A 112,226-nucleotide genomic window follows, 5' to 3' on the forward strand; every position below is an offset into this window, starting at 1 on the left:
TCGGCGCTCGGGCCAGGATGCTGTGGAATCACCATGCCACAGACGTCACAGGCGTCGTCGGTCCCCAGGGTGACGGGATCGGGGGCCTCCGACGAGAGACACCCGGCCACGCTCGTGAGCGCGCCGATCCCTATCGCTGCGAGCAGTCGCCGACGCGTGAGACGCCCCGTCTCGCTACCGGAATGAGGGCCACTGGCAGTCATTATCCAATCTTGGTAGTCTGCCACAATGAATCCGCTGGTCCGTTCCCGCAATCCTTTCTCGTTCGGGAACGGTTTAGTGCACTGGGTACAAGAACGCAGTCGTGAACAGACGCGAGTATCTCGGGGCACTCGGTGGCGGTGTCGCCGCGCTGACGGCCGGGTGTTCGGCCGACGAGTCCGACACGTATCTCGACGAACCGGATCTGCGTGCCGAACCGTCCCAACTCCCGTATCCGGTCTACGGGCAGTCGCTACCGGACGTCACGCTGTCGGACCCGATCGCCGACGAGGAAATCACGGTCGGTAACGACGATCGCGACACGCTGCTGACGTTCTTCTACAGTCACTGTCAGTCAGTCTGTCCGCGGTTGGTCTCCGCGTTGCGCAACGTCCAGGCGAACGCCATCGAGGATGGCTTGATCGACACGACGGCGTTCCAGGCCGTGACGTTCGATCCGGAACGCGACGACGGTGACAGACTCCGGGGCTACGCCGACCGGATGAACGTCTCACTGTCCGATAACTGGCGATTCCTGCGGCCGGAATCGCCCGAACACGCACAGGAGGTCGTCACGGACGAGTTCGGCGTCCGCTTCGAGCGAACCCACCCGGAAGAGATGGACATGTACATGTTCTCCCATCGCGCGCTCATCTTGCTGGTCAACGCCGACGGGTACGTCGAGCGCTCGTATCCGAACTCGACGCCGTCCTGGCAGACGATCGACGACGACCTCCGGACATTAAACGACCGGGAGCACTAACATGCGACGGCGTGAACTCCTCGCCGGAATTGGCGGCGCGGCGGTCGTCGGCGGCAGTGCCTACCTCGCGTTCTCCCCGAGCAACAGCGGCGCGATCGAGAGCGACGGCCGACAGATCGACCCGGTCGACGTCGAGACGTTCGAGACGGCCAACAGTCCAGACGGGGAACTGACGGTACCTGTCGAGGGCTCCGTTACCGTGATCGATCTCTTCGCGACCTGGTGTCAGCCGTGTAAACCCGCACTCGAGGCGCTCCGGACGGTCCACCGGGACAACACTGACGTCCAGTTCGTCTCGGTCACCAACGAGGCCCTGGGCGGCGATCTCTCCCGGGCGGACGTCCTCGCGTGGTGGGACGAGTTCGGCGGGCCCTGGGCCGTCGGTCACGACCCCGAGGGCACGCTGCTCGCCCGGCTGGGGACGTCGGCACTTCCCTTCAGTGCCGTCGCCAATCCCGACGGCCGGATCGTCTGGGCGGAGAAGGGCGTCCCTGAGCCGGAGCGAGTCGACGAGGCGATCTCCGCCGCGCGATCATGAGCGGGCTCGCCCTGGACGCGACCGTCGTCTTCGCGGTCACGACCGGCGCGACGACGTTTTTCGCCCCCTGTGCCTACCCGCTGCTTCCGGGCTACGTCGGCTATTATCTCCAGGACGAACCAGAGGTGGGGACGTCCGTGCTCGCAGGGGCGCTCGCGCGAGGGCTGGCAGCGAGTCTCGGCGTGCTGAGTACCTTCGGCGCGCTCGCTGTCGCGGCCGTGATGGTCGGCCAGCCGATCCAGGCCCACCTCTCGCAACTGGAACTCCTCGTCGGCGTCCTGTTAGTTGTCCTCGGCCTGGCGACGCTGTCCGGCCGGACGACCGGCTGGCACGCGCGTCTGCCCGAGCGCCGCACGTCGATCGCCGGGTTCGTCGGGTTCGGGGGACTCTACGCCGTCGCGGCGACCGGGTGTGTCGCGCCCGTCTTCCTCGCCGTGGTCTCCCAGGCGCTGACGTTCGGACCGATGGGGACGGCCGCCGTGTTGGGCGGGTACGCCGCCGGGATGGCCGTGTTGATGATCGCCGCCACCGTCGCGGTCGCGGTCGGCGTCGAGATTACGACGGACCGCTTCGCCGGACTCACCGACCGACTCACACCGATCGCCGGCGGTATCCTCGTCGTCGCTGGCCTCGTCCAAATTTGGCTCGCCCTGTTCGTCTACAGCGTCTGAGATCGCCGCGAGAACCACCGGGCGGCGTGCCGGAAGCCGAACACAAAAGCCGCCGCCGACCAATGTCGGGGTATGCAGACAGACCCAGGCTCTCGACTCCGGCGCGTCGCTCGCGAGCATACGCTCGGCGTGACGGCCGTCGTCTCCGCGGTCGGGTACGCGCTCGTCGCCGGCGCGTTCGCGGGCGCAATCCCGCTGTTTCCGTCGCTTTCACGCTCGACGGTCAACCTCTTTGGCCATCTCATCGCGATCGTCAACGCGAGCGCGCTGACGGCGATCCTCGTCGGGATCTACTTCATCAAGCGCGACGAGGTCGAAAAGCATCGCGCGGCCATGTTGACCGCGTTCGCACTCATCGCCGTCTTTCTCGTCCTCTACCTCTGGAAAGTCGGCGGCGGCTTCGAGAAGTCGATCACCGCCACCGGTCTCCCGGAGATCGCGTATCTCCTGATGCTCGCCGTTCACATCGTCCTCTCCGTGGTCGCCGTCCCGGTCGTCCTCTATGCGGTGATCCTCGGATTCACCCACTCCCCGGCAGAATTACGATCGACGGCTCACGCCCGCGTCGGCCGGATCGCCGTCGCCGCCTGGTCGATCAGTCTCTTCCTTGGGATCGTGACGTACGTCATGCTGAACCACGTCTATGGGTGGGTGCCCCGGGAGTCTGCGCTCCTGCTGATCGCCGTTCCGCGATCGGCGTGGTCGCTGGGCTGGCGATCTGACTGATGGGCTCCGCTGAGAGGATTTTCCGCCGTCGGCCTCACTGGTTTCGCTCGATCAGGTCGATGACGTCTTCGACCGGCTGGAAGCCGTCGGCGACGCGTTCGACTGCTTCGCCCTCACGGAAGACGACGAGCAGTGGGACGCTGCGTACGTCGAAGCGGTCGACCAGCGGCGGGTCGTCGCGCGGGTTGACCGTCGCGACGACGGCGTCACTCTCCTGGGCGGCGATCCCCAGGATCGGCTCCATCGATGCACACACGCTACAGCCCTCGGTGTAGAATTCCACGAGAACCGTGTCGTACGTCTCGACGAGCGCGTCGAGGTCTGCCTCGTCCGCGAGAGCGACCGGTCGTTCGGGTGGGTCAGCGGCGTCGTACTGCGTGGCTGCTGTCATTGCCCGTACTCCGCGCCGGAGGTTCAAAGACCACTCGGTATTGTCCAATCATCACAATCTCCCTGGAGTCGTTTGCCGGCGCGCGCCGGCGACCAACGGGTATTTGTCTCCCGACCGGCACCCACACAGGCATGGACGCGGCCCTGGGACCGCCGGCAAAGATGGTCGACCGGCGCGAGGAACTCACGCCGATGTTGTGCCAGTACGTCGAGCTGACCGAACGCTACGACGACGCGCTCGTGCTCTTTCAGTCCGGTGATTTCTACAAGGCATTCTGTGAGGGTGCCGAGGTACTCGCCCGGATCTGTGAGGTGACGCTGACCGAACGCGAGGACTCCACTGGCACCTACGCGATGACTGGTGTACCGGTCGCCAACGCCGAATCTTACGTCGAGAAGCTGCTGGACGCGGGCTATCGCGTCGCGATCGCCGATCAGGTCGAAGACCCCGACGAGGTCAGCGGCGTCGTCGAGCGTGCGGTCACCCGGATCATCACGCCCGGCACACTCACCGAGGACGAACTGCTCGGCGGGGCCGAGAACAACTACGTCGCCGCGATTGCCGCCGAAGACAGTCGCTTCGGCCTCGCCGTCCTCGACGTCTCGACGGGCGACTTCTACGCGACCAGCACCGACGATCGAGACACTGTTCGGGACGAACTCGGCCGCTTCGCCCCCGCAGAGGGGATCGTCGGGCCAGACGCCCCGGACCTCTTCGATGGCAATTCGACCGTCAGCCCCGTCGAAGCAGGGTATTTCGAGCACGAGGCAGCAAGCCAGCGGGTCCGCGAGTACTTCGGTGCCCCCGATCGACTGCTCGCGAGCGACGCCGAGGTCAGGGCCTGCGGCGCGTTGCTATCGTATGCCGAATACGCCCGCGGTGGTCAGGACGGCCGCCTCGACTATCTCAATTACCTCTCTCGTTACGATCCGCGGGCGTACATGGTACTCGACGCGGTCGCCCTCGAGAGTCTAGAAATCTTCGAGCGCCGAAGCGTGACGGGCGGTGCGGACCTGACGCTCGTCGACATCGTCGACGAGACGGCGTCCGCGCTCGGTCGTCGTCGACTGACCGACTGGCTCCGTCGCCCGTTGATCGACCGTGATCGGATCGAAGCCCGCCACGGAGCCGTCGAGGAACTCGTTTCGGACGTCCGGACGCGTGAACGCCTTCAAGAGCTGCTTGCGGCCGTCTACGACCTCGAGCGACTCATCTCCCGGGTCTCCCGATCACGTGCCGACGCCCGCGATCTGCGCTCGCTGAAAGACACACTCGACGTACTCCCGGAGATCAGGTCGAAACTGGCGGAGGCGGACGCCCCCCTGCTCGCCGACCTGCATGAACAGCTCGACGAGATGGCCGACGTCCGTGACCTGATCGAGGACGCCATCGCGGCCGATCCGCCCACCGAAATCACCGAGGGCGGGATCATCAGCGAGGGATACCACGACCGCCTCGACGAGTTGCGCGCGACCGAACGTGAGGGCAAAGCCTGGATCGCTGACCTCGAGGAAAGCGAACGCGAACGCACTGGGATCGACTCCCTGAAGGTCGGTCACAACGCCGTCCACGGCTACTACATCGAGGTGACTGACGCGAACCTCGATCGCGTACCCGAGGACTACCAGCGCAGACAGACGCTGAAGAACGCCGAGCGCTACTACACGCCCGAACTCAAGGAGCGCGAAGACGAGATCTTCCGCGCGGCGGGACGAGCCGACGACCTGGAGTACGAGTTGTTCGCCGACGTTCGCGATCAGGTCGCTGCCGAGTCCGAGCGCGTCCAGGCCGTCGCCGACGCCGTGGCGACCCTGGACGTCCTGGTCGGATTTGCCACCGTCGCGGCCGAGTATGACTACTGTCGTCCGTCCGTCGACGGCGACGGCATCCACATCGAGGGCGGTCGCCATCCGGTCGTCGAGCGCACTGAGGACCGGTTCGTCCCGAACGACACCCGTCTCGACGATGACGCCTTCCTCGCGGTGATCACGGGGCCGAACATGAGTGGCAAGTCGACCCACATGCGCCAGGTCGCCCTGATCGCGATCCTCGCCCAGGCCGGGAGCTTCGTGCCCGCCGAATCGGCGGTCCTGCGGATCGTCGACCGCGTGTTCACCCGCGTCGGGGCGAGCGACGACATCGCGGGCGGGCGCTCGACGTTCATGGTCGAGATGAGCGAACTCGCGACGATCCTGGACCAGGCGACCGCGGACTCGCTCGTCCTGCTCGACGAGGTCGGCCGCGGAACGAGTACGACCGACGGGCTCGCAATCGCCCAGGCAGTCACGGAGTTCGTCCACGACGAGGTCGGTGCGACGACGTTGTTTGCCACCCATCACCACGAACTGACCGAGGTGGTAGCCGATCTCGACGGCGCGCTGAACCTGCACTTCCGGACGGAACGAGAGGACGGAGACGTCTCCTTCCCCTACGATATCGCACCTGGTGCGGCCGCAGCCTCCTACGGCGTCGAGGTGGCCGGCGTGGCTGGCGTGCCGGATCCGGTCGTCGACCGTTCGCGGGAACTGCTTGCCGACAGTGACCACGACGATGAGCTAGGACAGCTGGGAGATGAGCGTCATCGAGCTGTCGACGACCATCCGGACGAATCAGGGCACGACGAACCGGACGCCGACGTCCTCACTGAATTACGGTCGCTTTCAGTCGCCGAGATGACGCCCATCGAGGCGCTAAACGCCCTGGCAGACCTCAAACAACGGGCCGAATGAGGCGATTTCGTCAGACTCAGTCGTCGCCGAGTTCGGCGGCGATGGTTTCGAGTTCCGTTTTCCGGAACGGTCGTTCGTGGTCGCGGTCGTCGTCGAGACCGTCGATCCGGCGGGCGATCTCTTCTCGCATGTCGGCTTTGGCGGGGAGCTGTCCCGGGCCGATGTCCGCACCGACGCCCTCGCTGATCGCGGCGAGACTCTCCTTGGTGAATCCGGTGGATCCTCGGCGTTCGAACCGATCGACCGCCAGCCTGATCTCGTTGCGGAGTTCGTCGACAGTTTTGGCCATGCTGTGGGAGATGTCCGGCCCTGTCCTGTAGATTGCGGTCGTGGAGCCCGATGATTCGCGTTTACCGACAGCGTTTTTCCCACCCCAGCCCAGTCACCGGTGTGCATCTCCGTGGGCCAGTCCTCGACGTGAGCGAGACGAAAACCGTCAGCACGCAGTACGGCGAACGCGACCTCTCGGAGGTCACGATCCGCCCCGAGGACGGCCGCGCGGACCCAGTCACGGTCACGCTGTGGGGCAAGTGGACCGAGACGGCCGACATCCTCGAAGCCGGGATGGACGTCGCCGTCTACGACGCCGAAGAGCGCGAGTATCGCGGCGAAACACAGTACACGACCGGCGAGGACGCGATGGTCGTCGTCGAACCCGACTTCATCGTCGACGTGACGGACGTCCGGTCGTGGGTGCAGTGCCCCCGGATGTACTACCTGAACAAACTCTCGGGGACGCCGCTCGCGTACCCGGTGGTCAAAGGGACGATCGTCCACGAGGTCTTCGGCGACCTTCTGCGCGGTCGTGACGTCGAGGATGCCGTCGCCGAACGCGTCGCGGAGGTCGGCCTCGAACTCGGCCTGCTGGGACGGGACGCCGAAACGGTTCGCGAGGACGCGCTCGACCACGCGAGCGCGATCGAGGGGTGGCTCCAGCAGGGACATCTGACCGATGGCGGCCAGACCACGTTCGGCCCGACAGACGGCGAGTGGCGCTCCGAACAGACGCTCATCAGCCAGCGTTACGGCCTGAAGGGGCGAGCCGACGCCGTTCGGCGGGGGATGCCCGTCGAACTCAAGACGGGCAAGAACACGAACCGCGAGCCCCGCTTTCAGGACAAGATCCAGGCTGCCGCCTACGCGCTCGTCCTCGGCGAACACGGCGAAGAACCGCCGAATACTGGCACACTCCTCTATACCAAGAACGCGGCCGTCGAGCGCACCGAGGCGGGCGGCGATCTCTCGCCGGCCAAGGAGTTCTCGATCGGGTCGGGCTTGCTGGAGTTCGTCCTCCGGACGAGAAACGAGATCGCCGCGATGGAGCACGGGATGGACGTCCCGACGGGCTACGAAGCCGACGCCAAATGCGAGTACTGCTTCGAGCAGGACACCTGCATGGCTGTTTCCGGCCGGCTCGATCAGGAGTCGAAGGCCGGCCAGATCGGGACCCCGATCCCCGACGAGGAACGCGAGTACTTCGAGCGGAACTATCGTGCGATCGAGGCCGAACGCCGGGCCGCCCACCGGGAGTACGCCAAACTCTGGCGGCAGGACAAAGCGGAGCGGGCCGACGACGATCGGGCGCTGATCGGTCTCGAACCGGTCGGGCAGCGGGAACTGGATGACGGCAGCTGGGAGTTGCGAGCCACAGCCACGGGCGCGACCTCGAAGATCCGGGAGGGCGACGTCGTGCTGGCGAGCGACGGCGATCCGATCGAAGGTGAGGCGGAGTTGGCCCGCGTCCAACGGCTGACAGATGAAATCGTCGTCACCGCCGACGAACCGGTCGAACTCCGCCGGCTAGACGTCTATCCCTCTGAACTCTCGACTGACCGGATGCTGACGGCGATTCACGACGCGCTCCTCTGGCAATCGAGCGACGAAAAGGCCGTCCTCTTCGGCCGCCGCGAGCCCGAATTCCGCGAGATCGAGGAGACATTCGTCGAGAACAATCCCGCCCAGGACCGGGCTGTCAGGCGTGCCGTCGGGGCCGAGGACTTCGCGCTGATTCACGGGCCGCCCGGGACGGGCAAGACCTACACGCTCGCGACGCTGGTCGACGCGCTGGTCGAACGCGGCGAGCGCGTCCTCCTTTCGGCGTTCACGAACCGCGCGGTCGACAACGCTGTCGAGGCGCTGCTGGAGCAGGGCGTCGAGGGCGTGGTTCGCATGGGGACCGAGACCGGCGTCCGCGAGGACCTCCAGCACGTCCGACTCGATCCGGCGGGCGATCCCGACGAGCGAGCGGCCGAGCTGACGGACGCGCCCGTCGTCGCGGCGACGACCGCGACCTGCGGCTCGCGGATCATGCGCGAGCAGGACTTCGACGTGGCGGTCATCGACGAGGCGGGACAGTTGACCGAACCCGGCGCGCTCGCGGCGGTCGCCCGCGCCGAGCGGTTCGTGCTCGTCGGCGACCACCGGCAACTCCCGCCGGTCGTCCGTGCGGCGGACGAGGTCCGTGATCGGGAGGGGGCTGCTGATCTCTCCCAATCGCTGTTCGAGCGGCTGATCGACGCCCATCCCGACGCCGGTGTGTTGCTCGACCGCCAGTACCGGATGGCCCAGCGGATTCAGGCGTACTCTTCGACGGAGTTCTACGACGGGCAACTCCGGCCCGCGACTGGCGAAATCGCCGGGCAGACGCTTGCCGATCTCGACGGCGTCGATCCGGCCGCACTGCCCACCCATCTCCAGGGTCGGGTGACGTTCCTCGATCCCGACGGGCAGGCGGTGGGAAACACCAATCCCGACGAAGCCGCGGCCGTGGCGGAGACGGTCGAATCGTACCTGACGGCGGGCGTCGATCCGGGAGACGTGGGCGTGATTGCGCCGTATCGCGCCCAGGTCGCCGAGATCGGCCAGCGCGTGCCCGACGGCGTGACCGTCGACACCGTCGATCGCTTCCAGGGGTCGAGCAAGGAGGTCGTCCTCGTCTCATTCGTCGCCACGGGAAGCCTCGACGGGCCGATCTTCGAGGACTATCGGCGGATCAACGTCGCGCTGACGCGAGCGAAGCGCGCGCTCGTGCTGATCGGGGACGCCGAGGCGCTCTCGACGGACGAGCGGTACCGCCGAATGGTCGAGTGGGCGCGGTGAGCAGGATCGACAGTCCGAAGGTCCACCCGACGCAATCGCTCGGCGTGTCACCTGCCACGGACGGGCCGACGGTCGCCGGGAAGTGCGAACCCGAACCAGCGGCGCTCGCGGCCGCCGCCGATCGGGGATTCGACGCCGTCGAACTCTACCTCGAACGCGACCATCTCGACGCGCTCGAGGAGACGGTCCGAACTGTCGAGGACGCGGCCGTCTCGGCCGTCTCGGTCCACACGCCACACGTCACACCCGAGGAGCGCGAGTACTACGAACTGACCGATCGCCTCGCGGTCGAACTCGACGCCTACCTGGTGCTCCATTCGAAGTACGTCATGCACGTCTTCGCCCCCGACGTGGCGGCGATCGGCTTTTCGGCCCCCAACGGCCACGAGAACAACACCGGCGCGAGCGTCATGCACCTCGAAGAGATGATTCTCGCCCGCGACAACGATCTGGTGCTCGATACGGCCCACCTCTATACGGCCGAACGCGAGTATCTGGACGCGCTGGAGTACCTGCTCTCGACGTATCCCGACCAGATCGGGCTGATCCATCTCACCGACAGCACGCGCCGCAACGACGGGTTGGCCTTCGGCGACGGCGAGATCGACCTGGCGGCGACAGTCGAGACGATCCGTGACTCGGCGTTCGATGGCCCGATCGTGCTGGAGGTCATGCCTGAGTCCCAGGCAGCGGCCCGAGACGCGTTCGAGCGGTACTGGACGGAATGAGTCGTAATCGATCCGCCGTGGGCAATCCATTTGTGGCCCGCGTCCGTCTCGACACCCGAACAGATGACATTCGAAGTCCCACGCGGAGACGGCTACGTCGAGGTCGATCTCCCCGACTGCGACGTGACGATCGCGGAACTCCCCGGCGGCGAACCAGTCGACGTCCGCGAAGCGGCCGAGGCGGCGGTGGCCGATCCTCACGGCCCACCACTCGTCGAACGCGCGAACGCCGACGACGAGGTCGCCATCGTCGTCACGGACGTGACGCGGGACGCACCCGACGGGATTCTGGTCGATGTCCTCTTCGAGGAACTCGAGGCCGCGGGCGTCGACCGCGAGCAGGTCACCATCGTCCTCGGCCTCGGCCTCCACCGGCCGATGGACGAGGCGGAGATCGAGGCCGAACTCGACGAGTACGCCGACCTCGCGGAGAACCACGACCCCGACGACACCGTCACGCTCGGCGAGGTCGACGACGTCCCGATCGAGATCTATCGCCCCGTCGCCGAGGCCGATCTCGTACTCACCACGGGCCAGAGCGAACCCCACCAGTACGCGGGCTTCTCCGGCGGCGCGAAGACGGTCATCATCGGCGCGGGCGGCGAGTCCTTCATCAAGTACACCCACGGCCCGGACATGCTGGGCCAGGAGTCGGTCAAGCTGGGCAAGATCGACGGCAACCCCTTCCGGGAGGCCGTCGAGGAAGCCGGCGAACTCGTCGGGCTTGACTTCTGTCTGAACGTCACGCCCGGCCCCGACGGCTTTCTGGACGCCGCCGCGGGCGATTCGGGTGCCGTCGTCCGCGATCTGGCCGAGACCGCCCGCGAGGCGCTGGCCTTCGAGGTCGACGGCGAGTACGACGCTGTCGTCTCGGGCGTCGGCGCGCCCAAGGATGCCCAGCTCTACCAGACCACGCGCGGAATAACCTACGTCGTGCTCTCCGATGGCGCGCCGGTCAAGGAAGGTGGACGCGTGGTCGTCCCCGCCGTGCTCGACGAGGGCTACGGCGCGGGGCGTGGCGAAGAGCGCTTCTACGAGTGGCTTTCTGGAGCGGAGGACGCCGAATCCTGCTATCAGGCGATGCTCGAGGGCTACGAGCCGGGTGCCCAGCGCGGCTTTGTCACGGTGCGGTCGCTACGCCATGCCGACGCCTACGTTACGAACAGCGAAGACCCCGACCTCGTCGAGGAGTGTCTCATGCACGCCGAGGAAACTGTCGAGGACGCGATCGAACCCGGCAGTGACGTGCTCGTGGTGCCGAAAGCGCCGAAGACGCTTCTGGTCTGACGGGCCGGGGTTGACGTTACCGCCACGCGAAGGTTTAACCGCGAAATTTGGCTAGCTGGAGGCGTGCCCTCCCCGTCTGACGTCCTCGGGATCGACCGGACTGCGAGCGAAGACGCGATCCACCGCGCCTATCGACGGCGAGTCAAGACTGCCCACCCAGATCAGGGTGGCTCGGCAGCCGAGTTTCAAGCCGTCCAGTCCGCCTACGAGGAACTCCTCGAACGACGACGCGAAGGCACGGAGTCGGGTGCGGGCTCGGAACCGACGATCCGACAGGTCGACGTCACGTATCTCGATTACGCCGTCTTAGAGGACCGTGGGTGGTGCCTCGAGGACGCTGCTCTCTTTGAGAAGGCCGCCGCGGCGGATCTCGACGCTGGGGCGTACGGAACCCTCTCTGTACGACCCGATCGAACGCTCCTCGAATCCGCCGAGCAGGCGGGCCAGGCGTGGCCCTACTCCTGTCGCGGCGGGGCGTGTGCCAACTGTGCGGTCGCCGTCCTCGAGGGTGAACTCTCCCAGCCGGTCAATCACGTCCTTCCAGCCGAAGCGATCGACCGTGGCATCCGTCTGTCCTGCGTCGGGTACCCGATCACCGACGAACTCAGGGTCGTCTACTACGTCAAGCACCTGCCGTCGATCGCCGATCTCCGACTCCCGCCGCGTCCGGCCGACAGTCGCGGAATCGACTGACGGAAGCGGGGATTTGACCAATAAAATCCCCGTTTGACCCATCGGCACACCCTTTACAGTGGCTGTTTTACCGGGCTTACATGGGGAAGTTACTGCCACGCCGCGGTGAGCGCGGAGAGACCGCCGAGGAACCACGGGTGCTCGGGCTCACCGAGGGGGCCGCAGACGAAGCCTTCGCCGCCCTCTCCTCGGAGACGGCCCGGCGAGTGCTGGCACTCGTCTACGACGACCCCCGGACGCCCGTCGAGATCCGCGAGGAGATCGGAACCTCCCTCCAGAACGTCCACTATCACGTCGAGAAACTCGAATCGGCGGATTTGATCGAGTCGGTCGGCACGGACTACTCGGCGAAGGGCAACGAGATGAACGTCTACGCGCCGACCAGCGAGGCGCTGGTGCTCGTCGCGGGCGAAGAAGAGCACGAATCGCTGTTGAAGCGAGCAGTCGGTCGATTGCTGGCCGGCGTCGGCGTGCTCGCTGCCGGTGCACTGACGTTCGGGTTCGCCATCCAGCAGTTCCTCGCGGACTCGACGCCGGACGGGACGAGCGGCGATAGCGGTGGCGTGGGCGCGATGGATCTCGAATCGACAGAAACAGCCGCGGAAGCGACCGATCCGCTTTCGTTTCTCGGCGAGCCCGCGGTCGCCTTCTTCGTCGGCGGCGCGTTCGTTCTGGCCGTCGTCGGCGTCTGGTGGTACGCACGTCGTCGGTGATCGTTGCTGGAATCCGTCACTGTCGATGATCGTATTTTCGACGGATAGCAAGTAGTTAGTAACTTCGCTGGCAAGCCCGACGCGTATGGACGTACAGTCCATTTCCGACCTTTCGGACCGACGGCGACGAGCGCTTTTCGAGCGAGACTCCGGGATCGGCGAGATCCGCGAGGACGTCGCCGAGATCGTCGAGACGGTCCATCACGACGGCGACGACGCCCTTCGGGAGTTCAGTCGCCGCTTCGACGACGTCGAGATCGAGGACTTCGACGTCACCGAACAGGCTGTCGCGGCCTACGAGTCGATCGACGACGAGGTTCGCGAGGCCATCGAGACGGCCGCCGCAAACATCCGCGCGTTCCACGAACGCCAGGTGCCCGAGGACTGGTCGGTCGAACCGAGCGAGGGCCGCGAACTCGGCCGGAAGTACTACCCACTCGATTCAGCAGGGGTCTACGCACCCGGCGGCACGGCAGCCTATCCCTCCAGCGTGTTGATGGGCGTCGTGCCCGCGAAGGTCGCCGGCGTCGAGCACGTCGCGGTGGCGACGCCGCCGGCCGAGGAGATCAACCCGGTCACGATGGCGGCGATGCACGCGGCTGGCGCGGACGCCGTCTACCAGATCGGCGGCGCACAGGCCATCGCCGCGCTCGCCTACGGCACCGAGTCGGTCGACCCCGTCGACGTGATCGTCGGCCCCGGCAACCGGTGGGTCACGGCCGCGAAGGCCGAAGTGCGGGGCGACGTCCGCATCGACATGCTCGCCGGCCCCAGCGAGGTCCTGACGCTGACTGACGCGAGCGCCGACCCCGAGATCGTCGCCGCCGAGGTCATCGCCCAGGCCGAACACGACCCGAACGCCGGCGTCGTCGCGGTGACGCCCGACGCCGACCACGCCCAAGCGGTCGCCGACGAGATCGACCGCCAGACCCCCGCGCGCGAGCGGGAAGACATCGTCCGCGAGGCACTCGACAACGACGCCAGCGGCGTCTTCCTCGCGGATTCGATGGACGAGGCTGTCGCCTTCAGCGAGGACTACGCGCCCGAGCACATCTTCGTCCACGCCGAGAGCGAGCGCGACTTGCTCGATCGGATCACGAACTACGGGAGTGCGTTCGTCGGCGAGTTCACGCCGGTTGCAGCGGGCGATTACGCCAGCGGCACGAACCACGTGCTCCCGACCGGCGGTTCGGCGAAGATCGCAAGCGGACTCTCGGTGGACGACTTTATCCGTCCCGCGACGTATCAACAACTCTCCGAGGAAGGGCTTGGGACGCTTCGGGAGACGATCACCACGCTCGCGAACGCAGAAGGACTCGAAGCACACGCCCAGAGCGTCGAAACGCGATTCGACGATTGAGGATCACGTCTCATACGGACAGTTGTAATTCGTTACCGCCCTGGGGATACCAGATGACGGGGTTCGAGGGGCGATCGGACGAGTATTCCATACATGCCGAAAATAGTTACAACTGTCCGTATCAGTCTTCGACGGCGTCGTAACCGGTCGCGTCGGTGACGTCGAACGTCTCGAGGGTCTGCAGGCCGTTGAGTGCGATCAGGCCGAAGCCGACCTTGGCGACGACGTCGATGTACGTAATGACCAGCGACGCGGTCTCGTTGTCCATGAATCCGTAGCCAGTCGGGGCGAGCAGCCAGATCACCGGGTAGACGAGCCAGAGGACGATCACGAAGTTCCGGAGTTTCCGGTAGAGCCCCGCAGTCACGTCGTCGCGCGCCCGGGCGCTCTCGTTGGCCTCGATCACGAGCAGATAGACGACGCCGGCAAACGCCAGGCTCCCCGCGAGGAAGAACAGTTCTTTCAGCGGGGTCGCCAGCAGGGCACCGACGAATCCCAGAACGATCGTCGCCGCCTGGAGGCCGGCGGCCTTCGCGATGAGGCGTCGCCCGGCACCGGCGATCAGAGCGATGAAGACGACGTGCAGGGGCGTCGTCAACAGCCAGTCGACGTATCGCGGGACGAAGATGGCTGCGCCGGTCGCGGTCGTGATCTCGCCGATCCCCAGCGCCATGAGTCCGTACGCGACCGTCGCGATCAGCGTCACCACGACGACGTCGGCGTACTCGCGGTGTCGATCACTCGACAGCGTGAGGAACCCGTAGGACAGGCCGACGCTGCCGAGCGCCATGCCGATCGTCCCGAGCGTGAACCACAACGTGATGTCGATCGCGATCATCCGGAATCACCCCGTGAAACCGCGCCAGTGGCCCCGTCCGTCGTCGATCGGCCGACCTCGAAACGGTCGAGCAGCGCCTGGAGCTCTTCGGCCCGATCGAGGAGGTCCCCGGCCGAAGTCGTCACTTCAGTGATCGAGTCGGTCTGTTCGTCGGCCGCGGTGGCGACCGTATCAGCCTCGGTGACGGTCTGCTGGCTGATCGCCGTCAAGTCGTCGACCATCGCCATGACTTGCTGGGCTGTCTCGGCTTGATCGCCCGTCGCGGCGTCGATCTCCTGGATCCCCCGGTCGGCCGCTTCGGCGCGCTCGACGATCGTCTCGAGGGAGTCGACTGCCTCGGTCACCGTCTCGACGCCCTCGTCCATCCGCTCGCTCGTGGTCTCCATGGTTTCGACGGTCTCGCCGGCCTGCTCCTGGACGCGTTCGATCCGGGCCTCGATGTCGCCCGCGGCCTCCTTGGTCTCCTCGGCGAGGTTCTTGACCTCGTCGGCGACCACGGCAAAGCCCTCCCCGCCGTCGGAGTGGGCGGCCTCGATCGAGGCGTTGATCGCGAGCATGTTGGTCTGTTCGACGATCTCGGTGATGACGTCGACGATCTCGCCGATCTCGTCTAAGTCCGAATCGAGTTCGTTGATCGCCTGCCGGGTTCGTTCGGTCTCTGCTTCGATTTCGTGCATCTCTTCGATGGCGTCCTCGGCGGCTCGACGGCCGGTCTCGCCGACTTCGGCGGCCTGCTGGGAGGTCTCGGCGACCTCCTGGGCCGAACTGGCGACCTCCTCGGCAGAGGCCGACAGCGTCTCCATCTCGGCGGCGATGTCCTGGAGCCGTTCGCTCTGCTCGCTCGCGCCGTCGAAGATCTCGTCGATGGACTGACTGACTTGCCGGCTGGCCTCACCGACGCGGTCGGCGTTCCGTCGGACAGTGTCGCTCGACTCTGAGACCGCCGTGGCGAAGGCCTCGACGTCGGCGACAGTCGCCTCCAGGGCCTCGAGGGCGGCGTTGAGTTCCTCGCCGACGGTCCGCATCGCGTCGTTGTCGCTCTCGGGATCGACCCGCTGGGTCAGGTCGCCGTCGGCGACTCGGTCGAGAACCTCGCCGTAGGCCGTCGCTTTCGCTTCTAGGTCGGCGGAGAGTGCTTCCATCTCGGCGCGTTCCCGCTCGGCTTCCTCACGGGCCGCCTCTGCTTCTTCCTGGGCCGTTTCGGCCTCGTCGATCGACTCTCGCAGTGAGTCGCGCATCTCCGCGAAGGAGCGATACAGCGTCCCGATCTCGTCGTCACGCTGGGTCGTGAGGTCGACCTCGAGGTCGCCCGCGCCCATCTCACTCGCTCGGTTCGTGAGCCGACGCAGCGAGAGTGCAGTGTTCGACCCGATGGTGACGCCGATCAACCCGAGGTTGATGATCGCCAGCAACACCAGTCCGAGGAGGTCGGAGTTGATCTGGGCCGAGAAGCCGTAGGCCGACGCGGCCGACTGCTGGGTCAACACCGTCCAGTCGTGAGAATCCATCCCCGAGACGCCCATGACGGTGTCTCCCTGCCGGAGGAACGTTCCGTTCGCGACGGTCGAATTGATTACATTCCCCTCGTAAGACTCGAGGATCTTGCTCGCGTTCGGGTGGGCGACGTACTGCCCGTTACCGTCGACGACCACGGTCGACATCTCCCCGCTCGTCGAGAGTGTTGCTGCCCGGGACTCCAGATCGACCATGTAGACCAGCGCCCGGTCCTCGGCCCCCTCGACCGGCGACAGCACAGCCACGATCGGATGCTCGACGATCGGCACCGAGAACGGTTGGGAGATGTAGACGTCGTCCGGGCCGTCGAAGGCGGGTGGATCAGTCGCAAACGCTGCGCCCTGTTCGGCCGGGTTGACCCCGACCATGGCGTCGTTCGAACTGCGCAGAAACTGCATGTCGGCCGTGTCGAGGTAGTGGACGGCAACGACTGCCTCGGGTACCTCGTCGTCCGTGACCATCGCGGTGAGCTGTCGATCTATCTGATCGACGTCACCCGACGCGAACACCGAGAGCTTCGAGGTCGTTCGGACGTCACCCTCGACTGCTGAGAGCCACGTTTCCAAGTGATCGGCTTGGGCGTTCGCCTGCCCGGTCAGGTCGTCCGCGACGTCAGCTCTGAGTTCACTAGTCGTTTGCGCGCTGATGACGCCGCCGAAGACCAACATCACTACCACCGCGAACGCAAGGGCGATCCCGAGCCGTGCAGTGTAGCGCTCGCGCACGAACGACGGGACGATTGCGCTACGTCTCTCTGACATTGTGTAACGCGACGGATCGGATCGCCGTAAATGGTCACTCCCCATTTTCAACCCTGTCTCTTACCCACAAGTCCTAATCGAGGAGCTGACGAACCAAGACTGGTAGATGGGACGCCGCTCACGGAGTTGGAAGCCAGAACTCGATGAGGATGGACAGCTGTGTGACATGGATGTTTCCGGGTGGATTCGAGCGGAGTTTCGGTCAGCTGAGTTTGGAGACAAGCGCCTGACTGACCGATTGGTTCAACTTGGGGATGAACTCGGCAGCTCACCTGCCGAGTCCATCCCCGCTGCCTGCGGAGACTGGGCCTCCACAAAAGCTACATACCGATTTTGCGATAATGACAGTGTGGACCCCAACGAGGTTCTCTCTGCTCACAAGCAGCAACAGCAATCAAGAGTGAGTCGGTCAGACGAACTCTTGATTGTCTCCGATACCACCGAACTCGTGTTTCCGAGACATCCCTCCAAAGAGGGCCTCGGCGACATTGGCAATTCTGAAATGGATCTCGAAGGCGTCAAGCTACACTCCACGATCGGAATCAATCCACGCACCCATCGGATGACTGGAGTCATCGATCAGCAGGCGCTGATCGAGGACCAGCAGGCTGGTGAGAAGTACGATGCCAACGGCAAAGCAGAGCCGATTCAACTTGACAATGAGCATGAGAAGTGGAGCCGTGGCGACAGGCAAGCCAGAGACTGGCTTGCCGACGATATCCGCCCGCTGTTCATTCATGACCGAGGCGCAGATTCATTCGCGTTCTACGAAGAAGTCACCGGAGAGATGGAAAGTGCTGGCTTTATCGTCCGAGCGAATCAAAACCGGCGGATTTGGACTGATGATGGTGAACCTGAAAAACTCTTTGACTGGAGCAGCGACCTTGCCGAGCAAGGTCGCAAAACAATCGAGATTCAACAGGGAGGTGGGCGCGAAGCGAGAACGGTGGAGTTGTCGATAGCCACTGGAACGTGTGAGTTGCGCGCACCAAGGAATAATCCTGAGCAAGAGGGTTCAATCGAGGCGAATGTCGTGAGAGTCGACGAGGTCGGTGAAAATGACGACCCGATTCAGTGGGTGTTGCTCACCACTGAATCGGTCGAAGAGTTTGAAGAGACACTGACACTCATCGACTATTACGGCCTCCGCTGGCGAATTGAAGACTGGCATAAAGTGCTCAAGAGTGGCTGTAACATCGAAGAACGGCAACTGCAGACTTGGGAGCGGATGGAAGTTCTGTTGAGCATGTATTCAGTAATCGCGTGGAAAGTTCTGGAGTTACGAGAACTTGCCCGTGGTGATAGTTCAGTATCTCCGGCGGTCCTGCTGAGTGAGGCAGAGTGCACAATTCTGGAAACGAAATTTCCAGAATTGAGCGACCAAGATGGAAAATCATACGCAGTGAGCGTCGCTAAACTCGGCGGTTATCTTGATCGTGGTTCAGATCCGCCACCAGGGTGGGAGACGATGTGGAAAGGACTCCAGAAGCTACGCATGTGGGCTGAAGGATACGAACTCGGTGCTGAATGAGCGCGCTTCGCGGCTCATTCAGCGGAACCCGTCGAAATAACGAGTTCAACTGAGCTTTTCACGCGGCTTCATCGAGACCTCTCTAATCTTGGGCAGATACTGATAGAGATTTGATTGATTTCTTCTTCTCATGCCTGATCTGGTTGAACTTACGCTATAGTATCGAGTTATGGGTAAGAGACAGATTTTCAACCCTGATAACCCGACGGGAAGGGATCGGCCGAACGTGTGATTGAAGCAACCGTTATCCTGTGCTTTGACGTGTCAGTGACGCGTAGTCGTCCAACAATGGCAGACGTCGACGACGGGCGGGACCCGTTTGAGACGGTCCAGGCAGTGATGGCCGATCCGGCAGCCAGCACTGACCGTCTCCCGTCCTTGCTCGGACTGCTGGACGACGACGATCCGACCGTCCGACTCGCTGGCGCGTTCGCCCTCTGTCTGGTCGCAGTGGCCGACCCCGGGTCGATCACCTACGTCCGCGACCGGCTCTCGGACCGTCTCGAAACGGGCAATGCGGAGGCACGGCTGACCCTCGAGTATATCGCGAGACGGTTTCCCGATCGTGTCGAGGCCGAATTTGCCTCCGACAGCAAGGTATCACGGGAAGGGACAGGGGCCCCAGGGGGAGAGCGGGGGCGGGACTCGCGAGTGGAAGACGTCGGTCGTGTTCGGCCCCCGCGAGCCGGTTTCGACCCGCGGAGCGTCGATCCCAACCGGAGTGTGATCGACCCGGCCGATCCACAGCGCCACGACGATCCGGCCCAGGGCCCGTCTGGCGGGTCCAGTCCGCCAGAGGGAACCGTTCCGGAAGAGTTGAAGCGATCCGAGACGAACATCGCCGAGCGCCGCCAGTGGAACCGCTTGTTCGAACGGCTGTCCGAGATCGTCGCCTACAGTCGCTTCGAGGAACTCAGGATGCTCTCGGGGCAGCAACGCGGTCGGTACGCCGACGTGGCCCGCGTTCTGACCGTCGACGAGGGCGTCGAGCGGGCGCTCGCGATGCGACTCTTCTATCGGCCGTCGGCGGCTGATTCTGACTCACTTCTGGAGAGTCTGGCGACGGCCCTCGATCGGTGGCAGGGGATCAGCGATCACCCAGGTATCGCGACGGTCTACGACTGGAATCAGGCTCCACAGCCATGGGCGGCGACCGATCTGCTCGAGACGACAGTCGCCGATCGGGTCGAGGCGCTCGCCCCCTCACGCGCGGTTTCGATCGCGATCGACGTCGCCGACGCGCTGGCGTACGCCCACACCCACGGTGTCGTTCACGGCGGTCTCGACCCGCGAAACGTCGGATTGCCGGCTCTCGGAGAGCGTGGGGACGCCGACACGGCGACGCTTGTCAACGTCGGCCTCCTCGAGGTGTACCGGTATCACGTCTCGCCCGCGTCGTGTCTCGACCCGCGCTACGCCGCTCCGGAGTACTACGATCGCCAGTTCGGGAAAATCGATCACGCGACCGACATCTATCACCTCGGGGCCGTCCTCTATCGGCTGCTCACCGGCCGACCACCGTTTCTCGGCGAGTTCGAGGCCGTCCGGGAAGACGTCCTCAACGCGGCCCCGCCCCAGCCCTCGCTGCAGGTCGACGTGCCGGACGCACTCGACAACGTCGTCTCGAAGGCGCTGGCCAAACGCTCGCTGGGGAGATACGAAACGATAAATGATCTCCGCCAGGATCTGACGCGTGTGCACGCCGAACTGACCGACCACAACGAGTCCCGCGGGAGTGACCGGCCGTGATCCCCGGCTGGGAGATTCGCTTACAGGAAATCGCCGGCAACCCGAACCTGACGTTCATCTACTTCATCGGATTCGTCCTCATCGGTGCGCTCGGTGTCCGGTTTGGCGTCTATGCCCTCTGGAACCGCCGTGCGAGCCAGTTGCCCGCCCAGACGTCGATCTGGACGTACCTCACAGGCGTCGGCGTCGCCGCCGCCCTCTACGGGCTGGTCGGCGTCCTCGAAATCGTCACCCCCGGAGTGCCCGCCGTCCGCCGAAGCGTGTTGCTCGCGTTCGTCCTCCTGCTCGCGTTGACGATGCGACTCATCGCACGCCAGGGCATGCCGACCGACGACGAGAGTTCGGACCGGACACCATCCAGGCTGACCGCCCTCGCACTCGCGCTCGTCGTCGGCAGTATCGCCCTCGCGGAACTCCTCAGCGTCGACGACGGACTGCTCGTCGGCGTGACTGGGGTCGCTGCGGTCGCCTTCGCTGTGTACGGCTATTGGTACGGCCGTACGCAACTCTCGCGGTCGATGGTACAGGGCACGATGCTCGACACCCTGTTGCGCCACTTGCTCCCGGTCCTGACGTTCGGTGCGTTCGTCCCGGCCATCGAACTGGTCGTGCTCGCGGGAATCGACCGTGCGATCGTCCTGCACGTCCAGATCGTCTTCGTGATCATGACGGCAACGGCGTTGATGACCGCGAACATCAAGCTCCGGCAAAACCTCGCGCGGCTCTAGTCACCGGGACAGGCGGTCGGTTCCTCGGCGACGATCCCGTCGACCTCCATCTTCCGCAGCGACTGTGCGCGTTCGATGTCGTTGATCGGCCAGGCGTAGACGGAGAGATTCGAGCGATGGGCACGCTCTATCAACGCGAAGTCGATGAGTCGCCAGTGGGGGGCGATTCCGGCACACCCGATCCCGGCCGCGCGCTCGATAGCGGCTTCCGAAGCGTCGTCGACGATCAACACGACTGGCCAGTCGGTCGTCTCCGCGGCGGTCGCGACGACATCCGTGTCGAACGACGAGAGCCACACGTCGATATCGGTCCCCTCGACGGCTGTCTGGACGTCTTCGATCAGCCCTGATTCCTTGAGTTCGAGATCCAATCCGACGTCCGACGGGACGACATCGAGTACGTCAGCCAGTGTCGGAATCCCCTCTCCGGACCCGTCGACGTCCATCGCCGCGAGTTCGTCGGCCGAATGGTCCGCGACTGCGCCCGTCTCGTCGGTGAGCCGATCGACCGTCTCGTCGTGAAAGACGACCAGTTCGCCAGAGCCACACCGCCGGATGTCGACCTCGATCATGTCCGCCTGCGCGGCCGCCTGTCGCACGGCTGTCAGGGTGTTTTCGGGATACAGCCCGGCGAAGCCGCGGTGTGCGATACAGCGCATACCGTCCGTTCCGCGCCCGCCCTCAAAGGCCTTTTCGAGGAGAGGATCCACGAGTGCGCTCGGCCGGATCGGCCAAGTGGGCCACGATAAATACCTATAATCCTGGCGCTTGAACCATCGCACGAACACATGAGTGGGGACGGGCCATCGACGAGCACTGAGGAACCAGAACCCGGCGACGAGAACGGGTTGGTCGCAACGTACCGGCGATACGTCCAATCCGACGTGAGTCGCAGGGAGATCTACAGCGGCTTCGGGCTGTTCTTTGCCGGCGTGACCTTCGGCATTGTCGCGTTCGTCGTGTTTCTGTACAGTGGGACGTACCCCACCGGATCCGAGCCCTACTGGTACATTCGCGAGGTCGCGATCGTCGCCGGGTCGCTGATGGTTCCCGCCGTCACCGTGAGTGTCGTGATCCTGCTTCCGGTCGGTCGTCGCACGCGCGCAGTCAGCGCGGTCGGGACACTTATCAGCCTGGTTTCGATCGTGTGGTTCACGCAGGTCTATCCCTGGCAGTGGAGTTCGGCCAACGACATGAGCGTGATCAGCCTCTATGCCGTGGGCGTCGCGTTGCTCGTCGGGGCGACCGGCGCTGCGCTGGTCGCACAGTACGTCGATCGGGTCACCGAACGGCCAGGCGAAGGGGCCGAAGCCGACGCAGACGTGTCCTCTGAAGATGACGTCACCGACGAAGACGTCCGTGCGGACATCGACGACGCGATGGCCGATTCCTCGTTAACGTGGGGCGGCGTCGAGGCCGAACCGACCACGAAACGGCTCAAGTTCGACATGCCGGACGCCGCGGAGGTGGGCAACGTCGACGAAACTGTCGATGCTGCCACGGAGACCAGATCCGCCAGTGGATCCGTCGACGACGCGGTCGACGGGTTGCGGAAATTCCAGGGTGGAGAGGACGCGACGGCACGCACAGAAAGTCCGGACGAGCAGGTCTCCGCACTCGCGGCGATGCGCGAGCGACAGCAGGCTGACGACGACGTCGAGACCGGGGTCGAGCGTCCGGGTCTGATCGCACGCCTGCGACGACGATTGTTCCACTGATACGCTGGTTCTTCGTAGTAATTCCGGTCGAACCCGGTGCAATCCGACGGTTCGTCGCCGGCGAGGCTCCAGGACGGTCCACTCCGGGAGGGGATCGAGTGACTGTCGTGCCGCGCGCGACAAAAAGACAACAAATTATATCTAACCCCTGGTGCTATGTCCCCTCATGGCAAAGGGACTTGACGTGGGGACGATGAATCTCCTGTCTGCCAGACAGGAAGGGAACGAAACCGTCTTCGTGCAACAGCGCAACTCGTTCGTCGAGATCGACTACAGCGACATGGCCGATCAGATGCTGTCACGCAGCGACGTGTTGCACATCCGCAAGGACGATCAGGTGTACATCGTCGGCGACGACGCGCTCAACTTCGCGAACATCTTCAACGAGGAGACGCGCCGGCCGATGCAGGCGGGAATTCTCTCGAGTGACGAGAAGTCGGCGATTCCGATGATCAAGCTCATCACCGAACAGGTAGTCGGCGACCCCCAGCATTCGAGCGAGCGACTGTTCTTCTCGGTCCCGGCGGATCCGATCGACGACGACACGTCGACGCTGTACCACCAGAAGACCATCGAGTCGCTGCTCAGCGACATGGGCTACGATCCCGAACCGATCAACGAAGGGATGGCAGTCATCTACTCGGAACTGGCCGACAAGGAGTTCACGGGGCTGGGCATCAGCTTCGGGGCCGGCATGACCAACGTCTGTCTGTCGTACTACGCGGTGCCAGTCATGAAGTTCTCGATCGCTCGAGGTGGCGACTGGATCGACGAGAAGGCGGCCCAGGCCACCGGGACGCCCGTCGACAAGGTCACGTCCGTCAAGGAAGAGGACTTCTCGCTCGACTTCGAGACCGACGTGGGCGGGGTCGAGGGTGCGCTGAGCATCTACTACGACAACTTACTCGATTACGTCATCGAGAACATCATCAGCGAGGTCGACGAGGAGGACATCGAAGAGGGCTTGGATGTCCCGGTCGTCGTGACCGGCGGGACCGCGACGCCGGACGGCTTCGAGGAGCTGTTCGCCGAACGGCTCTCGGAAGCAGACCTCCCGTTCTCGATCCAGGGCGTCGAACGGGCCGATAACCCGCTGTACAGCGTCGCCCAGGGCGCGCTGGTGGCTGCCCGATCGGAAGAAGAACGCGACGGCACGGCGGCTGCAGTCGAGTCTGCGGACGACCAAGACGAGACTGAAGAGGCGGAAACCGACGACTGAAGTCTCCTTACGGCTCGTCTTCTGGCCGCGCTTCGAGCGACGCGGCCACGCTCACCGTCTCTTCGAAGTCGTCGATGTCGACTCGGGACTCGGTCTCGGGGTCCGGCTCGACGACTGGGACACGAATTCCCTCTTGGCGGCCGATCCGGCAAGTGCGCTCGGCCGACGGACGGTCGCTGTCGAAGCGTTCTATCGCCCGGTCCCAGCTCTCGGGCTCGCCACCCTCGTAACGGTGTGACGCCGGAACCCCACTGAACCCACAGGACTCACACACCACCGCCGTGGTTTTGGCACCCCCGAGCGCGAAGGTCGTCAGGCTACCCCCACAACGCGGACACTCCATAGTGACTATTGAAACTGTATGCTAATGAATGTGATGCGGTCGACAGGGACGGTATTATGCACCAGGGCGTCGTGAGCCCCGACAATGCCCGAGATATCCATTACCGACCGTCAGGAGGACCGACTCGACGACGTGCGTCGGGAGGTCGAAGCCGCGTACGTCGAGACGTACGGTGAGACCCGACCGCAGGACGCCATCGAGTATCTGCTCGATACCTACACGCCACCCGAGCAACGGGCTGTCGTCGCCGCCTACGAGGAAGTCGCCACCGCGACGTACCCGACACTCCAGCAGATTGCGAGCGATGTCGATGAGGTTCCAGGTAGTGGCATCGAGGCCGCGGAAATGCGCGGGCGCTTGCTGGCGGCGCTTGGTCCGGAGACGCTTGCCGAACGACTTCGGGCGGTGGGAACAGAGACCGACGACGACGTGTCGACGGCCGACGACGCAACGTCGGATCTGGAGTTCGATTCCGACAGTCCTCCCGAGGCCCCCGCAGGATCGCCAGCAGACGAGGACTCGCCAACCACGACCGGAGAGTCCTCGCAGGGGGAGTCCGAGACAGACACGGACGGGGCCGACGAGTCGTCCGTCGACGGGGGCGAATCGCCATCGGGGAGCCAAACTGAATCGACGTCGGACGGCCAGGCCGAGTCGGCCCCGGCGTCACCACTCGCGTCGGCCAACAAACTTCTAGACGACCACAGCGAGAAGTGGCGGCAGGGAGACGGTGACGCTCCATACGAGGTCGATCTGCCCGACGGGACGACGAAAGCTGCCCGGACGAAGGACGACGTACGCCAGTTACTGTTTCGGCACTACTGATCGAGGCCCTCGACCAGATCGGCGACGTCGCTCGGCGTCTCGCCGACCGCGACGCCCGCAGCCTCCAGTGCGTCGATCTTGCTTTGTGCCGTCCCGGTGCCGCCACCGGAGACGATCGCGCCGGCGTGGCCCATTCGCTTGCCCGGCGGGGCGGTCCGGCCCGCGATGAATCCCACGACGGGGGTTTCCATCTCCTCGGCGATGTATTCGGCGGCCTCCTCCTCGTCCTCGCCACCGATCTCGCCACACATCACAACGGCCTCAGTCTCCGGATCGGCTTCGAACAGTTCCAGTGCGTCGATGAAGTCCGTGCCGACGATCGGGTCGCCGCCGATGCCGACGGCGGTCGTCTGGCCGATCCCGCGCTCGGTCAGGCTATCGACGATCTGGTAGGTCAGCGTTCCGGATCGCGAGACGAGTCCGACCGACCCTTCGCTGAAGATGTTGCCCGGCAGGATGCCGAGTTTGGTCTCGCCCGGGGTGATCACGCCGGGGCAGTTGGGCCCGATCAGGTGCGTGTCGGTTTCTTGCATCTCGGCGTAGACCTCGCTGACGTCCTGGGTCGGGATCCCCTCGGTGATCGCGACCACGACGTCGAGTGGCGCATCGAGCGCCTCGAAGAGTGCGTCCGCAGCGAACGCGGGCGGCACGAACACGACGGATGCGTCGGCGTCTTCCTCGCGGGCCGCGCGCTCGACCGTGTCGTAGACGGGGACGCCGTGGACTTCCTGGCCGCCCTTGCCCGGGACCGCGCCGGCGACGACGTTCGTGCCGTATTCGATCATCTGCTCGGCGTGGAACTCGCCCTCGCCGCCGGTGATTCCCTGAACGATGACGCGCGTGTCTTCGTCGACCAATACACTCATTGTGCCACCTCCTCGGCGTCGGCGACAGCACGCTGGACGGCTGCTTCGAGCGTTTCCTCGACGGTCACGAGATCGGTGTTGAGTATCTCCATGCCTTGCACGCTGTTGGTGCCTGCCAGTCGAACGGTGACTGGGTTGGGAATCGTCTCGAACTCTTCGAGGGCCTCGTTGATGCCGCGAGCGACCTCGTCGCCGCGGGTGATCCCGCCGAAAATGTTGAACACGACGCTGTCGACGTTGTCGTCGGCGAAGACGACTTCGAGGGCGTTGCGGACGCGACCGGCTTTCGCCCCGCCGCCGATGTCGAGGAAGTTCGCCGGCGATCCGCCGTAGTGATCGACGAGGTCGAGCGTCGTCATCACCAGGCCCGCGCCGTTGCCGATGATGCCGACGTTGCCATCGAGGCGGACGTAATCGAAGCCGTACTCGCCCGCCATCGCTTCGAGGTCGTCGTCGGTCGTCTCACCCTCGAGTTGGGCGATCTCGGACTGTCGGAAGAGGGCGTCGTCGTCGACGTTGAAGACGGCGTCGGCCGCGATCACCTCGTCGTCGTCGGTGATCATCACGGGATTGATCTCGGCGTCGCTGCCGTCCTTCTCGTCCCAGAGATCGTACAGCGTCGCGAGGATCGAGGCGACATCGCCGGCCACCTCGCGGTCGACGCCCGCGTCGTAGACGGCTTTCCGGGCCTGATAGGGGTGCAGTCCGTAGGCCGGATCGACGTGTTCGCGCGCGATGGCGTCGGGGTCCTCGGCGGCGACCTCCTCGATGTTGACGCCGCCCTTCGTCGAGACCATCGCGACCGGCTGGCCCGCCCCGCGGTCCATCGTCACGCCGACGTAGAGTTCGTTCACGAAGTCGACGGCCGCCTCGACGAGCACCCGGTCGACGGTGTAGCCTTTCAGGTCCATCCCGAGGATGTCCCCGGCGGCCGCGCGGGCCTCCTCGGCGTCGTCGGCGAGTTTGATCCCGCCGGCCTTGCCCCGCCCGCCGACGTGTACCTGTGCTTTGATCGCGACCGGATAGCCGATCGACTCGGCCGCCTCGACCGCGTCCTCGACGGTCGTCGCGAGCGTCGAATCGGGAACCGGGATCCCGGCGTCGGCGAAGACGCGCTTGGCCTGATATTCGTGGAGTCGCATGTACCTACCGGGGAGCGGCGGACGCTTAAATCCCGCTTTTTGCTACCGTTTCACACAGTACCGGTGGCATTTGCCGGGACAGCCGATACTCGATGGGGACGGTAGCTACCGGGAGCCGGCAGCTTTTGAGTCGGAGGGTCCAATCCGCAGTATGGGCCATCACACGTTCGACGCCGGGCGGGCGGACGCCCTGGAAGACGACTCACGGTACGCCTACCTCTCGGTCGACGAGTTGCTGGGGCTGTTCGACTTCGAGGCGACGGACTGCGTCGCCGATCTCGGGAGCGGAACCGGATTTTATACGCGCTCGGTCGCCGAGTACGTCGAGGAGGTACTCGCGATCGACGTCCAGCCGGCGATGCACGCCGCCTTCGAGGAGTTCGGTCAGCCCGACAACGTCTTTCCGGTCACTGCGAGCGTCGACTGGCTGCCGGTCTGTGCCGACGCCTTCGCCGCCGCGTACTCGACGATGACCTACCACGAGTTCGTGAGCGAACAGGCTCTCGAGGAACTCGCCCGCGCGATCGAACCGGGCGGGCGGGTCGCGATCGCCGACTGGTCGGCCGAGGGCGTCGACGAGCGCGGCCCGCCGCTCGCAGAGCGCTACGACGCGGCGACCGTCGCCGAGCATCTCGAAGACCACGGCTTCGTCGTCGACACCGCGGAGGAACGCCGCGAGACGTTCGTCGTCTCGGCGCGCTACGAACCGACCTCGGCCTGACGGGCCCAAGGCGACGCGCGACCTCGGGAGTCGCGTCCCGACAGTCGTAAGGATGCCGGGGGTAGTATGCCTGACAATGAGTGATACGGTCGACCCACCGGACCCGTCTGCGCCCGGTGGCGAGGGGTCGATACAACTCGTCGGGACGGCGCACGTCTCGGCGGAGAGTGCCGACCGCGTCGAGCGGACCATCGAAGACGAACAACCCGACGTCGTCGCCGTCGAACTCGACGAGGGACGCTTTCGCCAGTTCAAGGGCGAGTCGCCCGACGACATCGAGGCGAGCGACCTCCTGCAGGGCAACACAGTCTTTCAGTTTCTGGCCTACTGGATGCTCTCGTACGTCCAGGCGCGACTCGGCGATCGCTTCGACGTCACGCCCGGCGCGGACATGATGGCCGGCGTCGAGACCGCCGAGGCCGAGGGAATCGACGTCGCGCTGGTCGATCGGGACATCCAGACGACGATCCAGCGCTTCTGGAAGCGCCTGACTGGCCTCGAGAAGCTCAAGCTCTTCGGCGGGATGCTCGTCGGCGTCGGCGGCCCGTGGATGGCGGCCTGGACGGTCGGGTTGACGATCGGGCTGTTCGTCGGCGTCCTCGGGACGGCCTTCGGGCTCTCGCTTACGAGCATCCTCGGACTCGGCTTGCCGTCCGCGGCCGTGCTCGACGTCGTCCTGCTTGCTGGTGTCGTGGGGACGGCTATCGCACTCCTCCTTCTGGCTGCGTTCTCGGGCTCCGAAGACGAAGACGCCGAGGAGTTCGACATCGAACAACTCACCGATACAGACGTCGTCTCGGCGATGATGGAAGAGTTCCGGCGGTTCTCGCCGGGCGGAGCCGAGGCCCTGATCGACGAACGCGACGCCTTCATCGCCCATCAGCTCGTTGGCCTGCGCGAGGAGGGCTATCACGTCGTCGCCGTGGTTGGGGCCGGCCACCGCGCGGGAATCCAGCGGTATCTCGACGATCCCTCGACCCTCCCGCCGATGGACTCTCTCACCGGAACGATCTCCGGGCGACGATTTTCGCCCTACAAACTCTTTGGGTACCTCTTTACGCTCGGGTTCGGCGCGTTCTTCGTCCTGCTGTTGCTCGGCGGGGCCGAACAGGGCTGGTTGCTCAGACTCTTCGGGGCGTGGTTCCTGGTCAACGGTATCATCGCCGCTGGCCTGGCAAAGCTGGCGGGCGCTCACTGGTCGTCCGCCGGCGTCGGCGGGGCGGTCGCCTGGCTGACGAGCGTCAACCCGCTGCTCGCGCCCGGGTGGTTCGCCGGCTACGTCGAGTTGCGCTACCTCGAGGTCAACGTCTCCGACATCAACCACCTCAACGAACTGCTCGACGACGAGGAGCTACCGATCCCCGAACTCCTCGCCCGGATGCGGGAGGTTCCGCTGTTCCGACTCATTCTGATCGTCGCACTCACGAACATCGGCAGCATGGTCGCCAGCGCCCTCTTTGCGAGCGCGGTCTTGCCGTACATGTCCGCAGAGATCGGCGGCGTCGGTGAGGTCGCTGATCTCCTGATCATGGGCGCGCGTAACGGGGCGGAACTGCTCTGGAGTTTCCTCCCGTGAGCGCGATCGGCTCGATCCGGTTTTCCCGGCGTGAACTGTTCGATCTCGTCGCCGCCTGGCTCATCCTGAGCGTTGCTTTCACCCTGTTCTTGAACCCCGGAGTGCTCTCGCGGTGGTCCTACGCCCCCGACCCGGCGGCCGTGATCGCGGCGTTCGGTGAGTCCCTCGTGACCAGCCTCCTCACCGTCGGTGTCGGGTTCATGCTTCACGAACTCGCCCACAAGGTGGTCGCGATCCGGTTCGGCCAGGTCGCCGCGTTCCAGGCCGATTACGGGATGTTGTTTCTCGCGCTCGTCTCGGCGATGGCGGGCTTTCTCTTCGCCGCGCCGGGCGCGGTCGTGCATCGCGGCCGACTCACGCCCAAGGAGTCCGGCCTCATCGCGCTGGCCGGCCCGATGACGAACCTCGCACTCGTGCTCGTCTTCGCGCCGGTCGCGCTCCTGGCCGGTCCGGACATAGCGTCGATCGCGTCCTTTGGCGTCACGATCAACCTCCTGCTGGCGGGGTTCAACATGATCCCGTACGGCCCCCTTGACGGTCGCACTGTGCTGCGGTGGAGCCGTGGCGTGTATCTCGCGGTTGCCGTCCCCTCTATCGTCCTCGCAATCGCCGGACTGTTCGGGCCTGGTCTCTGAACGATACGCTCTTTTTCCCCCGGCGAGAGCCTCGATCATGCACGAGTTTCGGCCGGTCACTGCGGTCGAGCGCGAGGAATTCGACCGCATCCGGCGGTACGCGTTCCACCTGGAAGACGGACCGCTCGCCCATGAGAACGGCGCGGACAGCGACGGCGAGTCACCCCTCGGAACCCGATATGGGTATCTCGACGACGGAGACCTGGCGAGCATCTGCATCCACTACACCTTCGAGACACGGTTGCGGGGCGAGTGGATCGAGATGGGGGGACTCGGTGCCGTGGCGACGCCGCCGGAGCGTCGCCGCGAGGGCAACGTCCGGGGGATGCTCAAGGAATCCATCCGGACCTTCGGAGACGTTCCGCTCGTCGCACTGTGGCCGTTCTCGACCGCGTTCTACCGGCAGTTCGGCTGGGCGAGCACGAACGAGATCACCCGGTATACCGTCCCACCGGAAGAGCTCCCGACAGGCTCGGAGCCCACTGGCGAATTCCGCCCCGTGGATCCCGACGAGTGGCGAAGGCTCAGGAAGGTCCATCTGGCCGCAGGCCGTGCCGAGACACTCTCTGTGCGCCGTAGCGAGCAGTGGTGGCGACGCCGGATCTTCCACGCCTGGGGCGACGACCGTCGCCACGTCTACGCCTACGTCCGGGAGGGGACGAAAGCGGGCTACGTCGTCTACGACGTCGAGCAGGACGACGAGCGCGAACTCACCGTCGAATATCTCGGCGCGCGAGATCACGCGGCCTTCCGTGTGCTGCTCGGATTTCTCGGTGATCACGACTCCCAGGTCGACCGGATCATCCTCGACCGACCCGGCGATGCAAGGCTGTTCGACGTTCTCGAAGCCCCCCAGGAGGCAGACGCCGAACTCCGGCCGGGTCCGATGGTTCGGCTCACCGACGTCACGCGGGCGCTCGAAGCCGTCCCGTATCCCGATGACGTCGACGAGCAGGTAACGGTCGAAGTGGTCGATCCGCTGATCGAGGAGAACAGCGACACCTACCGGCTCCTCGTCGAGGACGGCGAGGGAATCTGCCGGTCGAAACCCGAGGCTTCGGCCGACGTCACTCTCGACGTCGGAGCGCTGTCGCGGCTGCTGATCGGCGCGCGGTCGGCCGACGCTCTCGCGACGGTGGGCGATCTCTCGGCCAGTGCGGACGCGCGTGAGAGGCTCGCTCGACTGTTCCCGCCGGAGCGGGTGTTTCTTCGGGAGTTCTTCTAGTAGCGAGACCCGACCGAAGGGAGGGTCTCGAAGAACGCGAACGGTGAGCAGAGCGAACCGTGAGCAGCGAGGTCGACCGAAGGGAGGGTCTCGAAGAACGCGAACGGTGAGCAGAGCGAACCGTGAGCAGCGAGGTCGACCGAAGGGAGGGTCTCGAAGAACGCGAACGGTGAGCAGAGCGAACCGTGAGCAGCGAGACCCGACCGAAGAGAGACCTCGGAACGACCGAAGAGAGACCTCGGAACGACCAATGGGAGGCCTCGAAAGGGCGAGCGGGGAACAGGAGTGACCCGCGAGAAGCGAGATCGACCGAAGGGAGACCTCGGAACGAGCGAAGGGAGGCCTCGACGCGCGGAGCGGTGGGCTTTTGCCCTCACCGGTCGGCGACACGCGTATGACAGAACACGACGCGGACGACGATACCCAGTCCTCGGACACGGCAGCGGAATCCGAGGAGGGACTAACCTACGCAGCGGCGGGCGTCGACATCGCGGACAGCGAGGCGGCGACCGAGTCACTGCTCGACGCGGCGGGGGAGTTCGCGGGTGACTTCGCCGGGCTGGTCGACATCGGCGACCGATACCTCGCGCTGGCGACCGACGGCGTCGGGACCAAACTCCTCGTCGCGGAGGCGCTCGAGGATTACTCGACGGTCGGCATCGACTGCATCGCGATGAACGTCAACGACCTGATCGCGGCGGGGATCGAACCCGTGGCCTTCGTCGACTATCTCGCCATCGAAGCACCTGACAGCGAGACGACCGGCCAGATCGGGGAGGGCTTGCAAGTCGGTGCGGAACTCGCAGATATCGCCCTCATCGGCGGCGAAACGGCGGTCATGCCCGACGTCATCGACGGCCTCGACATCGCGGGGACGGCGGCCGGGCTCGCGCCGAAAGACGCGCTCTTCGCGGGCGAAGCCGAAGTCGGCGACGCCATCGTCGGCTGGCCCTCCAGCGGCATCCACTCGAACGGGTTGACTCTCGCTCGGGAGGCGGTCACGCGCGAGCACGCCTACGACGACCCGTTCCCGCCGGACCCCGGACGGACGATCGGTGAGGAACTCCTCACACCGACGCGGATCTACGCGGAGGTGCTCGCCCCGCTTCGCGAACATGGCGCACACGCGGCAGCCCACATCACGGGTGGTGGCTGGAATAACCTCACGCGGATGGGGCCCCATCGCTACGAAATCGAGGAACCGTTCGATGCCCAGCCGGTCTTCGAGTTCGTCCAGACGGAGGGGGCCATCGACGACGCAGAGATGCATCGCACGTTCAACATGGGGACAGGGTTCGTTGCGACGCTGGACCCGGGCGACGCGATGAGCGTCGTCGAAGCGACGACGGATGGCCGGATCGTCGGTCGGGTCGTCGACAGCGAAGAAGCCGTCTCGATTCGCGGCCTAGAACTGGCCTGAGGAGAAGCGGGGCGTCCCCGAATACCTGGCTCAGCTCTCGATGTCGATGACGAGGACGGGAATGTCGGCATTTTCGATGACGCGCTGGGTCACGCTTCCCAGGTTAGCGAGACGATCCCGTCCCGTTCGACCGTGGGTCCCCATCACGATCAGATCGGCCCCGATGTCGTCTGCGTGGGAGAGAATGCTCCGGTGTGGAATCCCCTCGATCAGATCCGTTTTGACGGGAACGTCCGCTGCTTCGACCTGATTACGCAGGCGAGTCAGGGCTTTCTCGCCGTCTGACTCCAGGGACTCCATGACCTCGTCCTGGGCGTCGTCGTCGGCAGCGAGGTACATCCGGCGATCGAGGACGTACAGCCCGTGGATCGTCGCGTCGTTGTCCTCGGCGATCGAGATTGCGTGTTCTAAGGTTTTCCGCGTCCCGCTGCTGCCGTCCGTCGGCGCGAGAATTGTCTCGTACATGCTCCGTATAAAGGTAGGTCCGCCAGACAAATAGTTGTATGTGCCAGCCTACCACACCGACAGCATCAGCTGCCGATCACCGACCGGTGAAGTTCGGATGGTTGCTGACGTGCCGTGGGAGATACCGGTTCTTCTGGGGGAGCCCCTCGACATCGTCGAGGACCGATTCTCGGAGCTCTTCCGGTGTCATGTCGCGCTCTTCGTCGTCGGCGCGGACGTTGACCCCGATCGTCTCGCCGTCGATCTCGCGATCACCGACGACGACGTAGTAGGGCACCCAGTCGGTCTCGGCTTTGGCGATGCGTTTGCCGACCGACTCGTCGCGGTCGTCGACGTCCGCCCGGACGTCTGCGTCTTCGAGATCGTCGACCAGGCCCTCGCAGTATTCGAGGTGAGCGTCGGGGTTGACCGGGATGAACCGGACCTGCGTCGGCGAGAGCCACGTCGGCAACTGGGGGGTGTCCATCGAGGCAGTGTCCTCCAGGAGAGCGGCCAGCACGCGCTCGATGCCGCCGGAGGGCGAGTAGTGCAGGATCGGCGGGTGGTGGCTGTCGGTGCCGTCGGTGTACTCGATGTCGAAGCGTTCGGCGCTCTCGACGTCGATCTGGACCGTCGGATTCTCGATGGGGCGGCCCAAGCCGTCGATGGCGGCGAAGTCGATCTTCGCCGACCAGTAGTGGTGGCGCTCGGGGATGATCTCGATGAGGGAGGGCTTGCCGAGTTCGGCGACCACGTCTTCGACCCACTCCTCGTTGTCCTCGTAGAACTCGCGAGTCATCCGGATCGCCGGTTCGTAGTTGAGGTCGAGGTCTTCGGAGGTCTGGAGTGCGAGTTCGGCCTGTTTGCGGAGCTCCTCACGTGCTCCCTCCATACTCTCGGTGGCGGTGTGCATGTCCGGCATCGTGAACGCGCGCAGGCGCTTGAGGCCGGTCACCTCACCACGCTGTTCACGCCGGAAGGAGTACGTCGACATCTCGTAGATCCGCAACGGGAGGTCGTTGACCGAGATGTGCATGTCCCGCATGATCGAGAACTGGCCGAAGCAGGCGGCAAACCGCAGCATCATCCGGCGATCGCCCGACTCGAAGCGGTACTGGCGCTCGCCGAACTTCCCGGCGTGTTCGTCGATCGCCCGCGCGCCGAGGTCGTACATGATCGGCGTCTCGACGGGCATTCCGCCGTACTCGACGACGAGATTGTTGACGTACTCCATGAGGGCGTCCCGGACGAGTTTGCCCCGGGGATACCACCGGAGGTTTCCGACGTCGCTCAGTTCGTCGTAGCCGACCAGCCCTTTCTCCTGCATGAGGTCGACGTGGGGTGGCTCCTCGCCCTCGTTGCTGGTGATCCCCTCGACTTCGTCCTCGATGAACGCGACGAGATCCTCGCCAACCGACTCCTTGGCGGCGACGGCGTCAGTCAGATCGCCGTCGGGCGTCATGACCTTCCACTCGCTGGGTTCGCGGTCGGGCTCGCCGTCGGTGTCAGCGTCGTTGTCGTCCTCGTCGCGGTGGGCGGCGACGTGGCGGGAAAGCTCAGAGAGCGGGTGACCCTTACACGAAACCTCGAAGGACTTGTACCAGCCGAAGGGTGCCCGGAGGATCTCGTAGCCAGCCGATTCCATCTCGGCTTCGAGCCGGCGCATGACTTCCTTTGCGGCGTCCGGCCCGGCGAGATCCTCGCTGAGGTGGGCGTAGGGATAGAGGACGACGTCGTTGGTATTGAGCTGGCCGGCGACGTCCTCGAGCTCCGTCAGGGCGTTCTCGACGACGCCGTCGAGGTCCGCCTCGTCGTCGCTCTCGACGGTGATGAACACCGTCACGCAGTCCTCCATGCGCCCTTCCATCGGAACGCCTTCGGTCTCGGCGAGACCGTCGGGACCCGCCTTGTCAGTCGTCTCGAACTCCAGATGGTCCGAGTGGACGAACAGCAGTCTCATAGCAAAACTCTCCCGGTCGCCGGTAAAAAGGGTGCCGAATGCAGTTACGGAACGGTTCCTCTCGAGGGACACTCTCGAACGACCTCTCGCCTGCCAGCGAGTCACATCCCATTGAGACACGTCAACAAGCACCAATTTATAAGTAGACAGCCAGAGAACCCAATATCTGGAGGGATACAGATGCAAACAAACGTCGGTGAAACGGATAGAATCGTCCGACTCGTGGTTGGAATCGTCGTGCTTGCGGTGGCAGTGGCGGGCTTCGCCGAGGTGTTCACGTACGAGCCGATCACTTCGACAGTCGGCCTGGCGATCCTCGCCGTAATCGGCCTGATACTGGTCGCGACGGGCGCACTCAGACAGTGTGCTCTCTATGAACTGTTGGGGATCGACACACGGACCTGATTCGACTGTCCGGACGCCAGCTTAGAAGTGATCTCGTCCGGTGACGCCTGTCACTGTTCGTCGTCTTTGAGCGCCTCGAGTTCGTCTTCGACGGCCGAGTCCTCGAGTTCGTCGAGGTCGGCGTCGGTGCTCTCACCGGCTCGTTCGGGCGTCTCTTCGGCCGTCTCGCTCGTCGATTCCGCGCCCATTTCGGCTTTGAGCGTATCGAGTTCGGCGTCGACCTCGCCCGAGGTGCGGACTTCTTCGAGCTCACGATCGAGTTGATCCTGATCGCTGATAGCGTCCTCGATCGCCCCGGTATCGCGAAGTTCGTCCATCGCCGCCGACCGCGCTTCCATCTCCTCGGTCTGTTCCTGGGCTCGCTCGATCGCTCGCCCGACGTCTTCGAACTGATCACCCGCGCCGGTCATCGCCTCCGAAACGCGCGAGGACGCTTCGGCCGCCTGATACCGGGCTTTCATCGTCTCCTTTTTCGTTCGGAACTGCTCGACCTGACTCTGGAGTTCGTTCTTCTGCTCGATCAGTCGATCCTGTTGGCCCTGGAGGTCGGCGATCTGGGTCTCTAAGTCCTCGATCTGGTTCATCTTCTGCTTTTTCTTCTCGAGGGCGCGACGGGCGAGGTCGTCTCGGCCCTGTTCGACTGCCTCGCGGGCCTGATCGTTGTGCTTCTCGACGTTCTCTTCGAGTCGGCGCTTCTGGATTTCGAGGCGCTTTTTCTGGGTCGTCAGGTCGGCGATGCCCTGTTTGACGTCCTGGAGTTCGTCTCTGAGTTGTTCATAGGAGTAATCCAGCGACTCGGAGGGGTTCTCCGCCCGGTTCAGCAGCGAGTTGACCTTCGAGCGGATGACGTATGAGGCGCGTGAAATGATTCCCATGGGCGTCTGTATGGCAGGCATGCTCTTAAAAGCCGTTCCCATCTTCTCGAGACCCACTGGGCGTGATACCGACTCGCGCAGCCAAACGCTCCCGAAACGGTTTAGGTCCGGGCCCGCCCACCGTCGGTATGCCGAACGAGCCCGAAACCGACTACGACCCTGAGCTGGGTCGGAAGTTCATTTTCGTCACCGGCGGCGTGATGTCCGGACTGGGGAAGGGGATCACCGCCGCGAGTACCGGTCGCTTACTCGCCAACGCCGGCTTCGACGTGACCGCGGTCAAGATCGACCCGTATCTCAACGTCGACGCCGGGACGATGAACCCCTATCAGCACGGCGAGGTGTACGTCCTCAAGGACGGCGGGGAAGTCGACCTCGACCTGGGGAACTACGAGCGCTTCCTCGACATCGACATGACCTCGGACCACAACGTCACCACCGGGAAGGTCTATCGGGAGGTCATCGAGAAGGAACGCGCCGGCGACTACCTCGGCCGGACGGTCCAGATCATCCCGCACATCACCGACGACATCAAGCGTCGGATCCGGGAGGTCGCAGAGGGAAGCGACGTCTGTATCATCGAGGTCGGTGGGACTGTCGGCGACATCGAGGGGATGCCCTATCTGGAAGCCCTCCGGCAGTTCGCCCACGAGGAAGACGACGATGACATTCTCTTCACCCACGTCACGCTCGTCCCCTACTCGAAGAACGGCGAACAGAAGACCAAGCCGACCCAGCACAGCGTCAAGGAGCTCCGCTCGATCGGGCTGCAGCCGGACATTCTCGTCGGCCGGTGTGACGACAGACTCGACCCCGACGTCAAGGAGAAGATCGCCCTGTTCTGTGACGTCCCAACCGAGGCCGTCTTCTCGAATCCCGACGTCGACGACATCTACAAAGTCCCGCTCGTCGTCGAGGACGAGGGGCTCGATCAGTACGTGATGGACGCCCTCGATCTGACCGAGGAGGCGCTCCCCGAGAGCGAGCGCGAGAACGAGTGGCGTGATCTCGTCACCCAGGACACCACAGGCTCGATCAACGTTGCACTGGTTGGCAAGTACGGTCTCGAAGACGCCTACCTCTCGATCTACGAGGCGCTGAAACACGCCGGCCTGGAGACGAACGTCGAGGTGGAGACGACCTGGGTCCACTCAGAGAACCTCGCTGACGGACACGACGGGCAACTCGACGGCGTCGACGCCGTCGTCGTGCCGGGCGGATTCGGCTCCCGGGGAACGGAGGGCAAGATCGAGGCGACGCGGTACGCCCGCGAGAACGACGTCCCATTCCTCGGACTCTGTCTCGGCTTCCAGATGGCGGTCGTCGAGTACGCCCGCAACGTGCTCGACCTCGAAGGGGCACACTCCGCCGAGATGGAACCGGACACGCCCTATCCCGTCATCGACATTCTTCCCGAACAGGAAGGCGTCGAGGACATGGGCGGGACGATGCGACTGGGGGCACAGGACACCGAGATCGAGCCCGGCACGCTGGCTCAGGACCTCTATGACGACACCACCTGTCGGGAGCGCCATCGCCATCGCTACGAAGTCAATCCCGAATACATCGAGGACATCGAGGACGCCGGAATGACGTTCTCGGGCGTCTCCGGGCGACGGATGGAGATTCTCGAACTCGATCGGGACGTCCATCCGTACTTCGTCGGCACGCAGTTCCACCCCGAGTTCAGATCCCGGCCGACGCGGGCCTCGCCACCGTTCGTCGGCCTCGTGGAGGCGGTACTTGGTGATCGCGACGTCAACGACGAACTCACCATCTGAGCGCCTCTCGAATCGTCTCTGCAACCGATCCGATTCATACTGCCGGCTGTACGTTCGTAAAGATATACGCCACACCGGGATGGCGAATTCCTTCAGTCTGTTACAGCCGGCAGTATCAGCCTGCGGTGTGCGTTTGAACCGCTCGTTCGCGCTTTACGGACTCGTCAACGCCACAATCCGGTCTGCATTCCAGTCTTCCATGTAATACAGTGTGTCTTCGAGAATCTGCGGCGGGAATCCGGATTCGCCGGTGTACGTCCAACGTATCTCGCCCGTCGTCCCGTCGATGGCCGAAAGCGTACCGTTGATGTCACTGGCTGGTGCCCATCCGTATACCGTGTCCCCGGCAACGCTCGGGCGACCGGATATTGGCCCGACGTCGGTCGAAAACCCGGGCAACTGCTCCCCAGTCTCAGCGTCGAGAGCCAGCAAACCGGGACTCTCCGCTCGGGACGCATATACCCGACCGTTGGCGACGCTCATGGTCGAGGAGAGCTGGGCGTCCTCGTACGTCCACAGCGTCTCGTCAGCCCCCCATCGGTATGCCTCAATCGCCGACGTGCCCGCATCCGACGTCGTCAAGAGGTACGCGACATCACCCGCAACTGCCATCTCCGGACTCACATTGTCGCCATGGTCACGAATCCATTGTGCCTCCCCGGTCGCGGCGTCGAACGCACCGATAGCGTTGTCTCCTGGAACGAGCAGCGTATCGTCCGAGGCCAGAAGGAGACCCCCGAACGTACCTATCTCACCCGTCGTTTCGTAGCCCGCGGTCCAGCGGAACTCCTGTGATTCGAGATCGATCGCCCCGAATTCCGAGCCACTGACGTACATCACACCGTCATGAGGGACCATTCTAACGGCTGTCGTATCGAATTTCCAGCTCACTTCCCCTGTGTCCGCTTCGATTGCCATCAAGCCACCGTAACTGCCAACATAAAACATCCCATCGTGATATGTCGGACTGCCGTACGGTTTTGGCTGTTCCACCGACCACAGTTTTTCACCAGTCCGCGCGTCTAAGGCAGTCGGGGTTGCCCGTCCCTCACTTGCCTCGACGCCGAGGAACACGACGCCGTCCGCGACAATTGGCTCGTAGATGTTCCCGCGAAACGAGTGGTCCCACCCTTTTGTGATGCCGTCTGCGGGCCCGTTCCAGTTCGCTGTGCTCCCGCTGTTGGCCGGATTGACGCCGTCCATCGGCCAGGATCCTGTCGCCGGAACGCTATTGGTGGCCGCTGTCGTCGGTTGGTCGCTCGGTGTCGTCGTCTCGGCTGAACTATCGTCGTCTACCACCGTCGTCGACTCGACTTGTCTGTCAGATCCCACACACCCGGTCATCACCCCAGCCACTCCTGCAACCGTCGCTATCCACTGACGACGTGTTGATTTTCGGCCATTTTCCATAATCAACACGACTGGCATTCAGTTTATAATCCTTTTCGTTTGTCGTACGTTCCTGCGCGGACAGTCCGGATCGACGGTCTCGAACGTGAGGAGCCAGTTCAAAACGGTTTTGACTGCTCCACTTTGAGAGGAGGTATGCACGGAACCCGTTCGATTTTTCCGAGTGAGTCCATCTCACCGTCGTCCGGCGGGGGGGCCGAGTGATGGTCGACGTCGAGACGTTCATCCCTGAGGCGAAAGCCGAGATAGCCGAGGCGATCGGTGACGACAACGCCGTCATCGCCCTCTCGGGTGGCGTCGACTCCTCGACGGCCGCCGCGCTGGCCTACGACGCGATCGGCGACCAGCTCACGCCCGTCTACGTCGACACCGGATTGATGCGCAAAGGCGAGACTGAGCAGATCCGCGAGACCTTCGAGTACATGGACAGTCTCAGGATCGTCGACGCCAAAGAGCGGTTCCTCGACGAACTCGAAGGGATCACCGATCCCGAGGAGAAGCGCCACGCCATCGGCGAACAGTTCATCCGGGAGTTCGAGACGGTCGCCCGCGAGGTCGAGGCCGATTATCTCGTCCAGGGGACGATCTACCCCGACCGCATCGAGAGCGAGGGGACGATCAAGTCCCACCACAACGTCGGCGGCCTGCCCGACGTCGTCGACTTCGAGGGGATCGTCGAACCCATGCGGGACCTCTACAAGGACGAGGTCCGGGAGGTCGCTCGCGAACTCGACCTGGAAGAGATCATTTCTGAACGGATGCCCTTCCCCGGCCCCGGTCTCGCGGTCCGGATCATCGGCGAGGTGACCGCGGAGAAACTCGACGTGGCCCGGGAGGCCAACCACGTCGTCGAGGAGGAACTCGAGGAATACGAGCCCTGGCAGGCCCTGGCGGCCGTCATCGGCAAGGCAACCGGTGTGAAAGGGGATAATCGCGTCCACGGGTGGGTCGTCGCCGTCCGGTCGGTCGAGTCCCGTGACGGGATGACTGCCCGCGCCCAGGAGATCGACTGGGAGACCCTCCAGCGCATCCAGAGTCGCATCACCGGCGAGAACGAGACTGTCTCGCGGGTCGTCTACGACGTGACCCACAAACCGCCCGCGACCATCGAGTACGAGTGATGAACGTCGTCATTGCTGGGGCTGACGAGAGCGAACTCGCCGACGCGATCGCCGCGGAGGGACACGACGTCACCGCGATCGACGTGGCCGACGGGGAATCGCTGGAAGCGGCCGGGATCGGGGACGCCGACGTCTACGTGCTGACCGAGATGGCTCAGGCGACGTCGATCGCCGTCGCCAAGGATCTCAACCGGGACGTGCGCGTGGTCGTCTACGCCGGGGGGTCACTGCCGGAGTTCGCCACCCGACAGACCGATCTCATGGTCGATCCCGCGCTGCTCGATCCCGACACTGTCGCCGAAGAACTGGCGTAATCGTCGGCAGCCGCGATTCCCTCCTTGCTCACAGTCGTCCGGCGAGGTCGTCCAGGTACGTAGCCCCACGCTTGCGGAACGGCGTCCCGTGACCCATCGCCAGCACCTCGACGTCGAGGTCCAGCCCCGCGAGCCGTCGGATACTCGAGTCGACGGCGTCGGTGTCCTGACTCAACGCCCACGGCGAGGGTTCGAGTCGGCCGTCGCTCTCTCGAACGAGGTCGCCGACGAACGCGACCGAGCGCGCCTCGCTGACGAACGCCAGATGGCCGGCCGTGTGGCCTGGCGTCTCGTAGACAGTGAGGTCGCCGATCCGGTCACCGTCGCCGACTGTCTCGATCGACTGCGCGGGTTCTGACACTACTAGTCCGGTGGCTCGCTGGAACGCTGTCTTCCGGTTATTCCAGGGTAGACGGCGGTCTCCCCTGAGAATATCGGCGTCTGGCTCCCCCGCGTACACCGGCCTCTCGGCTTCGAACCGACCTAGGGCCCCGACGTGATCGAGGTCGTAGTGAGTGAGTGCGATCCGGGTCACGTCACGAGGTCTGAAACCTGCATCGTCCAGCTGATCGAGCAACGCCCCCCGCGTCCAGGGCGCGCCAGCGTCGACGAGTGTCACCCCCTCGCTGTCCTCGAACAGGTAGGCGTTGACGCCTCGAAGGTCGAACCACCAGACGCCCTCGGCAAGTTCAGTGACCATAGTCCAGTATTCGGAGCGCACCGAGAAAAAGTCACGCGTGTTCGTCACCGTCACCGCTGATCGAGGTGTCGATCCGAGTTTCGTCACGTTGCCCTCACGGGGCCGCTGGTTGCGTGCCATTCGCTCGATGGCGAATACCGTCGAAAACATAATCTTTTTTTTTTTTCATGATGGTCTCGTAGATCCGGCACAGATGCGCCATTCAGAAACGCGACAGTTGTTCGAACAGACCTTCGAGTTCCCGACCGAACACGAGACGGTCGTCGAACAGCTAGGTGACGTCGAGTTGACGTCCCCGGTCGGCGATGTCGTCACGATTCGGAGTATCTTAGAGCGAACCAACGAGGCGTCCTACGAGTCGGCGGACGGTCTCTATACGACACTTCTGGGCGGCCTGGAGGACGGTTTCATCGGCCGGAAGTACTACGACGACCGCGGCGGGACAGCCATGGATTCGGACACGTTCGGCCCGGAGACCGAGTCGTTCTGACCCGCGGAGAGGGTCATGCCGGGGGTCGAATCGCTCGATCGACGTCACGGCTCAGTTGTGGGCCTCTTCACCACTGGCCGCGGCCACGAGAGAATCGAGCGTCTCGGCGAGGACCTTCTCGACGGCGAATCGTGCCGTGTCTGCTTTGCCAGGCAGACAGAACACGGGGACGCCGTCGCTTACGCCCGCAATGGGTCGCATGCCGACGACGGCCGGGCCGACCTGCTCGAAATATTGCAGCCTGAACAGTTCGCCAAAGCCCGGCAGTCGCTTCTCGAGGAGTGGCTCGACCGCCTCGACGGTGGCGTCCGCGGGGCCGATGCCGATCCCGCCCACAGTGACGATGGCCGAGACCCCTCGACGGCGAAATAGCCGATCGACAGTTCCCTGTACGGCATCGTAGGTCGCCTCGGCCGTCTCCCGTGTGACGACCTTCTTCTCGGCACGCTCGATCGAACTGACGACCGCGTCACCCGCCGGGTCGCCGCCTTCGGCATCGTCGGTACCACCGACTGAAATCACCGCGACCCCGCGATTCACCTCGGCTTCCGCAGCCTCCCGCGTATCGCTTTCGTCTCCGGGTTCCGCCGTCTGATCTCCGTCCGTCTGCTCCTCGTCGTCCGATTCGTCGTCCGTTTGTGAGCCACGTCTGGTCTCGCGTGACTGGAAATCGACCATAGGGGAACCCGGTCGGCCTGGCTGAAAAGTCTCCCGGGCACAGCCGTTGAATGACCACCAGGACGCCATATCGGCCCCGATCCAGGGGTTTTTGTCGGGGCAACTCCGATAGCAGGCTATGTCTCATTCGCCGACGCAGTCCGAATCCGGGACGTCGTCCCGTGACGGGTGGCTGGTGATCGGCGCACTCGCGATCGCCCTGGTCGTGATCCCGTGGGCGTTGATCGTCCTGCCGGAGGCACGTGGAATCGTCGGGGCCATCGGGTTCAGTATGCGAGATGCGTATCTCGTGGTCCCGCTCGTCCCGGCGATCGGGCTGGGTGTCGTCGGAGTCTGGACGGCGATCCGTGCCCGTCGCTCGCAGTAGTCGCGGTCGCCAACCCTTTTGTATTCCCCTGGTTAGAGTCAGTCCGTGATGGCGGCCACCTATCTGGGCCTCGTGTTGTTCGCGGGCATACTCGGGACCGCCGTCGCGATGTACGCTTTGTTGCATCGGGACACCCCCGGAAGCGGCCCGCTCGCGCTCCTGTTGCTCGCGGCCGCGATGTGGTCGTTCACCGAGGGACTCACTCTCGCCGCCGACGGGAGGACGACGACGGCATTCTGGGCGAAGTTGCGGCTCTCGATTTCGACGATTGTCCCGCTGGCCTGGTTGCTGTTGACGGTCGAGTACACGGGCCGGGACCGCCACCTCACGTCCGGCCATCTCCTGGGCCTTCTGGTCGAACCGATCGCCTTCATCACACTCGTCTGGACGAACGCCACGCATGGATTAGTCTGGGAATCGACGGCACTCGTCTTCGTCGGCGGCGAGTCGGGCGTGGTTGCCACCAGAGGGTTGGCCTTCTGGGCGCACGTGAGCTACTCGTATCTGCTGGTTGCTCTCGGTGCGTTCTTGCTCGTCCGGCTGTCGCTGCGGACCGACCGGCTCTTCCGGACCCAGAGCACTGCGTTGCTCGCGGCGATCACGATTCCGCTGGCCGCCAACGCAGCCTTTCTGTTCGGGTTCGTGCCGGGGGGGATCGACCCGACGGGCGTCGCCTTTGTCGCGACGGGAGCGATCCTCACCGGCGCAATCCTCCGCAGACAGTTGCTCGACGTCACCGCCGGCACGCGCGAATACGGCCGCGACGAAATCCTCGCCGAACTCGAGGACCTGGTCTTCATCGTCGACGAGGCCGACGTCGTCGTCGATTGCAACCGGGCCACCGTCGAGACACTAGGAACCACGACCGAGGACGTCATCGGGCAGGAACTGGACACGGTCGCTCCGTCGCTGGCGGAGACGCTGCCCGACGACGATCGGGAGTGCCATCGCGTCATGGCGCTCGAACTAGACGGCTCTGTCCGGAAGTTCGACGTCCAGCAGTCGCTGGTCGAACGCCCCTTCGGCGAGGGGGCGACCCGTCTGCTGAGCCTCCGTGACGTCACCGACCAGACCCGCCGCGAACAGCAACTCGACGTCCTCAATCGCCTGCTGCGACACAACCTCCGCAACGAGATGAACGTCGTCAGGGGCCACGCCGAGTTGCTCGCCGAGACCGTCGAAGATCCGGACGCCGACCGCCACTTCGATCGCATCTTCGAGACGGTCGATACGGTCACCGAACGCAGCGACAAAGTCGGGACGCTGACCCGCGCCTTCGAGGGGGCCGAGACGCAGTCGGTCGATCTCGAACTCACGCTGCGGGACGCAATCGAGACAGTCCGGACCGAACGCCCAGCGGCGTCGATCAAGCTCGATCTGGCGGACGCACGTGGACTTCGAATCGCAAGCGGCGCGTCGGTCGGACTGGCGTTCGAGGAACTGCTGACCAACGCTATCGAACACAACGACGACGATCCGACCGTGTGGGTCACCGTCGAGACGGGCGACAGTGACGCCGGCGTGACGGTTCGTATTTCCGACGACGGCCCCGGAATCGGCGACCAGGAGCGGACAGTGATCGAGGAAGGGCGAGAGACGCCACTCGAACACAGCAGCGGGATCGGTCTCTGGCTGGTCGCCTGGATCGTCCGGACCATCGGCGGGACGATTCACTTCGAGACTGACGGCGACGGGACGACTGTCGTCGTGCAGTTACCGGTCGCCGAAGCGTCACCGGAAAACGACGTCGAAACAGCCTAACTCTCTCGTGGAATGCCGCGAAGCCTCACTCCAGATCGCGGCGCATCGCAATCTCGAACCAGGGACACAGTCGAAGCTGGCGGTACCACCGCGGATTCTCGTAGAGGCGCTCGTAGGGAACCCACAGCAGCCCGCCGACCTCTGCGGGGTCGGGATCGAGCGACCGGTCGGTGAGCGTGGTCTGCAGCACCGAACAGACCTCCCATTCGAGGCCTTCGTCCATGTAGTAGCGCTTGTACTCGAAAGCGTCTGTCACCTCCAGCCCGTCGTATTGCTCCGGGGTAATACCGAGTTCTTCCTCTAAGCGCTGGCGGGTCGCTTCGACCTGCGTCTGACCTTCGACGGGGTGGGACGCGACGGTCCCGTCCCAGTAGGTGTCCCAGAGGCGCTTCTCGGGCGAGCGCTGGGCGAGCAAGATGTTGTCGTCCTCGTCGAACAGCAGGGCCGTGAACGCCCGATGGCGAATCCCATCGCCGGTATGGGCGTCGAGACGGTTGACCAGCCCTTCCGGGTTGTCCTCGGCGTCGACCGCGATGACGTCTTCGCCTGCGTTCTCGTGTGTCACCGTCGAGTCAGCGTCCGTACTCATATAGCTATCACGTAGGAAGGGTGGTTCAAACAGTCTTCGCTTCCGACACCGTCCAGGTCGTCTTTCCAAAATATCGACGGTCCTTATCCGACCCGTTCTTCCAAAATGAGACGCGTCTTCGTCCCCATAACTTCATCGCGTTCCCGCGCTCTCGTGATCAACTCGTTGACCTCGCTGGTGTCGGCGCAGTCGACGATCAACACGACGTCGTCCTCCCCGCTGACCTCCCAGACGAAGTCGACTTCGGCCCACTCGACGAAGGTGTCCGCGAGGGCGTTGTGGTCGACGTCCACGTCGACGGCGATCTCGATCATCGCCTTGACGTTGCCCGTCCGGGTCGCGACGGTGAACCGCTCGATGGTCCCGTCCTCGATTAGCTGTTCGACCCGATTGCGGACGGTCCCCTCGGACGTGCCCACCTCGTCGGCGATCTCCGTGTAGGGCGTGCGGGCGTCCCGCCGGAGGAGACTCAGTATCTCGCGGTCCAGATCGTCCATCGAGATGCGAACCTACCGCGGGTCGACACTTGAGGATTACGAATTTCGTAACGATTCTTCGAAAGCAACGCTTATCACCCGACCTTTCATACGGATCTCGTAATGACGGACGCCTACGTGGCCCTGGAAGGTGAGCGCGTGGTCGAGGCGCGCGCCCGCTCACCGGGGACGACACGCGGGGAACTGGTCTTTACGACTGCCTACACCGGCTACGAGGAGAGCCTGACGGATCCCTCCTACGAGGAGCAGATTCTCACCTTCTCGTACCCGCTGATCGGTAACTACGGGGTCCGAGAGGAACGTTTCGAGTCCGACCGCGTCCACCCGAAAGGCGTCGTCGCCCGCGAGCTGACCGACGACGTCGCCGAGTGGCTCCGCGAAGAGGGTCGGCCCGCCGTCGATCACATCGACACGCGCGAACTCGTCACCGAGATCCGGGACGAAGGGGCGATGAAGTGTGGGATCGCCGCTGGCGAGGACGTCACCGAGGAGGACGCCCTGGCCGAACTCCGCCAGTGCAAGCACATGAGCGACCACACGGACATCGGCAGTCAGGTCAGCGTGAGCGAACCTGTCGTGTACAACGCCGAGGGCGACGGCCCCGACGTCGCGCTGATCGACTGCGGCGCGAAGGGGTCGATCACCGAGTCGCTGGTCGAACGCGGCGCGGTCGTCCACGTCCTGCCCTACGACACGACGCCCGAAGAGATCGAGGCCCTCGATCCCGACGTCCTGTTCATCTCGAACGGCCCTGGCGATCCCGAGAACTTCGAGGCGACGGCCGACCTCGTCGACGAGTACGTCGGCGACGTGCCGCTGGCCGGTATCTGTCTGGGTCAGCAGGTCGTCGCCAACGCCCTCGGCGGCGAGACCGAGAAGATGGAGTTCGGGCACCGCGGCGTCAACCAGCCCGTCCGCGACCTCCGGACCGATCAGGTCGTCATGACGACCCAGAACCACGGCTACACGGTGGCCGAACCCGGCGACACGCTCGAAGTAACCCAGATCAACGTCAACGACGACACGCCGGAAGGCTTAGAGAACGACGACCTGGATATCATCACACGCCAGTACCACCCCGAGGCCAACCCCGGCCCGAACGATTCACTCTCGTTTTTCGACGACGTGCTCGAACTCGCCGAGTAGCTGTTCTGGTTGTTTCTACCGGGTTCCACGCGCCGTCTGCATCGCCTCGCTGTTGTACGAACTTCCTGCGTTTCCCTCGGTGTCCAGGACGATGACGCCCGCAGTGCCAACAGCGTCTTCGGCGAACGAACTAATCGCCGCTTTGGCTGCAGTTTGCGGGGGTTGCCCGGATTCCAGTCGTTCGACCGCCGCCCGCGCGAGCGCCTCGCGGGCAATGTCCTCGCCGGCCCCTGTCGCGCTCGCGCCGCCAGCCGGGGAGGCGTAGAAGCCCGCCCCGACCTGGGGGACGTCGCCGACCCGTCCCGCGAGTGCGCCCCAGCGCCCGCCAGTCGACGTTCCGGCAGCGAGGCGTTCACTCCCCTTCGGGCGGCGCGAGTTCGACTTTCGTGAGGTCCCGATCCAGCATGCAGTAGTCGTGTGGCGGTTCGCCGAGCACACTGTCGATCCGGTAGGTCGTCTCGAAGTCGGCCCCTGCCGGTTCACAGAGGTCGTGGCTCGGGCACTCCTCGTGGGGACACGCTCCCTCGAGTTCGACCTTGCTACCGGCGAAGGCGTTCTGGCTCGAGACGTTTGCCCGGATCGGGGCGGGTTCGACCTCGACGGCAGTGACGCCGTCGTCGTGGACGGCACACTCGAGCGTACTCGCTCCCTCGCGGATGGACGTCACCCGATACCGCCGACCTACGTCGAGATTGAGACACTGGTCGCGATAGGGACACCCCTCGCAGGCAGGTGATTCACCCTGATAGACGAACTCCGTGTCGGGTTCCGCGAGGCGAGTTCCGAGAAGCGTGATCTGAGTCATTACGCCAGGGTAGGACGCCACGTCGATTAAGTCCCTCGACCGGTGAGTTCGTCGAGGCGATCGAGATACGCCGGCCGGGGCACCTGATACCACGAGCGATAGTCGAACTCGCCCGCCGCAAAGTCCCGCGCCAGGTCGAGCGCGCCCCCGAGCGCGGCGTCCCGATCGTCGTAAACCGCTGTGACTCCCTCGATTTCGGGTTCGAGGTAGAGTGTCACGTGCCAGGGGTCGTCGGCGTCGGGGTCCGGGCGACCGGGGCGGCGGTCACGCGAACCCTTGGTCACGTACAGCGTCGGCAGACACGGGGCCGGAAACTCGCCGGCGTCGAAGACGTCCGGGCGATAGACGAGGACGAGTCTGGTCGGCTCTTCGCTCCAGGCGTCCCATCCCGACGGCAACTCGTCGCTCACAGTGTAGCGTTGGGCTGGCTCCGAAATGAGTGCCACGCTCGCGGCACGCGAGGGGCGGGCCGTCGCCACCAGCGGCAGAAAGCATTTTTGTCGTCTCCGGACGACGCTCGGGTATGGCAGAAACGCTCTCGATCAGCACCGACGAGCGACTGTCCGTCCTCGACGTGACCGATCGCGTGGCTGCTGCCCTGCCCGCCGACGCGGACGGCACGGCGACGGTGTTCGTCCCGCATACGACGGCCGCCGTCACAGTCAACGAAGGCGAGCCCCGGCTCGTCGACGACCTCGAGACGGCGTTCGCCGAACTGGTCGACGACGACGGCTGGGCACACGATCAGATCGACAACAACGCCGATTCCCACATTCGCGCGTCGTTGATCGGCCCGAGTGTGACGGTTCCCGTCAGCGACGGCAGCCTCGATCTGGGTACCTGGCAGTCGATCCTCTTCGTGGAGTGTGACGGCCCGCGAACCCGGTCGCTGGAAGTCCGGACGGGGTAACAGAGTGGTTGCAACGCCAGTCGCGTGCTTTTTCGCCCTGGGAGTGAAACGACGACTATGACCACCGAAGACGCCTGGTTTCACGCCCTCCCGCCCGACGACGAGTCGGCCGCGCAGGCCCGAATCACCGACGGGACGGCCGAGGAACCGGCCGACTGGCCACAGCTTGCCGTCGAGACAGGGTACGCTGAGAACGCCGAGGCGTATTACGACGTGTTACGTTCGACTACGCTTGCGGCAGCCGAAGCAGCCGTCAAAGAGCGCGAGCGGGCCGACGACCAGCAGTTGAAACACGCGATCCGGGCGATGGACGACTGTGAGCGGACGGCCAACGAACTCGCCGAGCGCGTCGCCGAGTGGGCCGGGACGCGACTGTCGGATGCCGGCACGGGCGTCGAGTACGCTCGCGAGTTGATCGACGGGGAGACCGCCGATCCCGCCGATGCGGACCTCCGCTCGCTGGCCCAGCGCGTCGTCGAACTCGCCGAGGAGGCAGCCGAGCTTCGACGGACAATCGAGACGACCGCGCCCGACGTCGCACCGAACCTCTCGGCGCTCGCGGGACCGGTGCTTGCAGCGCGACTCGTCTCACTCGCCGGCGGGCTCGAAGCGCTGGCGAAAAAGCCCAGCGGGACGGTACAGGTTCTGGGCGCGGAGGACGCGCTGTTCGCCCACCTCCAGGGCTCGGCCCCGTCGCCGAAACACGGGATCATCTACACTCACGAGTACGTCAGTGGGACTGATCCGGCCCAGCGCGGTTCGGCAGCACGGGCCCTGGCCGGCAAACTCACGATCGCCGCCCGGATCGACCACTACAGTGGCGACCGCCGACCCGAACTCGACGCGGAACTCGACGAACGCATCGAGACGATCCGATCGCGAGGTGAATCGGCATGACTCTGCCCGATGGCGTCGAGCGGCGACGTTTCGACGGGGCGGAATCGCTGGCGACGCAGGGTGAACCTGTCTACGGCGAATCTGTCGAAGACGGGTGGCGACGGTGGGTTCCCGAACGGTCGAAACTCGGCGCGATGCTCGAACTCGGCGTCGATACCGGACTGACGGGCGGTGAGACAGTCCTCTATCTCGGTGCGGCGAGCGGGACGACCGTGAGTCACGTGGCCGACTTCGCCGGGCCGACCTACGCGGTCGAGTTCGCCGCGCGGCCGACGCGGGATCTGCTCGACGTGGCTGGCGATCGCGATCGGCTCTTCCCGCTGTTGAAGGACGCCCGCGCTCCCGAGACGTACGCCCACGTCGTCGAGCCGGTCGATGCGATCGTTCAAGACGTCGCCACGCGCGGCCAGGCGGACGTGGCGCTGGCGAACCGGCGATTTCTGAAAGACGACGGGCGACTCAGTATGGCAGTGAAGGCTCGAAGCGAGGACGTCACTCGGGATCCGGAGGACGTCTTCGATGACGTTCTTGAGACTCTCGAGGCGGGCTACGAGATTCTCGAACGGCGTCGGCTCGAGCCGTATCACGACGATCACCTCGCCGTGATTGCCCGGCCACGATAGCCGGCGACAGACCGATTCGATACGGGGTCACTGTGGGGGAACAGAACCCTTTAGCCGGGCCGAATCCTACGCTCGTATCGATGGAGACGGCTTCGGAGAGTCCGTTTACGGAGCTGGGAACGCTGGGTATCGAAGAGGAATTCTTCGTCGTCGACGAGTACGGCCGGCCGACCTCCGGTACCGACACGCTCGTCTACGACGCCGACCCGCCGGCGATCCTCGAGGGCCACCTCGACCACGAGCTGTTCAAATTCGTGATCGAGTCACAGACGCCGCTCATCGAGGACCCGGCGAACGCGGAAGCGAAACTCGCTGCAGTCCGCGGGGCGCTGGTCGAACACGCTCGCGACCACGATTTCGAGATCGCCTCGGCCGGATTGCATCCCGGGGCCAAGTGGCGCGAACTCGAACACGCCCAAAAGCCCCGCTATCAGTCCCAACTCGACCGGATTCAGTATCCCCAGCACCGCAACACGACCGCCGGGCTCCACGTCCACGTCGGCGTCGACGACGCCGAGAAGGCGATCTGGATCGCCAATCGAATCCGCTGGCATCTCCCGATCGTGCTCGCGCTATCGGTCAACTCGCCGTACTGGAACGGCTTTGACACCGGGCTGGCCTCGGCGCGTGCGAAGCTCTTCGAGGGGCTGCCCAACACCGGGATGCCGACGGCTTTCGATTCGTTCGAATCGTTCCAGCGCTTCGAGCGACGGATGATCGAGACGGACTCGATCAGCGACCGTGGGGAACTCTGGTTCGACGTCCGGCCACACACCGAATACGGGACCGTCGAGGTCCGGACGGCTGACGCTCAGGCCGACATCGACCGCGTCCTGGCGCTGGTGGAGTACGTCCACGAACTCGTCCTCGATTTCGCCGCGCGCTACGAGGACGGCGAGGCCGTCCAGCCAGTCCGGCGGGAACTCCTCGACGAGAACAAGTGGCGCGCGATCCGACACGGCCGCGACGCGTCGTTTATCACCAGGGACGGCGAGGGGACGATCGACGTAGAGAGCGTTCTCGAACGCGACGAGCGTCGACTCGATCTGGACCGGGTAATATCGCTGCTCGCCGCGGAGAGCGGCGCAGTCCGTCAACGACGACTGCGCGAAGACAGTGTGGATGTCCTGTACGAATCGTTGCTGGTCGCCGATCCACGCTGAGAGATCCTTCGAGCCGAGGGCTTTTGCCCGACCGCCCCTTTCGTCCTCGTAGGGCCAACAGTATGACCGAAGACACAGACGAGGCCGACGCCGAGCGTGACGTTCGTTCGCGCATCGAGGAAGGGACTGACCGGGCGATCGAGGAGTTCGACGAGCGATTGATCGACGTGTTGTCATGGGTACTCGACACCGAAACGCGGGCGCGGATCTACGTCTATCTCCGGGCGAACCCGGAGCGGACGAGCGAGGAGGTCGCTGACGGGACCGGGCTGTACCCGAGTACGATTCGAGAAGCACTCGCGGAACTCCACGATGACGGCGTCCTCACCCGCGAGAAGCGTGAACACGAGGGGACCGGGAACAACCCCTACGAGTACAGCGCGATCGCACCGAGCGAGCTGGTTTCGGACATCGTCGAGGACGTCCAATCGGAGTTGAACGCGGTCGTCAATCTGGACGCGTATCTGAGCGACGAGAAAGAAGAAACGACCGAACCCATCACGATCACGGTCTCTGAACCAGACGACGATGTCGAGGACGGCGACTCGCCCGAGTGAGCGGAGTCAACATGGGCGAGACGCGTCGAAGAGGGTCGCCGCATCGTAGAAGCTAAATCGCGCGACGCCATGGCCGAAGGTATGAAGGTCGCGCTGGGGGGCACGTTCGATCCGATCCACGACGGTCACCGGGCGCTGTTCGAGCGTGCGTTCGAACTCGGTGACGTCACCGTTGGACTCACGAGTGACGACCTCGCCCCGACGACTCGAGACGAAGGACGGTACGTCGAGCCCTACGACGAGCGCCTGGACGCCCTCGAGGACGAACTGTCGGCGTTCGCCGCGGAGTACGACCGCGACTACGAACTCCGGAAATTACAGCGACCGACCGGGATTGCGACCGAAGAGCAGTTCGACGTCCTGGTGGTCTCACCGGAGACGGAGACGGGTGGTACTCGGATCAACGAGATCCGCGAGGAGCACGGCCGAGAACCACTCGAGATTGAAGTCGTCGATCACGTGCTGGCAGACGACGGCGAGCCGATCTCGAGTACGCGGATCGTCCGCGGCGAGATCGACGAACACGGGAATTTGACCCCGGACCGCGACGGCCGTGAACCGGTGGAGTAGTCACCACTCGGGAGCGTCGAATCCGGTTTCTTCGAGGAGTTCTTTCCAGCGTTGCTGGACAGTTAGCCGTGAGACGTCGGCTGCCTCGGCGACTGCCGACTGCGAGCGGCGTTCGCCAGCGACGAGGGCACCGACGTAGACGCTCGCGGCGAGGACGGCCTGTTTGGATCGCTTCTCGTCCGGCAGGTTCGAGAGAAAGACGTCCGTCGCGCGCGAGCGAGCGGTCTCGCCGAGATCGAGCCGGTCAGCAACAGCTTCGATGGCCTCGATCCACTCCTCGTTGGCCAGTTGGTCGCCTGCGCGATACACACAGTGATGCTGGGGTCGTGCGTATATAATTTCTCGGACGCCAGACTCGTGGCAATACCCGAACCCTCACCACTCGCAATACCTATCCGAAGAGTAATCTTTTTGTGCGTTATTCAATGACACACATGTACCATGTCCAGTGAGAGGCAAACGTGTCCGGACTGTGGGGGTTCAGGGAGGCAAGACGGAGAGGTGTGTCGGACGTGTGGTGGGATGGGACGGAAACCGGCGATGGCACCCAACGAGAAGCCGCTTTATATCTCGTGAGTGGCGCGTCCGACTCGAAGCGTTAGCTTCTTGCCGACCTGTTTGATATCCACGGGTAAGCGCGGGTAGCCAAGCCAGGAAAAGGCGTAGCGCTTAGGACGCTATCCCGTAGGGGTCCGCCGGTTCAAATCCGGTCCCGCGCATTTTGCGGCGAACAACTCGTGAGCCGCACATGCCGCACGAGGATTTGAACGTCGTCACGAGCGAAGCGAAGTGTCGGAAGTTCACAATCCGGTCCCGCGCATTGCTGTCGCTCGCAAACTCGCGAGTGACTGCAATCACCATGAGGATTTCAACGAGAGAAGACGCGCGCAGCGAAGCGAGCACGTCTTCGCGTAGTTCACAATCCGGTCCCATGCACTTCTCCGCGAACAAACCTGGGCCGCAAATCCGGCCACTCGTGCGACAGGGCTGCGAGTGGCGTCGATTCAGTCTTCGACCAGGCAGTAGGCGTGGCCAGGTTCGACGAGGTCGAATTCGCCGTCGTCGTAGTAGCCGTCGACGACAGCGCGTTCGGCGTAGTAGACCCGGCCGTCGAGTGGGACAGGGGCGCTCGTGACGTGGCCGCGATTTTCGACGCGCCACCGTGGATCGCCCGTGTGCTTCTCGAGGGCGTAGACGTACGAGCCGGAGGAGCCGACGAGTACGGTGTCGTCGGTGACTGTCAGCGAGCCGATGACGCGACCGCCGACGTTCGTCGACCACTGCTCCTCGCCGGTCTCGGCGTCGAGTGCGTAGACGTAGTGGTCCGAGCTTCCAACGTAGACGACTCCCTCGTTCGGATCGGCGGCGGGGTTCGACATCACGATGGCACCCGTCTCGAAGGACCACAGTTCCTCGCCGTCTTCGACGTCGAGACAGTAGACGTGGTCGTCCCAGGAGCCGACGAAGACGCGACCGTCGAAGGTCGGGGCGGTGCCTTTGACCTGCGCGCCGTGGTTGAACTCGCCGTCGGCTTTGGTCTTGCCGTCGGGGCCGCCTTCGGGGCCGGTCTGGAACTTCCACTCGAATTCGAGACACGGGAACTGCCAGCAGTAGACGGCCCCGTCGTTCGAGCCGGCAATGAGTCGCTCTTCTTCGAGGTCGATCGTCGCCGAGGGATGGGGCTGGCCCCACATACGGTCGTCGACGTGGATCGGCTCGCCGGTCTCGGCGTCGATCGCCCAGAGCGCGCCGGAGGAGGGGTCCCAGTACTCGGCGACGACGTAGAGGACGCCCTCGTAGTACGCCGGACTGGAGCCGATCGCGAGCGCACCGGCGAGATCTTCAGACGTGGTGTGCCACACCATTTCGCCCGACTCCACGCCGATCGCGTAGAGATCGCCGTTGTACCCGCCGATGTAGGCGACGCCGTCGACGATCGCCGCCGAGCCGTGGAACCCCTTCTCCGTCGCGTTCGTCTGGGTCGACCAGTCGTTCCGCCCCGATGGTGCGTACGATTCGACGCGACCGGTATCGCCGGCGAAGAGGATCTGCTCACGATCGGGGGTCGGCACGGGGCTGGATTTGGCGGCCGTGTGGCCGACGTAGTTGATCGGGAACGACCAGTTGACCGAGACGGACTCGGGGACGGTCTCCTCGGGATAGTAGCCGAGCCGACGGAGGCCGCCACGCCACATTCGCACGTCGTCGTTGGGATGAGTCCGATACGTTTCGGGGGACTCCTCGACGTCGATCGGACAGGACGGTAACGTCGCCGTGTCGCCGTCTGCGGAGCCTCCACCCGGCAGTGTACAACCGGCCAGGCCCGCCGCCACGGCAGTCCCCCCGGCTTCCAGCAAATGGCGTCGCGATAGTGTCGCCGTCTCGATCGGTTGGTCCTCTCTGTGGGAGTCCACGGAAGTCATCGATGTCCAAAGCCGATGGGGACAGACCAAAAGCATCACGGATCCCAACAGCCAAGAGGAGGTACGAACTATCGCTGGTCGTGCAGATCGTGGGGTACCGGCCACGCGTCGACGAGCCGGCCAGGCTGCTGGTGAGCCACGATGGCGACATCCAGGCGGAACCGCTGGAACCCGGCGTCGAACTCACCTACACGCTGGAGGACCGCCACTGTGCGGGGACGATCGACGACGGGACACACATCTCCTGTGATGAGCCGACGGCCCCATACTGTTCCACTCACACCGACCGCTGGCCGTGTGCTCGCTGCCAGGGCGAGTGTGACCTCCCGCTTGCGTCCTGTCGTGAGGAACACGCGATCTATCTCGCGGCGTTCGCCCCCGCCGAGTTCAAGGTCGGCGTCACCCGTTCGTGGCGACTCGACACCCGTCTCCGCGAACAGGGGGCCGACCTGGCGGCGCACATCCGAATCGTCGAAAACGGTCGCATCGCCCGCCAGATCGAAGCCGACATCGCCACATCGATCGGCGACAGCGTCCGCGTGGACCGAAAGCGCCGGGGCCTTCACCGGACCGTGGACACTGACGCCTGGGAAACGCTGCTCGATGACTTCGAGGTGCTCGACCGTTTCGACTTCGAGTACGGCCTCGACCTGGCCGACCGACCGGTCCCCGAGACGTTGCTTTCGGGTACAGTCCGAGGGACCAAAGGCCGGATGCTCGTCGTCGAGCGGAATAAGACGGCCTACGGGGTCGACATGCGCGACCTCGTCGGGTACGAGATTTCTCAGCGCGAGACGGATCGAAACCTCCAGGCCAGCCTCGGATCGTTCGATTGAGGCACTCTCACTACCTGTTGGTGAGTATTTCAACTCGAACGTTCACAGCAGAAAATACTTACCGGGGCCAAGAGAGTCACCAGGCATGCGACGTGAGACGTACCTCGGGGTTGGGGTCGGAATCCTGTGTCTGCTCTCCGTAATCGCACTGTTGGTCGTACCTGGGGCCGTCGCCAGCCAGGAGAGCGACGTTTCGAGCAGGCTTTCCGTCGAAACGGTGACTGTCGCACCCGGAGCAGTCGCCGGGAATGCAGCCACCCTCGAGTTCGGAGTCGCAATCACGCACCGTGGAGGGGCGTCCGAGAACGCCTCGCTTTCGGTCCGGGCGATGGACAACGAATCTGGGCTTCTCGCCGAGAAGTCGACAACCGTGCTCGGTCAGATTACCGGAGACCGTGAGCACCATGCGAGGGCGAACCTCACAGTCGAACGCGAAGGTGGATACGACCTCGTCGTCGTCCTTTACGAGGACGGACGCCGGGTGGACTCCGAACGCGGCTCGGTCCGCGGCGTCGAGGGGCTCTCGCCGACCTCGGTCGAGTTCAAACGTTTCGAGACGGGCATTCCGACGATCGACTACACCATCCAGAAAACGGACGACAATCGGACGACGTTGTCGGTTCGGACCCACCTCTGGAACAGCGGTGTCAACGACGCCGAAGGGGCAACCCTGGAGCTGGCTGCCCGCCAGTCGGAGTCGAATGTCGTCGCCGGTCGGGCGAGTGTCGATGTCGGTCAAGTCGCATCCGGGGAGTCAGTCACGCCGACGGCACGGCTGACGGTCCCCAGTGGCTACGGGTATCACCTCGACGCAGTGCTGTCACACGATGGGGTGATCGTGAGTTCGGCGTCCTCGGTCGCAGACCTCGACCCGGAGCGGAAGATCGAGGCGGACACGACCTTCGAGAGCGTGCCGTTCGAAGCGGCAGACTTCACGCAGGCGGAGGACGTGACTGATCCGGACGATACGCGCCCAACCACGGCAGCGTCCGGGCCAGGACTGGGACCGTTGACGGCCCTACTGGCGGTCAGTTCGCTTGCGGTTGCGATGCGAATCTACAGAGGGAAGCCATGACGAACCAAACAGCTACCGAATCGGGCGGGGACGCACAGACTTCCGAAACAAGTCACGAGGATACCCGAGACATCGAGCGGACTGGATCGAGCGTAACGCGGAAAGGACGGGTCGTCGAGTACGTCGAACTCGGTGCGCTTGCAGTACTGGCGTTGCTCGGTGTCGTCGCCGTATTCGGGGCCTACGCGAGCGGGCTTTCAGCTGTGGACACGTGGGTCGCCGACGAGTACCGGTCGGTATTCAGAACGGTGTTCAACCTCGTCGTCCTCGGAGTCGTCGGTATCGGGATGTCGATACTGCTCCGTCGCCGATTCGGCTACTGATTAGCTCGAACGTTCTCGGCGACGGCTTCAACGCGGTTATCGGCTGGGCCATCAAGCGTCTGAGATCGGTTGAGTGGCGTCGTCGGACGGCAACCCTTTTCCGACGGCATCGCAAACCCAGATCCATGACGGACGAACCCGATACCACGGACGAATCGGACGCAGAATCGGGCGACGACGAGAAGTCTTTCCGCGAACGCGTCGAGGAGATCCGCCAGGAACGCGCCGAGGAAGGCGGCGAAGACATGGACATGGAAGACCGACGCGAACGTATGGAGGAGGCGATGGGTGGTGGCCCCGGCGGCATGGGTGGCGGCAACCCCTTCGCCCAGATGATGAGCGGCATGATGGGCGGCGGCCCGGGCGGCCCCGGTGGTCGTGGTCCCGGGCAGATGGGTCCGGAAGACGCAGGCGAAGAGGGCGGCAACGAAGAACTCGCCCGAGAGGTTCGTAAGCTCCGGGACGAAGTCCACGACGTGCGCCGCGAACTCGAGCGGATCGCCGACGCGCTCGAATAGCTGCGAAAAAACGGGCGCGAAGGGATTTGAACTACGCGAACACGGTCGCCTCGTTTCACTCGGCGCTGCGTGTTCTCTACTTCAAATCCCTTCGATACCGCTGACAGTGCTCACTGTCGTTCGCACAGAACAGCGGGCGCGAAGGGATTTGAACCCTCGACATCTTGGTCCGGAACCAAGAACTCTGTCCACTGAGCTACGCGCCCTCACTGGATCGTTTCGGATAGACCGATAAAACGGTTGTGAACTGGTTCCGCGAGGTGACCCTCGACAACGGACCCTGGGTCGAACAAAGACTGCCCTCAGGGCGTCTCGCCGGTCTCGATGGTAAAGTCCGTCGTCGGGTGGGCCGTACAGGTCAGGCAATAGCCGTTCTCCATCTCCTCGTCGCTCAGCGTGTCGTTGTTCGAGTGCTTCACGAAGTCTTCGGCCGGCCCGTCCGCGATGTGACCCGAACACGACAGACACTGCCCCTGCCGACAGGAATAGGGCAGGTCCCAGTCCTCGTCCTCGCCGGCCTCCAGGATCGTCTCGTTGTTGGCCACCTCGATCGTCTCGCCCTCCTTCCCGAACTCGATTTCGTAGTGTTCGACCTCCTCGTCGGGGATCGCCTCGGGATCGAATCCGGTCTCAGCCTCCTCGGCGTCGCCGGCAAGTTCGCCCTCAGCGTCGGCCGTTCCGGCGGGAATCGCGGCACCACCGCCGCCGATCGACCGGTTCATCGGCTCCGCGAAGTCAGTCTCCGGAACGGCGGCCGCACGCCGTTCCAGCAACGTGGTGGAGACGTCTTCGGCAGGCTCCCAACCTGTGCCCTTCGCATAGTGTAGTAGCACCGCGGTGAGCGTGAATCCGACCCCAAGAGCGATGCCCAGTACCTCGACCATTGTGATGTACGGCGGTACGGAACAGGGGTTTAATTAGCTGTTGTTAGTCCCAATTTGGCCCGGTACAGTCACAGGAGACGTGGCTCGGCGTCCGGGTTCAGTGACCGGCTACACGAATCATCGCTGTGTCGCTGACGGTGATCACTTGACCGATCGACGCCGAATCCCGACCGGAAGACGAACCGATCCCGAGCGTGTTTCGCTCCATCCCGCGAGATTTCGACAACTGTCGCACTCAAAATATATCACCGAGAAGTCCGACAGTCCGAACGGAGGCTATCACGTACATGTCCACACCGATCGTAGGGGTCGGAATGACGAAGTTCGGCGAAATGGCCGACCGGACGGGTCGGGATCTGTTCGCCGAAGCCGGCGAGACCGCTATCGAAGACGCCGGCATCGACCGCGCGGAGATCGACGCGCTCTATCTCGGGAATTTCATGGGCGAACTCTCCGAGCGCCAGGGCCACATGGGTCCGTTGATGGCCAAGATGCTGGGGCTCGACGTCCCCGCGACGCGCGTCGAAAGCGCCTGTGCCTCGGGCGGCATGGCCGTCCGGCAGGGGATCCATGCCATCCGTGCCGGCTCGGCCGACGTCGTCCTGGTCGGCGGCGTCGAACGGATGCACAACATGGGGACGACCGGCGCGACCGGCGGACTGTCGGTGGCTGCCGACGATCTCTGGGAGATCAAACACGGGATCACGTTCCCTGGCGCGTACGCCCTGATGGCGAAACGATACTTCGCGACCCACGGCGGCGACCGGGAAGATCTCGCCGAGGTCGCGGTCAAGAACCACGCTAACGCATCGAACAACCCGCTCGCACAATATCAGACTGAGATCACCGTCGAGAAGGTCCTCGACGCGTTCCCGGTCGCCGACCCACTGGGGCTGTTCGACGCGAGCCCGATCACCGACGGTGCGGCCGCGGCGATCCTCGTCAGCGAGGGGTACGCCGCCGAACACGACCTCGACGCGCCGGTGGCGATCACCGGGACCGGCCAGGGGACCGACGACCTCGCACTCCAGCACCGTGACTCGATCACCTGGACGCCCGCGACGGCCGACGCCGCCGAGGAAGCCTACGCCGACGCCGGCATCGACGCCGACGATATCGACTTCCTGGAGGTCCACGACTGCTTTACGATCGCCGAAGTCCTCGCCCTGGAGGGGTTGGGACTGTACGACGAAGGCGAAGCCATCGACGCCGCCCGCAAGGGCGAAACGACCGCCGACGGCGAGTTGCCAGTCAACCTCTCGGGCGGCCTCAAGGCCAAAGGCCATCCGGTCGGCGCGACCGGCCTCGCCCAGATCAGCGAGATGACCAAGCTGTTCCGCGGCGATCACGTCAACAGCGACGCCGTTTCCGACGCCGAAGTCGGACTGACCCACAATGCCGGTGGCACCGTGGCCTCTGCCGTTGTCCACGTCCTGGAGGTGGAACAATGAGTGACGACGAAGTCCGTGACGATGGGTACGACGACTTCATGGACGCCCTCGAGGACGGCGAGCCCTACTACGTCGAGTGCGCGAACGGGCACGCTTCCCTGCCGCCGCGGCGGCTCTGTCCCGAGTGCGCGAGCGAGGATTTGAGCGAGGAACCCCTCGCCGAGACCGGCGAAATCCTGACGTACAACGTCACCCACGTCCCGACGCCGGAGTTCGCCGACGACGTGCCCTTCGTGCTCGGGATCGCCGAGTTCGGCGACGTCCGCCTGACCGGCCAGGTGCGCGCCGACAGCGAGGACGTCGAGGTCGGCGACACCGTTACGATCGGCACCGACGTCAGCGAGACCGACGGCGAACGCTACATCGCGTTCGATCTCGCCTGACGCAGTCACCGATCGGTCTCGGCGATCCCGACCGCCGTCGAGAAATCGACGACTCGGCCGTTCCGCAACTACTTTGCTCGCGGCCGTCCCCTCCCCGCACATGAAGGTAGCCGGAATGGCCTCGAACAGAGGTCGCAACCTCGTGAACATCGCCGACCGCTCGCCGGGTGGGGCCGAGCTGTCGGTCGTGCTGACGAACGACGCCGACGCACCCGTTCTGGAAAAAGCCGCCGAGCGCGGCATTCCGACCGAAGTCGTCGAACACGAGGCGGGCGAGTCACGTGACGCACACGAACAGCGCGTCCTCGATGCACTCGCCGACTACGAGTTCGATCTTGTTGCGCTCGATGGATACATGCGCATCCTGACGGAGACGTTCCTCGACGCCGCGCCGACGACGCTGAACGTCCATCCCGCGCTCCTGCCCGCATTTAAAGGGATGAACGTCCACGAGGACGTCCTCGATGCGGGGGTCAGAATGACGGGCTGTACCGTCCACGTCATAGACGAGACGGTCGATGACGGACCGATCGTCACCCAGGAACCGGTTCCCGTCCGCGAGGGCGACAGTGTCGAGGACCTCAAAGAGCGTGTTCTCTACGAGGGCGAGTTCAAAGCCTACCCACGGGCGATCCAGTGGTTCGCCGAGGACCGCGTCGAGATCGACTGGGCGGACGGAACGGTTTCAGTCGAAGGAGACGACGGTGGGGCCTACCCCGAACGCCGGCTCGCGAGCGACGACCGCGTCCAGGAGTTGCGCTATGGCGAGAACCCCCACCAAGACGCCGCGCTGTACGCAGACCGGACGTGCGAGGAAGCCACCGTCGTCGACGCCCCCCAACTGAACGAGGGCGCGAAGGGGATGGGCTACAACAACTACAACGACACCGACGCCGCACTCAATCTCGTCAAGGAGTTCGACGATCCCGCTTGCGCAGTCATCAAGCACACCAACCCGGCGGGCTGTGCGGTCGCCGACTCGATCAGCGAGGCCTACGCCGACGCCCTGGCGACCGACCCCAAGAGTGCCTTCGGCGGGATCGTCGCCCTGAATCGTGAGTGTGACGCCGCGACGGCAGAGCAAATCATCGAGTCGTTCAAGGAGGTCGTCGTCGCGCCGGGCTACACCGACGACGCGCTTGACGCCCTCTTCGAGAAGGACAATCTCCGCGTGTTGGATGTCACCAACCAGTACGATCCCACGGAACCCCTGATCGAGAAGCCGATCGTCGGCGGTCGATTGGTTCAGGATCGAGATCTCCAGGCCGTCACCGACGAGGATCTGGAGGTCGTGACCGAGCGAGAACCGACCGACGAGCAGCTCGAATCGATGCGCTTCGCCTGGCAGACCATCAAACACGTCAAGTCCAACGCGATCGTCTTCGCGAAGGGCACGGAGACCGTCGGCGTCGGTGCCGGGCAAGTCTCCCGTGTCGATGCAGTCGAGATCGCGAAGATGAAAGCCGACAGCGACGCCGAGGGGAAGGATGCCGAGGGGGCCGTGATGGCCAGCGACGCCTTCTTCCCGTTCCCGGACGGGATCGACGCGGCCGACGAGGCCGGTATCGAGGCCGTCATCCAGCCCGGCGGCAGCGTCAACGACGACGACGTGATCGAGCGGGCCGACGAACTCGACATCGCGATGGTGTTCACCGGCTCACGTGCGTTCCGGCACGACTGACAGGCATTTTCAAAGCGTTCGTCACCAGTGTCGAAGTTGGGAGACAGGTATCGCCGGATTGCGGACCGTTCGGCGGCAGTTCTGATCGGTGGAAATGCGATCCTTTTTAGGTATTTGACGGTGAGGAACGGATAGACACATGCGAAAGCGAACGCTCGCCCTGCTCGCCCTCGCCGGCCTCGTGGTCCTCGCCGGTTGTAGTGGGGAGACGACGGAGACGACGATCGAAACAGACGGCAGCGATACGCCGACTGAGACAGAGACACAGACCCCAGACAAGACGACGTCCAAGCCGGCGGAAACGACGAGCGACTCGGGAGAGACGAGCACGCCTGTCCAGATCGATACGGCGACCCTACAGGCGGACACGATCGAGGCGATGAGCGACGTCGTCTCCTATCGAATGGCCCAGAACGTCACCACGGTACAGATGACGAACAACCAGGAGGTGACGACGAACATCGAGATCGAATACGCGGCAAATCGAGACGCGAAAGCACTGGAATCCCATCGGACAGTGACGCAGTTGGGCACGGAAACGGTGATCGATACGTACCTCTCCGACGAGCGTCTCTATCAGCGAAGCGATCAGTACGTCCAGCGGTACGGCTCCGAATGGGTCACGGAGAACGTTTCGGAGAACTTTACGCAACAGTTCAACTTGCGCGATCAACTCTGGCGGTACGAATTTACGCTCGACAGTGCCTCACTCTCTTCGGTCGAGGCGACAACCGTCGACGGGACCGAGACCTATCGCGTCGCGGCCGACGTCAACACCACCAAGTTAAACGACGCGATTCGATCCAGCCTCAACCTGTCGGCCAACGCCTCCCAGGCTGTCTCTGCAGGGACCAACGTGACGTCGACATTCTGGATCGATACCGAGACGAAACGCCCGCTCCGTGTCGATCGGACGGTCATCGGCACGCAGACGATCCAGGGCCAGCCCGTCGACTTCGAGCGGACGATCACGACCGAGTTATCGTATGAGGAAGTGACTGTAACACTCCCAGACGGAGCTAACTCAGCCGTGTCGTTGAACAGCACCGCCAGCTGAGAGAGCGAGAAAACATGCCTCGGTCAGCGATGTCCCCGCGACGGGGAAAACGAACGGTCGTCCTCGCCGTGGTGACTGCACTCGTCGCCCTCGCCGGCTGTCAGGCCCCCGTGATCGGTCCCGACGGAACCGGGACCGGAAACCCGAACGTATCGCCGTCGGACACTCACGCCGACACTGCCGAACCAGAGCCCACAGAGACACACACAGCCGATACCGACCGAACGAAGCCGACAGACTCCGCGTCACCGACATCGACGCCTGCCGAAACAACAGAATCTCCACCGCCGGACGAGACTGACGGGAACAACTCCATCGCCGTTGCGGGTGGGAACCTGTCGCTGTCCGCCGATCGTATTTTCGCTGACGTCCGGGACGTCATGGCTGGCGACGTAACCGCGCCCGAACAGGTGACCGTCCTCGAAAACGAGAGCGAGCTTGCGGACGTCCTCGGCGGCGGTACCGCCGGAGTGCCCCGGTTCTACGAGCTTCTGGGTCTCGAGCCGGGCGAGGGACTGAACGGGACTGCGTTCGAGCGCATGGAGAACGGCCTCACGTTCAACAGCGGGTTCATCTACATCCTGAAACGCCCGGACGGCGATCCGGGAAGTACCGAGTGGGTCCTCGCTCACGAGTTCGGCCACTACGTCAACCTCCGGGTGGATCGCGTGACGGCGCTTCGGTCGAAGCTTGGCCGGACCACCGACGATAGCTACATCGTGCGGGCGGTCCGCGAGGGAGCGACGATTCTGACTACGGACGCCTATCTCGCCCGTCACGGCAACCGAACCGCGCCGACGGCCCCGCTGTACGATCGGCTCCTTGCGGCAGTGTCACCCGGTGAGATCGACCGATACGGCTTCAGTCAGTACGCCTTTGGCCACCGGTACGTGGCTGACCGCGTCGACGATCCGGCCGACCTCGATGGTGTCTTCGAGAATCCGCCACGGACGAGCGAACAGGTCATCCACGGATACGCGCCCGACGCTGAACCACCCGCGGAGCTGAACGTTACCGTCAATGCGAGCGGAGCCTGGCGGTCTGGCGGCTCCGATCGGCTCGGCGAGGCGTTCGTCCGGTACGCCCTGGAGAACGGCGTCTCCCCCGAGCGGGCGGCCGAGGCGGCCGCTGGCTGGGGGAGCGATCGACTGTATTATCTCCGGCCGACCGCGGGTGGCAATTCGAGCTACGCCTGGACGTTCCGGTGGGACGACGCGGCGAACGCGAGTGAGTTCGAGCGAACACTCAGGGACTATCTCGACGAACGCGGCGAGCGCGGGGACGATAGTTGGTCACTCGGCGACGTGACGGCCGTCCTCCACAGCCCGACCGACCGGACCACCGTGCTCGTGGTTGGCAACGAGAGCGTCGTCGACGGGACGGTCGTGACTGCGCCGTCGTCCGAAGCGATCCGCCTGGAACTACCGGGATCGGACAGCTGAACGGCTTCGACGCTCGACGTAAGCGCCCGCGGCGACGGACTCCGATAGCCTCAAACCCACCGGGCCGATTCCCACAGATATGCACTATCACGACGCCGCGAACTTTCTCTTCGATCTGCGGCGGTTCGACCCTCGACCGGGGACCGAAGCCACCCGTGAGTTGCTGGCCGCACTCGGCGATCCTCACGAGTCGCTGACGGCCGTCCAGATCGCCGGCTCGAACGGCAAAGGTTCGACCGCGCGAATGCTCGAAGCCGTGCTCAGAGAGGCTGGCCTCGACGTGGGGCTGTACACCTCGCCCCATCTCGACGACGTCCGCGAGCGCGTCCGGGTCAACGGACGCAAGATTTCGAAGGCGGCGCTCGTCGAATTCGTCGAGGAAGTCGAGCCCTACGCCACCGAGAAGGCCGCCGCCGGCGACTCGCCGACGTTCTTCGAGACGCTGACTGCCATGGCGTTCTGGGAGTTCGACCGCCAGGACGTCGATATCGCCATCCTCGAAGTGGGCATCGGCGGCCGCTACGACGCGACGAGCGTCGTCGATCCGGTCGCGAGCGCGGTCACGAGCGTGACGCTCGAACACACCGATCTCCTCGGCGATACTGTCGCCGAGATCGCCCGTGACAAGGCCGCCGTCGCCCCCGCGGACGCCCCGCTCGTGACGGCGACGACCGGCGACGCGCTGGCTGCCATCCACGACGAAGTCGGGGCCGTCGTTCGTGTCGGTGACCCGGACGAGGACGCTGACCTCACAGTCGAACACGGGGGACGCGACGGGATCGAGAGCTCGGTCACGCTGTCCGGACAGGGGTTGGACGTCGAGACGCGACTCCCGCTGCTGGGCGAGCATCAGGCACGCAACGCCGGGGTCGCCGCCGCGCTCGCTCGACAGGTCGGCGACGTCAGCGAGGAGACGCTCGCTGCCGGCCTCCGTCGCGGCCACTGGCCCGGTCGATTCGAGGTGCTCGATCGCGAGCCGCTGGTCGTCCTCGACGGGGCACACAACCCCGGCGGCTGTGCGCGGGTCGCCGAGACGCTGGAAACGTTCGAGTACGACGATCTCCACCTGGTCGTCGGCGCGATGTGTGACAAGGACCACCACGGCATCGCCGCCGCGCTGCCGGAAGCCGATCACGTCACCGCCACCCATCCCGACGTCGACCGCGCCGAGGACGAGCAGGTCGTCGCCCACGCCTTCGAGGCCGAGACGGACGCGGACATTCGGACGCGCTCGGACGTCGCCGGCGCGCTCGCCGATGCGCTCGAGGCGGCCGACCCGGACGACGCCGTACTCGTCTCGGGGTCGCTGTACGCCGTCCGGGAGGCCCGGACGCGCTGGACGCGGCCGAACGTTCCCAAGCGCGTCGAGTCGATCCCCGACGCCGAGGGGGTCCTCGAAACGGCCCACGTCACCGAGGCCGGCACCTGGCGGATGCGTGGCAAGGGCGTCCACCGCGTGCTCAAGACCCGCGTCCAGCCCAGACAGGCCCAGTATCTCAAAGAGGAGCTGCTCTCGCTCGGCGGGGAGTGTGCCGTCTCCGGCCTCGGGGATCAGGACCGCGAGCACGTCGACGCCGTCATGATGGGCACGCTCGCACAGTTCAAGCGCCTCGCCGGGAAACTCGACGGCCAGCCCTACGGCCTCTCGCCCTTCGCCGACGAGATCAGGGAGGCCCTCGAAATCGGCGTCGCGCCTGACGAGCGGGGCTACCCCTGGGAGGACGGCACCGCAGTCATGGGCATTCTGAACGTCACGCCCGACAGCTTCCACGACGGCGGCGAGCACAATGCCGTCGAGGAGGCGATCGGGCGCGCCGAGGAAATGATCGAAGCCGGCGTCGACATCGTCGACGTCGGCGGCGAGAGCACCCGCCCCGGGGCCGATCCGGTCCCCGTCGAGGAGGAACGCAATCGAGTGATTCCCGTGATCGAGCGCCTCGCAAGCGAGGACGTGACTATCTCGATCGACACGCGGAAGGTTCCCGTCGCCGAGGCTGCCCTGGAAGCCGGCGCGGACATCCTCAACGACGTCACCGGCCTCGACGACCCGGCGATGGCACACCTCGCCGCCGAGCACGACGTCCCCATCGTCGTCATGCACTCGATCGACACGCCGGTCGATCCAGACCACGACGTCCACTACGACGACGTCGTCGAGGACGTCATCGAGGAATTGACCGAGCGCGTCCTGCTCGCCGAGAAGGCCGGTCTGGATCGCTCTCAGATTCTCGTCGATCCCGGCCTGGGCTTCGGGAAAACCGACGCCGAGAACTTCGAAGTTCTGGATCGCCTGGGGGAGTTCGAGGCACTCGGCTGTCCGCTGCTGGTCGGCCACTCACACAAGTCGATGTTCGGGCTGATCGATCGAGATGCTGACGAACGATACGAGCCGACAATCGCCGCGACGGCGCTGGCGGCCGAGCGCGGCGCAGACGTGATCCGGGTCCACGACGTGGCCGCGAACGTCGCGGCGGTCGATGTCGTCGAGGCAGCCGACGATCCGGGTTCGTTCGAAGAGTGAGCGGCCGACAATCGCCTGTCGCTCGAAGATCGAGATGGTCGAGTATCTGGAGAGAACACCCGATACATACGCCCTCAGGTTTTCGCTCAGTCGTCGTCAGCGGTGTACGCGCCGCCCCGACGCTTGATGCGTGCGACGACGAGCCGCTGGTCGTCCTGCCGGAAGCTCACAGAAAGCCGGAACTCCCCGATACGGATCTTCTTGTAGGGGCTGTTCTGGAGTGGTTCACCGTATTCCGGGGGGGTCACGCCACGGCGAGGCGACGATTTCATCGAGCTTGTCAAGTATCCGGTCCTGGTCGGCAGGGGATAGGCCGTCGAGGTCGTCTTCGCCCCTCAAGGAGAGTTCCCACGTCCAGCCGTCGTCACTCATCGCTCGTGCCGAACCGCTCGCGGGCTTCCTCGGCACTCGTCGTCCGTCCCTCCTGGATGTCCTCCTCGGCTTCGAGCAGGGCGACGAGTTCGTCGCGGTCGAACGTCGGGAACTCGATGGCGTCTCGAAGCGTGTACCGGATGAACTCGCTCCGACTGTTGAATCCGCGTCCCTGCCACGTGTCGTCTATCCGTTCGAGGAACGACTCGGTGAGTTTGAAGTTCACCGTGGCGATGTCGTCCTCGCCATCGTCGTTCGTAATTGCTTCGGACATATAAGCGTAATACGTTAGTCTTACCAATAGTCGTTTCGGCGGAAAGCCAGTGCCAAATTTATTATCATTCAGTAGCTATTTTTGGAATATGGGACGAAAAAGTGTTGCTTTCGCAATGATAGTTGTTACCGTAGTAACGAGTGGTTGTGTGGGTTTCAATACGACGACGCCGGAAGAATCACCGGCAAGTGATGCATTCACGATGGCTGATGATCAGGTGAGAATTGATTCAGTCTGTCTGTTGAATGGGGACGATACTGCCCATTCAATCACGGTTGAGATCAATAACGGATCCGCAGAAGTGTACAACGATACCCATGACCTTACGGCATATGCAAACGGCAGTACGGGCGACGAAACGTGCCTTCCCACCTCGTGGTCTTTATCGGATTCTTACCGGATACGTGCAACGGACGATACCAGTTCGGAATGGCGAACGAGAACACTCGAAAACGGCACCTACCAGGTGGCAATCTATCGTAATATCAACGGCGTGAAGGTAGTCGCGAACCCGCCGTGGGACAACGGTAACGCAACATAGAGCGGACACATATTTCTCTGAAACAAGTAGTTCGACCGTTCTCAACGATCGGTGTCGGACCTGCTCACCACCAATCGCGACCGACGTCAGAACAACCCGTGAGACTCCTGCACCCGGCGATAGAGATCGAGATATGACTCCAGGATCGCGTCGTTGTCGTAGGATTCGAAGGCGTCGTCGATCGTCCGCCGCTCGATGTCGCCCGCCGAGACGATCGCGTCGGCGAGTTCCTGCGGATCGGTCACGTGGAAGCTTCGCGCGTGGTTCTCGATCAACTCGTGGGCACTCGATTCAGCCTGGTATTCCACGATGCCGACGCACCCCGCCGCGAGCGCCCAGAGCAACTCGCGGGCGAAGTGTTCGCGATAGGCGGTCTGGACGGAGGTGTGGGCACCACGATAGATCGCGAGGCGCTCGGCCCGCGAGCACTCACCGGCGAAGGTGATCCGGTCGTCGATCCGGAGGTCAGCCGCCTGGCGTTCGTAGTCGGCTCGAAGCGGTCCGTCGCCGATGATCGTCGCCGTCCACTCGCGGTCGCGCAATTCAGCGAGCGCGAGCAACAGACTCTCGACGTTGGCCGAGTCGTCGAGAGGGTGGGCGAAGGCGACATCGGTCTCCGCGGCCGGTTCGGTCTCGGAAACGAGCGAGAAGTCGATCGCGTCCGGAATCACCGTCGTCCGCTCGTCAGGAATGCCCTGCTCCCGGACGCGAGTCCGGACGAGCTCTGAGGGAGTTATCACCGTTGCCGCTTCGGAGAGCGCCTGTGTGAGGAGCCGAGAATCCGAAAGCCCCTCGTCGCCGTAATAGTCGATCACCAGCGGGGCGCGGCCGAGCGTCCCGCCGGTGCTGGCGGCGAAGACGCCCGCGAGCGGATACAGCCGGGCGTGGATGACGTCCGGGCGATATCGTGCGAGCAAGAGCGGGAGTCGCGCCGCGAAGGAGGCCCGGGCGGGCGCGACGGTGACCGCGCGGAAGGTGACGCCGTCTACCTCCCGGCGGTCGGCCGGATCGTCCCACCAGGCCGCACAGAAGACGGTCACGTCGTGGCCGCGGTCGGCGAGGCTGTGAGCCAGCCGTTCCAGCCGACGATTCCCGTCCGTGTCCCGATGACGGGCGGTTCGCATCGAGACGAAGGCGACCCGCATACCCGCGATGAACACGCGGTGTGTCAAAAAGGCCCCGTCTTTCTCGCCGTCAGATGACGCCGGTGAACTCGGCGGCCTCACGGGCCGCCGGCTCACTCATCCCGTTGCCGAGGATCGTATATCGGTCGCGGATCTCGTGAGCTGTGGTCAGTGCCTCGAGCACGGTCGCCTCGTCGATACCGAGCTCGGCGGCGGTCGTCGGCGCGCCGATCGCCGCGAGGGCATCTCGAATGTCGCGCCACTCGCCATGCTCGCCACTGTGGAGGTACTCGACCATGATCGAGCCGACGCCGACCTGGTGGCCGTGCAGCGCAGCGTCCGGAGCCAGCCGATCGAGCTGGTGCGAGAAGAGGTGTTCGGCACCCGACGCCGGTCGGGAGGTCCCGGCGATCGACATGGCGACACCCGAGGAAACGAGGGCCTTGACGACGATCCAGGCCGACTCCTCGAGACCCTGCTTGATCGAACCCGCGTGATCGACGAGGAGTTCGGCAGTCATCCGCGAGAGTGCGCCGCCGTACTCCGAATAGGTGACGTCCTGCAGGCGACGCGCGAGTTCCCAGTCCTTGACGGCAGTGTAATTCGAGATGATGTCCGCACACCCAGCCGTCGTGAGTCGCCAGGGTGCGTCGGCGATGATGCCCGTGTCGGCGATGACCGCGACCGGCGGGTTGGCGGCGACGCTGTGGCGCGTGGTTCCTTCGGGGACCGACGCGCGACCGCTGACGATACCGTCGTGGCTCGCGGCCGTCGGGACCGAGACGAAGCCCACGCCGCGCTCGTCGGCAGCCATCTTCGTGATGTCGATGGGCTTGCCGCCGCCGACGCCGATCAGGTAGTCCGCGTCGGCCGCCTCGGCCGCGTCGATCACGCGCTGGACCGCCGCGAAACTCGCCTCCTCGACGAGGACCTCCGCGGGGTCGTGGCCGCGGTCCTCGAACTGCTTGCGGACGGCGTTACCGGCCACTTCCCGTGGAATCTCACCGGTCACGATCAGTGGCCTGCCCGTCAGATGGAGTTCCTCGACCGCGTCGACAGTCTTCTCGAGGACCTCGTGCCCGACGAGGACGTTCCGTGGTAATCGGATCCACGTCGACTTCTCGAACATGTCATCACCGTCGCCGGCGGCCCTGATAATCCTTTGCGGTTTCTCGGGGCCCACCCAGGACGGCAGTCCGCTCACTCAGCCACGTCTGCCCGTTCTTCCATCAGGCCGGCAGCCTTCTCGGCCCAGTCGCTCCAGAGGAATCCGGCAACGGCGACGACCGCCCAGCAGGCGTAGTTGGCAACCAATCCGACGTAGATGCCAGTCACGCCCCAGCCGAGGCCGACCGACAGTAGTGCCGAGAGGCCGAGCATGAAGACGAACGAGCCGATCGCCCGCGCGTAAAACGGGATGCGGGTCTCGCCGGCCCCACGAAGTCCGCCGGCGAAGGGGAAGAAGACCCCGAAGAACACCATCGAGACGCCAAAGACCTGCGTGAAGGGTATCGCGTAGCCCAGCGTCGCGGCGTCGTCGGTGAACACGCCGGCGATGGGAGCCGCTCCCGCCACGAGCGCCGCCCCCATTACGCCCATCGTGACGATACTGAGTGCCGCCATCGCGAAGCCGATGTATCGCGCCTCGGCGGCGTCACCCTCGCCGAGCGCCTGGCCGACCAGGATACTGGTGACGGTGTTGATCGCCCGGTAGACCGGACCGGCGACCTGCTGGTAGATCCGCCGGCCGATGTGGAAGGCCGCATTGACTTCCGTCCCGAAGACCAACAACAAGGAGTTGAAGGGGAAGTTCGCCAGCGACGTGCTCATCCCCTCGGCGAAGTTGGGGGCGCTGATCCGCAATAACTGGCCGGTGATCGAAAGCGACCGCGGACGGGCAAAGGCGAGTTCGGTCCACCGGCTCGCGATCGCAGCGACGATGACACCCGCCTCGGCGATCCGGGCGAGCAGCGTCGCGAGGCCGATGCCGACGATGCCGAGTCTGGGTGCCGGACCGACGCCGAGCGCGAGTGTGACTGTCGCAAGGGCGTTCAACACACTCGCGCCGCCGTTGACAACCATCGGCGTCACGGTATCGCCCGTCCCCTGTAACGATCGTGAGCCCACGAGACCGACGATCCGCATCGGCGCGGCGGCGAAGATCAACGCGAGGTAGGTACCCCCGAGTCGGACGACCTCACGTTCCGCCCCGAGGATCGCGATCGCAGCGTCCGACAACACCAGCCCGACCGCGACCATCGGCAGCCCGATCAGGAAGCCGATGAGCACGGCCTGGGTGATCCCCCGGTTGCGAGTCAGCTTCGCCCCGCGGCCAGTGTCCTGGCTCGACATGGCGATCGCCCCGGTTCCGAGGCTGAGACCGACCCGAAGCGGGATCTGGCCGTAGAGGTCGGCCAATCCGATCGCGGTGACGTAGGCCGGCGCGAAGAGTCCGGCGACCACGATGTCGACCGTCCGCATCAGCGTGGTGAAGGCGTGCTGGACAGCAACGGGCCAGGACAGCGACGCGGCCCGCCCCCAGAGTTCGAACAGTCGATCGCGGTCGACCATCTACTCCTACTCGGGATTCCGGCTGAAAGACGATATCGATTCGCCGATCGGAGCCGTGACGGTCGTGGTCGTGACAGTCGCGTTCGTCAGATCGTGGCGGTCGTGGTCGTCACACTGCGTCCAGCAGGACGTCGGTCCGCTCGCGATCCGGCCCCTCGTCCGCGCCGGTGCGGTCGCTCGCCCGATGTTCCTCGACAGTGGCTTGCAGGGCTTCCTCCTGTGGCGTCGAATCCCACCCGAGATCGTGGAGTTTTGCCGTCGAGAGGAGATGCGGCTGGTCGCGATACAGTGGGAAGTCCTCGGGCGCGAGGACCGCCGCGGCGAGCTCGTTCGCGCTCGCCCCGACCGCATGGACTGGCCGATCCATCGCGTCGGCGATCAGTTCGACCCACTGTCCGAGCGTCGGTGCGTGACGGTCGCCGACGTTGTAGGCCTCCCCGGCCTCACCACGCTCGGCGACGATCCGCAACGCGCTCGCGACGTCCTCGACGTAGGCGAACTGCCAGAGGCTGAGGCCGTCGCCCGGGACGACGATCCGGTCGTAGGTATCGATCCGGGCGAGCCAGTAATCGAAGCGTTCGGTGTAGTCGTGTGGCCCGTAGACTACCGTTGGCCGGACGGCCATTGCGTTGACACCGTCCTCGGCTGCGGCAAACACTGCTCTGTCGCCCTCGGCCTTGCGCTTGCCGTAGGTCTGGGCTGACTCGTCGCTGTCATCACCCGGCCAGGGCTCTAACGGTGTCTCGCTTTCTCGCTTCGGAACCTCCTCTTTGCCGTAAGACGCGCCGCTGGAGACGTAGACGTAGGCATCAACGTCGGCGAAAATGTCGGTCGCGGCCCGGACATCTCGTGGATGATACGCCACGCAATCGATCACGACGTCGGGATCGACTGCATCGCGTGCTGCTTCGAGCGCGGCGTCGTCCGTCCGGTCGCCCTGAACGTGTTCGACGCGGTCGGTCGCGTCGAACGGATTCTCGTGGTTCCCGCGGTTGAATATCGCCACGTCGTAGTCGTGGTCGAGGAATTCCTCGACAGTGTGGCGGCCGATAAATCGCGTCCCGCCGATGACGAGTGCCTGGTCCATGGAGTCGCCTGGGGCGGCGCGGACAAACGCGTGTCGCTGGCGTTGGCGTCTCGGGAACGTGTCTCGGCTGGCGCTGTCGCCTCGCCAGCGAGAGTCGCGACAATCCACCCAATCGCTTTTTATCGATGCCGACCAAGCGCCGGCTGATGCGCACCTTCGAAGGCGACAACGGCGAAGTGGTCCTACAGCTCGAACCGGGCGAGAAGGCCCTGGAGTCGATCGAAGCGGCGATCGAGGAGCACGACATCGACACCGGCTACGTCGCCTCCGGGATCGGGTCGCTGACGCAGTTGCACGTCCACTACGTCTCGGGGTACGACTCCTTCCCGGACTTCCCCGAAGAGGACGAGGAAATAGACGAGTACATCAAAGAGGAGGCGGCCTGGGAGGTCGGCTCGCTCCAGGGTGCGATCGCCGACGGCGAACCGCACCTCCACATCACGGCCTTCGACGCCGAGCGCGACAAAATGCTGGCGGGCCACCTCGAACCCGACTCGATCGTCCACGCGCTGATGGAGATCGTCGTCCAGCCGATCGAGGGGCTCGAGCTCGCTCGGCGGCCCGAGCAGATGGATATTCCGATGCTCCAGGAACGATAGGGGGGCCAGGAACCGACCCGCAGGACGACACTGTCGAGAGAACGTCGTCGCGATCCGGCCAGGACGTCACTCGCTCCTGCAATCGGGAAGCCGGTCGTGTTCCGATCCTCGACAGCGTCCAGACTGCAGTAGGTCGCCGGTTCTGTGGGATTGTAGCGGCGCATCGCCCCGTCCCGCCACCTGGCAGATGAACAACTACTTATGCCGAGGGACCGAGCCCCGCACCTGTATGGATATCAAACGATATGTCTCCTCCGAGCAGCCGACCACCGTCGCCCTCCGAATCGCCCCGGATGTGCTGTTTTTCAGCGGTTGTCTCATTGGCTTGCTTTCAATCGTCCCAGTGTCGAATGTGGGCGGGATCGAGACCGGTCGTCTCGGGACCGGAGCGTTCGCGCTGGGGCTCGCTGTCGTCGCGGGCACCGGGGTCGCAAACGACCGGATTCTCCGTCCCGTGATCGCGGCGGCCCTCGCGATCGGCCTGGGTGCGATCACGGTCAGGTGGGTCACACTCGTCGATGCCGCGACTGTGACCCAGATCATGCTGGTTGTCTATCTCGTCTGGGTCGTCATCGAACAGCTGACGCAGGTCGGCATCCATATGGACGAGGATCCGGCCGTGGGCGATCATCCGAGGGAAGAGTGGTCGGAGTAAGTTCGGGAATTCGAACACCCCACGCCGGCGTTTGATCGCGGCAGAAGCAGCGGCGGCTATCCTGTCCGTCCACGTTCGACCGTGTCCCGGGCCGATGAGAGTCGATCGGTGCAACCCGGCAGCGGGCAGTCACTCGAGCGTGAAGTCGTGTTCGAGGCCGACCTTGTCGTAGTATTCACGGCGGTTGTCCTGGTCGTTTTCGAGAACCTCCCAGGCCGTCTCGGCGACCGTGCGGGCGTGTTCGATCGGGACCGTGACGACACCGTCTCCGTCGGCGACCACGACGTCGCCCGGCCGGATCTGACACCCGCTGATGTTGACCGGGACGCCCTCCTCGGCGAGTTCGGCCCGTCCCGGCGGGATGGTCTTGTTGACTGCCTTGCTGTAAACGGGAATGCCCTCCTTGATCACCTCGTCAGTGTCCCGGGGACCGCCGTCGGTCACGAGCCCGCGGACGCCCTCGTTGACGAACGTCAGGAGGTTGAACGACCCGAAGATGCCGACTTCCATGTCGTGGGCCTCGGCGACGAGGATGTCCCCCTCGCGCATCGCGTCGGTGTCGGGGTCGGGGGATTTGTTGGTCCACCACTCGCCAGCCCACTCGTGGTGAGACGTCTCGAAGTCGAGTTCCTCGTAGTGGGGCAGGTCGCGGCGTTCGTTGGTCGGGAGATACCGGGCTGTGTAGGCGAACCCGGTGATCTGGTGGGAGAACTCCTCGACGTCGCGATACAGCGGGCCGATGTCGTTCGAGACGCGGTTCTGATTGTGAAAGCCGTGGTAGTCCAGGCCGTCGGTGACGTCGGCGACGCGGAGGCCGTCGTACAACTCGAGGATCTCTTCGCGCTCGGCGTCGGTCATCACCTGCTGGGGGTTGTCGTCTCCCATGGCACTCCCTGACCACCAGACGAGGGTTAAGTGTTACTCCGGGTGTTTCGAATCCAGAACGGAACGGTCACGCTGGGGACTTCGTCGCCCCGCTCAGCCCACCGTCGGTCACTGCACCAGCGGTTCGTTCGGCGTCTCCAGGCTCGGCGGCAGGTCGGTTTCGCCGGTGAGATGCAAGTCGACGTGGCGAGCGACGTCCCGGCCGCTGCCGATGGCCCAGACGATCAGCGACGGACCGCGTTCGGCGTCCCCGGCGGCGAAGACGCCGTCAGCGGACGTCATCATGCGATCGTCGGTCACGAGCGTCCCGTCGTCCTCCACTTCGACGCCGAGGGGCTCGAAGGGACTCGACTCGGGCGCTTCGAACCCGATCGCGAGGATCACGAGATCCGCCGGAATTTCCAGGTTCGACTCGCTGACTTTCTTCTCGGGCGGGCCCTCGCCACCGTCCTCCCAGATGACGCGGTCGGCTTCGAGGGTGTCGACGACCCCGTCGCCGTCGGTGTCGACGAAGGCGTTGGTGTCGACGTTGTACTCCTCGATCGCTCCTTCCTCCTGAGCGTAGGTCTTTTTGTATGTCTGGGGCTGGTCGGGCCAGGGGTTGCCCGGCGGGCGCTCGACCGGGGGCTTGGGCAGGAGTTCGATCTGGACGACCTGGTCGGCCCCTTGCCGGTGGGCCGTTGCCACGCAGTCCGCGCCGGTGTCGCCGCCGCCCAGCACGACCACGTTTTTGCCCTCAGCGTCGATGTCAGGGCCGGGGACGTCCTTGCGGGCGTTGCGGCGGTTCTGCTGGGTCAGGTAGTCCATCGCGAAGTGGATGCCATCGAGGTCACGGCCCGGCAGCGGAAGGTCGATGGGCTTCTGTGACCCGACGGCGATGACCGAGGCGTCAAAGTCCTCTTCGATCCGCTCGACCGGGACGTTGCCGCCGATTTCGGCGTTCGTCTCGAAGGTGATCCCCTCCTCGCGAAGCTGGTCGACCCGCCGCTCGACGCGGTGCTTGGCGAACTTCTGGTCGGGGATGCCATAGCGCATCAACCCGCCGACTTCGTCGTTGCGTTCGAAGACCGTCACGTGGTGGCCGGCGCGGTTGAGTTGCTGTGCTGCGGACAGCCCCGCCGGCCCGCTGCCGACGATCGCGACCTCGTAGTCGGTGCGCTCCTCGGGCGGTTCGGGCTGGATCCAGCCCTCTTCCCAGCCGCGGTCGGCGATGGCGCGCTCGATCGACTTGATCGTCACCGGGTCGTCGTTGTACGCGAGCACGCAGGAGTTCTCACACGGCGCGGGGCAGTTGTACCCCGTGAATTCCGGGAAGTTGTTGGTCGCGTGGAGGCGTTCGAGCGCACGCTTCCAGTCGCCACGATGGACCAGGTCGTTCCAGTCGGGGATGATGTTTCCGATCGGACACCCGCCCATGCAGGTCGGCGTCCCGCAGTCCATGCAGCGCTCGCCCTGCTCTGCCAGGTGCTCGTCGTCCCACTTCTCGGCCCAGACCTCGTCGTAATCGTCTTTCCGTTCGTCGGGATCGCGCTTGCCGATCGGGCGACGGCGGTGGCGTCGGTAGCCGCCGGGGTGGCGTTCGGTCATCAGTCGTCACCCTCCGTCGGGAACGTCGGGGTACTCGGCTGTGGCGGCGGCGAGGCCCGGATGTCCTCGCCCTCGGCCAGGCGCTGCTCGACGACCGCGGCGTAGGCATCGGGCATCACCTTCACGAAGCGCTCGACGTAGGTGTCCCAGTCTTCAAGGATCTCGGCGGCTCGGTCGCTGTCGGTGTAGCGGGCGTGATTCTCGACCATCCGGCGAACGAGCCGACGGTCGCGCTCCGCTAACGTTTCGAGGTGGACCATCTCCGTGTTGACCCGCTCCTCGAAGTCCCCCGACTCGTCGAGGACGTACGCCTCGCCGCCGGACATGCCGGCCCCGAAGTTCTTGCCCGTCTCGCCGAGGATCACGGCGATGCCGCCGGTCATGTACTCACACCCGTGGTCGCCGACGCCCTCGACGACGGCCTTGACGCCGGAGTTCCGGACCGCGAAGCGTTCGCCGGCACGGCCGTTGAAGTACGCCTCGCCGTCGGTCGCGCCGTACAGCGCGACGTTGCCGGTGACGACGTTCTCGCTCGCGTCGTAACCAGCTTCAGGCGGTGTCTCGACGATCAGCTTCCCGCCCGAGAGCCCCTTGCCGGCGTAATCGTTCGTGTCACCGGTCAACTCGAGGGTCACGCCGCTGGCGAGGAACGCACCGAGGCTCTGTCCCCCCGTCCCCGCCAGATCCAGCGTGATCGTGTCGTCCTCGAGTCCGTCCTCGCCGTGGGCCTTCGAAATCGCGGAACTCAAGATCGTGCCGACGGTCCGGTCCTCGTTGCCCACGCGGGCCTCGATTTCGACGTCCTCGCCGCGCTTGATGGCTGGCTCGGCCGCCTCGATGAACTCGTAGTCGGCCTTTTTCTCGAGTTTGTGGTTCTGCTCGCGGGTCTTGACCGGGTCATCGTCGGTGGCCGGTCGCCAGAGCAGTTCCGAGAGGTCCATGTGCTCTGCACGCGGATGGTCGACGTCCTTCTGGGCGAGCAGGTCGGTCCGACCGATCAGTTCGTCCATGGTCTCGACGCCGAGGTCGGCCATGATCTCCCGGACTTCCCGGGCGATAAAGCGCATGTAGTTGGCGACAAATTCGGGGTCGCCGGGGAACTTCTCGCGGAGGGCTTCGTCCTGGGTCGCGACGCCGACCGAGCAGGTGTTGGCGTGGCACTTCCGGAGCATCACGCACCCACAGGTGATCAGCGGCGCGGTCCCGAAGCCGTACTCCTCGGCACCCAGCAGGGCGGCCATCGCGACGTCACGGCCGGTCTTGAGGCCGCCGTCGACCCGGACGCGAATGCGCGACCGAAGGCCATTTTCTAAGAGGACCTGATTGGCCTCCGCGATGCCGAGTTCCCACGGCAGGCCGGCGTGTTTGATCGACGTCTTCGGCGACGCGCCGGTCCCGCCGTCGTGGCCCGAAATGAGGACGGCGTCGGCCTTGGCCTTCGAGACACCGGCGGCGATGACGCCGACGCCGGCCTCGCTGACCAGCTTGACGTGGACGTCTGCCTCGGTGTTCGAGCACTTGAGGTCGTGGATGAGCTGGGCGAGATCCTCGATGGAGTAGATGTCGTGGTGTGGCGGCGGGCTGATCAGCGGGACGCCGGGTGTCGTCGAGCGCGTCTCGGCGATCAACTCGTTGACCTTCTCGCCGGGGAGGTGCCCGCCCTCGCCGGGCTTCGAGCCCTGGGCCATCTTGATCTCGAGATGGTCGGCGTTGGCGAGGTAGTTTGACGTGACGCCGAAGCGGGCGGAGGCAACCTGCTTGTCCGCGCACTCACGAACGGTGCCGAAGCGCTCGGTCGGTTCACCACCCTCGCCAGTGCTGGCGAACCCGCCGACGCGGTTCATCCCCTCGGCCAGGGTCTCGTGTGCTTCTGGAGAGATCGACCCGAAGGACATCGAGGCGCTGAAAAAGCGCTGGGTGATCTCCTCGACGGGCTGGACGTCTTCGAGCGGGATCGAATCCCGCTGGTCGGTGTCGAATTCGAGCAGCCCCCGAAGCGTCTGGAGGCGCTCGGTCTGGTCGTTGATCATCTCGGCGAACGCCTCGTAGGCCTCGTAGTCGCCCTGGTTGGTGGCATACTGGAGCTTGCCGATCGTGTTCGGGTTCCACTGGTGGAACTCGCCGTCCCGCCGCCAGTAGAACTCCCCGCCCTGATCAAGGTCGAGGTTGCCCGCGACCGACTCCTCGAAGCCGTTGTCGTGGCGTTCGAGCACGTCGGCTTCGAGCTGTTCGAGACCGATCCCCTCGGTCCGGTTTTCCGTGCCTTCGAAGTACTCTGCGACGAACTCCGAGTCGAGGCCGACAGCCTCGAAGATCTGTGCACCCTTGTAACTCTCCAGGGTCGAGATCCCCATCTTGGCCATCACCTTCTGGAGGCCGTCCTCGACGGCGTGGCGGTACTGGGCGAGTGCGTCCTCCCGATCGACGTCGAGAATGCCCTCGTAGACCTGCTCCTCGATGGTCTCGTAGGCGAGATAGGGGGTGATCGCGTCGGCTCCGTACCCGACGAGCGTCGCGAAGTGATGGACGGCGTTGGGCTGGCCACTCTCGAGAACGATCCCGGCGTGGGTTCGGAGCCCCTCACGGACGAGATGGTGATGGACGCCGCCGACCGCGAGCAGACTCGGGATCGGGACCCGGTCGGGGCCCGTTGCCGTGTCCGAGAGCACCACGATCTCCGCGCCGTCCTCGATGGCGTCGACGACTTCCTGTCGAACCTGCTCGACCGCGGCCGCAAGCGACGTGGTCTCTGGATCGTACGTGATGTCGATGGTCGAGGAGGTGATGCCGTTCGTCTCGATCGCACTGATCTTGGCCTGTTGGGCGCGCGTGAGGATCGGCGAGTCGAGACCGAGCTGTCGGCAGTGCTCGGGCGTCTCCCCGAGAAGGTTGTGCTGGCGGCCGAGATGCTGATCGAGGGAGGTGACGGTCTCTTCGCGGATGTAGTCGATCGGCGGGTTCGACACCTGGGCGAACAGCTGTTTGAAGTAGGTAAACAGCGTCTTGTTCCGGCTTGAGAGGACCGACAGCGGCGTGTCGTTGCCCATCGCGCCGATGGGGTCTTTCCCCTCGTTGGCCATCGGCTCGATGAGGCGCTCGACGTGATCGAGGGTGTAGCCGAACGCCCGCTGATATGTCGAGAGATCGTCCTCGATGTACGTCGGCGTCTCGGTGACGGCCTCGTCGACGGCGTCGAGCGTCACTCGGTTCGCTGCGAGCCACTCGCCGTATTTTTCGTCAGTCAGCGAGTCGAAGATCTCGTCGTCGGGGACGATCCGGCCGTCCTCGCCGTCGACGTAGAACATCTGACCCGGTTCGAGTCGGTCAGTTCGTTTGATGTCCGCCGAATCGACCTCGAGCGCGCCGGTCTCGCTGGCCATGATCAGCCGGTCGTCCTCGGTGACGAGATACCGGGCCGGACGGAGGCCGTTGCGGTCGAGGATCGCCCCGACGTCAGTGCCGTCGGTGTAGGCGATCAGCGCCGGGCCGTCCCAGGGCTCGTTGATCGTCGAGTGGTACTGATAGAACTCCCGGCGGGCGTCTTCGAGTCGGTCGTTGCCCTCCCAGGCTTCGGGGACGAGCATCCGCAACGCGTGGGGCAGCGATCGCCCGCCTTCGACGAGCAGTTCGAGGACGTTGTCCACAACGGCTGTGTCGCTCTGATCCTCCTCGGTGATCGGCTTGAGTTTCTCCAGATCGTCGCCGAAGACCGGGCTCTCGAGGTCGGCTTCCCTGGCGTGCATCCAGTTGAGGTTACCACGGAGTGTGTTGATCTCGCCGTTGTGGATCATGTTGCGGTAGGGGTGGGCGAGATCCCACGCGCCGAGCGTGTTCGTCGAGAACCGCGAGTGGACGAACACCAGACTCGTCTCGACGCGGTCGTCGCCGAGGTCCTCGTAGTAGGTCCGGACCTGGCCGTTGGTGAGCAGGCCCTTGTAGACGACTTTCCGGCGGTCGAGCGAACAGACGTAGAACCGGTCGCTGCCGACCGGATGCTGCTCTTCGACGCGGTTCTCGATGACGTTCCGGAGCACGTACAGTGCCGTGTCGAGTTCGTCAGGCGCGAGATCGGATTGGGGTTCGACGAAGAACTGCGCAACGTCCGGCTCTGTCGCCAGGGCCGTCTCTCCCAAGTCGTCGTTGTCGGTCGGAACGTCCCGCCACGCGACGACGTCGAAGCCTTCGTCGGCGGCGGCAGTCTCGACGAGTTCCCGGAGTTCCTCGGCCGGCCGGTCCCGCGGCAGGAAGACCTGGCCCACACCGTATTCATCGAACCCGCCCAGTCCGTCGACCTCGTCGGCGAAGAAGTCGTGGGGCTTCTGGATGAGAATCCCTGCCCCGTCACCGGTGTTCTCTTCGGCTCCCCGCGCCCCTCGATGGTCCAAGTTCTCGAGCAGTGAGAGTCCGTCCTCGACGAGTTCGTGTCCGCCTCCGCCGTCGAGATCCACGAGGACGCCGACACCACAGTTCGCCTTCTGTCGCGACCGGCCACGGAGACCCCGTTCCCGGTCGCTCTCGAATGTCTCGTTCATCGTGTGAACTCTTCGCAGGGACACGCATAAGGAAGGGGTTGCGCGCAGGAATTGCACGCCCCCCGCTACCACCCGGACGCACGGAGTGGGTTTCGACCCAAAAGCGCGGGATCGTCACGGTTTCGGAGTGGGATCGAGTCGATCGTCCAGTCCTGACGCCTCGGGCTCGAATACATAACGATTGTTCCTGCCCGAACCGGGGGCGGAACTGACGATCGAGTCACGCCTCGATCGCCTTGCGGAGTGCCGTTCCGGGAAGCCCGTGCCACCTGGCGGACTCACGCGGCGTGAACCCCTGGGCTTCGAAGAACCCTACGGCGACCGAGGGGGCGACCGCCTCGAGTCGCGACCAGCCACGGTCTGTCGCCAGTCGCTCGACGTCCTCGAGGAGCGCGCTGGCGTGGCCCTCGTGCTGGTACTCCGGGCTCGTATACAGCGCCTCGATCGTCCCGTCCTCGACGATAGCGAAGCTGACTGGTGTGATCGTGGTTTCGGCCAGCAGGACTGTCGCCGCGTCCGATTCGATGGCCGATGGGAGTCGGTCGTCGGGCGACGCCACCAGGTCGGCGAAGCGCTCGCGGTCGTAGACGTCACTGCAGGCGTCCTCGATCGCCTGTCGGCGCAGTATCTCCAGGCTGGGGACGTCTTCGCCGGTCGCCTCGCGTATCGTGACGGGCATCTCGCCTGAATGCTGGCGCTCGAGCCTTTTATGCCTCGCCGGACCAGCGACCAGTTCCGGTAGTAGCAGTGAGGGGGACAGCGGCGGATAGTGACACTCTCCGTATACGATTCGACCGCAGTCTGCCGATCGTCCGACCCAAGTCTGACGGCGATTTATATGTATCCAGTGGCCAGGATGTCACGGGGGCATGCGAAAGGTCACACGCTCCCTCCCCACTTTCGTCGACGGACTCGACTGGAGAGATACTGGACCGTCAGTGGTACTGCTCGCTCCCGAGATACGTCGGAAGCGGTAGCCACAGCGTGATCACGGGACGACCGCGATCCAGGCCGATAGCGTAAACGCCGAGGCGACCGTCGAGAGGAAGACCAGGATCGACGCCAGCCGGCGGTCACCCCCCATCTCGGTGACGTAGACGAACGTCGAGACTGCTGCGGGCGCACCGAACATCACGACGGCCGTCCGGAGCGTCCAGAGGTCCGCGCCCAGGGCGGCGTAGACGCCCCAGGCGACCGCCGGCATCACGAGGAGTTTCATCGCGAGCACCGACCCGACGATAGAGCGATCGGCTTCGAGAGACTGTAGCTGGATGGAGCCCCCGACACACAGCAGCGCGACCGGCAGCGCTGCCTCGGCGATCAGCGCGACCGCGTCGGCGGGAACGCCCGTGACCGATGCCGGTGACGTCGATACCCCCAGCCCGATGACCAGCGCGACCAGGACCGGATTGGTCAGGAGTCGCCGAGCCTCGCTCCGAAAATCCCGGCTGTTGCCAGTCACCGCGACGAGGATCGAGATGGTCAACGGGATCTGAACGAGCGCGCCCATCCCGAGGATGACGCTGCCGATGACGGCCGCGCGCTCGCCCAGCGCGCTCGCGACCACGGGGAGGCCGATGTAGCCGAGATTGGTGTGATAGGACTGGACTGTCGCGGCGGCACGGGCTCCGTCGTCGGCGATCCGGCAGTGGACGAGCCAGCCCACGCCGGCGGTGATTCCCAGGACACCGACCAGCCCGACCAGTAGTTTCGGCGTGATGATCTCGGCGAGGGCCTTGTCGTGTGTCGAGTTGAACACCAGCGCCGGGAGGACGACGTAGAAGGCGACGCTGTTGAGCCAGCCAACCCGCGTTGCGTCGAGGACGCCGACCCGCCGGAGCCCGACCCCCACGGAGAGCCAGCCGATCATTGCGGCCAGCTGCGTCAATACGTCCATGGACTCTCACTCGCCAGCCAGCCCGCTTGTGTCTTTCCTGTCGGTGCTGGTTTGCGAAAGCACCACACTAGGGGTAGTCCCCAAGTGCACTTACGACGGTTCCCACTCGTCGTACCGATCGTGATCGAGATCGAAGCGCTCGAGGATCTTCCCGACGACGTGATCGACGAAGTCGCCGGGTTCCTCGGGATCGAAGTAAAAGCCCAGCATCGGCGGCACCACGTCGACGCCCAGTTCGGCGAGTTTCGTCAGATTCTCCAGGTGGAGCTGACTCAGCGGCGATTCGCGGGGGACGACCACGAGACGCCGGCGTTCCTTGAGCGTGACGTCAGCGGCGCGAGTCACCAGCGAGTCCGACCGGCCGGTCGCGACGGCGGCGACGGTGTTCATCGACGCCGGGACGATCACCATCCCGTCGGTGTCGAACGACCCCGAGGCGACGGGGGCGTGGATCGCGTCCTCGGCGTAGACCTCGGTCGCGCCCTCGCAGATAGTCCCCATCGCCGCCTCCCTGGACCCTGACTCGTGGGCCATGACCGACTCGGCGGCGTCAGTCACGACCGCGTACACGTCTGCGTGTTCAGCGAGTGCCTCGACCGTCCGGACGGCGATCGGGATGCCAGACGCGCCCGTGATGCCGACCACGATTCGATCGACGGTCATCCTTCTCTGATGAGGCCCGCGTCGGCGTCAACCTCGACAGTCTCGCCGTCTTCGAGTGTCTCAAGTGGCGCGTCGGGCGAGTCCACACAGGGAATCTCCCCGAGGATCGCGCCCGTAGCGACGATGGTCTCTGTCTCCTCGTTGACGATCGCTGCCGGCGCACACCCGTTGTTCGCCAGCCCGTAGAGGACATACGAGCCCACGGTCGAGCCCTTTCCGCGCGGGAAGACCAGCACCTTGCCCGCGATGTTCTCGCCCTCCAGGGGGTGGCCGTCCTCGATGAACTCGCCGGTATCCGGCTCGACGGCCCCGTAGAAGCTGATCGGGACAGGTGAGCGAAGGACTTCCCCACGGCCCGTGCCTTCGGTGATCGCCTCGGCGCCGATCACGTCGTCACCGACGGCCGATTCGCTCGATTCGGACGCCATCACTCGGTCACCTCCGCGAGCAGCGTCTCGGCGTCGTTGAACGCCACGTCCTGGTTACAGAACCCCGGCAGGTAGGTCGCGGCCTTCGCGGAGTTGGTGGCACTCGATTCGTAGCCCAGTTCCTCGATCGGCGAGACGACGTTGCAGGTGTCGGCCAGTACCATCCCACCGGCGTCCTCGATGGTGTCGGTGTAGCCGTTGCGATCGGCCCAGGTCTTGACCGCGCCACTCGTGGCGACCCAGAGGTCGCTCGTGAGAGTCTTGCCCTCAACGGCGTCTGCGACGTCCTGGATCTCCTCGGGCGAGGTGTGTGGACACCCGATGACTACCAGCTCTGGATCGTCAGCGGTCGTGAGTTCCGCGTATTCGGCCTCCATCTCGGCTTCGCCGAACGTGGCCGTCTCGACGTCCTCGGGCGGTTCCATCTCCGTCGTGACACCCTCGACGAAGTACAGCGCGACCGCGCCGGTCGCGGCCATCGCCGCGCCGAGGGACTTCAAGTCGTCCGTCCCGCCCGAATCGATCCCCGTGAAGTAGGGCTTGCCGTCCTCGACGAGTCGCCCCGTCCAGGAGCCCAGCGCGGCGAAGTCGGCCTGGGTCTCGATGTCGGCCTCGACGTCGATCCGGTAGGTCGGCTGGCGATTTGCTTCCAGGTGGAGGCCGTACTTCGGCGTCCGACCGGTGATCGCCGCCGCGAGCGCCGAGGGACCGCCTTCGCGGTTGGTCCGTGCGCCGACGACGCTGTTGACGAACGAGACGGCCGAGGACTCTGCCCAGGCGACGTGCTGACCTCGCCGCGGGAGGTTGCCCGCGAGATAGGGCGTACAGGTAAACGAGAGGATGATGTCCATCTCCTCGAGGGCGTCCCGGATGCGCTGCTGTTTCTCGGCGAAATCCGGGTCGACGCCCATCTCCGCCCAGCGATCGAAATCCATCCCCGCCGGGTTGGCGAACGTCGGGACCGACGCTTCCGCGCCTTCCTCCGCAAAGCCCTCCAGAAACTCGACGCCGGGGTCGCCGATCGACTTGTAGGAGATGCCCGACGCTTGGGCCGATTCGATCTCGATCATCTCCTCGGCCCCGTAGATATCGCCGAGTTTCACGAGCAGTTCCATCGCCTTCCGGACGGCCGAATTGTCCGATTCGAGCAAGTCTTCCTCGTGCTGTGTCAGGTGCATGGGTGTGGTGACGTGGTCGTGGTGTCGTTATTGGTACTCCGCGAGGTCGATCTCCTCGGCACCGGGGACGGTTACTTCCGCGAAGTCATCGCGGTCCCGGTCACCGGGCACGGTCGCGTCGACGATCCACTTCGCGAGCGTCCCGCGATCGTAGTCCTGGGAGGGGTCGAGCGACGACCCCTTGGCGTTCTCGATGACGGTGATGTCCTCGTCGGGTTGCATCCGGGTCGCGGTCGCCCACTCGACTGCGTCCGAGTCGGCGGGGTCGACGTCGCTATCGACGACGGTGACCTTCTTCATCGACGGATGGCCCGCCAGCGCCGCCATCCCGGCGTTCTTGGGATCGCCCTCCGAGCGCTTCTCGAGCTGGACGACTCCGTGGAGCCACGAGCACCCGCCCGGGGTCAACACGACGTTCTCGACCGTCGGGACGGTGTTCTCGACGATCCGGTAGATGCGGGGTTCCTGGGGAATGCCCATGAGGTGGGCGTGTTCGGTCCGGCCGGGGACGATGATCCGCGCGTAGGGATCCGGCCGCATGTAGAGATTCTCGACCGTCACCACGGGTTGCTGGCGCGTGCGATCCCAGGTGCGAGAGAGATCCACGAACGGCCCCTCCTCGGCCCGCTCGTCGGTGATCGTCGCTCGCATGACGATCTCGGCGTCTGCCGGAACCTCGATCCCGTCGACCGCGGCAGTCGCAAGGTCGCCGTCGAGGAGGCGATTCGCCAGCGCGAGTTCGTTCTGCTCGGGCGCAAAGGAGGTCGCGGCCGCCAACTCGACCGCCGGGTGGACGCCCATCACGATTGCCACGTCGAGTCCGCCCTCGGTCCGCGAGTAGATGTCGTGGAGATGGCGCTCGACGAGGCGCATCACGAGTCGATTGTCCGACTCGAACATCATCCGGTGGAAGGAGGCGTTCTGGACGCCAGTCTCGGGATCCTCAGCGATCACGACCGAGGAGGCGAAGTACTGGCGTTCGTGCTCGTCGTAGAAGATCGGGATCGGGACGTACTCGTCGATCGTCGGTTCACTTGCAACGTGCTCGAACGCGGGGTCGGCCGTCTCCTCGACGGCCAGCGGATCGTCCATCGCCGAGCCCATCCGATCGACGATGTCTTCGGCCTCGACGCCGAGCGCCCGGCCGATCAGCTCCCGGGAGCCGAGCGTGTTGGCGACCGCGCGGACGTCAGGGTAGGCCTCGACGCGCTCGAAGACGGTCGGCTGACTCTCGTCCTGGACGGCCAGCGCCGGGAGTTCGAATCGGGGATCGACTGGTTCAGTGAGCGTCGTCTGTGCTTCCTCCCGCAGAAAGTCTCGCAAGCCCATCGTTGGCGGTGATTGGACGCCATCCTATTCATGTTCCGGGGTTCGCTCCCGGGACGTGAGAACGCAGCGTGGTCGTCCGCCGGTGTCTCGTCGACGCCCCCGGAGGACTTTGTATGTCCAGGCCCCAAGCGGAATCTGTATGACTGATCTGCTGTACCTCCCGGACGAAGACGCCGTGACCGACTTCGAGGCGACGGTCGTCGAGGCGAGCGAGGATTCGATCGTGCTCGACGGAACGTACTTTTATCCCGAGGGCGGCGGTCAGCCGGCCGACCGCGGGACGATCGAATGGGACGGCGGTCAGGCATCTGTCGTCGACGTCCGAAAGGACCACGGCGAGATCCACCACGAGATCGACGACGTCGAGGGAGACCTCCCGGAAGACGGCGAAACCGCCACAGGACACGTCGACGCGGACCGTCGCGAGGCTCACCGGCGGATGCACACCGCCCAGCACGTCCTCTCACGGGTCGTCCTCGACGAATACGACGCGACGACGGCCGGCAACCAGATCCACGCGGACTTCTCACGGATCGACTTCGAGCCTGCTGACTTCGACGACGAGGACCTCGAACTGATCGAGGCGCGGACCAACGACGTGATCGAGCGCAACCTGCCGGTCACGAAAGACGAGCGACCGCGCGAGACCGTCGAGGCGAACGTCGCCGAGGGACGGTCGAACCTCGACCTGTTGCCCGATCACGTCGAGGAGTTACGGGTCGTCGAGATCGATAATTTCGACATGTGCCCCTGTGGCGGCACCCACGTCGATCGGACGGGCGAGATCGGCGGCATCGAGATCACCAACCGGCTCTCGAAGGGCGCTGACGTCGAACGCATCGAGTTCGAGTTGCGCGAGAACTGACGGCCACCACTCATAATAACCGCAGCACGACCAGTCGCTCGAACGGAAAGGACTCCTCGGCGACGATCGACGAATCGAGCCCCTGGCTCCCTGCATACTCCCGAACCGCTTTGATCCCGGTCAGGCTGCTGACCAGCAGGAACGCTCGACCGCCGTCTCGGAGTACCCGACTCAAGTCTTCCAGAAACGGATCGACGGCCGCGCGACCGTCCTCGCCGCCCGACAGCGCTGTCTCCATCCAGTCGCCCCACTCCGTTTCGGGAGCACTCGGGAGATACGGCGGATTGAATGCGACCAGATCGACCGCACTCGCCTGGATCGGATCGAGGAGGTTCGCCCGCACGACCGGAATCCCGGCCTCGCGAGCTTCTCGACAGGCTGCCGGGTTCAGGTCCGTGCCGAGCACGTCGGCCCCCGCCTCGGCGAGGGAAGCGGCGACGTAGCCCGAGCCAGTCCCAACGTCGAGTGCACGCTCGCCCGGTTCGACGGCCTCGACGGCTGCCTCCGCGAGTAAGTGGGAGTCCTCGCTCGCGCCGTAGACGGTGTCGACACCTCGCTGGTCGGCGAGTGGCGGCCGATCGGTCGACTCGCGGTCGACCGACTCTTCGTCGTCACCCATCGCTATCGAGTTCGACGTCGTAGGCCAGGCTCGCCAGTTCGGCGAACTCGGCGGGCGAAAGATCGCCTGCGCGCTTGCTCAGGAGTTCCTCGTCGGCCGCTGCGACGACGGCGTCCGGATCGTCGAGTCCCGAGATGTGAGCGGTGTTCCGAATGCCGTTTCTGACGGTCTTGCGCCGCTGAGTGAACACAGCTTTGACGAATCCCAGGAAGAAATCCTCGTCCGGGACCGTATAGTCCGGATCGCGCGCGAGCGCCCGAACCAGGGCGCTCTCGACGGCCGGCGGCGGCGAGAAAGCTTCGGGCGGGACAGGTTCGACGACCTCGACGTCGGCGTAGTGGCCTGCTGTCACCGACAGTCTGCCGTACTCGTCGGTTCCTGGATCGGCGGCCATCCGGTCGGCGAACTCGGCCTGGACCATCGCGAGCAAGGGTTTCTCGGCGGGGAGCAACCGAAAGAGGATCTCGCTCGACGCGCCGTAGGGCAGGTTCGAGATCGACGCCGTATAGTCGGGCAGGTCGACCTCGAGGGCGTCGCCCTCGATGATCGTGAGTCGGCCTGCTTCGATCGCATCCGCGAATTCATCGCGGAGGAACGCTGCCAGATCGGGGTCGCGCTCGATGGCCGTCACCCTGTCTGCGACGGCGAGCAGCCGATCGGTCAAGGCCCCGTTGCCGGCCCCGATCTCCAGGACGTGAGTGAGGTCCATCTTCGCCTCGGTCGCATAGGTCGGAATCCGATCGAGGACGCGGTCGTCGACGAGGAAATGCTGATCCTGGTCGGGATTGCCGCTCGCGCCGGCGCGGGCCAGGAGAGCATCCGGATCACGACTTCCCGCCTTTGAATCGCCAGCGCTGTCTTCGCCGGCCATCAGTCGTCACGACGGGCGAACGTCCGGTATTTGAGATCCTCCTCACGGATCTCCTCGAGGATTCGGTCGACGAGGACTTCTCTGGGGTTGTGAAGGCCGTCGACCCGCTCGGTGAGTTCCTCGAAGCTCTCGAAGGGCTTGCGCTTTCGCTCGTCGAGAATCCCGTTACGGAGTTTCTTCCCGATCCCTGGCAGGAGATTGAGGGAGTGCAGTCGGGTCGTGATCGGCTGGGCGTCGTTGAAGAAATCCACGAAGCGCCGTTCGTTGTCCTCGACGATGTCCTCGATCGCGTAGTCGAGTTCGGACTGACCACCGCTTGAGAGATCCCCATAATCGACGGTACGCGTCGTCTCGATCACCGCACTATCGAGGTCGATAAGATCGCCGAAAGAGATGTCAGCGTCGTCCGTCAGCGTCATTTCCAGGAGCTGAAAGTCCGCAGTCGTCACGGCGTACGCCAAGGGCTCTTTTTCGTACTGTGGGCGGTCGTCGTCCGACCGGCCGCGGGGGAGATGATCGAGGACGACGGCTGTCGTCACGTCTGAATGGGACTCATCACTGCTCATGTCAGTCGGGTACGGTAACCGGCTACTTAAAATCACGCAGGCCGGGACGGAGCGAGAAAGTCAGACGTACTTCGCGACGACGTCGAGAATGTCGTCGAGTTCCTCGCCAGAGAGCGTATATCGCTCCTGAGCGTAGATCGAGCGCAACTCGTCTCGATCTTCCGGGGTCAGGTTGGCAATCTTGTAAGCCGTGGGTTCGTCGACCTTCTCGAGGGCGAGGAGTTCCTCGACGAACTCCGCCGACTCCTCGATATCGAGCGTCGCAAAGCGGTTGGCGTGCTCGATGGCCCGGGTGAGTTCGTATGGCATCTCCCGGTCCTCGTCGGCGGCCCGCTCGCGCTCGATGTCCGCGAGCAGCCCCTTCGCCTCGGCGAAGGTGAGGTACTCCTCTTCGAGTTTTTCCTTGAAGATGGTCATGGGCCGCTACTCCTCTGTCTGTTCGCGCAGGTGAGCCGGCTTGACGATGATCGTCTTGTCCTTGCCGCCGTCGTTGATCTGGACCTTGTAGGCCGTGCCCTGTTCCCCGATGACTTCGCCGGTGTGCCCGGAGAATCGGGGGTGGAACCGGCCGTCGGCGACACTGGGGTCGATGTCGAGGTGGACCGTCGTCCCGACGTCGAACTCCTGGATCGCACGCTGGGGCGGGGACGTGCCGCGGTCGCGCGGGTCGTTTTTGAGCTTGTTACGCGTACCTTCGAGGGGTCCGTTGGAACTAGGCATTCTTGGTGTGCGCTAATCCGGTGGGCCATATAAAACGTGCGTTCCGCACCTGTCAGGGCCGTCCCTGACGTGCGGAAATCACAACAACGCGTCGATCAGAGACGGCCGACTTCTTCGACGGAGACGCTCTCCACGTCTTCGACCTCGCTGAAGGCCTCTTCGACGGCCTCGGTCCCGCCTGTGTCGTCAGGGACGATCACCGTCGGAAGGAGTGCGACGAGACCGAACGCGACGTCATCGCGGTCGACGTTGTTGATCTTCGCGCCCTCGGGGAGCGACTGTTCGAGTCGCTCCTGGAGGTCGTCGAGATCGACTTCTGGGTTCTCCGGCATTACCTTGAGGTTGGCTGCTACTTTTCCCATGTGTGTAGGTTGCGATAGTGAATTATGTGCCTGTCGTTACGATCCGACGCGCCCGGAGGTCAGGGACCGGTAAAGCCACACTCGGGACACTGATAGAGGTTGCTCTGCTTGCGGCAGGTCGGACACCGGTAGATCTGGTGACCACAGTCGGGGCATTTGAAAGCCGCGGCGTTCGTGCCGGTGATGTTGACGCCACAGGAGATGCACTTCTGCGTGCGTTTTTGTTGACTCTCGCTCATACCGTCTGATTCCCGACCGGGACGTTTAACCCTTATTACTCTCAGCTGTCGGCACTCGGTACATCCGGAGTCCGACGCGGTGGCGCGGGAACTCGCCGCTGGAGAACCCGGAACGTAACGTTCATGCGCCCGAGGCCGAACAATTCACTATGGAACTGCAGGTCATCGAGAAAGACGAGACGTCCCTGTCTATCGAGATCTCCGGCGAGGATCACACGTTCATGAACGTTCTCAAGGGGGCACTCTTAGAGACCGACGGCGTCGCCGCCGCGACCTACGACATGAACCCCGAGCAATCGGGCGGCCAGACTGATCCGATCCTCACGATCAAGACCGAGAGCGGGACCGACGCGCTCGACGCCCTCGAAGCCGGGGCACAACACGTCATCGAAAAGGCCGATTCGTTCGAGGCGGCCTACGACGACGCAGCCGCCTGATCCGACGGTTCTGCTCGCGAGTTCGGCCCCGACCCCTCAGCCATTCGATCCCCTTTCAGACGTCGATCTGGCTGCGACCAGCAAGAACAGAAAAGACTAAGCACTGTGACGTTCGAACCTCGAATATGGTCCCCGAAAGCGACGCAGACCGCGGCTGCCCGAAGTGTGGACACGAAGAAACCGACGTCGGTGAAATCTCGACGACTGGCGGCGGCGTGAGTAAAATGTTCGACATCCAGACGAACAGCTTCACGGTGGTATCGTGTACCAACTGCGGGTACTCCGAACTCTACCGGGATACGACAAGCGGTGCCAGCGACTTCGTCGACGTGTTCCTCGGATGACCGCCGGCGGGGCAGTGGTTGTCGTCGTTTTGCTCATTGGCATCGGTTTCACCGTTGGCCTGTATGCCCTCGTCCGGTCCGAACACGATCACCGGGAGGAAATGAACCGTGACGAGGCTGAACGGGTCGCACGGCGAGACACGTCCGAGAGCCGGCGGCGCGGCTAGCTTTGACTATAATCGGACCGGAACACCACGTTCGTCGAGGTACTCCTTCGTCTCGGCGATCGAATACTCGCCGAAGTGGAAGATCGACGCCGCGAGGCCGGCGTCGGCCCCCGCCTCGGTGAACACCTCGTACATGTCCTCGGGACCACCGCAGCCGGAGGAGGCGATGACGGGCGTGTCGACGTTCTCGGTGACGGCCCGCGTCAGCGGGATGTCGTAGCCGTCCTTGGTGCCGTCGGCGTCGATGGAGTTGACGAATAGCTCGCCCGCGCCACGGTTCTCGGCCTCGCGAACCCACTCGACGACGTCCATGCCGGTCCCTTCGCGGCCGCCCTTGACCGTGGCCTCGAACCAGACCGATTCGCCGTCGATCTGCTCGTAGTACTCGCCGGCCTCGTCGTAGCGCCGGCGGGCGTCGACGGAGATGACGATGCACTGGTTGCCAAAGGCGGTCGCGCCTTCTTCGATGAGGCTGGGGTTCTCGATCGCACCGGTGTTGATCGAGACTTTGTCCGCGCCTGCCCGCAGCGTCTCCTTGATGTCCTCGCGGGTGCGAATCCCCCCGCCGACGGTCAGCGGGATGAACACCTCGTCGGCGACGCGCTCGACGGTGTCGAGCATCGTCTCTCGCCCCTCGGCGCTGGCGGTGATGTCCAGGAAGACGAACTCGTCCGCGCCGGCCTCGTTGTACTCCTTGGCCATCTCGACGGGATCGCCCGTGTACTCCAGATCCTCGAAGTTCACGCCCGTGTAGACGGCGGGGTTGCCCTCGTCGTCGAGATCCACGTCGATGCAAGGGATGATGCGTTTGGTGAGCGTCATCGGTTCTATTGCTCACTCGGGGGCGGGCCATCAAAAGCGACCCGGAAATTCTAGCGGTCGCCCCGACCGTCAACGCGACGGTGACTGGATTCGTGGAGCCATCAATAAACGCTCAGAAAGCGTTCCCTCCATCAGAAAACAAAATGAAACAGCCAGTCGCTACATATGCGAACCAAGCGCTACAGGTTTTCACTGATCCACTGACACCAGGCATAGAAATCGTTTGCCCCAGACTGCTCGGCGATCGACTGGAGCGTCCCCGTTGGGATAGCATCCGCTGACTTCATTGGGACGGTGACAATACGGACTTCGTCGGTGTCGGGCGACTCGTAGCGGAGCTTCAAGTGACTGCCAACTCGACCTGTCCGGACGAATCCGTGGTCAATCAGCACAGAAGCGATTTCACGCCCGGAAAACTGTGTCCGCACCATCTACTGCATGAACTCGGGAAGTTCCGTATCGCCCGACTCAACGTCGTCAAGTCCCCACTCTTCGAGGTCTTCGTCGGTGACTGGCTTTCCGGCACCCTCATGGCACGCAAGCGCCTCGGCAAGCATCTGGAGTGCTTCTGCTTTCGTCTCGCCGAAGGAGGCAACACCACTTTCCAGATCACGAGCGGTAATCCGCCCATCATCCTCGTGGATGAACTCCACGCCTTCTTCGGGAGACTTGTCTCGTGTTGCACTCGCCATACGTTGTGTAGATGGACCGAAGAGATAAGTGTTCGGTTGATGGACTGTATTGACCGTCCATCGATGATCCAAGGGCGTTTCCGACGCTTCTGTGACGCGGTATTCGTGTCCTGCTGGCACCGACAACTCGAAGTGCGACCCGCCGAAAGACGCTCGTATGAGCGACGATCACGACACCGAGGACCGCCCCGAGTACGACCCGACTGATCCCGCGCCGCCGTCCCGCGAGCCGCCACTCCGCAGCACGGCTCCCCAGGGCGACTACACCATCGAACAGGTCGGCACTGGAATCGCCATCGCCGCCGTCGGCCTGCTGGCGACGTTCGGCCTCGCGCTGCTTCTCGCCTGAGTCGGCCGTCGCGTCAGTCCAACTCGTCTTCGAGAACTGACCGCAGGTCGGCGATCGCCGCCGCGTCGTAGCTGACTGATTCTTCACTGACGCTGAGGTCGAGCGTCCCCGAGTCGTCGGCTTCCCCGATCTCGACGACCGGAGCGACGCCGTCGAAGGCGGCTTCGACAGCAGCGGGATCGGTCGTCTCGATGACCGCCCGGCCCGGCTGTTCGTGACAGAGCGCGCCGACCGGGTCGGCCGCGTCGATCGTCACATCCGCGCCGGCGTTGTCGTGGATCATCTCCGCGAGCGTGACCGCAAGTCCGCCGTGACTGACGTCGTGGACGGCGAGGGTGTCCTCGTGATCGGCCACGTCGGCGAGCGTCTCGATGAACGTTGCTGGATCGTCGGGCAACTCGGGGAATCGGTCGCTGCCACCCTCGGCCAGTAGTTCGGACCCACCGAGACGGACCTCGGCGTCGCCGCCGAGCGCCAGGTCGCCGACGAGGACGAGCGTTCCCTCGCCCGAGAGCGACATCGGCGGGGCGGAAAAGCCGGGCTTGGTGCCGACCATCGTCAGCGTCGGCGTCGGGGGGATCGGTCCCGTCGAGGAGTCGTTGTACAGCGAGACGTTCCCGCCGACGACCGGGACCGAGAGGTCCGAACACACGTCGGACAGGCCATCCACGATGCCCGCGAACTCGCCGTAGACCTCGGGCTTCTCGGGGTTGCCGGCGTTGAGACAGTCGACGGCCGCAAGCGGCGTCGCGCCCTTGGCGGCGATGTTGGTCGCGTTCTCCAGGCCGGCCGCGAACGCCCCCTCGTAGGGCGCAGCGTCCGTCCAGTTGGGATCAGCGCCCGCCGAAATCGCGAGGCCCGTGGCCGTCTCGCGGCTATCACCGCTCGACCGTTCCGCGGACCTCCGGTCCGCGCGCGCCTCCCGGAGCGCCAGCAGCGCGGCGTCGTCGCCCGGCCGCATCGCCGTCCGGACCTGGACCTCGTGATCGTACTGGCGGTAGACCCACCGCTTGCTCGCGGTGTTCGGACTCGCCAGGACGGTCTCGACAGCGTCTGCGAGGTCGACGCCGGGTCGATCCGTCTCGGGCTGTTCGGGCTCGACGACCGCCAGGTCCGCCAGCGGTGCACCCTCGCCGACGAACTCGGCGGGGACATCGACGGCGACCTCGCCATCGCGGGTGCACGTGTAGTTCGGGTCCTCGGTCACCTCGCCGATGACGGCGGCTTCCAGATCGTAGCGTTCGGCGAGTTCCTGGACGCGGGCGACGTGCTCGTCCGTCACCTCGTAGACGATCCGCTCCTGGGATTCCGAGAGCAGGATCTCAGTGGCGGTCATGTTGGGTTCGCGTTGCGGGACGTCGTCGAGGTCGATGTCCGCGCCGAACCCGCCCTTGGCGACGAGTTCGCTCGACGCGCCACCGAGTCCCGCCGCACCGAGGTCCCGGGCCGACTCGACCAGGTCTTCCTCGATGAGCGCCTCGTTGGTCTCGATGAGGAGTTTCTCGCGGTAGGGGTTGCCGACCTGGACCGCGCTGCGGTCCTCTGTCTCGGCGTCCTCGGCGATGTCCTCGCTGGCGAAGGAGGCCCCGCCGAGGCCGTCCCGTCCGGTCGAGGCTCCGACGAGGACGAGGTTGTTGCCCGCCGCCTGGGCCTCGGCAGTGATGAGGCGGTCGGCCGAGAGCATGCCCACGCAGGCCACGTTGACCAGTGGATTCTCCTCGTAGTCCTCGTGGAAGGTGGTGCTCCCGGCGACTGTGGGAACGCCGATGGAGTTGCCGTAATCGGAGATGCCCTCGACGACGCCATCGAGCAGGTACCGGGAGTGTTCGCGCTCGAAGTCGCCGAAGTAGAGGCTGTCGGTCAGCGCGATGGGGAACGCACCCATCGAGAGGATGTCACGGACGATGCCCCCGACGCCGGTGGCCGCGCCGTCGTAGGGATCGACGAAGGAGGGGTGGTTGTGGCTCTCGATCCCCATCGCGAGGTAGGTGTCCTCGTCTTCGGGCAGCGCCACGACGCCGGCGTCGTCGCCCGGCGGGACGACGACGTGCTCGCCGTCGCTCTCGAAGCGCCCCAGCAGCGGGCGCGAGGAGCGATACGAGCAGTGCTCGCTCCAGAGGTTCTCGAACAGCGCCGCCTCCGCCGCCGTGGGGTCGCGGTCGAGTTCCTCGACGACGACCGCCCGGTCCGAGTCGGAAAGGGCCATTACCGGCCTCTCGCCACCGCCAGCGTTTATCGCTTTCCATGCCGTCGCGAAGGGGGCGAGCCGTAGTGGGGCCCGAGACGCGCACCGCACAGTGCTTAAGCAGCCACCCCGAATCGATCATGGCATGGCTGTTGCAGGGATTCCGTTCGAGGCGACGCTCGTCTTCGGACTCATCGGCGTTGCACTGGTCCTGTTCGTCTCGGAGGTGATCCCGAACGACGTCACCGCGATCGGGGTCATCGTCGCGCTGGCTGCACTGGGTCCGACCATCGGCCTCACGCCGAGAGACGCGATCGCCGGCTTTGCCAACCCCGCGACGATCACTATCGTCGCGATGTACATGTTGAGTGCTGGCATCCAGAATACGGGGATTGTCCAGCGCCTTGGCGTCTCATTGGCGGGGTTCGTCCGGGGCGACGAGGGGCGGGCGTTGCTGGCGACCGTCGGCACGACCGGCCCGATCGCCGGCTTCGTCAACAACACGCCTGTCGTCGCCGTGTTCATCCCGATGATTACCGATCTGGCCGAGCAGAGCGACGTCTCGCCGTCGAAGCTGCTGTTGCCGCTGTCGTACGCGGCGATTCTCGGCGGGACGCTGACGCTCGTGGGGACGTCGACGAACATCCTCGCCAGCGACTTCACCCGCCAGCTCATCCCCGGCCGAAACGGCATCGGCATGTTCGAGTTCACGCCGCTTGGCGTGCTCATCCTCGTCGTCGGCCTCGCGTACCTGCTGACGATCGGCCGCCGACTCACGCCGGCTCGGATCCCGGTCGACGCCGACCTGGTCTCGGCGTTCGATCTCGAGGAGCACCTCTCGCAAGTTCGCGTCCCGGCGGGATCGTCGCTCCTCGACGAACGCGTCGCCGACGTCGACGCACGCGAGGACGTCCCGGTCGACGTCCTCCAGCTTCGCCGGAACGGCGAGGCCTACGCCGTCCCGGACACCGACCAGCGGATCGCCGCCGGCGACGTCCTCGTCGTCAACGGCCCACGTACCGACGTAACTCGGTTCCGCGACGCGTTCGACCTGCGTCGACTCGTTCGAGAGGACGTCTCCGACGGGACCTTCGATGACAGTCCGACCGGGAACACCCTCGCCACGGCGGTCGTCCCTGATGATTCAACGTACGTCGGGGAGACGCTCGCGGAGGCCCGACTCGAGGAGTTTCACCGGACGACCGTGCTCGCGGTCCGGCGCGGCCGGGAACTCATCCGGGGAGACCTCGACAGCGTTACCGTCAGTCCGGGTGACCTCCTGCTGGTCCGGCTGTCGCCGACCGCGATCGAATACTTCGCGGAGTCGGGTGATCTCGTCGTCACAGAAGAGAGTGCCTCCGGACGGATCGACGAAGTGGAGCCACAGGCAGCCGCACCGCTTTCGCCGAAGACGCCGCTCGCAGTCGCGATCATGGCCAGCGTGATCGGCGCGGCGGCGCTGAATCTCCTGCCGATCGTGATCGCTGCCCTCGGGGGCGTCTTCGCGATGATCGTCACCGGCTGTCTGTCGCCCTCGGACGCCTACGACGCCGTCTCCTGGAACATCGTCTTCCTGCTGGCGGGCGTGATCCCGCTTGGCTTCGCGATGGAAGCAACCGGCGGCGCGACAGTGCTCGCCGATGCGCTGGTCGCAACTGAGGCGTTCCTCCCGCTCGTTCTCGTCATGCTGCTGTTTTACCTCTTCACCGGGCTCCTGGCGAACGTCATCACCCCCGTTGCGACCATCGTGTTGATGATCCCGGTGGCCGTCGATGCGGCCGGACAGATGGGGGCCGACCCCTTTTCGTTCCTCCTGGCAGTGATGTTCGCCTCGGCGACGTCGTTCATGACACCGGTGGGCTACCAGACCAACCTGATGGTCTATGGCCCCGGGGGCTATCGGTTCTCGGACTTCCTGAAGGTCGGTGGGCCGTTACAGCTGCTGCTGGCGGTCGTGACGACGGTCGGCATCGCGACGATGTGGGGGCTCACCTGAGTGGATCGAGCTGGGGGAGATAGCCGACGTGGACGAAGACGTTATCCCCCAGCGCGAGCACGACGAAACGATGGGAGAGGTCCACGGTTCGAACGCCTACAACAGGACCGCCAACAATGACGGGAACGCCACCAGCGGGGCCGGCGGCGATGACGACACGGTCTACTACGCGATCAGCGACCTCCACATCGGCGGGGACGAGCAACTCGAACACGTCGAGTTTCTCGAGGAGTTGCTGGCCTTCCTTCGGCGGCTCGAAGCGACCGACGAAACGGCCGAACTCGTCATCAACGGCGACGCCTTCGGGCTCTGGGAGTTCACCACCCTGGAGGGGATCGAGAAGTTCGACGCCCTGGTCGAGCGATACCCGGCCCTGTTCGAGCAACTTCGGGCGACTGGAGAGAGCGTTCAGATCACACTCCTGCCCGGCAATCACGACCACGAACTCGCCGCCTACGACGCGTACGTCGAGCGCTTCGCCGAGTACAACGTGGCGCTCGTCCAAGAGCAGTCGCTCACCCGTCCCGTCGGCGACCGGGCGATCCACTTCGAACACGGCAACCAGCGCGACCCGAACAACCGCTTCGAAGATTTCGGCAATCCCCACGAGAAGCCGCTTGGCTATCACTACAACACGCTCGTGACGAGCCGGGCCGGCCAGGTCTCGGCTCGCGGCCGGCGCAACTGGCTGAAGGACATCCAGGCAGTCACCCCGACCGAGCGGGTTCCGGTCTGGTTTCTCTCGAAGTACTTCTACAACGAGATGCACCCGCTGCTCCGGTACGCGGCCGTTCCCTTTCTCCTGCTGTTCAACCTGAGTGCGATCGTCGCGATCGCTGTCGGGCTGGACCTGGTCGGCGTCTGGTCGCTCCCGACCGAGACTGTCGAAGGAGCCTTCGGCCGGTTTGGGTCTGCCGGCGCGTTCGCGTTCTCGCTGCTCGCGATCAACGTGGCGATCGTCGGCATTCTCGTGCTGGTCTGGATTCCGCTCCGGTTCATCCTCCAGGATTTCAAGCGGACGATCGACCGATTCGGGCTCGTCGAGACCGAGTTCACCGTCGATCCGAGCGAACCCTATCGGGCGGCAGCAACGGATGTCTTCGAGTCGGATCCGGAAACGGCCGTCTTTTGCTACGGACACACCCACCGGCCAGCCGTCGACGAGCACGACGGTCGGTTGATCGTCAATACGGGGACGTGGCTCAAGCGGTTTCACCGACGGCCAGTGATCGCCGGTCTGCTTCCGCCGGTGTTTCACCCCACCTTCCGGTTGAGTATCGTCCGGATCGCTGCCGAAGACGAGGGTGTAGCCGTCGAGTACGAGACGATGGACAAGCCAGACCCGGCCAAGACGGACCTGACGTTCACCGAGCGACTCCTGACGGTCGGTCGGGTGCCGGACCCGACGATTCCGGATCGAGTGGTCGCCACGGACACGCAAACGACCTCGACATCCCCCGACGAGTAGGTTCGAACGTCGAGGAAGCAAAGCGAGAGACGCTTCCAGCGGACACACGTCCGATCTCACGTCGAATAGCGGGCGTCAACTTGCAGTGTGTCAGATTCGCCCGGCGGTTTCGGGAAGATTTATATACGGCGACGCCATCCATCCGGTTGCAAATGTCCAATACGCACGAGGTTACGTCGGAATCCCCGGCGGATCGAGTTCTTCCAGGGCACACTCGATAGTACGTCCGAAATCACGGACGCACGAATTTTCGATACCACGCTTCGCGACGGGGAACAGACGCCGCGAACCTCGTTTTCTTACGAAGACAAACGGGAGATAGCGGCGGTGCTCGACGAGATGGGCACCCACGTCATCGAAGCGGGGTTTCCCGTCAACTCCGACGCGGAGTTCGAGGCGGTACGCGATATCGCCGAAAGTACCACGACGACCACCTGCGGGCTCGCCCGCGTGGTCGAGGAAGACATCGAAGCCGCCCTCGAGTCGGGCGTCGAACTGGTTCACGTGTTCGTCTCGACCAGCGACATCCAGCTGGCCGATTCGATGCACGCGAGTCGCGAGGACGCCAAACAGCGGGCCGTCGAGTCGGTCGAGCGCGTCGTGGAGGCCGGCGTCGACGTCATGTTCTCGCCGATGGACGCCACTCGCACCGACGAGGACTTCCTGATTGACGTCGTCGAGGCTGTCACCGAAGCGGGCACCGACTGGATCAACATCCCCGACACGACGGGGGTTGCTACGCCGGGTCGCTTCCAGGAGATGGTCGGCAACGTTGTCGCCCACACGGACGCGCGCGTGGACGTTCACACGCACGACGACTTCGGGCTGGCGACGGCCAACGCCCTCTCGGGGTACGAGGCCGGCGGCGCACAGGCCCAGGTCAGCGTCAACGGCATCGGCGAGCGCGCCGGCAACGCCGCCTACGAGGAGGTCGTCATGGCACTGGAGTCGCTGTACGACGTGGATACGGGCATCGACACGACCCGAATCACCGAACTCTCCCGCCTGATCGAAGAGAAAAGCGGCGTCGACACGCCGGGCAACAAGCCCGTCGTGGGCGAGAACGCCTTCTCCCACGAGTCGGGCATCCACGCCGCGGGCGTTATCGAGAACAGCGATACGTTCGAGCCGGGCGTGATGACCCCCGAGATGGTCGGTGCCGAGCGCGAACTCGTCCTCGGGAAACACACCGGCCAGCATTCGGTCCGGGAGCGACTCCTCGAGGCCGGGTACGACCCGACCGAGGAGGAGGTCCGGACGGTGACCCGCCGCGTCAAGGAGTACGGCGCGGAGAAGAACCGCATCACGATGGACGTCCTAGAGCGGTTCGCCCGCGACGTGGACGTCGACCGGGCGCGCGAGGAGGTCAGTGCCTGAGATGACGCCCACGTCGTTCGCCCCGACCGGGCAGCCGCCGCTTTACGACGTCGTTCTGGACGTTCGTGGACCGATCACACGGAACGTTTATAATGAACGACCACAATCGTCAGATACCGATGCGCTCGCTGTCACCCACCGGCGGTCGATCCGGCGACAGCGGCGCGGTCGACCTGCTTCTCGTCGGTATTGTAGGGGCGCTATAGCCCCGATAGTACCACACTCTCCTCGACGTTCGTATCGCACTTCCACCACCAGCGAGCAGACGCCAGCCATGACACACTACCAATCACACGCGCCGGAACGGCGGACAGCCGATCGGCGGCCGACAGCCATCACACGGAGGTATCGACCATGAGCGAACGCACCACGATCACGGACGCTGACGAAGCGACCGACGAAGACGAGTCTCACCGAACGGCGACCACGGGCGCTGAATCCGTCGTCATCGCCTTAGAGAAGGCCGGCGTCGAGAAGGCCTTCGGCGTCCAGGGCGGGGCGATCATGCCCGTCTACGACGCGCTGTACGATTCCTCTATCGAGCACTTCACGATGGCCCACGAACAGGGGGCGGCCCACGCGGCCGACGCCTACGGGATCGTCTCTGGCGAGCCAGGCGTGGCGTTCGCCACCTCCGGGCCGGGCGCGACGAACCTCGTGACGGGGATCGCCGACGCCTCGATGGACTCCGATCCACTGATCGCCCTGACGGGCCAGGTCGCGACGGACTTCGTCGGCAACGACGCCTTCCAGGAGACCGACACTGTCGGCATCACCCAGCCGGTCACCAAGAACAACTACTTCGCGGGCGACGTCGAGACCGTCGGCGACGACGTCGGCGAGGCCTTCGCACTCGCGGAGGCGGGTCGGCAAGGCCCGACGCTGGTCGACCTGCCGAAGGACACGACGAAAGCTGACCTCGACGTCCAGCCGGGCGAAGCCGAGACGCCCGACACCTACAACCCGCCGGAGAAAGCCGACGAGGTCGTCGTCGAGGCCGCCGCCGAGGCACTCCAGGCGGCCGAAAAGCCGGTCATCCTCTCGGGCGGCGGCGTCATCAAGGGTGAAGCCACCGACGAATTGCGCGCGTTCGCACGCACGTACGACATCCCAGTCATCACGACGATGCCCGGGCTGGGCACGTTCCCCGAGACCGACGACCTCTCGCTTGGCATGGCCGGGATGCACGGCACCGGGACGGCCAACATGGCGATCACCAACTGCGACGTGTTGCTCGGCGTCGGCACGCGCTTCGACGACCGGCTGACCGGCGGCGTCGAGACGTTCGCGCCGGACGCCGAGGTCATCCACGCCGAGATCGATCCGGCGGAGATCAACAAGAACATCGAGGCCGACTACCCGCTGCTCGGCGACGCCGAACGCGTCCTCGAGCAACTCGACGACGCGATGACGGCCGCGCCCGATGCCGAGACGTGGCGCGAGCAGTGTGACACCTGGAAGGCGGAGTACCCGCTGGACTACGAGATGCCCGAAGACGAGCCGCTGAAACCCCAGTACATCGTCGAGCGCTTCGATGAACTCGCCGACGACGACGCGATCATCACCACGGGCGTCGGCCAACACCAGATGTGGGCCGCGCAGTTCTGGACCTACACCGAACCCCGGACCTGGGTTTCCTCGAATGGCCTGGGGACGATGGGCTACGGCGTCCCGTCGGCGATCGGCGCGAAGACGGCGGCTCCCGATACGGAGGTCATTACCTTCGACGGCGACGGCTCTTTCCTGATGACGATGCAGGAACTGTCGGTCGCCGTCCGGGAGAATCTCGATATCACGTACGTGATCCTCAACAACGAGGCCATCGGGATGGTCCGCCAGTGGCAGGACGGGTTCTACGAGGGCCGACGCATGGCCAGTGAGTACCAGTGGGTGCCCGAGTTCGACATGCTCGCCGAGGCCTTCGGCGCTCGCGGGTTCCGACTCGAAGAGTACGACGAGGTCGACGACGTGATCGAGGCGGCACGGGCCTACGACGGGCCGGCCGTCATCGACGCCATCATCGACCCCGGCGAGGACGTCTACCCGATGGTTCCAAGCGGTGGGGACAACGGGCTGTTCGCACTGTCGAACGAGCAACTCAACAATCTCTAACAATGAGCAGTGGAGAACTCCCTGGGCCGGCCCCCGACGAGCGGATGCGACCCGAGGGGCGGCGCAACACGCAAGGTATTCGCATCGACCCGGAAGCCGAAGCGACCCACCAGCCCCGGATGGCCGTGCTGTCGGCCTTAGTCAAACACGAGCCCGGCGTCCTCGCGGAGGTCTCGGGCCTGTTCAGCCGCCGGCAGTTCAACATCGAGAGCCTCACCGTCGGGCCGACGACCGACGACGGCGTCGCCCGGATGACGATCGTCATCGAGGAGGCCGAGCCGGGCATCGAGCAGGCCAAAAAGCAACTCGAGAAACTCGTTCCGACGATCGCCGTCGAGGAACTACAGCCCGAGGCGATGCGGCGGGAACTCGCTCTCATCAAGGTGGCCGCCGAGAAGCCCGACGACGTCCAGTCGGTCGCGGAGATGTACGGCGGTCAGGCCGTCGACGCCTCGACTGACGCCGTGACCGTCGAGATCACGGGCAGCAAACAGAAGATCGACGCCGCCGTCGAGGCCTTCGAGCAGTTCCACGTCGAGGAGGTCGTCCGCACCGGCGCGGCCGCGCTCGAACGCGGTGCGGAGACGATGGACGCAAACGGATACGTGAGCGAGGAGTGACGTGCGGGCCACAGTAACACGATAGATTGAACACCGACCCATCCGGAAACGAAGACGACACACTACCGATGACTGACGAATTCGACACGACTGTCTACGACGACGACGACGCGGACGAATCGTATCTCGAAGACGCGACTGTAGCGGTCCTTGGCTTCGGCAGCCAGGGCCACGCCCACGCCCAGAATCTCGACGACAGCGGCGTCGACGTGGTCGTCGGCCTCCCCGAAGGCAACGAGGACCGCCCGGTCGCCGAAGACGCTGGCCTACCGGTCGAGACGCCCCCCGAGGCCGCCGCAGAGGGTGACATCGTCGTCATGCTCGTGCCCGACAACGTCCAGCCGGTCGTCTACGACGACATCGAAGACGCCCTGGAACCGGGCGACACGCTCCAGTTCGCCCACGGGTTCAACATCCACTACGGCCAGATCGAACCGCCGGAAGGCGTCGACGTGACGATGGTCGCCCCGAAGTCCCCGGGCCACCTGGTCCGGCGGACCTACCAGCGCGGCGAGGGGACGCCCGGCCTGGTCGCGGTCGAGCAGGACGAAAGCGGCGAAGCCAGGGAGGAGGCCCTGGCCTACGCGAAGGCCATCGGCTGTACGCGGGCGGGCGTCATCGAGACGACCTTCCGCGAGGAGACCGAGACCGACCTCTTCGGCGAGCAGGCCGTCCTGTGTGGCGGCGTCACCGAGATGATGAAAGTCGGCTACGAGACACTGGTCGACGCGGGCTACAGCCCCGAGATGGCTTACTTCGAGGTCCTCAACGAGCTGAAACTCATCGTCGATCTGGTCTACGAGGGCGGGCTGATGGAGATGTGGAACTCCGTCTCGGATACCGCCGAGTACGGCGGGCTCACCCGCGGGGAGTACGTCATCGACGAGTCGGCCCGCGAGGGGATGGAGCAGATTTTAGAGGAGGTCCAGAACGGCGAGTTCGCCAAGGAGTGGATCTCCGAGAACCAGACCAACCGCCCGAGCTACAAGCAGCTCCGGGAAGCCGAGGGGAACCACGAGATCGAAGACGTCGGCGAACGGCTGCGGGAGCTGTTCGCCTGGGACGAGGAAGCCGAGTGAGCGACGCGACACAATGAAATCACGCTATCGAACCCAGACGACGGACAGAGGACGAGTATGAGTCAGGGAACGCTGTACGACAAGGTGTGGGATCGCCACAAGGTAACGCAACTCCCCAACGGGCAGGACCAGCTGTTCGTCGGGCTGCACCTCATCCACGAGGTGACCAGCCCGCAGGCCTTCGGCATGCTCCGGGAGCGCGACATCGAGGTCGCCCGGCCGGATCTCACCCACGCGACGGTCGATCACATCGTGCCGACGAGCGACCAGTCCCGGCCCTACAGCGACGACGCGGCCGAGGAGATGATGAGCGAACTCGAGGAGAACGTCCGCGAAGCGGGCATCCAGTTCTCGGACCCGACGACGGGTGATCAGGGTATCGTCCACGTCATCGGCCCGGAGCAGGGCATCACCCAGCCCGGCAAGACCATCGTCTGTGGCGACAGCCACACCTCGACCCACGGTGCCTTCGGCGCGCTGGCCTTCGGCATTGGCACCTCCCAGATCCGGGACGTCCTGGCCACCCAGTGCATCGCCATGGAGAAACAGAAGGTCCGGAAAATCCAGGTCGATGGCGAACTCGGCCCGGGCGTCGAGGCCAAGGACATCATTCTGGAGATCATCCGCCGACTTGGCACCGACGGCGGCGTCGGCTACGTCTACGAGTACGCCGGCGAGGCCATCGAGAACCTCGACATGGAAGGCCGGATGAGCATCTGCAACATGTCCATCGAGGGCGGCGCTCGCGCGGGCTACGTCAACCCGGACGAGACCACCTACGAGTGGATGGCAGAGACCGATTACTTCCAGGAGAACCCCGAGGCCTTCGACGAGCTGAAGCCCTATTGGGAGTCCATCCGCTCAGACGAGGACGCCGAGTACGACGACGTGGTCCACATCGACGCGAGCGAACTCGAGCCGGTCGTCACCTGGGGAACGACCCCTGGCCAGGGCATCGGGATCAGCGAGCCGATTCCCGCCCCCGAGGACCTGCCTGCGGACAAACAGGAGACCGCCCGGCGCGCCCAGGAACACATGCGCGTCGAACCCGGCGAGACGATGGCCGGCTACGACATCGACGTCGTCTTCCTGGGTTCGTGTACGAACGCACGCCTGCCCGACCTGCGACGGGCGGCGGCGATCGTCGAGGGTCGGGAGGTCGACGACAGCGTCCGGGCGATGGTCGTCCCCGGCAGCCAGCGCGTCCAGCAGGCTGCCGAGGAGGAAGGCCTTGCCGATATCTTCCGCGAGGCCGGCTTCGAGTGGCGCAACGCCGGCTGTTCGATGTGTCTGGGCATGAACGAGGACCAGCTGGAGGGCGAAGAGGCCTCCGCCTCCTCATCGAACCGGAACTTCGTCGGTCGTCAGGGCTCCAAAGACGGCCGGACGGTCCTGATGAACCCCCAGATGGTCGCCGCGGCGGCGATCACCGGGGAAGTGACTGACGTGCGCGAACTCCCGGAGGTGACCCCGGCATGAGTGACTTCGACGCCGACATCCCCGAAGTGCGCGAGGTGGCTGGCACTGGCGTTCCCATCCGCGGGAACGACATCGACACCGACCAGATCATCCCCGCGCGCTTCATGAAGGTCGTCACCTTCGACGGTCTGGGGCAGTTTGCCTTCTTCGACGTCCGCTACGACGACGATGACAACCAGAAGGACCACCCGATGAACGAGGATCGGTTCAGCGACGCCAACGTGATGGTGGTCAACGACAACTTCGGGTGTGGCTCCTCACGCGAGCACGCCCCCCAGGCGCTGATGCGGTGGGGGATCGACGCGTTCATCGGCGAGTCCTTCGCCGAAATCTTCGCGGGCAACTGTCTCGCGCTGGGGATGCCGACCGTGACGGCCGATCACGAGACGATCGCCGACCTCCAGGACTGGGTCGAGGCGAATCCCGACGGCGAGATCGACATCGACGTCGCCGGGGAGACCATCACCTACGGCGATCGGACGGTCGACGTCACTGTCGACGACGCTCAGCGAAAGGCTCTGGTCGAGGGGATCTGGGACACGACCGCACTGATGAGTGCAAACGAGAACGAGATCGACCGGACGGCACAGTCGTTGCCGTACGTGCAGTAGACCGACTTACCGGCGGTCTTCGTTGTTTTGCCCTAACGCAACGTCGAAGATATCTTCATCGTCGAGCTCGGCCGCGAGCTCGTCGAGTTCGCGTTTGAGCTCCGCAAGTTCCGTGGACGGTTCTTCCGTTTCCACCGCCGTGTCGCGCTCGCTTCGGGAGCGAGCGAGTGCATAGAAGCGTGAAAGGAGCTTCGCGTAGCGGACACGACGCTGGAGGCGATCGACAGTCGAACGGATCGTCTCCGTCTCAGCGACCTGCTCGAGAACCGCATCTGCCGTTTCGGCAGTCGGATTCACACTGGTGCCGTACTGGAGTAGCTGTGCGTCGGGCGAACTCGTTTCGACGATTGCGGTCAGATCAGCCACCGATAGCGATTCGAATGCCGGATCGAAGATGACGACAGTAACGCTTTCATCGAGACTCGTTTCGGTCTCTTGGACTGTCGTCGCGGTCCGAACCGGCCATTGATCCCGGAGCGTTGCCGTCAACGACGCTACGAGGTCTTCATCCGGAGAGCTGACCAACACGGCCTGGATCGGGGCCATCGTATCGACGGGTTCCACGGCGACAGATAAAAATGATCGGACTTCTCTCAAACCGTGCTCGGTCCTCACTCGAGGTCGGCGTCGGTCCGGACCGTCGCGTCGAACAGCGGCGACAGCGTTTCGAAGACCCGATCCGGGTGGCCGTGAGCGTCGATGTGGTAGTGAGCCGACCCACCGGCTTCGCTGACGCGCGCGGTGAGCACGTGGAGGAATCGCGACAGCGTTTCCTCGGACTCGAACTGGAGTAGGTCCGTCAGCGAGTCCAGACAGACGACGATTGTCTCGTCAGTGTCGCCATCGAGTTGGTCGGTCACGGCGCTGCCGATCTCGCGGAGATCGACGTCCGGTACCTCGATGACGTCGACGAGTGCGCCGTTCTGGCCGCCGAACCCGTCGGCAGACATCGCGGCCGACCGGCCGCCGTGTGAGACGTCGACGAACGTCAGGTCTGTCGTCATCGGGTTGATCGCCTCGCCCCATTCAGCCATGCGGCCGCCCGGCGAGGACGCCACCGTGACGCCGACGATCTTGTCGGGGACGCCCTCCCGTGTCAGCAACTCCTCGCAACACGCTTCCTTGTTCGGGCTGATCTCCGGCGAGATACACAGGACGTTGTCGGCGTCCTCGGGCAGGTCCGCTGGTTCGGCGATGTCGAAGCTCACGGCGAGTCACCCCGTCCGACTGCGGTGCTCAGTTGTCTCATCTCTAGTCCTACTACCGATTACAATATTAACAATTAAGTAAGTTACGGGAGGAGACAGAATATCACGGTCTGAAAGGCGTTGACACGCACACCGAAAAATGAGTATTTCGGTGGCGGAAAACATTTAATATGGTATACTATTGTATTAAATATATTCGTATTAGATCATTTTAGAAATGTACTTTTATCTATGCAATCAAGGTTGAGTTGGCTATGAGCCACTCAGAATCGGAAGAGACGAGCTTCCTCGCACAGCACCCGCGAATGATGGGCGTCCTGTTCATGCTGCTGGTCCTGTTGACGCAGGTCGGCGCAGCGGCCGGGGCCGTGAGTAGCGCTAATCCTGGCCCCTGAGACGACTAAGCGACGTAGTATTACTCCAGTCCATTCCGTTCTCATGTAGAATTGGGAAGTCTCCCTTCTCACAGAAATGATCGAATTCTTCAGAGCTCATATAGACCTCTTCAAGAAAGGCTGTGAGCAATGAATTCGAATCAAATGGACTTACATGCCAATCACGTAGACTTCCGAGTGAAATGTCTGAAATTGGATAGCCTTGAATATCAAATGACACACCATCGTCGTTAAAATTCGAAATATAGATGCTTAGCGGTGCCCCCGATTGGCTCTCCACGATATTCGCGTGCCCGTCACCGATGACCATGTAGCGACTGGCGAGCTGTTCGTCTTCTTCAATCAGTGAGCGAGCAGTCGCTATCGTGAAGCCGGTATTGAGCAACCGGGCGATATGTTTCCCGATTCTGGTCGCGGTGGGATTCGGGATGTTCGCCAGCGTCACGATGCCGCCGACGGCACCCGCATCGACCAGGGCCTTGCCCTGCTCGTAGGACTGACAGGCGTTGAGCAAGAATCCGCTGACGTTGACCGACGAGAGCGCGCGGACGTCGAGGTAGCCGTCGCTGCACTTGAACCCGTTGTCGTCGACGTGGCCGATGTAGTGGAGGAAGTCGGTGTCGCGCTGGAAGACGTCGGCGAGTTCGCCCTGGGTGAGGTTCGCGTGGATCGTGACGTCGAAGTCGATCCAGTCGCGTGCGCCGTAGACGTCCGAGACGGCGGTTTCGTCGCTCATCGCTTCTTCGTTGACGACGACGTCGACCCGGACGCGTCCGGACTCGACCGGATCGTACTCCAGCCGGCGGCGGAACATCTCGGGCGTCATCTTGGTCGCGCCCAGCGGAATCCCGTCGCCGACGAACGTCTGCATCAGGCTGTCGGTCGGATCCGGCCTGAAAACCCGGTCTGTGACGTTGGATTCTCCAGATGTGGCCCCCGAACGTACGTCGGCTGCCCCGCGCACCAACACCGGCTCCTCCGGCGTCGCCACGCCGTCCCGGAAGAACGCCTCGATGTCCGGCGACGCTTTCGAGAGGTCCTCCGGCTCGATGTCGTCGTCGCCGGTCGCCCGAATCACGGCGAGGTCAGACGCAAGAAACGGCAACACCCGAACGTTCTCGGGTGCGGGCTGCACGTCGGCGGTCAGCTTCCACTCCGGCCTGGCCGGATCGACGGCCTCGAAGGGAATCTCGAGGTAGGCTTGCGTCCGCTCGGGAAGTGACAGGTCGTACAACCGCTCGAAGTCGAGGTCGATCCGATCCTCGAGAACCGAGCGCTCGTGGAGTTCGACGTCGTAGAGCCCCTCCGTTCGAACCACGCAATCGAGTGTGAAGACGTGCTTGAGAATCTTCGCGATCCGCTCCTCGTAGCCGTCTGGCCCCACGAGGGGAATTGCCTCCCCGTCGGCGTGGAGCTGCGGGCGCTCGCCGGGAACGAGTTCTGCGTCGAGGTAATACGACAGCGGTGCAGCGGGCAGTATCCGATCCCAGCGAGGCGGCAATTCGATCGACATCGACGCCGGCGACAGCCGACTTCCGCCCGGTGCGGAAAACTCCTCGCCGAGCTCCACGAGTGGCGGATGCCCGCGGAGCGTGGGGAACGATCGCTCCGGCGACGTCGTCTTCAGCGCCGCACGGAACTGCGAGATGGCTCGCATCACGTCGCGTGGCTGCTCGGTCGTCGTGATCGTCCGGGCCGGTTGTTCGTGATACGACCGGAGTCCGACGACCACCGGAGCGTCACCGGTGGCTCTGAACTCGACGACGTCACCCGTCGCGTCGACCGTGACTGCCCCGTCGAAGCCGAGATAGAGTTTGAGCTGCACTGAGGAGAACTCGACGACGTACTCGCCGGCTGGCAGCGTTACGCGATCGCCGCCCGTCAACTGCTCGACGAGATCGAACTCGCCGTCTCTGATCCAGACGCCGACGAGATACGGCGTTCGGAGCACGTCAGCCTCGATCGAGACCGCCCCGTCGACCGGGATTGGGAGGGCGTCTTCGGGGGCGGGTTCCGTCTCGACGGGGTCGGGCGTCAGGAACGTGAACTGCCCGCCGTCGATCGGATCGACGACCTGGATACCGGTCGGTGCAGCCAGCGGTTCGAACCGCGGCGTCGAGGAGAGTGGCAGGGTATCCATGGTGTCTTGATTCGTCGCGACGAGAGCACCGCTATAGCCAATACACGTCGACTGCAGCAAAAAGCGTTCTGGAGGGGATAGATCACAGCGGTACAGCGCGGAAGCCCACCCGTTCACGGCTGTCTCTTACCCACAAGTCCTAATCGAGGAGCTGACGAACCAAGACTGGTAGATGGGACGCCGCTCACGGAGTTGGAAGCCAGAACTCGATGAGGATGGACAGCTGTGTGACATGGATGTTTCCGGGTGGATTCGAGCGGAGTTTCGGTCAGCTGAGTTTGGAGACAAGCGCCTGACTGACCGATTGGTTCAACTTGGGGATGAACTCGGCAGCTCACCTGCCGAGTCCATCCCCGCTGCCTGCGGAGACTGGGCCTCCACAAAAGCTACATACCGATTTTGCGATAATGACAGTGTGGACCCCAACGAGGTTCTCTCTGCTCACAAGCAGCAACAGCAATCAAGAGTGAGTCGGTCAGACGAACTCTTGATTGTCTCCGATACCACCGAACTCGTGTTTCCGAGACATCCCTCCAAAGAGGGCCTCGGCGACATTGGCAATTCTGAAATGGATCTCGAAGGCGTCAAGCTACACTCCACGATCGGAATCAATCCACGCACCCATCGGATGACTGGAGTCATCGATCAGCAGGCGCTGATCGAGGACCAGCAGGCTGGTGAGAAGTACGATGCCAACGGCAAAGCAGAGCCGATTCAACTTGACAATGAGCATGAGAAGTGGAGCCGTGGCGACAGGCAAGCCAGAGACTGGCTTGCCGACGATATCCGCCCGCTGTTCATTCATGACCGAGGCGCAGATTCATTCGCGTTCTACGAAGAAGTCACCGGAGAGATGGAAAGTGCTGGCTTTATCGTCCGAGCGAATCAAAACCGGCGGATTTGGACTGATGATGGTGAACCTGAAAAACTCTTTGACTGGAGCAGCGACCTTGCCGAGCAAGGTCGCAAAACAATCGAGATTCAACAGGGAGGTGGGCGCGAAGCGAGAACGGTGGAGTTGTCGATAGCCACTGGAACGTGTGAGTTGCGCGCACCAAGGAATAATCCTGAGCAAGAGGGTTCAATCGAGGCGAATGTCGTGAGAGTCGACGAGGTCGGTGAAAATGACGACCCGATTCAGTGGGTGTTGCTCACCACTGAATCGGTCGAAGAGTTTGAAGAGACACTGACACTCATCGACTATTACGGCCTCCGCTGGCGAATTGAAGACTGGCATAAAGTGCTCAAGAGTGGCTGTAACATCGAAGAACGGCAACTGCAGACTTGGGAGCGGATGGAAGTTCTGTTGAGCATGTATTCAGTAATCGCGTGGAAAGTTCTGGAGTTACGAGAACTTGCCCGTGGTGATAGTTCAGTATCTCCGGCGGTCCTGCTGAGTGAGGCAGAGTGCAC

General features: G+C 64.5%; 113 protein-coding genes, 2 tRNA genes and 2 pseudogenes (2 of these 117 running past the window's edge). 64 read left to right on the top strand and 53 right to left on the bottom strand.

From position 1 onward, the window contains the following. Nucleotides 1-203 carry the 5' end (the start) of a nitrous oxide reductase accessory protein NosL gene (locus HTIA_RS01420; RefSeq protein ID WP_008528169.1) on the bottom strand. Its footprint begins 391 nt before the window's first position, so 203 of the gene's 594 nt are visible here — the first part of the coding sequence; it begins with the start codon at nt 201-203; the stop codon falls past the left edge of the window. Nucleotides 204-304: 101 nt separating this feature from the next. Between HTIA_RS01420 and HTIA_RS01425 the strand changes: the two genes are divergently transcribed. From HTIA_RS01425 to HTIA_RS01440, 4 genes are all read left to right on the top strand, one after another. Beyond that, a complete protein-coding gene (locus HTIA_RS01425; protein WP_008528170.1) occupies nt 305-964 on the top strand; it encodes an SCO family protein in 660 nt (219 codons plus the stop codon). Between the two features lies 1 nt (nt 965). Then, nucleotides 966-1,502, top strand: coding sequence for a TlpA family protein disulfide reductase (locus tag HTIA_RS01430; protein ID WP_008528171.1), 537 nt, complete (start codon nt 966-968; stop codon nt 1,500-1,502). Continuing rightward, the gene (locus HTIA_RS01435; protein ID WP_020935935.1) at nt 1,499-2,173 is read left to right on the top strand and encodes a cytochrome c biogenesis CcdA family protein; all 675 of its coding nucleotides are present in this window, start codon (nt 1,499-1,501) and stop codon (nt 2,171-2,173) included. The genes HTIA_RS01430 and HTIA_RS01435 overlap by 4 nt, the downstream gene beginning before the upstream one ends. 72 nt (nt 2,174-2,245) lie before the next feature. Next, nucleotides 2,246-2,899: a DUF420 domain-containing protein gene (locus HTIA_RS01440; protein WP_008528174.1), complete on the top strand. Its 654-nt coding sequence runs from the start codon at nt 2,246-2,248 to the stop codon at nt 2,897-2,899. A gap of 34 nt (nt 2,900-2,933) precedes the next feature. Here the strand turns inward: HTIA_RS01440 and HTIA_RS01445 are convergent, their stop codons facing one another. Then, entirely contained in the window at nt 2,934-3,290 is a 357-nt protein-coding gene (locus tag HTIA_RS01445; RefSeq protein ID WP_008528176.1) for a thioredoxin family protein, read from the bottom strand. A gap of 131 nt (nt 3,291-3,421) precedes the next feature. Between HTIA_RS01445 and mutS the strand changes: the two genes are divergently transcribed. Next, entirely contained in the window at nt 3,422-6,019 is a 2,598-nt protein-coding gene (gene mutS, locus HTIA_RS01450; protein WP_008528177.1) for a DNA mismatch repair protein MutS, read from the top strand. A gap of 16 nt (nt 6,020-6,035) precedes the next feature. Here the strand turns inward: mutS and HTIA_RS01455 are convergent, their stop codons facing one another. Beyond that, nucleotides 6,036-6,308, bottom strand: coding sequence for a hypothetical protein (locus HTIA_RS01455; protein ID WP_008528178.1), 273 nt, complete (start codon nt 6,306-6,308; stop codon nt 6,036-6,038). A gap of 101 nt (nt 6,309-6,409) precedes the next feature. Between HTIA_RS01455 and HTIA_RS01460 the strand changes: the two genes are divergently transcribed. The 6 genes from HTIA_RS01460 to hisD all read left to right on the top strand — a co-directional run bounded on the left by HTIA_RS01460 (nt 6,410) and on the right by hisD (nt 13,899). Beyond that, nucleotides 6,410-9,118 (top strand): AAA domain-containing protein, encoded by a 2,709-nt coding sequence (locus HTIA_RS01460; protein ID WP_008528179.1) that lies wholly within the window; start codon nt 6,410-6,412, stop codon nt 9,116-9,118. Next, nucleotides 9,106-9,846, top strand: a complete 741-nt coding sequence (locus HTIA_RS01465; protein ID WP_008528180.1) for a sugar phosphate isomerase/epimerase family protein — start codon at nt 9,106-9,108, stop codon at nt 9,844-9,846. Before HTIA_RS01460 ends, HTIA_RS01465 begins: the two co-directional genes overlap by 13 nt. A gap of 63 nt (nt 9,847-9,909) precedes the next feature. Further along, complete coding sequence (locus HTIA_RS01470; protein ID WP_008528181.1) at nt 9,910-11,133, top strand: lactate racemase domain-containing protein; 1,224 nt, start codon at nt 9,910-9,912, stop codon at nt 11,131-11,133. Between the two features lie 63 nt (nt 11,134-11,196). Then, the gene (fer, locus tag HTIA_RS01475) at nt 11,197-11,826 is read left to right on the top strand and encodes a ferredoxin Fer (protein ID WP_008528182.1); all 630 of its coding nucleotides are present in this window, start codon (nt 11,197-11,199) and stop codon (nt 11,824-11,826) included. Nucleotides 11,827-11,906: 80 nt separating this feature from the next. Beyond that, entirely contained in the window at nt 11,907-12,539 is a 633-nt protein-coding gene (locus HTIA_RS01480) for an ArsR/SmtB family transcription factor (RefSeq protein WP_008528183.1), read from the top strand. Between the two features lie 85 nt (nt 12,540-12,624). After that, the gene (gene hisD, locus HTIA_RS01485; protein WP_008528184.1) at nt 12,625-13,899 is read left to right on the top strand and encodes a histidinol dehydrogenase; all 1,275 of its coding nucleotides are present in this window, start codon (nt 12,625-12,627) and stop codon (nt 13,897-13,899) included. A 121-nt stretch (nt 13,900-14,020) separates the two neighbouring features. On the opposite strand, the gene HTIA_RS01490 is transcribed toward hisD, so the two are convergent. Together HTIA_RS01490 and HTIA_RS01495 are read right to left on the bottom strand one after the other, a co-directional pair. Beyond that, the gene (locus HTIA_RS01490; protein WP_008528185.1) at nt 14,021-14,737 is read right to left on the bottom strand and encodes a bacteriorhodopsin; all 717 of its coding nucleotides are present in this window, start codon (nt 14,735-14,737) and stop codon (nt 14,021-14,023) included. Then, entirely contained in the window at nt 14,734-17,013 is a 2,280-nt protein-coding gene (locus HTIA_RS01495) for a methyl-accepting chemotaxis protein (RefSeq protein ID WP_008528186.1), read from the bottom strand. Before HTIA_RS01495 ends, HTIA_RS01490 begins: the two co-directional genes overlap by 4 nt. Before the next feature lie 106 nt (nt 17,014-17,119). On the opposite strand from HTIA_RS01495, the gene HTIA_RS01500 reads away from it, so the two are divergent. The 3 genes from HTIA_RS01500 to HTIA_RS01510 all read left to right on the top strand — a co-directional run bounded on the left by HTIA_RS01500 (nt 17,120) and on the right by HTIA_RS01510 (nt 21,021). Further along, nucleotides 17,120-18,544, top strand: coding sequence for an IS4-like element ISHti4 family transposase (locus HTIA_RS01500; protein ID WP_020935938.1), 1,425 nt, complete (start codon nt 17,120-17,122; stop codon nt 18,542-18,544). A gap of 288 nt (nt 18,545-18,832) precedes the next feature. Continuing rightward, complete coding sequence (locus tag HTIA_RS01505) at nt 18,833-20,293, top strand: protein kinase domain-containing protein (protein WP_008524660.1); 1,461 nt, start codon at nt 18,833-18,835, stop codon at nt 20,291-20,293. Beyond that, nucleotides 20,290-21,021, top strand: a complete 732-nt coding sequence (locus tag HTIA_RS01510) for a hypothetical protein (RefSeq protein WP_008524661.1) — start codon at nt 20,290-20,292, stop codon at nt 21,019-21,021. Before HTIA_RS01505 ends, HTIA_RS01510 begins: the two co-directional genes overlap by 4 nt. Here HTIA_RS01510 and HTIA_RS01515 read toward each other — a convergent pair. Then, on the bottom strand, nt 21,018-21,680 hold the full coding sequence (locus HTIA_RS01515; RefSeq protein ID WP_021029603.1) for a glycerophosphodiester phosphodiesterase: 663 nt from the start codon (nt 21,678-21,680) through the stop codon (nt 21,018-21,020). The genes HTIA_RS01510 and HTIA_RS01515 overlap by 4 nt on opposite strands. A gap of 129 nt (nt 21,681-21,809) precedes the next feature. Here HTIA_RS01515 and HTIA_RS01520 point away from each other — a divergent pair, with 129 nt between their 5' ends. Both HTIA_RS01520 and HTIA_RS01525 read left to right on the top strand, forming a co-directional pair. Continuing rightward, entirely contained in the window at nt 21,810-22,739 is a 930-nt protein-coding gene (locus HTIA_RS01520) for a DUF7139 domain-containing protein (RefSeq protein ID WP_008524663.1), read from the top strand. Between the two features lie 166 nt (nt 22,740-22,905). Then, the gene (locus tag HTIA_RS01525) at nt 22,906-23,958 is read left to right on the top strand and encodes a disk-shape morphogenesis protein volactin (protein ID WP_008524664.1); all 1,053 of its coding nucleotides are present in this window, start codon (nt 22,906-22,908) and stop codon (nt 23,956-23,958) included. Between the two features lie 7 nt (nt 23,959-23,965). On the opposite strand, the gene HTIA_RS01530 is transcribed toward HTIA_RS01525, so the two are convergent. Further along, a complete protein-coding gene (locus HTIA_RS01530) occupies nt 23,966-24,301 on the bottom strand; it encodes a hypothetical protein (protein ID WP_008524665.1) in 336 nt (111 codons plus the stop codon). A gap of 84 nt (nt 24,302-24,385) precedes the next feature. On the opposite strand from HTIA_RS01530, the gene HTIA_RS01535 reads away from it, so the two are divergent. Further along, complete coding sequence (locus tag HTIA_RS01535) at nt 24,386-25,126, top strand: hypothetical protein (RefSeq protein WP_008524666.1); 741 nt, start codon at nt 24,386-24,388, stop codon at nt 25,124-25,126. Here HTIA_RS01535 and sucD read toward each other — a convergent pair. Both sucD and sucC read right to left on the bottom strand, forming a co-directional pair. Further along, complete coding sequence (gene sucD, locus HTIA_RS01540; protein WP_008524667.1) at nt 25,120-25,992, bottom strand: succinate--CoA ligase subunit alpha; 873 nt, start codon at nt 25,990-25,992, stop codon at nt 25,120-25,122. The two genes, HTIA_RS01535 and sucD, sit on opposite strands and share 7 nt — an antisense overlap. Then, nucleotides 25,989-27,134, bottom strand: a complete 1,146-nt coding sequence (gene sucC, locus HTIA_RS01545; RefSeq protein ID WP_008524670.1) for an ADP-forming succinate--CoA ligase subunit beta — start codon at nt 27,132-27,134, stop codon at nt 25,989-25,991. The genes sucD and sucC overlap by 4 nt, the downstream gene beginning before the upstream one ends. Before the next feature lie 151 nt (nt 27,135-27,285). Here sucC and HTIA_RS01550 point away from each other — a divergent pair, with 151 nt between their 5' ends. The 5 genes from HTIA_RS01550 (at nt 27,286) to purM (ending at nt 32,711) form a co-directional block, all read left to right on the top strand. Continuing rightward, complete coding sequence (locus HTIA_RS01550; protein WP_008524671.1) at nt 27,286-27,855, top strand: class I SAM-dependent methyltransferase; 570 nt, start codon at nt 27,286-27,288, stop codon at nt 27,853-27,855. Between the two features lie 76 nt (nt 27,856-27,931). Continuing rightward, nucleotides 27,932-29,431: a TraB/GumN family protein gene (locus HTIA_RS01555; RefSeq protein ID WP_008524618.1), complete on the top strand. Its 1,500-nt coding sequence runs from the start codon at nt 27,932-27,934 to the stop codon at nt 29,429-29,431. Then, the gene (locus tag HTIA_RS01560; RefSeq protein ID WP_008524619.1) at nt 29,428-30,066 is read left to right on the top strand and encodes a zinc metalloprotease; all 639 of its coding nucleotides are present in this window, start codon (nt 29,428-29,430) and stop codon (nt 30,064-30,066) included. Before HTIA_RS01555 ends, HTIA_RS01560 begins: the two co-directional genes overlap by 4 nt. A gap of 37 nt (nt 30,067-30,103) precedes the next feature. Then, a complete protein-coding gene (locus HTIA_RS01565; protein ID WP_008524620.1) occupies nt 30,104-31,291 on the top strand; it encodes a GNAT family N-acetyltransferase in 1,188 nt (395 codons plus the stop codon). 394 nt (nt 31,292-31,685) lie between these two features. Then, on the top strand, nt 31,686-32,711 hold the full coding sequence (gene purM, locus HTIA_RS01575) for a phosphoribosylformylglycinamidine cyclo-ligase (RefSeq protein ID WP_008524621.1): 1,026 nt from the start codon (nt 31,686-31,688) through the stop codon (nt 32,709-32,711). Between the two features lie 30 nt (nt 32,712-32,741). Here the strand turns inward: purM and HTIA_RS01580 are convergent, their stop codons facing one another. Both HTIA_RS01580 and HTIA_RS01585 read right to left on the bottom strand, forming a co-directional pair. Beyond that, nucleotides 32,742-33,176: a universal stress protein gene (locus tag HTIA_RS01580; RefSeq protein WP_008524622.1), complete on the bottom strand. Its 435-nt coding sequence runs from the start codon at nt 33,174-33,176 to the stop codon at nt 32,742-32,744. Nucleotides 33,177-33,252: 76 nt separating this feature from the next. Further along, entirely contained in the window at nt 33,253-35,115 is a 1,863-nt protein-coding gene (locus HTIA_RS01585) for a threonine--tRNA ligase (protein ID WP_008524623.1), read from the bottom strand. A gap of 180 nt (nt 35,116-35,295) precedes the next feature. Here HTIA_RS01585 and HTIA_RS01590 point away from each other — a divergent pair, with 180 nt between their 5' ends. Further along, complete coding sequence (locus HTIA_RS01590) at nt 35,296-35,520, top strand: YgaP family membrane protein (RefSeq protein ID WP_008524625.1); 225 nt, start codon at nt 35,296-35,298, stop codon at nt 35,518-35,520. Between the two features lie 50 nt (nt 35,521-35,570). On the opposite strand, the gene HTIA_RS01595 is transcribed toward HTIA_RS01590, so the two are convergent. Further along, entirely contained in the window at nt 35,571-36,395 is an 825-nt protein-coding gene (locus tag HTIA_RS01595) for a PspA/IM30 family protein (RefSeq protein WP_008524627.1), read from the bottom strand. Between the two features lie 128 nt (nt 36,396-36,523). Here HTIA_RS01595 and pyrG point away from each other — a divergent pair, with 128 nt between their 5' ends. Beyond that, nucleotides 36,524-38,176: a glutamine hydrolyzing CTP synthase gene (pyrG, locus tag HTIA_RS01600; RefSeq protein WP_008524628.1), complete on the top strand. Its 1,653-nt coding sequence runs from the start codon at nt 36,524-36,526 to the stop codon at nt 38,174-38,176. A gap of 153 nt (nt 38,177-38,329) precedes the next feature. Here the strand turns inward: pyrG and HTIA_RS01605 are convergent, their stop codons facing one another. Continuing rightward, on the bottom strand, nt 38,330-39,475 hold the full coding sequence (locus HTIA_RS01605) for a PQQ-binding-like beta-propeller repeat protein (RefSeq protein ID WP_158413114.1): 1,146 nt from the start codon (nt 39,473-39,475) through the stop codon (nt 38,330-38,332). A gap of 314 nt (nt 39,476-39,789) precedes the next feature. On the opposite strand from HTIA_RS01605, the gene guaA reads away from it, so the two are divergent. Both guaA and HTIA_RS01615 read left to right on the top strand, forming a co-directional pair. After that, entirely contained in the window at nt 39,790-40,707 is a 918-nt protein-coding gene (gene guaA, locus HTIA_RS01610; RefSeq protein WP_008524630.1) for a glutamine-hydrolyzing GMP synthase, read from the top strand. After that, complete coding sequence (locus HTIA_RS01615) at nt 40,707-41,021, top strand: DUF7126 family protein (RefSeq protein ID WP_008524632.1); 315 nt, start codon at nt 40,707-40,709, stop codon at nt 41,019-41,021. Before guaA ends, HTIA_RS01615 begins: the two co-directional genes overlap by 1 nt. Nucleotides 41,022-41,049: 28 nt before the next feature. Here HTIA_RS01615 and HTIA_RS01620 read toward each other — a convergent pair whose 3' ends face one another. Continuing rightward, nucleotides 41,050-41,721 (bottom strand): MBL fold metallo-hydrolase, encoded by a 672-nt coding sequence (locus HTIA_RS01620; RefSeq protein ID WP_020935944.1) that lies wholly within the window; start codon nt 41,719-41,721, stop codon nt 41,050-41,052. 193 nt (nt 41,722-41,914) lie between these two features. Here HTIA_RS01620 and HTIA_RS01625 point away from each other — a divergent pair, with 193 nt between their 5' ends. After that, a complete protein-coding gene (locus HTIA_RS01625) occupies nt 41,915-42,211 on the top strand; it encodes a DUF5789 family protein (protein WP_008524636.1) in 297 nt (98 codons plus the stop codon). Between the two features lie 51 nt (nt 42,212-42,262). Here HTIA_RS01625 and HTIA_RS01630 read toward each other — a convergent pair whose 3' ends face one another. After that, the gene (locus HTIA_RS01630; RefSeq protein WP_008524639.1) at nt 42,263-42,889 is read right to left on the bottom strand and encodes a MogA/MoaB family molybdenum cofactor biosynthesis protein; all 627 of its coding nucleotides are present in this window, start codon (nt 42,887-42,889) and stop codon (nt 42,263-42,265) included. Nucleotides 42,890-43,007: 118 nt separating this feature from the next. Here HTIA_RS01630 and HTIA_RS01635 point away from each other — a divergent pair, with 118 nt between their 5' ends. Continuing rightward, entirely contained in the window at nt 43,008-43,256 is a 249-nt protein-coding gene (locus HTIA_RS01635; RefSeq protein WP_008524641.1) for a hypothetical protein, read from the top strand. Between the two features lie 48 nt (nt 43,257-43,304). Further along, nucleotides 43,305-45,017, top strand: a complete 1,713-nt coding sequence (locus tag HTIA_RS01640) for a histidine kinase N-terminal 7TM domain-containing protein (RefSeq protein ID WP_008524643.1) — start codon at nt 43,305-43,307, stop codon at nt 45,015-45,017. 25 nt (nt 45,018-45,042) lie between these two features. Here the strand turns inward: HTIA_RS01640 and HTIA_RS01645 are convergent, their stop codons facing one another. Together HTIA_RS01645 and HTIA_RS01650 are read right to left on the bottom strand one after the other, a co-directional pair. Further along, nucleotides 45,043-45,606, bottom strand: coding sequence for an NUDIX hydrolase (locus tag HTIA_RS01645; RefSeq protein WP_008524644.1), 564 nt, complete (start codon nt 45,604-45,606; stop codon nt 45,043-45,045). Nucleotides 45,607-45,689: 83 nt separating this feature from the next. Continuing rightward, a complete protein-coding gene (locus tag HTIA_RS01650) occupies nt 45,690-46,103 on the bottom strand; it encodes an Lrp/AsnC family transcriptional regulator (RefSeq protein WP_008524646.1) in 414 nt (137 codons plus the stop codon). A gap of 102 nt (nt 46,104-46,205) precedes the next feature. Here HTIA_RS01650 and carA point away from each other — a divergent pair, with 102 nt between their 5' ends. Next, entirely contained in the window at nt 46,206-47,249 is a 1,044-nt protein-coding gene (gene carA, locus HTIA_RS01655) for a glutamine-hydrolyzing carbamoyl-phosphate synthase small subunit (protein ID WP_008524648.1), read from the top strand. Between the two features lie 15 nt (nt 47,250-47,264). Here carA and HTIA_RS15635 read toward each other — a convergent pair. The 3 genes and pseudogenes from HTIA_RS15635 to HTIA_RS01665 all read right to left on the bottom strand — a co-directional run. Next, nucleotides 47,265-47,603, bottom strand: a pseudogene (locus HTIA_RS15635) (isoaspartyl peptidase/L-asparaginase); the annotation flags it as partial. Next, on the bottom strand, nt 47,602-48,054 hold the full coding sequence (locus HTIA_RS01660) for a UPF0179 family protein (RefSeq protein WP_008524677.1): 453 nt from the start codon (nt 48,052-48,054) through the stop codon (nt 47,602-47,604). The gene HTIA_RS01660 and the pseudogene HTIA_RS15635, both read right to left, overlap by 2 nt. Nucleotides 48,055-48,080: 26 nt before the next feature. Continuing rightward, on the bottom strand, nt 48,081-48,464 hold the full coding sequence (locus tag HTIA_RS01665) for a DUF5820 family protein (RefSeq protein WP_020935945.1): 384 nt from the start codon (nt 48,462-48,464) through the stop codon (nt 48,081-48,083). Nucleotides 48,465-48,577: 113 nt separating this feature from the next. On the opposite strand from HTIA_RS01665, the gene HTIA_RS01670 reads away from it, so the two are divergent. The 6 genes from HTIA_RS01670 to HTIA_RS01695 all read left to right on the top strand — a co-directional run bounded on the left by HTIA_RS01670 (nt 48,578) and on the right by HTIA_RS01695 (nt 52,774). Continuing rightward, complete coding sequence (locus HTIA_RS01670) at nt 48,578-48,964, top strand: secondary thiamine-phosphate synthase enzyme YjbQ (RefSeq protein WP_008524679.1); 387 nt, start codon at nt 48,578-48,580, stop codon at nt 48,962-48,964. Nucleotides 48,965-49,021: 57 nt separating this feature from the next. Next, nucleotides 49,022-49,861, top strand: a complete 840-nt coding sequence (locus tag HTIA_RS01675; RefSeq protein ID WP_008524680.1) for an NOP5/NOP56 family protein — start codon at nt 49,022-49,024, stop codon at nt 49,859-49,861. Beyond that, nucleotides 49,858-50,484, top strand: coding sequence for a fibrillarin-like rRNA/tRNA 2'-O-methyltransferase (locus HTIA_RS01680; RefSeq protein ID WP_008524681.1), 627 nt, complete (start codon nt 49,858-49,860; stop codon nt 50,482-50,484). The genes HTIA_RS01675 and HTIA_RS01680 overlap by 4 nt, the downstream gene beginning before the upstream one ends. Before the next feature lie 80 nt (nt 50,485-50,564). Continuing rightward, nucleotides 50,565-51,647, top strand: a complete 1,083-nt coding sequence (locus HTIA_RS01685) for a glutamate--cysteine ligase (protein WP_008524682.1) — start codon at nt 50,565-50,567, stop codon at nt 51,645-51,647. A 62-nt stretch (nt 51,648-51,709) separates the two neighbouring features. After that, entirely contained in the window at nt 51,710-52,204 is a 495-nt protein-coding gene (locus tag HTIA_RS01690; RefSeq protein WP_008524683.1) for a winged helix-turn-helix domain-containing protein, read from the top strand. An 81-nt stretch (nt 52,205-52,285) separates the two neighbouring features. Continuing rightward, nucleotides 52,286-52,774 carry a phosphopantetheine adenylyltransferase gene (locus HTIA_RS01695; protein WP_008524684.1) on the top strand — a complete coding sequence of 163 codons (489 nt, stop codon included), beginning with the start codon at nt 52,286-52,288 and terminating at the stop codon, nt 52,772-52,774. On the opposite strand, the gene HTIA_RS01700 is transcribed toward HTIA_RS01695, so the two are convergent. Next, complete coding sequence (locus HTIA_RS01700; protein WP_008524686.1) at nt 52,775-53,083, bottom strand: cyclin family protein; 309 nt, start codon at nt 53,081-53,083, stop codon at nt 52,775-52,777. A gap of 326 nt (nt 53,084-53,409) precedes the next feature. Between HTIA_RS01700 and HTIA_RS01705 the strand changes: the two genes are divergently transcribed. After that, nucleotides 53,410-53,493, top strand: a tRNA-Leu gene (locus HTIA_RS01705). A 285-nt stretch (nt 53,494-53,778) separates the two neighbouring features. On the opposite strand, the gene HTIA_RS01710 is transcribed toward HTIA_RS01705, so the two are convergent. Then, nucleotides 53,779-55,197 (bottom strand): PQQ-binding-like beta-propeller repeat protein, encoded by a 1,419-nt coding sequence (locus HTIA_RS01710; protein WP_008524688.1) that lies wholly within the window; start codon nt 55,195-55,197, stop codon nt 53,779-53,781. A gap of 80 nt (nt 55,198-55,277) precedes the next feature. Here HTIA_RS01710 and HTIA_RS01715 point away from each other — a divergent pair, with 80 nt between their 5' ends. The 4 genes from HTIA_RS01715 (at nt 55,278) to HTIA_RS01730 (ending at nt 57,949) form a co-directional block, all read left to right on the top strand. Beyond that, complete coding sequence (locus HTIA_RS01715; RefSeq protein ID WP_008524690.1) at nt 55,278-56,033, top strand: DUF2797 domain-containing protein; 756 nt, start codon at nt 55,278-55,280, stop codon at nt 56,031-56,033. An 85-nt stretch (nt 56,034-56,118) separates the two neighbouring features. Beyond that, nucleotides 56,119-57,108 (top strand): DUF7490 domain-containing protein, encoded by a 990-nt coding sequence (locus HTIA_RS01720; RefSeq protein WP_008524691.1) that lies wholly within the window; start codon nt 56,119-56,121, stop codon nt 57,106-57,108. Next, nucleotides 57,105-57,431 carry a hypothetical protein gene (locus HTIA_RS15405; protein ID WP_008524692.1) on the top strand — a complete coding sequence of 109 codons (327 nt, stop codon included), beginning with the start codon at nt 57,105-57,107 and terminating at the stop codon, nt 57,429-57,431. Before HTIA_RS01720 ends, HTIA_RS15405 begins: the two co-directional genes overlap by 4 nt. A 125-nt stretch (nt 57,432-57,556) precedes the next feature. Next, the gene (locus HTIA_RS01730) at nt 57,557-57,949 is read left to right on the top strand and encodes a hypothetical protein (protein ID WP_008524694.1); all 393 of its coding nucleotides are present in this window, start codon (nt 57,557-57,559) and stop codon (nt 57,947-57,949) included. 133 nt (nt 57,950-58,082) lie between these two features. Here HTIA_RS01730 and HTIA_RS01735 read toward each other — a convergent pair. Further along, nucleotides 58,083-58,155 (bottom strand) — tRNA-Arg (locus HTIA_RS01735). 96 nt (nt 58,156-58,251) lie between these two features. After that, a complete protein-coding gene (locus HTIA_RS01740) occupies nt 58,252-58,833 on the bottom strand; it encodes a 2Fe-2S iron-sulfur cluster-binding protein (protein ID WP_008524697.1) in 582 nt (193 codons plus the stop codon). Between the two features lie 287 nt (nt 58,834-59,120). Between HTIA_RS01740 and HTIA_RS01745 the strand changes: the two genes are divergently transcribed. The 6 genes from HTIA_RS01745 (at nt 59,121) to folP (ending at nt 67,368) form a co-directional block, all read left to right on the top strand. Next, complete coding sequence (locus tag HTIA_RS01745) at nt 59,121-60,284, top strand: thiolase domain-containing protein (RefSeq protein ID WP_021029597.1); 1,164 nt, start codon at nt 59,121-59,123, stop codon at nt 60,282-60,284. After that, on the top strand, nt 60,281-60,667 hold the full coding sequence (locus HTIA_RS01750; RefSeq protein WP_008524703.1) for a Zn-ribbon domain-containing OB-fold protein: 387 nt from the start codon (nt 60,281-60,283) through the stop codon (nt 60,665-60,667). Before HTIA_RS01745 ends, HTIA_RS01750 begins: the two co-directional genes overlap by 4 nt. A gap of 100 nt (nt 60,668-60,767) precedes the next feature. Beyond that, nucleotides 60,768-62,348 (top strand): bifunctional phosphoribosylaminoimidazolecarboxamide formyltransferase/IMP cyclohydrolase, encoded by a 1,581-nt coding sequence (purH, locus tag HTIA_RS01755; RefSeq protein ID WP_008524704.1) that lies wholly within the window; start codon nt 60,768-60,770, stop codon nt 62,346-62,348. A gap of 139 nt (nt 62,349-62,487) precedes the next feature. Then, complete coding sequence (locus HTIA_RS01760) at nt 62,488-63,405, top strand: hypothetical protein (RefSeq protein WP_008524706.1); 918 nt, start codon at nt 62,488-62,490, stop codon at nt 63,403-63,405. Nucleotides 63,406-63,419: 14 nt separating this feature from the next. Continuing rightward, nucleotides 63,420-64,847, top strand: coding sequence for a hypothetical protein (locus HTIA_RS01765; RefSeq protein WP_242401907.1), 1,428 nt, complete (start codon nt 63,420-63,422; stop codon nt 64,845-64,847). Between the two features lie 79 nt (nt 64,848-64,926). Then, a complete protein-coding gene (folP, locus tag HTIA_RS01770) occupies nt 64,927-67,368 on the top strand; it encodes a dihydropteroate synthase (RefSeq protein WP_008524709.1) in 2,442 nt (813 codons plus the stop codon). 86 nt (nt 67,369-67,454) lie between these two features. Here folP and HTIA_RS01775 read toward each other — a convergent pair. Further along, nucleotides 67,455-67,740, bottom strand: a pseudogene (locus HTIA_RS01775) (type II toxin-antitoxin system RelE family toxin). Continuing rightward, complete coding sequence (locus HTIA_RS01780) at nt 67,733-68,014, bottom strand: ribbon-helix-helix domain-containing protein (protein ID WP_008528682.1); 282 nt, start codon at nt 68,012-68,014, stop codon at nt 67,733-67,735. Before HTIA_RS01780 ends, HTIA_RS01775 begins: the two are co-directional and overlap by 8 nt. A gap of 88 nt (nt 68,015-68,102) precedes the next feature. Between HTIA_RS01780 and HTIA_RS16165 the strand changes: the two genes are divergently transcribed. Next, nucleotides 68,103-68,555 (top strand): hypothetical protein, encoded by a 453-nt coding sequence (locus HTIA_RS16165; RefSeq protein WP_021029615.1) that lies wholly within the window; start codon nt 68,103-68,105, stop codon nt 68,553-68,555. Between the two features lie 86 nt (nt 68,556-68,641). Here HTIA_RS16165 and HTIA_RS01785 read toward each other — a convergent pair whose 3' ends face one another. The 4 genes from HTIA_RS01785 to HTIA_RS01800 all read right to left on the bottom strand — a co-directional run bounded on the left by HTIA_RS01785 (nt 68,642) and on the right by HTIA_RS01800 (nt 73,337). Beyond that, entirely contained in the window at nt 68,642-69,700 is a 1,059-nt protein-coding gene (locus tag HTIA_RS01785; protein ID WP_020935950.1) for a glycosyltransferase family 4 protein, read from the bottom strand. Nucleotides 69,701-69,749: 49 nt separating this feature from the next. Next, entirely contained in the window at nt 69,750-70,808 is a 1,059-nt protein-coding gene (locus tag HTIA_RS01790; protein ID WP_008524715.1) for an NAD(P)-dependent glycerol-1-phosphate dehydrogenase, read from the bottom strand. 71 nt (nt 70,809-70,879) lie between these two features. Further along, entirely contained in the window at nt 70,880-72,250 is a 1,371-nt protein-coding gene (locus HTIA_RS01795) for an MATE family efflux transporter (RefSeq protein ID WP_008524717.1), read from the bottom strand. Nucleotides 72,251-72,359: 109 nt separating this feature from the next. Next, on the bottom strand, nt 72,360-73,337 hold the full coding sequence (locus HTIA_RS01800) for an NAD-dependent epimerase/dehydratase family protein (RefSeq protein WP_008524718.1): 978 nt from the start codon (nt 73,335-73,337) through the stop codon (nt 72,360-72,362). Between the two features lie 146 nt (nt 73,338-73,483). Here HTIA_RS01800 and HTIA_RS01805 point away from each other — a divergent pair, with 146 nt between their 5' ends. Beyond that, nucleotides 73,484-73,936, top strand: a complete 453-nt coding sequence (locus HTIA_RS01805) for a PPC domain-containing DNA-binding protein (RefSeq protein WP_008524720.1) — start codon at nt 73,484-73,486, stop codon at nt 73,934-73,936. 229 nt (nt 73,937-74,165) lie between these two features. Beyond that, nucleotides 74,166-74,591 (top strand): hypothetical protein, encoded by a 426-nt coding sequence (locus HTIA_RS01810; protein ID WP_008524721.1) that lies wholly within the window; start codon nt 74,166-74,168, stop codon nt 74,589-74,591. Between the two features lie 129 nt (nt 74,592-74,720). Here the strand turns inward: HTIA_RS01810 and HTIA_RS01815 are convergent, their stop codons facing one another. The 9 genes from HTIA_RS01815 to HTIA_RS01855 form a co-directional block, all read right to left on the bottom strand. Continuing rightward, nucleotides 74,721-75,476, bottom strand: a complete 756-nt coding sequence (locus tag HTIA_RS01815; RefSeq protein WP_008524722.1) for an RraA family protein — start codon at nt 75,474-75,476, stop codon at nt 74,721-74,723. Nucleotides 75,477-75,584: 108 nt separating this feature from the next. After that, on the bottom strand, nt 75,585-77,063 hold the full coding sequence (locus HTIA_RS01820) for a glutamate synthase subunit beta (RefSeq protein ID WP_020935953.1): 1,479 nt from the start codon (nt 77,061-77,063) through the stop codon (nt 75,585-75,587). Further along, complete coding sequence (gene gltB / locus HTIA_RS01825; protein ID WP_008524723.1) at nt 77,063-81,595, bottom strand: glutamate synthase large subunit; 4,533 nt, start codon at nt 81,593-81,595, stop codon at nt 77,063-77,065. The genes HTIA_RS01820 and gltB overlap by 1 nt, the downstream gene beginning before the upstream one ends. A gap of 220 nt (nt 81,596-81,815) precedes the next feature. Beyond that, nucleotides 81,816-82,274: a GNAT family N-acetyltransferase gene (locus HTIA_RS01830; protein WP_008524724.1), complete on the bottom strand. Its 459-nt coding sequence runs from the start codon at nt 82,272-82,274 to the stop codon at nt 81,816-81,818. A gap of 309 nt (nt 82,275-82,583) precedes the next feature. Next, on the bottom strand, nt 82,584-83,492 hold the full coding sequence (locus HTIA_RS01835; protein WP_021029614.1) for an AEC family transporter: 909 nt from the start codon (nt 83,490-83,492) through the stop codon (nt 82,584-82,586). Between the two features lie 90 nt (nt 83,493-83,582). Further along, complete coding sequence (locus HTIA_RS01840; protein ID WP_008524726.1) at nt 83,583-84,155, bottom strand: UbiX family flavin prenyltransferase; 573 nt, start codon at nt 84,153-84,155, stop codon at nt 83,583-83,585. Continuing rightward, nucleotides 84,152-84,583, bottom strand: a complete 432-nt coding sequence (locus HTIA_RS01845) for an aconitase X swivel domain-containing protein (RefSeq protein ID WP_008524727.1) — start codon at nt 84,581-84,583, stop codon at nt 84,152-84,154. The genes HTIA_RS01840 and HTIA_RS01845 overlap by 4 nt, the downstream gene beginning before the upstream one ends. After that, on the bottom strand, nt 84,583-85,761 hold the full coding sequence (locus HTIA_RS01850; protein ID WP_008524728.1) for an aconitase X: 1,179 nt from the start codon (nt 85,759-85,761) through the stop codon (nt 84,583-84,585). The genes HTIA_RS01845 and HTIA_RS01850 overlap by 1 nt, the downstream gene beginning before the upstream one ends. A gap of 27 nt (nt 85,762-85,788) precedes the next feature. Further along, nucleotides 85,789-87,090 carry a UbiD family decarboxylase gene (locus HTIA_RS01855; RefSeq protein ID WP_008524729.1) on the bottom strand — a complete coding sequence of 434 codons (1,302 nt, stop codon included), beginning with the start codon at nt 87,088-87,090 and terminating at the stop codon, nt 85,789-85,791. A gap of 139 nt (nt 87,091-87,229) precedes the next feature. On the opposite strand from HTIA_RS01855, the gene HTIA_RS01860 reads away from it, so the two are divergent. Continuing rightward, the gene (locus HTIA_RS01860; RefSeq protein WP_008524730.1) at nt 87,230-87,955 is read left to right on the top strand and encodes an alanyl-tRNA editing protein; all 726 of its coding nucleotides are present in this window, start codon (nt 87,230-87,232) and stop codon (nt 87,953-87,955) included. A 10-nt stretch (nt 87,956-87,965) separates the two neighbouring features. Here HTIA_RS01860 and HTIA_RS01865 read toward each other — a convergent pair whose 3' ends face one another. The 7 genes from HTIA_RS01865 to HTIA_RS15640 all read right to left on the bottom strand — a co-directional run bounded on the left by HTIA_RS01865 (nt 87,966) and on the right by HTIA_RS15640 (nt 91,332). Then, a complete protein-coding gene (locus HTIA_RS01865) occupies nt 87,966-88,574 on the bottom strand; it encodes a HemK2/MTQ2 family protein methyltransferase (RefSeq protein ID WP_008524732.1) in 609 nt (202 codons plus the stop codon). Further along, complete coding sequence (locus HTIA_RS01870; RefSeq protein WP_008524734.1) at nt 88,567-89,445, bottom strand: 16S ribosomal RNA methyltransferase A; 879 nt, start codon at nt 89,443-89,445, stop codon at nt 88,567-88,569. The genes HTIA_RS01865 and HTIA_RS01870 overlap by 8 nt, the downstream gene beginning before the upstream one ends. Further along, entirely contained in the window at nt 89,445-90,011 is a 567-nt protein-coding gene (locus HTIA_RS01875; RefSeq protein ID WP_008524735.1) for a DUF655 domain-containing protein, read from the bottom strand. Before HTIA_RS01875 ends, HTIA_RS01870 begins: the two co-directional genes overlap by 1 nt. A 60-nt stretch (nt 90,012-90,071) precedes the next feature. Continuing rightward, entirely contained in the window at nt 90,072-90,428 is a 357-nt protein-coding gene (locus HTIA_RS01880) for an RNA polymerase Rpb4 family protein (protein WP_008524737.1), read from the bottom strand. 6 nt (nt 90,429-90,434) lie between these two features. Beyond that, nucleotides 90,435-90,731 (bottom strand): 50S ribosomal protein L21e, encoded by a 297-nt coding sequence (locus HTIA_RS01885; protein WP_008524738.1) that lies wholly within the window; start codon nt 90,729-90,731, stop codon nt 90,435-90,437. A 95-nt stretch (nt 90,732-90,826) separates the two neighbouring features. Further along, the gene (locus HTIA_RS01890; RefSeq protein WP_021029613.1) at nt 90,827-91,093 is read right to left on the bottom strand and encodes an elongation factor 1-beta; all 267 of its coding nucleotides are present in this window, start codon (nt 91,091-91,093) and stop codon (nt 90,827-90,829) included. 59 nt (nt 91,094-91,152) lie between these two features. Next, nucleotides 91,153-91,332: an HVO_2753 family zinc finger protein gene (locus tag HTIA_RS15640; RefSeq protein WP_008524740.1), complete on the bottom strand. Its 180-nt coding sequence runs from the start codon at nt 91,330-91,332 to the stop codon at nt 91,153-91,155. 149 nt (nt 91,333-91,481) lie between these two features. Here HTIA_RS15640 and HTIA_RS01895 point away from each other — a divergent pair, with 149 nt between their 5' ends. Next, entirely contained in the window at nt 91,482-91,769 is a 288-nt protein-coding gene (locus HTIA_RS01895) for a DNA-directed RNA polymerase subunit L (RefSeq protein WP_008524741.1), read from the top strand. 125 nt (nt 91,770-91,894) lie between these two features. Next, nucleotides 91,895-92,113 (top strand): zinc ribbon domain-containing protein, encoded by a 219-nt coding sequence (locus tag HTIA_RS01900; RefSeq protein WP_008524742.1) that lies wholly within the window; start codon nt 91,895-91,897, stop codon nt 92,111-92,113. Nucleotides 92,114-92,286: 173 nt separating this feature from the next. On the opposite strand, the gene hisF is transcribed toward HTIA_RS01900, so the two are convergent. The 3 genes from hisF to HTIA_RS01915 form a co-directional block, all read right to left on the bottom strand. Further along, the gene (gene hisF / locus HTIA_RS01905; protein ID WP_008524744.1) at nt 92,287-93,102 is read right to left on the bottom strand and encodes an imidazole glycerol phosphate synthase subunit HisF; all 816 of its coding nucleotides are present in this window, start codon (nt 93,100-93,102) and stop codon (nt 92,287-92,289) included. Between the two features lie 179 nt (nt 93,103-93,281). Continuing rightward, the gene (locus tag HTIA_RS01910; protein ID WP_008524745.1) at nt 93,282-93,533 is read right to left on the bottom strand and encodes a type II toxin-antitoxin system HicA family toxin; all 252 of its coding nucleotides are present in this window, start codon (nt 93,531-93,533) and stop codon (nt 93,282-93,284) included. Next, complete coding sequence (locus HTIA_RS01915) at nt 93,534-93,794, bottom strand: type II toxin-antitoxin system HicB family antitoxin (protein WP_008524752.1); 261 nt, start codon at nt 93,792-93,794, stop codon at nt 93,534-93,536. It abuts the gene before it with no gap. A 157-nt stretch (nt 93,795-93,951) separates the two neighbouring features. Between HTIA_RS01915 and HTIA_RS01920 the strand changes: the two genes are divergently transcribed. Then, nucleotides 93,952-94,143, top strand: coding sequence for a DUF7550 family protein (locus HTIA_RS01920; protein WP_008524753.1), 192 nt, complete (start codon nt 93,952-93,954; stop codon nt 94,141-94,143). Between the two features lie 13 nt (nt 94,144-94,156). Here the strand turns inward: HTIA_RS01920 and purL are convergent, their stop codons facing one another. After that, nucleotides 94,157-96,349: a phosphoribosylformylglycinamidine synthase subunit PurL gene (gene purL / locus HTIA_RS01925; RefSeq protein WP_008524754.1), complete on the bottom strand. Its 2,193-nt coding sequence runs from the start codon at nt 96,347-96,349 to the stop codon at nt 94,157-94,159. 124 nt (nt 96,350-96,473) lie between these two features. On the opposite strand from purL, the gene HTIA_RS01930 reads away from it, so the two are divergent. The 8 genes from HTIA_RS01930 to leuD all read left to right on the top strand — a co-directional run bounded on the left by HTIA_RS01930 (nt 96,474) and on the right by leuD (nt 107,070). Continuing rightward, nucleotides 96,474-98,324, top strand: coding sequence for an SLC13 family permease (locus HTIA_RS01930; RefSeq protein WP_008524755.1), 1,851 nt, complete (start codon nt 96,474-96,476; stop codon nt 98,322-98,324). A gap of 28 nt (nt 98,325-98,352) precedes the next feature. After that, nucleotides 98,353-99,792, top strand: coding sequence for a metallophosphoesterase family protein (locus tag HTIA_RS01935; RefSeq protein ID WP_008524756.1), 1,440 nt, complete (start codon nt 98,353-98,355; stop codon nt 99,790-99,792). 159 nt (nt 99,793-99,951) lie between these two features. Continuing rightward, on the top strand, nt 99,952-101,169 hold the full coding sequence (locus HTIA_RS01940) for a LeuA family protein (RefSeq protein WP_173399593.1): 1,218 nt from the start codon (nt 99,952-99,954) through the stop codon (nt 101,167-101,169). Nucleotides 101,170-101,523: 354 nt separating this feature from the next. Then, nucleotides 101,524-103,281: a biosynthetic-type acetolactate synthase large subunit gene (gene ilvB / locus HTIA_RS01945; protein WP_008524758.1), complete on the top strand. Its 1,758-nt coding sequence runs from the start codon at nt 101,524-101,526 to the stop codon at nt 103,279-103,281. Between the two features lie 2 nt (nt 103,282-103,283). Beyond that, nucleotides 103,284-103,901: an acetolactate synthase small subunit gene (gene ilvN / locus HTIA_RS01950; protein ID WP_008524759.1), complete on the top strand. Its 618-nt coding sequence runs from the start codon at nt 103,284-103,286 to the stop codon at nt 103,899-103,901. 68 nt (nt 103,902-103,969) lie between these two features. Continuing rightward, nucleotides 103,970-104,980 carry a ketol-acid reductoisomerase gene (ilvC, locus tag HTIA_RS01955; protein ID WP_008524762.1) on the top strand — a complete coding sequence of 337 codons (1,011 nt, stop codon included), beginning with the start codon at nt 103,970-103,972 and terminating at the stop codon, nt 104,978-104,980. A gap of 57 nt (nt 104,981-105,037) precedes the next feature. Continuing rightward, nucleotides 105,038-106,459 carry a 3-isopropylmalate dehydratase large subunit gene (gene leuC / locus HTIA_RS01960; protein WP_008524763.1) on the top strand — a complete coding sequence of 474 codons (1,422 nt, stop codon included), beginning with the start codon at nt 105,038-105,040 and terminating at the stop codon, nt 106,457-106,459. Continuing rightward, complete coding sequence (gene leuD / locus HTIA_RS01965; protein ID WP_008524765.1) at nt 106,456-107,070, top strand: 3-isopropylmalate dehydratase small subunit; 615 nt, start codon at nt 106,456-106,458, stop codon at nt 107,068-107,070. Before leuC ends, leuD begins: the two co-directional genes overlap by 4 nt. A gap of 6 nt (nt 107,071-107,076) precedes the next feature. On the opposite strand, the gene HTIA_RS01970 is transcribed toward leuD, so the two are convergent. Both HTIA_RS01970 and HTIA_RS01975 read right to left on the bottom strand, forming a co-directional pair. Then, complete coding sequence (locus HTIA_RS01970) at nt 107,077-107,616, bottom strand: hypothetical protein (protein WP_021029611.1); 540 nt, start codon at nt 107,614-107,616, stop codon at nt 107,077-107,079. Between the two features lie 65 nt (nt 107,617-107,681). Then, nucleotides 107,682-108,278: a DUF7504 family protein gene (locus tag HTIA_RS01975; RefSeq protein WP_008524768.1), complete on the bottom strand. Its 597-nt coding sequence runs from the start codon at nt 108,276-108,278 to the stop codon at nt 107,682-107,684. A 254-nt stretch (nt 108,279-108,532) separates the two neighbouring features. Here HTIA_RS01975 and HTIA_RS16770 point away from each other — a divergent pair, with 254 nt between their 5' ends. Then, entirely contained in the window at nt 108,533-108,673 is a 141-nt protein-coding gene (locus HTIA_RS16770) for a DUF7503 family protein (protein ID WP_020935961.1), read from the top strand. Here HTIA_RS16770 and HTIA_RS01980 read toward each other — a convergent pair. Further along, the gene (locus HTIA_RS01980; protein ID WP_008524771.1) at nt 108,657-110,813 is read right to left on the bottom strand and encodes a hypothetical protein; all 2,157 of its coding nucleotides are present in this window, start codon (nt 110,811-110,813) and stop codon (nt 108,657-108,659) included. The genes HTIA_RS16770 and HTIA_RS01980 overlap by 17 nt on opposite strands. Before the next feature lie 172 nt (nt 110,814-110,985). On the opposite strand from HTIA_RS01980, the gene HTIA_RS01985 reads away from it, so the two are divergent. Then, on the top strand, nt 110,986-112,226 hold the 5' portion of the coding sequence (locus HTIA_RS01985; RefSeq protein WP_020935938.1) for an IS4-like element ISHti4 family transposase. The gene runs 184 nt beyond the window's last position; only the first 1,241 of its 1,425 coding nucleotides appear in the window; the start codon lies at nt 110,986-110,988; the stop codon falls past the right edge of the window.

Source organism: Halorhabdus tiamatea SARL4B (assembly GCF_000470655.1).
Classification (GTDB): domain Archaea; phylum Halobacteriota; class Halobacteria; order Halobacteriales; family Haloarculaceae; genus Halorhabdus; species Halorhabdus tiamatea.

Bases quoted from the DNA above. Each gene is read 5' to 3' on its own strand.
- HTIA_RS01915 (WP_008524752.1), bottom strand. From the start codon at position 93,794: ATGGCGAGTGCAACACGAGACAAGTCTCCCGAAGAAGGCGTGGAGTTC.
- HTIA_RS01615 (WP_008524632.1), top strand. From the start codon at position 40,707: ATGAACGTCGTCATTGCTGGGGCTGACGAGAGCGAACTCGCCGACGCG.
- HTIA_RS01865 (WP_008524732.1), bottom strand. From the start codon at position 88,574: ATGGGTGACGACGAAGAGTCGGTCGACCGCGAGTCGACCGATCGGCCG.
- HTIA_RS01845 (WP_008524727.1), bottom strand. From the start codon at position 84,583: ATGGCGTCCGAATCGAGCGAATCGGCCGTCGGTGACGACGTGATCGGC.
- HTIA_RS01645 (WP_008524644.1), bottom strand. From the start codon at position 45,606: ATGAGTACGGACGCTGACTCGACGGTGACACACGAGAACGCAGGCGAA.
- leuC (WP_008524763.1), top strand. From the start codon at position 105,038: ATGAGTCAGGGAACGCTGTACGACAAGGTGTGGGATCGCCACAAGGTA.
- HTIA_RS01455 (WP_008528178.1), bottom strand. From the start codon at position 6,308: ATGGCCAAAACTGTCGACGAACTCCGCAACGAGATCAGGCTGGCGGTC.
- HTIA_RS01760 (WP_008524706.1), top strand. From the start codon at position 62,488: ATGCGAAAGCGAACGCTCGCCCTGCTCGCCCTCGCCGGCCTCGTGGTC.
- HTIA_RS01640 (WP_008524643.1), top strand. From the start codon at position 43,305: ATGGCGGCCACCTATCTGGGCCTCGTGTTGTTCGCGGGCATACTCGGG.
- leuD (WP_008524765.1), top strand. From the start codon at position 106,456: ATGAGTGACTTCGACGCCGACATCCCCGAAGTGCGCGAGGTGGCTGGC.
- HTIA_RS01835 (WP_021029614.1), bottom strand. From the start codon at position 83,492: ATGGACGTATTGACGCAGCTGGCCGCAATGATCGGCTGGCTCTCCGTG.
- folP (WP_008524709.1), top strand. From the start codon at position 64,927: ATGCACTATCACGACGCCGCGAACTTTCTCTTCGATCTGCGGCGGTTC.
- ilvC (WP_008524762.1), top strand. From the start codon at position 103,970: ATGACTGACGAATTCGACACGACTGTCTACGACGACGACGACGCGGAC.
- HTIA_RS01805 (WP_008524720.1), top strand. From the start codon at position 73,484: ATGCGCACCTTCGAAGGCGACAACGGCGAAGTGGTCCTACAGCTCGAA.
- HTIA_RS01875 (WP_008524735.1), bottom strand. From the start codon at position 90,011: ATGAGCAGTGATGAGTCCCATTCAGACGTGACGACAGCCGTCGTCCTC.
- purM (WP_008524621.1), top strand. From the start codon at position 31,686: ATGACAGAACACGACGCGGACGACGATACCCAGTCCTCGGACACGGCA.
- HTIA_RS01880 (WP_008524737.1), bottom strand. From the start codon at position 90,428: ATGACCATCTTCAAGGAAAAACTCGAAGAGGAGTACCTCACCTTCGCC.
- HTIA_RS01625 (WP_008524636.1), top strand. From the start codon at position 41,915: ATGCGCCATTCAGAAACGCGACAGTTGTTCGAACAGACCTTCGAGTTC.
- HTIA_RS01910 (WP_008524745.1), bottom strand. From the start codon at position 93,533: ATGGTGCGGACACAGTTTTCCGGGCGTGAAATCGCTTCTGTGCTGATT.
- HTIA_RS01795 (WP_008524717.1), bottom strand. From the start codon at position 72,250: ATGGTCGACCGCGATCGACTGTTCGAACTCTGGGGGCGGGCCGCGTCG.
- purL (WP_008524754.1), bottom strand. From the start codon at position 96,349: ATGGCCCTTTCCGACTCGGACCGGGCGGTCGTCGTCGAGGAACTCGAC.
- HTIA_RS01860 (WP_008524730.1), top strand. From the start codon at position 87,230: ATGACTGATCTGCTGTACCTCCCGGACGAAGACGCCGTGACCGACTTC.
- HTIA_RS01515 (WP_021029603.1), bottom strand. From the start codon at position 21,680: ATGCGCTGTATCGCACACCGCGGCTTCGCCGGGCTGTATCCCGAAAAC.
- HTIA_RS01820 (WP_020935953.1), bottom strand. From the start codon at position 77,063: ATGACCGAACGCCACCCCGGCGGCTACCGACGCCACCGCCGTCGCCCG.
- HTIA_RS01505 (WP_008524660.1), top strand. From the start codon at position 18,833: ATGGCAGACGTCGACGACGGGCGGGACCCGTTTGAGACGGTCCAGGCA.
- HTIA_RS01565 (WP_008524620.1), top strand. From the start codon at position 30,104: ATGCACGAGTTTCGGCCGGTCACTGCGGTCGAGCGCGAGGAATTCGAC.
- HTIA_RS01470 (WP_008528181.1), top strand. From the start codon at position 9,910: ATGACATTCGAAGTCCCACGCGGAGACGGCTACGTCGAGGTCGATCTC.
- HTIA_RS01585 (WP_008524623.1), bottom strand. From the start codon at position 35,115: ATGAGACTGCTGTTCGTCCACTCGGACCATCTGGAGTTCGAGACGACT.
- HTIA_RS01810 (WP_008524721.1), top strand. From the start codon at position 74,166: ATGGATATCAAACGATATGTCTCCTCCGAGCAGCCGACCACCGTCGCC.
- HTIA_RS01765 (WP_242401907.1), top strand. From the start codon at position 63,420: ATGCCTCGGTCAGCGATGTCCCCGCGACGGGGAAAACGAACGGTCGTC.
- gltB (WP_008524723.1), bottom strand. From the start codon at position 81,595: ATGAACGAGACATTCGAGAGCGACCGGGAACGGGGTCTCCGTGGCCGG.
- HTIA_RS01555 (WP_008524618.1), top strand. From the start codon at position 27,932: ATGAGTGATACGGTCGACCCACCGGACCCGTCTGCGCCCGGTGGCGAG.
- ilvN (WP_008524759.1), top strand. From the start codon at position 103,284: ATGAGCAGTGGAGAACTCCCTGGGCCGGCCCCCGACGAGCGGATGCGA.
- HTIA_RS01885 (WP_008524738.1), bottom strand. From the start codon at position 90,731: ATGCCTAGTTCCAACGGACCCCTCGAAGGTACGCGTAACAAGCTCAAA.
- HTIA_RS01830 (WP_008524724.1), bottom strand. From the start codon at position 82,274: ATGCCCGTCACGATACGCGAGGCGACCGGCGAAGACGTCCCCAGCCTG.
- HTIA_RS01840 (WP_008524726.1), bottom strand. From the start codon at position 84,155: ATGACCGTCGATCGAATCGTGGTCGGCATCACGGGCGCGTCTGGCATC.
- hisD (WP_008528184.1), top strand. From the start codon at position 12,625: ATGGACGTACAGTCCATTTCCGACCTTTCGGACCGACGGCGACGAGCG.
- HTIA_RS01590 (WP_008524625.1), top strand. From the start codon at position 35,296: ATGCAAACAAACGTCGGTGAAACGGATAGAATCGTCCGACTCGTGGTT.
- HTIA_RS01500 (WP_020935938.1), top strand. From the start codon at position 17,120: ATGGGACGCCGCTCACGGAGTTGGAAGCCAGAACTCGATGAGGATGGA.
- HTIA_RS01800 (WP_008524718.1), bottom strand. From the start codon at position 73,337: ATGGACCAGGCACTCGTCATCGGCGGGACGCGATTTATCGGCCGCCAC.
- HTIA_RS01870 (WP_008524734.1), bottom strand. From the start codon at position 89,445: ATGGCCGGCGAAGACAGCGCTGGCGATTCAAAGGCGGGAAGTCGTGAT.
- HTIA_RS01690 (WP_008524683.1), top strand. From the start codon at position 51,710: ATGACCGAAGACACAGACGAGGCCGACGCCGAGCGTGACGTTCGTTCG.
- HTIA_RS01710 (WP_008524688.1), bottom strand. From the start codon at position 55,197: ATGACTTCCGTGGACTCCCACAGAGAGGACCAACCGATCGAGACGGCG.
- HTIA_RS01695 (WP_008524684.1), top strand. From the start codon at position 52,286: ATGAAGGTCGCGCTGGGGGGCACGTTCGATCCGATCCACGACGGTCAC.
- HTIA_RS01530 (WP_008524665.1), bottom strand. From the start codon at position 24,301: ATGGAGTGTCCGCGTTGTGGGGGTAGCCTGACGACCTTCGCGCTCGGG.
- HTIA_RS01980 (WP_008524771.1), bottom strand. From the start codon at position 110,813: ATGGATACCCTGCCACTCTCCTCGACGCCGCGGTTCGAACCGCTGGCT.
- HTIA_RS01780 (WP_008528682.1), bottom strand. From the start codon at position 68,014: ATGTCCGAAGCAATTACGAACGACGATGGCGAGGACGACATCGCCACG.
- mutS (WP_008528177.1), top strand. From the start codon at position 3,422: ATGGACGCGGCCCTGGGACCGCCGGCAAAGATGGTCGACCGGCGCGAG.
- ilvB (WP_008524758.1), top strand. From the start codon at position 101,524: ATGAGCGAACGCACCACGATCACGGACGCTGACGAAGCGACCGACGAA.
- HTIA_RS01435 (WP_020935935.1), top strand. From the start codon at position 1,499: ATGAGCGGGCTCGCCCTGGACGCGACCGTCGTCTTCGCGGTCACGACC.
- HTIA_RS01430 (WP_008528171.1), top strand. From the start codon at position 966: ATGCGACGGCGTGAACTCCTCGCCGGAATTGGCGGCGCGGCGGTCGTC.
- HTIA_RS01895 (WP_008524741.1), top strand. From the start codon at position 91,482: ATGGAACTGCAGGTCATCGAGAAAGACGAGACGTCCCTGTCTATCGAG.
- HTIA_RS01620 (WP_020935944.1), bottom strand. From the start codon at position 41,721: ATGGTCACTGAACTTGCCGAGGGCGTCTGGTGGTTCGACCTTCGAGGC.
- HTIA_RS01900 (WP_008524742.1), top strand. From the start codon at position 91,895: ATGGTCCCCGAAAGCGACGCAGACCGCGGCTGCCCGAAGTGTGGACAC.
- HTIA_RS16770 (WP_020935961.1), top strand. From the start codon at position 108,533: ATGAGCCACTCAGAATCGGAAGAGACGAGCTTCCTCGCACAGCACCCG.
- HTIA_RS01920 (WP_008524753.1), top strand. From the start codon at position 93,952: ATGAGCGACGATCACGACACCGAGGACCGCCCCGAGTACGACCCGACT.
- HTIA_RS01720 (WP_008524691.1), top strand. From the start codon at position 56,119: ATGCGACGTGAGACGTACCTCGGGGTTGGGGTCGGAATCCTGTGTCTG.
- HTIA_RS01535 (WP_008524666.1), top strand. From the start codon at position 24,386: ATGCCCGAGATATCCATTACCGACCGTCAGGAGGACCGACTCGACGAC.
- HTIA_RS01595 (WP_008524627.1), bottom strand. From the start codon at position 36,395: ATGGGAATCATTTCACGCGCCTCATACGTCATCCGCTCGAAGGTCAAC.
- hisF (WP_008524744.1), bottom strand. From the start codon at position 93,102: ATGACGCTCACCAAACGCATCATCCCTTGCATCGACGTGGATCTCGAC.
- HTIA_RS01790 (WP_008524715.1), bottom strand. From the start codon at position 70,808: ATGTTCGAGAAGTCGACGTGGATCCGATTACCACGGAACGTCCTCGTC.
- HTIA_RS01525 (WP_008524664.1), top strand. From the start codon at position 22,906: ATGGCAAAGGGACTTGACGTGGGGACGATGAATCTCCTGTCTGCCAGA.
- HTIA_RS01745 (WP_021029597.1), top strand. From the start codon at position 59,121: ATGTCCACACCGATCGTAGGGGTCGGAATGACGAAGTTCGGCGAAATG.
- HTIA_RS01685 (WP_008524682.1), top strand. From the start codon at position 50,565: ATGGAGACGGCTTCGGAGAGTCCGTTTACGGAGCTGGGAACGCTGGGT.
- purH (WP_008524704.1), top strand. From the start codon at position 60,768: ATGAAGGTAGCCGGAATGGCCTCGAACAGAGGTCGCAACCTCGTGAAC.
- pyrG (WP_008524628.1), top strand. From the start codon at position 36,524: ATGCCGAACGAGCCCGAAACCGACTACGACCCTGAGCTGGGTCGGAAG.
- HTIA_RS16165 (WP_021029615.1), top strand. From the start codon at position 68,103: ATGGGACGAAAAAGTGTTGCTTTCGCAATGATAGTTGTTACCGTAGTA.
- HTIA_RS01580 (WP_008524622.1), bottom strand. From the start codon at position 33,176: ATGTACGAGACAATTCTCGCGCCGACGGACGGCAGCAGCGGGACGCGG.
- HTIA_RS01480 (WP_008528183.1), top strand. From the start codon at position 11,907: ATGGGGAAGTTACTGCCACGCCGCGGTGAGCGCGGAGAGACCGCCGAG.
- HTIA_RS01550 (WP_008524671.1), top strand. From the start codon at position 27,286: ATGGGCCATCACACGTTCGACGCCGGGCGGGCGGACGCCCTGGAAGAC.
- HTIA_RS01445 (WP_008528176.1), bottom strand. From the start codon at position 3,290: ATGACAGCAGCCACGCAGTACGACGCCGCTGACCCACCCGAACGACCG.
- HTIA_RS01890 (WP_021029613.1), bottom strand. From the start codon at position 91,093: ATGGGAAAAGTAGCAGCCAACCTCAAGGTAATGCCGGAGAACCCAGAA.
- HTIA_RS01650 (WP_008524646.1), bottom strand. From the start codon at position 46,103: ATGGACGATCTGGACCGCGAGATACTGAGTCTCCTCCGGCGGGACGCC.
- HTIA_RS01495 (WP_008528186.1), bottom strand. From the start codon at position 17,013: ATGTCAGAGAGACGTAGCGCAATCGTCCCGTCGTTCGTGCGCGAGCGC.
- HTIA_RS01440 (WP_008528174.1), top strand. From the start codon at position 2,246: ATGCAGACAGACCCAGGCTCTCGACTCCGGCGCGTCGCTCGCGAGCAT.
- sucC (WP_008524670.1), bottom strand. From the start codon at position 27,134: ATGCGACTCCACGAATATCAGGCCAAGCGCGTCTTCGCCGACGCCGGG.
- HTIA_RS01635 (WP_008524641.1), top strand. From the start codon at position 43,008: ATGTCTCATTCGCCGACGCAGTCCGAATCCGGGACGTCGTCCCGTGAC.
- HTIA_RS01630 (WP_008524639.1), bottom strand. From the start codon at position 42,889: ATGGTCGATTTCCAGTCACGCGAGACCAGACGTGGCTCACAAACGGAC.
- guaA (WP_008524630.1), top strand. From the start codon at position 39,790: ATGGTCGACGTCGAGACGTTCATCCCTGAGGCGAAAGCCGAGATAGCC.
- HTIA_RS01670 (WP_008524679.1), top strand. From the start codon at position 48,578: ATGGCAGAAACGCTCTCGATCAGCACCGACGAGCGACTGTCCGTCCTC.
- HTIA_RS01660 (WP_008524677.1), bottom strand. From the start codon at position 48,054: ATGACTCAGATCACGCTTCTCGGAACTCGCCTCGCGGAACCCGACACG.
- HTIA_RS01490 (WP_008528185.1), bottom strand. From the start codon at position 14,737: ATGATCGCGATCGACATCACGTTGTGGTTCACGCTCGGGACGATCGGC.
- HTIA_RS01970 (WP_021029611.1), bottom strand. From the start codon at position 107,616: ATGGCCCCGATCCAGGCCGTGTTGGTCAGCTCTCCGGATGAAGACCTC.
- carA (WP_008524648.1), top strand. From the start codon at position 46,206: ATGACGGACGCCTACGTGGCCCTGGAAGGTGAGCGCGTGGTCGAGGCG.
- HTIA_RS01730 (WP_008524694.1), top strand. From the start codon at position 57,557: ATGACGGACGAACCCGATACCACGGACGAATCGGACGCAGAATCGGGC.
- HTIA_RS01930 (WP_008524755.1), top strand. From the start codon at position 96,474: ATGGCTGTTGCAGGGATTCCGTTCGAGGCGACGCTCGTCTTCGGACTC.
- sucD (WP_008524667.1), bottom strand. From the start codon at position 25,992: ATGAGTGTATTGGTCGACGAAGACACGCGCGTCATCGTTCAGGGAATC.
- HTIA_RS01815 (WP_008524722.1), bottom strand. From the start codon at position 75,476: ATGGGAGACGACAACCCCCAGCAGGTGATGACCGACGCCGAGCGCGAA.
- HTIA_RS01675 (WP_008524680.1), top strand. From the start codon at position 49,022: ATGACCACCGAAGACGCCTGGTTTCACGCCCTCCCGCCCGACGACGAG.
- HTIA_RS01520 (WP_008524663.1), top strand. From the start codon at position 21,810: ATGAGTGGGGACGGGCCATCGACGAGCACTGAGGAACCAGAACCCGGC.
- HTIA_RS15405 (WP_008524692.1), top strand. From the start codon at position 57,105: ATGACGAACCAAACAGCTACCGAATCGGGCGGGGACGCACAGACTTCC.
- HTIA_RS01850 (WP_008524728.1), bottom strand. From the start codon at position 85,761: ATGCACCTGACACAGCACGAGGAAGACTTGCTCGAATCGGACAATTCG.
- HTIA_RS01750 (WP_008524703.1), top strand. From the start codon at position 60,281: ATGAGTGACGACGAAGTCCGTGACGATGGGTACGACGACTTCATGGAC.
- HTIA_RS01740 (WP_008524697.1), bottom strand. From the start codon at position 58,833: ATGGTCGAGGTACTGGGCATCGCTCTTGGGGTCGGATTCACGCTCACC.
- HTIA_RS01855 (WP_008524729.1), bottom strand. From the start codon at position 87,090: ATGGGCTTGCGAGACTTTCTGCGGGAGGAAGCACAGACGACGCTCACT.
- HTIA_RS01785 (WP_020935950.1), bottom strand. From the start codon at position 69,700: ATGCGGGTCGCCTTCGTCTCGATGCGAACCGCCCGTCATCGGGACACG.
- HTIA_RS01680 (WP_008524681.1), top strand. From the start codon at position 49,858: ATGACTCTGCCCGATGGCGTCGAGCGGCGACGTTTCGACGGGGCGGAA.
- HTIA_RS15640 (WP_008524740.1), bottom strand. From the start codon at position 91,332: ATGAGCGAGAGTCAACAAAAACGCACGCAGAAGTGCATCTCCTGTGGC.